Origin of the sequence: Microbacterium sp. NPDC089189, assembly GCF_040685095.1 — a bacterium.
In the GTDB taxonomy this organism is placed as follows: domain Bacteria; phylum Actinomycetota; class Actinomycetes; order Actinomycetales; family Microbacteriaceae; genus Microbacterium.
On record NZ_JBFBHG010000012.1, the window covers coordinates 1 to 103,934 of the forward strand.

The 103,934-nt window shown below is 71.7% G+C and carries 88 protein-coding genes and 2 tRNA genes; 50 read left to right on the forward strand and 40 right to left on the reverse strand.

Features of this window, described 5'->3' with window-relative positions; genetic code table 11:
* Positions 1-122: 122 nt before the first annotated feature.
* Entirely contained in the window at positions 123-923 is an 801-nt protein-coding gene (locus tag AB0N73_RS08440; protein ID WP_363562513.1) for a CPBP family intramembrane glutamic endopeptidase, read from the reverse strand.
* 135 nt (positions 924-1,058) lie between these two features.
* On the opposite strand from AB0N73_RS08440, the gene AB0N73_RS08445 reads away from it, so the two are divergent.
* The 7 genes from AB0N73_RS08445 to typA all read left to right on the forward strand — a co-directional run bounded on the left by AB0N73_RS08445 (position 1,059) and on the right by typA (position 10,948).
* A complete protein-coding gene (locus tag AB0N73_RS08445) occupies positions 1,059-2,933 on the forward strand; it encodes an ABC transporter substrate-binding protein (protein ID WP_363562341.1) in 1,875 nt (624 codons plus the stop codon).
* 158 nt (positions 2,934-3,091) lie between these two features.
* Positions 3,092-4,708: an ABC transporter substrate-binding protein gene (locus tag AB0N73_RS08450; protein WP_363562343.1), complete on the forward strand. Its 1,617-nt coding sequence runs from the start codon at positions 3,092-3,094 to the stop codon at positions 4,706-4,708.
* Positions 4,709-4,871: 163 nt separating this feature from the next.
* Positions 4,872-5,801, forward strand: a complete 930-nt coding sequence (locus AB0N73_RS08455; RefSeq protein WP_363562345.1) for an ABC transporter permease — start codon at positions 4,872-4,874, stop codon at positions 5,799-5,801.
* Entirely contained in the window at positions 5,791-6,738 is a 948-nt protein-coding gene (locus AB0N73_RS08460; RefSeq protein ID WP_363562347.1) for an ABC transporter permease, read from the forward strand. Before AB0N73_RS08455 ends, AB0N73_RS08460 begins: the two co-directional genes overlap by 11 nt.
* Positions 6,735-8,405, forward strand: coding sequence for an ABC transporter ATP-binding protein (locus tag AB0N73_RS08465; protein WP_363562349.1), 1,671 nt, complete (start codon positions 6,735-6,737; stop codon positions 8,403-8,405). Before AB0N73_RS08460 ends, AB0N73_RS08465 begins: the two co-directional genes overlap by 4 nt.
* Before the next feature lie 86 nt (positions 8,406-8,491).
* On the forward strand, positions 8,492-8,938 hold the full coding sequence (locus AB0N73_RS08470; protein WP_363562351.1) for a PH domain-containing protein: 447 nt from the start codon (positions 8,492-8,494) through the stop codon (positions 8,936-8,938).
* 99 nt (positions 8,939-9,037) lie between these two features.
* Complete coding sequence (gene typA, locus AB0N73_RS08475; protein ID WP_363562353.1) at positions 9,038-10,948, forward strand: translational GTPase TypA; 1,911 nt, start codon at positions 9,038-9,040, stop codon at positions 10,946-10,948.
* A 103-nt stretch (positions 10,949-11,051) separates the two neighbouring features.
* On the opposite strand, the gene AB0N73_RS08480 is transcribed toward typA, so the two are convergent.
* Positions 11,052-11,597: an XRE family transcriptional regulator gene (locus AB0N73_RS08480; protein ID WP_363562355.1), complete on the reverse strand. Its 546-nt coding sequence runs from the start codon at positions 11,595-11,597 to the stop codon at positions 11,052-11,054.
* 65 nt (positions 11,598-11,662) lie between these two features.
* On the opposite strand from AB0N73_RS08480, the gene AB0N73_RS08485 reads away from it, so the two are divergent.
* The 7 genes from AB0N73_RS08485 to AB0N73_RS08515 all read left to right on the forward strand — a co-directional run bounded on the left by AB0N73_RS08485 (position 11,663) and on the right by AB0N73_RS08515 (position 17,764).
* The gene (locus AB0N73_RS08485; RefSeq protein ID WP_363562357.1) at positions 11,663-12,391 is read left to right on the forward strand and encodes an AzlC family ABC transporter permease; all 729 of its coding nucleotides are present in this window, start codon (positions 11,663-11,665) and stop codon (positions 12,389-12,391) included.
* Entirely contained in the window at positions 12,388-12,702 is a 315-nt protein-coding gene (locus tag AB0N73_RS08490; RefSeq protein ID WP_363562359.1) for an AzlD domain-containing protein, read from the forward strand. The genes AB0N73_RS08485 and AB0N73_RS08490 overlap by 4 nt, the downstream gene beginning before the upstream one ends.
* A 48-nt stretch (positions 12,703-12,750) precedes the next feature.
* Entirely contained in the window at positions 12,751-13,134 is a 384-nt protein-coding gene (locus AB0N73_RS08495) for a histidinol dehydrogenase (RefSeq protein WP_363562361.1), read from the forward strand.
* A gap of 9 nt (positions 13,135-13,143) precedes the next feature.
* A complete protein-coding gene (gene fdxA / locus AB0N73_RS08500) occupies positions 13,144-13,464 on the forward strand; it encodes a ferredoxin (protein ID WP_363562363.1) in 321 nt (106 codons plus the stop codon).
* A 7-nt stretch (positions 13,465-13,471) separates the two neighbouring features.
* Positions 13,472-14,584: a succinyldiaminopimelate transaminase gene (gene dapC / locus AB0N73_RS08505; RefSeq protein ID WP_363562365.1), complete on the forward strand. Its 1,113-nt coding sequence runs from the start codon at positions 13,472-13,474 to the stop codon at positions 14,582-14,584.
* Positions 14,585-14,745: 161 nt separating this feature from the next.
* Complete coding sequence (locus tag AB0N73_RS08510; protein ID WP_363562367.1) at positions 14,746-16,044, forward strand: citrate synthase; 1,299 nt, start codon at positions 14,746-14,748, stop codon at positions 16,042-16,044.
* Positions 16,045-16,159: 115 nt separating this feature from the next.
* Positions 16,160-17,764 (forward strand): L-lactate permease, encoded by a 1,605-nt coding sequence (locus AB0N73_RS08515; protein WP_363562369.1) that lies wholly within the window; start codon positions 16,160-16,162, stop codon positions 17,762-17,764.
* A gap of 9 nt (positions 17,765-17,773) precedes the next feature.
* On the opposite strand, the gene ppk2 is transcribed toward AB0N73_RS08515, so the two are convergent.
* Together ppk2 and dapD are read right to left on the reverse strand one after the other, a co-directional pair.
* Positions 17,774-18,577: a polyphosphate kinase 2 gene (gene ppk2 / locus AB0N73_RS08520; RefSeq protein ID WP_363562371.1), complete on the reverse strand. Its 804-nt coding sequence runs from the start codon at positions 18,575-18,577 to the stop codon at positions 17,774-17,776.
* Positions 18,574-19,530 (reverse strand): 2,3,4,5-tetrahydropyridine-2,6-dicarboxylate N-succinyltransferase, encoded by a 957-nt coding sequence (gene dapD / locus AB0N73_RS08525; RefSeq protein ID WP_363562373.1) that lies wholly within the window; start codon positions 19,528-19,530, stop codon positions 18,574-18,576. The genes ppk2 and dapD overlap by 4 nt, the downstream gene beginning before the upstream one ends.
* Before the next feature lie 63 nt (positions 19,531-19,593).
* Between dapD and dapE the strand changes: the two genes are divergently transcribed.
* From dapE to AB0N73_RS08540, 3 genes are all read left to right on the forward strand, one after another.
* Positions 19,594-20,667 (forward strand): succinyl-diaminopimelate desuccinylase, encoded by a 1,074-nt coding sequence (gene dapE, locus AB0N73_RS08530; RefSeq protein WP_363562375.1) that lies wholly within the window; start codon positions 19,594-19,596, stop codon positions 20,665-20,667.
* A complete protein-coding gene (locus tag AB0N73_RS08535) occupies positions 20,652-21,869 on the forward strand; it encodes a hypothetical protein (protein ID WP_363562377.1) in 1,218 nt (405 codons plus the stop codon). Before dapE ends, AB0N73_RS08535 begins: the two co-directional genes overlap by 16 nt.
* Before the next feature lie 72 nt (positions 21,870-21,941).
* Positions 21,942-22,112 (forward strand): DUF3117 domain-containing protein, encoded by a 171-nt coding sequence (locus tag AB0N73_RS08540; protein ID WP_363562379.1) that lies wholly within the window; start codon positions 21,942-21,944, stop codon positions 22,110-22,112.
* 56 nt (positions 22,113-22,168) lie between these two features.
* On the opposite strand, the gene AB0N73_RS08545 is transcribed toward AB0N73_RS08540, so the two are convergent.
* On the reverse strand, positions 22,169-22,810 hold the full coding sequence (locus tag AB0N73_RS08545) for a class I SAM-dependent methyltransferase (RefSeq protein WP_363562381.1): 642 nt from the start codon (positions 22,808-22,810) through the stop codon (positions 22,169-22,171).
* Positions 22,811-22,879: 69 nt separating this feature from the next.
* Here AB0N73_RS08545 and AB0N73_RS08550 point away from each other — a divergent pair, with 69 nt between their 5' ends.
* Positions 22,880-23,278, forward strand: coding sequence for a Sec-independent protein translocase TatB (locus AB0N73_RS08550; RefSeq protein WP_363562383.1), 399 nt, complete (start codon positions 22,880-22,882; stop codon positions 23,276-23,278).
* Positions 23,279-23,308: 30 nt separating this feature from the next.
* On the opposite strand, the gene AB0N73_RS08555 is transcribed toward AB0N73_RS08550, so the two are convergent.
* From AB0N73_RS08555 to AB0N73_RS08565, 3 genes are read right to left on the reverse strand one after another with little or no spacing between them, the layout of a single operon-like run.
* Positions 23,309-24,454 (reverse strand): P-loop NTPase, encoded by a 1,146-nt coding sequence (locus AB0N73_RS08555; protein ID WP_363562385.1) that lies wholly within the window; start codon positions 24,452-24,454, stop codon positions 23,309-23,311.
* Positions 24,444-25,049, reverse strand: coding sequence for a DUF1003 domain-containing protein (locus AB0N73_RS08560; protein WP_363562387.1), 606 nt, complete (start codon positions 25,047-25,049; stop codon positions 24,444-24,446). The genes AB0N73_RS08555 and AB0N73_RS08560 overlap by 11 nt, the downstream gene beginning before the upstream one ends.
* Positions 25,049-26,308, reverse strand: coding sequence for a CBS domain-containing protein (locus AB0N73_RS08565; RefSeq protein ID WP_363562389.1), 1,260 nt, complete (start codon positions 26,306-26,308; stop codon positions 25,049-25,051). The genes AB0N73_RS08560 and AB0N73_RS08565 overlap by 1 nt, the downstream gene beginning before the upstream one ends.
* A gap of 71 nt (positions 26,309-26,379) precedes the next feature.
* On the opposite strand from AB0N73_RS08565, the gene AB0N73_RS08570 reads away from it, so the two are divergent.
* Entirely contained in the window at positions 26,380-27,063 is a 684-nt protein-coding gene (locus tag AB0N73_RS08570; protein ID WP_363562391.1) for a general stress protein, read from the forward strand.
* Positions 27,064-27,076: 13 nt separating this feature from the next.
* Here the strand turns inward: AB0N73_RS08570 and AB0N73_RS08575 are convergent, their stop codons facing one another.
* Together AB0N73_RS08575 and AB0N73_RS08580 are read right to left on the reverse strand one after the other, a co-directional pair.
* The gene (locus AB0N73_RS08575; RefSeq protein WP_363562393.1) at positions 27,077-28,486 is read right to left on the reverse strand and encodes an aminopeptidase P family protein; all 1,410 of its coding nucleotides are present in this window, start codon (positions 28,484-28,486) and stop codon (positions 27,077-27,079) included.
* A gap of 34 nt (positions 28,487-28,520) precedes the next feature.
* Positions 28,521-29,540, reverse strand: a complete 1,020-nt coding sequence (locus AB0N73_RS08580) for an endonuclease/exonuclease/phosphatase family protein (RefSeq protein ID WP_363562395.1) — start codon at positions 29,538-29,540, stop codon at positions 28,521-28,523.
* Positions 29,541-29,622: 82 nt separating this feature from the next.
* Here AB0N73_RS08580 and AB0N73_RS08585 point away from each other — a divergent pair, with 82 nt between their 5' ends.
* The gene (locus tag AB0N73_RS08585; RefSeq protein ID WP_363562397.1) at positions 29,623-30,492 is read left to right on the forward strand and encodes a PHP domain-containing protein; all 870 of its coding nucleotides are present in this window, start codon (positions 29,623-29,625) and stop codon (positions 30,490-30,492) included.
* 24 nt (positions 30,493-30,516) lie between these two features.
* On the opposite strand, the gene AB0N73_RS08590 is transcribed toward AB0N73_RS08585, so the two are convergent.
* Both AB0N73_RS08590 and AB0N73_RS08595 read right to left on the reverse strand, forming a co-directional pair.
* Positions 30,517-30,945, reverse strand: a complete 429-nt coding sequence (locus AB0N73_RS08590; protein WP_363562399.1) for an SHOCT domain-containing protein — start codon at positions 30,943-30,945, stop codon at positions 30,517-30,519.
* A gap of 86 nt (positions 30,946-31,031) precedes the next feature.
* A complete protein-coding gene (locus AB0N73_RS08595) occupies positions 31,032-32,474 on the reverse strand; it encodes a DEAD/DEAH box helicase (protein ID WP_363562401.1) in 1,443 nt (480 codons plus the stop codon).
* 130 nt (positions 32,475-32,604) lie between these two features.
* On the opposite strand from AB0N73_RS08595, the gene AB0N73_RS08600 reads away from it, so the two are divergent.
* Complete coding sequence (locus tag AB0N73_RS08600) at positions 32,605-33,321, forward strand: ferritin-like fold-containing protein (protein ID WP_363562403.1); 717 nt, start codon at positions 32,605-32,607, stop codon at positions 33,319-33,321.
* Between the two features lie 15 nt (positions 33,322-33,336).
* Here the strand turns inward: AB0N73_RS08600 and AB0N73_RS08605 are convergent, their stop codons facing one another.
* Both AB0N73_RS08605 and AB0N73_RS08610 read right to left on the reverse strand, forming a co-directional pair.
* Entirely contained in the window at positions 33,337-33,627 is a 291-nt protein-coding gene (locus AB0N73_RS08605; RefSeq protein ID WP_363562405.1) for a hypothetical protein, read from the reverse strand.
* Between the two features lie 4 nt (positions 33,628-33,631).
* Positions 33,632-33,856, reverse strand: coding sequence for a DUF3107 domain-containing protein (locus AB0N73_RS08610; RefSeq protein ID WP_363562407.1), 225 nt, complete (start codon positions 33,854-33,856; stop codon positions 33,632-33,634).
* Positions 33,857-34,012: 156 nt separating this feature from the next.
* On the opposite strand from AB0N73_RS08610, the gene AB0N73_RS08615 reads away from it, so the two are divergent.
* Together AB0N73_RS08615 and AB0N73_RS08620 are read left to right on the forward strand one after the other, a co-directional pair.
* Positions 34,013-37,147, forward strand: coding sequence for an ATP-dependent DNA helicase (locus tag AB0N73_RS08615; protein WP_363562409.1), 3,135 nt, complete (start codon positions 34,013-34,015; stop codon positions 37,145-37,147).
* Entirely contained in the window at positions 37,144-40,431 is a 3,288-nt protein-coding gene (locus tag AB0N73_RS08620) for an ATP-dependent DNA helicase (RefSeq protein WP_363562411.1), read from the forward strand. Before AB0N73_RS08615 ends, AB0N73_RS08620 begins: the two co-directional genes overlap by 4 nt.
* 15 nt (positions 40,432-40,446) lie before the next feature.
* On the opposite strand, the gene AB0N73_RS08625 is transcribed toward AB0N73_RS08620, so the two are convergent.
* A complete protein-coding gene (locus tag AB0N73_RS08625) occupies positions 40,447-41,697 on the reverse strand; it encodes an aminoglycoside phosphotransferase (RefSeq protein WP_363562413.1) in 1,251 nt (416 codons plus the stop codon).
* A 63-nt stretch (positions 41,698-41,760) separates the two neighbouring features.
* On the opposite strand from AB0N73_RS08625, the gene nudC reads away from it, so the two are divergent.
* Together nudC and AB0N73_RS08635 are read left to right on the forward strand one after the other, a co-directional pair.
* A complete protein-coding gene (nudC, locus tag AB0N73_RS08630; RefSeq protein ID WP_363562415.1) occupies positions 41,761-42,672 on the forward strand; it encodes an NAD(+) diphosphatase in 912 nt (303 codons plus the stop codon).
* Positions 42,669-44,429 (forward strand): ATP-dependent helicase, encoded by a 1,761-nt coding sequence (locus tag AB0N73_RS08635; RefSeq protein ID WP_363562417.1) that lies wholly within the window; start codon positions 42,669-42,671, stop codon positions 44,427-44,429. Before nudC ends, AB0N73_RS08635 begins: the two co-directional genes overlap by 4 nt.
* A gap of 718 nt (positions 44,430-45,147) precedes the next feature.
* Here the strand turns inward: AB0N73_RS08635 and AB0N73_RS08640 are convergent.
* Positions 45,148-46,503, reverse strand: coding sequence for a zinc-dependent metalloprotease (locus tag AB0N73_RS08640; protein ID WP_363562419.1), 1,356 nt, complete (start codon positions 46,501-46,503; stop codon positions 45,148-45,150).
* Positions 46,504-46,626: 123 nt separating this feature from the next.
* Between AB0N73_RS08640 and AB0N73_RS08645 the strand changes: the two genes are divergently transcribed.
* A complete protein-coding gene (locus tag AB0N73_RS08645) occupies positions 46,627-47,751 on the forward strand; it encodes a S16 family serine protease (protein WP_363562421.1) in 1,125 nt (374 codons plus the stop codon).
* Positions 47,752-47,757: 6 nt separating this feature from the next.
* Here AB0N73_RS08645 and AB0N73_RS08650 read toward each other — a convergent pair whose 3' ends face one another.
* Positions 47,758-50,757, reverse strand: a complete 3,000-nt coding sequence (locus AB0N73_RS08650; protein WP_363562423.1) for an Ig-like domain-containing protein — start codon at positions 50,755-50,757, stop codon at positions 47,758-47,760.
* A 158-nt stretch (positions 50,758-50,915) separates the two neighbouring features.
* On the opposite strand from AB0N73_RS08650, the gene AB0N73_RS08655 reads away from it, so the two are divergent.
* Positions 50,916-53,807 carry a UPF0182 family protein gene (locus tag AB0N73_RS08655; RefSeq protein ID WP_363562425.1) on the forward strand — a complete coding sequence of 964 codons (2,892 nt, stop codon included), beginning with the start codon at positions 50,916-50,918 and terminating at the stop codon, positions 53,805-53,807.
* Between the two features lie 87 nt (positions 53,808-53,894).
* Here the strand turns inward: AB0N73_RS08655 and AB0N73_RS08660 are convergent, their stop codons facing one another.
* From AB0N73_RS08660 to idi, 7 genes are read right to left on the reverse strand one after another with little or no spacing between them, the layout of a single operon-like run.
* Positions 53,895-54,779 carry a prenyltransferase gene (locus tag AB0N73_RS08660; protein ID WP_363562427.1) on the reverse strand — a complete coding sequence of 295 codons (885 nt, stop codon included), beginning with the start codon at positions 54,777-54,779 and terminating at the stop codon, positions 53,895-53,897.
* The gene (locus AB0N73_RS08665; protein ID WP_363562429.1) at positions 54,776-55,081 is read right to left on the reverse strand and encodes a lycopene cyclase domain-containing protein; all 306 of its coding nucleotides are present in this window, start codon (positions 55,079-55,081) and stop codon (positions 54,776-54,778) included. Before AB0N73_RS08665 ends, AB0N73_RS08660 begins: the two co-directional genes overlap by 4 nt.
* Positions 55,078-55,413 (reverse strand): lycopene cyclase domain-containing protein, encoded by a 336-nt coding sequence (locus AB0N73_RS08670; protein ID WP_363562431.1) that lies wholly within the window; start codon positions 55,411-55,413, stop codon positions 55,078-55,080. The genes AB0N73_RS08665 and AB0N73_RS08670 overlap by 4 nt, the downstream gene beginning before the upstream one ends.
* A complete protein-coding gene (crtI, locus tag AB0N73_RS08675) occupies positions 55,413-56,972 on the reverse strand; it encodes a phytoene desaturase family protein (protein ID WP_363562433.1) in 1,560 nt (519 codons plus the stop codon). The genes AB0N73_RS08670 and crtI overlap by 1 nt, the downstream gene beginning before the upstream one ends.
* Positions 56,969-57,844, reverse strand: a complete 876-nt coding sequence (locus AB0N73_RS08680) for a squalene/phytoene synthase family protein (RefSeq protein WP_363562435.1) — start codon at positions 57,842-57,844, stop codon at positions 56,969-56,971. Before AB0N73_RS08680 ends, crtI begins: the two co-directional genes overlap by 4 nt.
* Positions 57,841-58,899, reverse strand: coding sequence for a polyprenyl synthetase family protein (locus AB0N73_RS08685; protein ID WP_363562437.1), 1,059 nt, complete (start codon positions 58,897-58,899; stop codon positions 57,841-57,843). Before AB0N73_RS08685 ends, AB0N73_RS08680 begins: the two co-directional genes overlap by 4 nt.
* The gene (gene idi / locus AB0N73_RS08690; RefSeq protein ID WP_363562439.1) at positions 58,896-59,453 is read right to left on the reverse strand and encodes an isopentenyl-diphosphate Delta-isomerase; all 558 of its coding nucleotides are present in this window, start codon (positions 59,451-59,453) and stop codon (positions 58,896-58,898) included. Before idi ends, AB0N73_RS08685 begins: the two co-directional genes overlap by 4 nt.
* A gap of 70 nt (positions 59,454-59,523) precedes the next feature.
* On the opposite strand from idi, the gene AB0N73_RS08695 reads away from it, so the two are divergent.
* On the forward strand, positions 59,524-60,003 hold the full coding sequence (locus tag AB0N73_RS08695) for a MarR family transcriptional regulator (protein ID WP_363562441.1): 480 nt from the start codon (positions 59,524-59,526) through the stop codon (positions 60,001-60,003).
* An 86-nt stretch (positions 60,004-60,089) separates the two neighbouring features.
* On the opposite strand, the gene AB0N73_RS08700 is transcribed toward AB0N73_RS08695, so the two are convergent.
* Positions 60,090-60,163 (reverse strand) — tRNA-Met (locus AB0N73_RS08700).
* An 88-nt stretch (positions 60,164-60,251) separates the two neighbouring features.
* Between AB0N73_RS08700 and AB0N73_RS08705 the strand changes: the two genes are divergently transcribed.
* Positions 60,252-61,073 (forward strand): carbon-nitrogen hydrolase family protein, encoded by an 822-nt coding sequence (locus AB0N73_RS08705; protein WP_363562443.1) that lies wholly within the window; start codon positions 60,252-60,254, stop codon positions 61,071-61,073.
* Here the strand turns inward: AB0N73_RS08705 and AB0N73_RS08710 are convergent.
* Positions 61,065-62,264, reverse strand: coding sequence for an aminotransferase class I/II-fold pyridoxal phosphate-dependent enzyme (locus tag AB0N73_RS08710; protein WP_363562445.1), 1,200 nt, complete (start codon positions 62,262-62,264; stop codon positions 61,065-61,067). The two genes, AB0N73_RS08705 and AB0N73_RS08710, sit on opposite strands and share 9 nt — an antisense overlap.
* Before the next feature lie 98 nt (positions 62,265-62,362).
* On the opposite strand from AB0N73_RS08710, the gene AB0N73_RS08715 reads away from it, so the two are divergent.
* The 3 genes from AB0N73_RS08715 to AB0N73_RS08725 all read left to right on the forward strand — a co-directional run bounded on the left by AB0N73_RS08715 (position 62,363) and on the right by AB0N73_RS08725 (position 66,668).
* Positions 62,363-63,904, forward strand: coding sequence for a trypsin-like peptidase domain-containing protein (locus AB0N73_RS08715; protein WP_363562447.1), 1,542 nt, complete (start codon positions 62,363-62,365; stop codon positions 63,902-63,904).
* A 62-nt stretch (positions 63,905-63,966) separates the two neighbouring features.
* Positions 63,967-65,232 (forward strand): CDP-glycerol glycerophosphotransferase family protein, encoded by a 1,266-nt coding sequence (locus AB0N73_RS08720; RefSeq protein ID WP_363562449.1) that lies wholly within the window; start codon positions 63,967-63,969, stop codon positions 65,230-65,232.
* Complete coding sequence (locus tag AB0N73_RS08725; RefSeq protein ID WP_363562451.1) at positions 65,229-66,668, forward strand: CDP-glycerol glycerophosphotransferase family protein; 1,440 nt, start codon at positions 65,229-65,231, stop codon at positions 66,666-66,668. The genes AB0N73_RS08720 and AB0N73_RS08725 overlap by 4 nt, the downstream gene beginning before the upstream one ends.
* Before the next feature lie 20 nt (positions 66,669-66,688).
* Here the strand turns inward: AB0N73_RS08725 and AB0N73_RS08730 are convergent, their stop codons facing one another.
* On the reverse strand, positions 66,689-67,783 hold the full coding sequence (locus AB0N73_RS08730) for a glycosyltransferase family 2 protein (RefSeq protein WP_363562453.1): 1,095 nt from the start codon (positions 67,781-67,783) through the stop codon (positions 66,689-66,691).
* Between the two features lie 41 nt (positions 67,784-67,824).
* On the opposite strand from AB0N73_RS08730, the gene AB0N73_RS08735 reads away from it, so the two are divergent.
* Positions 67,825-69,099 carry a CDP-glycerol glycerophosphotransferase family protein gene (locus tag AB0N73_RS08735; RefSeq protein WP_363562455.1) on the forward strand — a complete coding sequence of 425 codons (1,275 nt, stop codon included), beginning with the start codon at positions 67,825-67,827 and terminating at the stop codon, positions 69,097-69,099.
* Positions 69,100-69,112: 13 nt separating this feature from the next.
* Here AB0N73_RS08735 and AB0N73_RS08740 read toward each other — a convergent pair whose 3' ends face one another.
* From AB0N73_RS08740 to AB0N73_RS08750, 3 genes are all read right to left on the reverse strand, one after another.
* Entirely contained in the window at positions 69,113-70,111 is a 999-nt protein-coding gene (locus AB0N73_RS08740; RefSeq protein WP_363562457.1) for a hypothetical protein, read from the reverse strand.
* A gap of 43 nt (positions 70,112-70,154) precedes the next feature.
* Entirely contained in the window at positions 70,155-70,847 is a 693-nt protein-coding gene (locus AB0N73_RS08745) for an NTP transferase domain-containing protein (RefSeq protein ID WP_363562459.1), read from the reverse strand.
* A 69-nt stretch (positions 70,848-70,916) separates the two neighbouring features.
* Positions 70,917-71,924 (reverse strand): hypothetical protein, encoded by a 1,008-nt coding sequence (locus AB0N73_RS08750; protein ID WP_363562461.1) that lies wholly within the window; start codon positions 71,922-71,924, stop codon positions 70,917-70,919.
* Here AB0N73_RS08750 and AB0N73_RS08755 point away from each other — a divergent pair.
* Genes AB0N73_RS08755 through AB0N73_RS08765 form a run of 3 tightly spaced genes read left to right on the forward strand, consistent with a single transcriptional unit; the run spans position 71,884 to position 75,004 of the window.
* On the forward strand, positions 71,884-73,131 hold the full coding sequence (locus tag AB0N73_RS08755) for an ATP-binding cassette domain-containing protein (RefSeq protein WP_363562463.1): 1,248 nt from the start codon (positions 71,884-71,886) through the stop codon (positions 73,129-73,131). The genes AB0N73_RS08750 and AB0N73_RS08755 overlap by 41 nt on opposite strands.
* Positions 73,107-74,678, forward strand: a complete 1,572-nt coding sequence (locus AB0N73_RS08760; protein WP_363562465.1) for a hypothetical protein — start codon at positions 73,107-73,109, stop codon at positions 74,676-74,678. The genes AB0N73_RS08755 and AB0N73_RS08760 overlap by 25 nt, the downstream gene beginning before the upstream one ends.
* Positions 74,679-74,737: 59 nt before the next feature.
* Positions 74,738-75,004, forward strand: a complete 267-nt coding sequence (locus tag AB0N73_RS08765; protein WP_363562467.1) for a DUF3039 domain-containing protein — start codon at positions 74,738-74,740, stop codon at positions 75,002-75,004.
* 30 nt (positions 75,005-75,034) lie between these two features.
* On the opposite strand, the gene AB0N73_RS08770 is transcribed toward AB0N73_RS08765, so the two are convergent.
* A complete protein-coding gene (locus AB0N73_RS08770; RefSeq protein WP_363562469.1) occupies positions 75,035-76,351 on the reverse strand; it encodes a nicotinate phosphoribosyltransferase in 1,317 nt (438 codons plus the stop codon).
* Between the two features lie 41 nt (positions 76,352-76,392).
* Between AB0N73_RS08770 and murI the strand changes: the two genes are divergently transcribed.
* The 4 genes from murI to AB0N73_RS08790 all read left to right on the forward strand — a co-directional run bounded on the left by murI (position 76,393) and on the right by AB0N73_RS08790 (position 79,655).
* Positions 76,393-77,217: a glutamate racemase gene (gene murI, locus AB0N73_RS08775; protein ID WP_363562515.1), complete on the forward strand. Its 825-nt coding sequence runs from the start codon at positions 76,393-76,395 to the stop codon at positions 77,215-77,217.
* 100 nt (positions 77,218-77,317) lie between these two features.
* Positions 77,318-78,061 (forward strand): ribonuclease PH, encoded by a 744-nt coding sequence (gene rph, locus AB0N73_RS08780; protein WP_363562471.1) that lies wholly within the window; start codon positions 77,318-77,320, stop codon positions 78,059-78,061.
* The gene (gene rdgB, locus AB0N73_RS08785) at positions 78,058-78,657 is read left to right on the forward strand and encodes an RdgB/HAM1 family non-canonical purine NTP pyrophosphatase (RefSeq protein WP_363562473.1); all 600 of its coding nucleotides are present in this window, start codon (positions 78,058-78,060) and stop codon (positions 78,655-78,657) included. Before rph ends, rdgB begins: the two co-directional genes overlap by 4 nt.
* Positions 78,658-78,743: 86 nt before the next feature.
* Entirely contained in the window at positions 78,744-79,655 is a 912-nt protein-coding gene (locus AB0N73_RS08790) for a cation diffusion facilitator family transporter (protein ID WP_363562475.1), read from the forward strand.
* Between the two features lie 3 nt (positions 79,656-79,658).
* On the opposite strand, the gene AB0N73_RS08795 is transcribed toward AB0N73_RS08790, so the two are convergent.
* A complete protein-coding gene (locus AB0N73_RS08795) occupies positions 79,659-82,067 on the reverse strand; it encodes an ATP-dependent DNA ligase (RefSeq protein WP_363562477.1) in 2,409 nt (802 codons plus the stop codon).
* Between the two features lie 231 nt (positions 82,068-82,298).
* Between AB0N73_RS08795 and AB0N73_RS08800 the strand changes: the two genes are divergently transcribed.
* The 3 genes from AB0N73_RS08800 (at position 82,299) to AB0N73_RS08810 (ending at position 85,895) form a co-directional block, all read left to right on the forward strand.
* Positions 82,299-83,660, forward strand: coding sequence for an NtaA/DmoA family FMN-dependent monooxygenase (locus AB0N73_RS08800; RefSeq protein WP_363562479.1), 1,362 nt, complete (start codon positions 82,299-82,301; stop codon positions 83,658-83,660).
* A 32-nt stretch (positions 83,661-83,692) separates the two neighbouring features.
* Positions 83,693-84,961 (forward strand): hypothetical protein, encoded by a 1,269-nt coding sequence (locus AB0N73_RS08805; RefSeq protein WP_363562481.1) that lies wholly within the window; start codon positions 83,693-83,695, stop codon positions 84,959-84,961.
* Between the two features lie 91 nt (positions 84,962-85,052).
* Positions 85,053-85,895, forward strand: a complete 843-nt coding sequence (locus tag AB0N73_RS08810) for a Ku protein (RefSeq protein WP_363562483.1) — start codon at positions 85,053-85,055, stop codon at positions 85,893-85,895.
* Between the two features lie 114 nt (positions 85,896-86,009).
* On the opposite strand, the gene AB0N73_RS08815 is transcribed toward AB0N73_RS08810, so the two are convergent.
* From AB0N73_RS08815 to AB0N73_RS08825, 3 genes are all read right to left on the reverse strand, one after another.
* The gene (locus AB0N73_RS08815; protein WP_363562485.1) at positions 86,010-86,720 is read right to left on the reverse strand and encodes a VTT domain-containing protein; all 711 of its coding nucleotides are present in this window, start codon (positions 86,718-86,720) and stop codon (positions 86,010-86,012) included.
* 63 nt (positions 86,721-86,783) lie between these two features.
* A tRNA-Leu gene (locus AB0N73_RS08820) sits at positions 86,784-86,865 on the reverse strand.
* Positions 86,866-87,010: 145 nt separating this feature from the next.
* Positions 87,011-87,991, reverse strand: coding sequence for a LacI family DNA-binding transcriptional regulator (locus AB0N73_RS08825; protein WP_363562487.1), 981 nt, complete (start codon positions 87,989-87,991; stop codon positions 87,011-87,013).
* Between the two features lie 77 nt (positions 87,992-88,068).
* Here AB0N73_RS08825 and AB0N73_RS08830 point away from each other — a divergent pair, with 77 nt between their 5' ends.
* From AB0N73_RS08830 to AB0N73_RS08845, 4 genes are read left to right on the forward strand one after another with little or no spacing between them, the layout of a single operon-like run.
* Positions 88,069-88,962, forward strand: a complete 894-nt coding sequence (locus AB0N73_RS08830) for a PfkB family carbohydrate kinase (protein WP_363562489.1) — start codon at positions 88,069-88,071, stop codon at positions 88,960-88,962.
* Between the two features lie 57 nt (positions 88,963-89,019).
* The gene (locus tag AB0N73_RS08835) at positions 89,020-90,540 is read left to right on the forward strand and encodes a cytosine permease (RefSeq protein WP_363562491.1); all 1,521 of its coding nucleotides are present in this window, start codon (positions 89,020-89,022) and stop codon (positions 90,538-90,540) included.
* Positions 90,537-93,146 carry a hypothetical protein gene (locus tag AB0N73_RS08840; protein WP_363562493.1) on the forward strand — a complete coding sequence of 870 codons (2,610 nt, stop codon included), beginning with the start codon at positions 90,537-90,539 and terminating at the stop codon, positions 93,144-93,146. The genes AB0N73_RS08835 and AB0N73_RS08840 overlap by 4 nt, the downstream gene beginning before the upstream one ends.
* Positions 93,140-93,571, forward strand: coding sequence for an RbsD/FucU domain-containing protein (locus AB0N73_RS08845; RefSeq protein ID WP_363562495.1), 432 nt, complete (start codon positions 93,140-93,142; stop codon positions 93,569-93,571). The genes AB0N73_RS08840 and AB0N73_RS08845 overlap by 7 nt, the downstream gene beginning before the upstream one ends.
* Here the strand turns inward: AB0N73_RS08845 and AB0N73_RS08850 are convergent.
* Entirely contained in the window at positions 93,561-94,385 is an 825-nt protein-coding gene (locus AB0N73_RS08850) for a hypothetical protein (RefSeq protein WP_363562497.1), read from the reverse strand. The genes AB0N73_RS08845 and AB0N73_RS08850 overlap by 11 nt on opposite strands.
* A gap of 72 nt (positions 94,386-94,457) precedes the next feature.
* Positions 94,458-95,483, reverse strand: a complete 1,026-nt coding sequence (locus AB0N73_RS08855; RefSeq protein WP_363562499.1) for an ornithine cyclodeaminase — start codon at positions 95,481-95,483, stop codon at positions 94,458-94,460.
* 197 nt (positions 95,484-95,680) lie between these two features.
* Here AB0N73_RS08855 and AB0N73_RS08860 point away from each other — a divergent pair, with 197 nt between their 5' ends.
* Positions 95,681-96,055, forward strand: coding sequence for a cupin domain-containing protein (locus AB0N73_RS08860; protein ID WP_363562501.1), 375 nt, complete (start codon positions 95,681-95,683; stop codon positions 96,053-96,055).
* A 22-nt stretch (positions 96,056-96,077) separates the two neighbouring features.
* On the opposite strand, the gene AB0N73_RS08865 is transcribed toward AB0N73_RS08860, so the two are convergent.
* Both AB0N73_RS08865 and solA read right to left on the reverse strand, forming a co-directional pair.
* Complete coding sequence (locus AB0N73_RS08865; protein ID WP_363562503.1) at positions 96,078-96,932, reverse strand: alpha/beta fold hydrolase; 855 nt, start codon at positions 96,930-96,932, stop codon at positions 96,078-96,080.
* Positions 96,933-96,951: 19 nt separating this feature from the next.
* Positions 96,952-98,115 (reverse strand): N-methyl-L-tryptophan oxidase, encoded by a 1,164-nt coding sequence (gene solA, locus AB0N73_RS08870; RefSeq protein ID WP_363562505.1) that lies wholly within the window; start codon positions 98,113-98,115, stop codon positions 96,952-96,954.
* A 124-nt stretch (positions 98,116-98,239) separates the two neighbouring features.
* Between solA and AB0N73_RS08875 the strand changes: the two genes are divergently transcribed.
* Entirely contained in the window at positions 98,240-99,652 is a 1,413-nt protein-coding gene (locus AB0N73_RS08875) for a helix-turn-helix domain-containing protein (RefSeq protein WP_363562507.1), read from the forward strand.
* A 12-nt stretch (positions 99,653-99,664) separates the two neighbouring features.
* Here the strand turns inward: AB0N73_RS08875 and AB0N73_RS08880 are convergent, their stop codons facing one another.
* Positions 99,665-100,591 carry a LysR family transcriptional regulator gene (locus AB0N73_RS08880; RefSeq protein ID WP_363562509.1) on the reverse strand — a complete coding sequence of 309 codons (927 nt, stop codon included), beginning with the start codon at positions 100,589-100,591 and terminating at the stop codon, positions 99,665-99,667.
* Between the two features lie 103 nt (positions 100,592-100,694).
* Here AB0N73_RS08880 and AB0N73_RS08885 point away from each other — a divergent pair.
* Positions 100,695-103,934, forward strand: a 3,240-nt coding sequence (locus AB0N73_RS08885) for a proline dehydrogenase family protein (RefSeq protein WP_363562511.1), incomplete at its 3' end; no start/stop codon positions are given.

The window sequence follows — 103,934 nt, forward strand, 5'->3', positions numbered from 1 at the left end:
TAAAAAGGCAAGTAATAGCACTCCTACAACTCTAGCAACTACCTTTTTACCACCTCGGCGCGAAAGTGCTGTCTCGCGGGTCCAGCCTCCAGCACCCACCCGCACCCACCCCCGAAGGAGGGTCAGAAGACGGTGGGGAACCAGGCGACGGCGAGGGGGTAGCCGACGAAGGCGATGACGTCGATCAGGGTGTGGGCGATGACGAGCGGCATGACACGGCCCCACCGGCGGTAGCACCAGCCGAAGACGATGCCCATCGCGATGTTCCCGATGACCGAACCGATGCCCTGGTAGGCGTGGTAGGCGCCGCGCAGGAGCGCCGTGACGAGGATGATGTGCCACCAGCCCCATCCCAGGCGCCGCAGGCGATCGAACAGGTAACCGAGGAAGACGACCTCCTCGGTCAGCCCCGCGCGGAGGGCGGCGAGCACGAGGAGCGGCACCGTGTACCAGGCGGCGTCCAACGGGGACGCGACGACGCCGACGGTGACGCCCAGCATCCGGCCCGTGACGTACAGCGCGAGCCCGGGGATGCCGATGACCGCGATGAGCAGGAGCCCCCGGCCCAGGTCGCCGCCGAAGCGACGTCCGTCGAGCCCGATGCGGCGCAGCGCGTTCGTGCCGGGCTCCCACAGCAGGTAGATGACCAGCGCCACGAGCGCCAGCGAGAAGGCGATGTCGAGGAAGCGGTACAGCGCATCCCAGAGCGCCTGCGCGTCGAGGACCGGGTTCAGCTGCGTCTGCTGATCGCCGATCGCCTGGTTCTGCTCGAGCGACCGCTGCAGCGTCCGCACGAACGACAGCAACGAGTACAGGGCGGACTGCCCGACCGAGACCGCCAGGACGATCCAGATCTCCCACCGCAGGCGCGTGCGACCCGCCCGGTCGACGCGCGGCGGATCGAACGCCCCGAAGGGACGCAGGGGGGCGGAGACCCGGTCTGTCACCTCGCCAGACTGCCATAGCGCACGCCCGGACCGGCGCGTGACGAGCCTCTTCAGGCTCAGCGCATAGGGTGGCGTGGGCCCACCGCGGGCCCTCGCACCTCAGGAGGATGGATGCGGCTGCGCCCCACATTCGCGACCGTCGCGGCGACCCTGGCCCTGGCCGTGGCGCTGGCCGGATGCACACCCGGCGAGGGGGAGCGCACGCTGCCGGGGACCGCGCTGACGGTGGCCCAGTCGGCGGCGGTGACCTCGCTGAACCCGGCCGTCCGCGGGCAGGACACCACCGCGAACGAGGGACTGGCTCAGCTCACCGCGGGCAGCTTCTGGGTGCGCGCCGCCGACGGATCGCGCGACCCCTCCGAGCGCTTCGGCACGGTGCGCGTGAGCGCGCAGGATCCGTTGACGGTCGTCTACACCGTCGCCGACGGGGTCACGTGGTCGGATGGGGCGCCCGTGGACGCCGCCGACCTCCTGCTCACGTGGGCGGCCGAGACGACGCACCGCACCGGGGGACCCGACGACGGGGGAGCGCCCGCCACGCGGTGGGACACCGGAGCGGGCGACGGCCAGGGTCTCGACCTCGTCGGCTCCGTCCCCGAGATCGGCGACGGCGGGCGGAGCCTGACGCTCGTGTACGACACCCCGTTCGCCGACTGGGCGGGCGCCTTCGACGCCCCCGCCGTCGCCGCGCACACGGCCGTCATGCTGGCGTATCCGGGGACGTACGACGATGCCGCCGCCGCGAAGGACGCGTTCATCCAGGCGGTGCGCGACGACGATCTCGTCTGGCTCGCCCCCGTCGCCCGCGCCTTCCGCGAGGACTACACCGTCGACTCCGACATCCCCGCCGAGGCCCGGGTCACCAGCGGCTCCTATGCGATCGAGCGAATCACGGCCGACGGCACCACGGCCGAGCTGCGCGCCGACCCCGAGCGCCGGGGCGGCCCCTCGCCGCGCACCGAACGACTGCGGGTCGTCGCGATCCCCGATCCCGTCGCGCGCATGGATGCGGTCGCCGCGGGCGACGTCGACCTCGCCGCGGCCACCGCCACCGCGCAGACGCTCGACGCCGCCGAGGCGGCGCCGGGCTCGGTCGTCACCCCGGGTACCCCCTTCGACCACCTCGACCTCCAGATCGGCGGCGGGGGAGTGTTCGATCCCGCAGCGTACGGCGGCGACCCGGCCGTCGCGCTCGCGGTGCGCCGTGCATTTCTGGCCACGGTGCCGCGGGAGCAGGTGCGGGACGAGGTCATGGCCCCGGTCCTCGACGACGCCCCGCTGCGCTCCTCGGCGGTCCGCACGCGGGACGCGCGCCCCGCCGCATCCGCGGAGGAGGCCACCCCCGCGCCCACGCCCACCGACGCCGCCACCCCCGCCGACCTCCTCGCCCAGGCCGGCGTCGCCTCCCCGCAGATCCGCGTGCTGTACCCCGCCGGGGACGAACGCCGCGCCGCTGAGTTCGCGCTGCTCGCCGAGGCCGCCGCGGCATCCGGCATCACCCTCGTGGATGCGTCGCGCCCGGGCTGGGCGGAGGTGCGCGCATCCGCGCCCACCGAGTACGACGTGGCGCTCTTCGCGTGGAACCCCGATCCCGGCACGTCCGTCGCGCTCGCCGCGGGGCTGCACACCGCCGCCGAGACCAACGTCTACGGCTGGTCGGACGAGGGCGTCGACGCGCTCGTCGCGCGGCTGGGCGCCCAGCTCGACGCCGACGCGCGTGGCGCGATCCTCGACGACCTGGATGCGGCGGCGCGCGAGCAGGCGTGGACCCTGCCGTTGTTCTCGCTGCCCCAGGTCACGGCCTTCTCGGCGGCGCTCTCGGAACCCGACGGCGTGCACGACGCGGAGCGCGTGACGAGCGGATTCGCCGCGTGGGAGCCCGCGACGCCCGCGACCCGTGCGCCGAGTCCCGCGCCGTCGACCGAGCTCACACCCGGCTCCGGATGGATGCCGGCGCCTTGGACCGGCGGTGCGCGCGCGCATTGAGCAGATTGCTCCGCTCGTTCACCGTCACGTTAAGGGTCTGTAACGTTTCCACAGGTCGTTTTGACCATCGATGGGACCGTGCTTAGGGTTTCGGTATCCGCGACACGATGATCGCTCTACATCGTCGTGCTCGCATCATCCCTTGCACAGGAGGAACAGTGAAGCGCAGCAAGATCGCTCTCGCGAGCGTGGCGCTGGCCGGCGTCGGGGCTCTCGCCCTGGCCGGTTGCGCGAGCGGCGGTGGCTCATCCGAGTCCACCAGCGGCTCGAGTGACGCCATCGTCAGCACGAACGGCTCGGAGCCGGAAAACCCGCTCTTCCCGGCCAACACCAACGAGACCGGCGGCGGCAAGATCGTCGACGCCATCTACGCAGGCTTGGTCTACTACGACGCAGACGGCCAGCCCGTCAACGACGTGGCCGAGGAGATCACGGTCGAGGACCCGCAGAACCTGACGGTCAAGATCAAGGAGGGACTGACCTTCACCAACGGTGAAGAGGTCACCGCCGACAACTTCACCAAGGCGTGGAACTACGGCGCCCTGCTGTCGAACGAGCAGAAGAACTCGTACTTCTTCGAAGACATCGAGGGCTTCAGCTACGACGAGGACTCGGAGCTCACCGGCCTCGAGGTCGTCGACGACTACACCTTCACCATCGCGCTCAACAAGCCGGCTTCCGACTTCGCGCTGCGCCTGGGCTACTCGGCCTACTTCCCGCTCCCGGACGTCGCGTTCGAGGACCCGGAGGCCTTCGGCGAGAACCCGGTCGGCAACGGTCCGTACATGCTCGCCGGTGAGGGCGCGTGGCAGCACGACGTCGAGATCGACCTCGTCAAGAACGAGGACTACGTCGGCGGTCGCGAGGCCCAGAACGGCGGCCTGAAGATCGTCTTCTACGCCTCGCAGGATGGCGCTTACGCCGACCTGCTCGCGGGCAACCTGGACGTGCTCGACGCGATCCCGGCCGCCTCGCTGGCGTCGTACGAGTCGGACCTGGGCGAGCGTTCGGTCAACCAGCCGGCCGCGATCTTCCAGTCCTTCACGATCCCCGAGTCGCTGGAGCACTTCTCCGGCGAAGAGGGCGTCCTGCGTCGTCAGGCGATCTCGATGGCGATCAACCGTCCCGAGATCACCGAGACGATCTTCCAGGGCACCCGCACTCCCGCGAGCGACTTCACCTCCCCGGTCATCGCCGGCTGGTCGGACTCGCTCGAGGGCGCTGAGGTCCTCGACTTCGACGCCGAGAAGGCTGCGGAGCTGTGGGCCGAGGCCGACGCCATCTCCCCGTGGAGCGGCACCTTCCAGATCGCGTACAACTCGGACGGCGGCCACCAGGAGTGGGTCGACGCCGTGTCGAACTCGATCAAGAACACGCTCGGCATCGATGCGGCCGGCGCCCCGTACGTCGACTTCGCGTCGCTGCGCACCGAGGTGACCAACCGCACCATCACGACCGCGTTCCGCACCGGATGGCAGGCCGACTACCCGGGTCTGTACAACTTCCTCGGACCGCTGTACGCGACCAACGCCAGCTCGAACGACGGCGACTACTCGAACCCCGAGTTCGATGAGCTGCTGACCTCGGGCATCTCCAGCACCGACCCGGAGACGCAGAACGCGGACTTCCAGGCCGCGCAGGAGATCCTGCTGCAGGACCTCCCCTCCATCCCGCTCTGGTACTCGAACGTCAACGGCGGATACGCCGACACGGTCGAGAACGTCCAGTTCGGCTGGAACTCGGTTCCGCTGTACTACGCGATCACGAAGGGCTAAAGCCTTCACGATCGCAACCGCGAGGCGGTGACGATCCCGTCACCGCCTCGCGGCGTGTCCAGGCACCCCCGCGCGTCATCCGCGCGGGACGGTGCTTTAGTGGATGCGGCGCGGCACACCGAACGTGCGCCGACGACCGTGTCCTGAACCGGAGGGAGAGAGGATGCTCGCTTACATCCTCAGACGCATCCTGCAGGTGATACCCGTATTCCTCGGGTCCACGCTGCTGATCTATTTCCTGGTCTTCGCGATGCCGGGGAACCCGATCCTCGCCCTGTTCGGTGACAAGACCCCGAACCAGGCGGTCATCGACGCACTCGAGGCTCAGTTCCACTTGAACGAGCCGTTCATCGTGCAGTACTTCTACTACATCGCGGGAATCTTCCAGGGCGACCTGGGTACGACTTTCTCGGGCCAATCGGTCAACGACGTCCTGGCCCGCACCCTGCCCGTCACCGGGCGCCTCGCCGTCATGGCGATCGCGATCGAGTTCGTGCTCGCCATCTTCATCGGCACGCTCTCGGCGCTGCGCAAGGGCAAGCTCTTCGACAACGTGTCGCTCGTGATCTCGCTGGTGTTCGTCGCCATCCCGATCTTCGTGCTCGCGTTCCTCGCGCAGTACTTCCTCGCGATCCAGCTCGGGTGGTTCAAACCCACGGTGGGGTCTCAGAACGACTGGGGCGACCTCTGGCTGCCGGCGCTCGTGCTGGGTGTGAGCCTGTACGCCACGAGCATGCGGCTCATGCGCGGCTCGGTCATCGACACGCTCAACCAGGACTGGGTGCGCACCGCCTACAGCAAGGGGCTGTCCCGACGGCGCGTCATCCCCGTGCACGTGCTCCGCAACTCCCTCATCCCGGTGATCACCAACTCGGCGACGAACTTCGGTGTGCTGCTGGTCGGCGCCACCGTCACCGAGGCGATCTTCAACGTGCCCGGTGTCGGTAACACCCTCTTCCAGGCGACGCTGCGCCACGAGGGCCCGACGATCGTCTCGTTCGTGACGGTCTTCGTGATCATCTACGTGTTGGTCAACCTCGTCATCGACCTGCTCTACGGTCTGCTCGACCCGAGGATCCGCTATGTCAAGTAAGTCTGATCTGCCCACCCACTACGTCGCCCCGATCAAGGACAGCGCGGTCACGGTCGACGCCGTCCGCGTCGACGACAAGCCGTCGAGCCTGTGGCGCGACGCCTGGCGCGACCTGCGCAAGCGGCCGACGTTCTGGATCTCGGTCGCCATCGTGGCCGTCGTCCTCCTGATGGCCGTGTGGCCGACGCTGTTCACGCAGACGCCGCCCAACAACAACTGCCAGCTCGCGAACAGCAACGGCGGACCGGCCGCGGGCCACCCGCTCGGGTTCACCTTCCAGGGCTGCGACATCTACGCCCGTATCGTCTGGGGTTCCCGGACGTCGCTGTCGGTGGGCCTCATCTCGACGATCATCGGTTCGTCGATCGGTCTCATCATGGGTGCGATCGCCGGCTTCTACGGCGGCTGGCTCGACTCGCTGCTGTCCCGCGTGGGCGACATGTTCTTCGCCATCCCGTACATCCTGGCGGCCGTGGTCGTCATGAGCGTCTTCTCTGACTTCCGCAACGTCTTCACCCTGTCGCTCGCGATCGGTGGGTTCGCGTGGGCCTCGACCGCCCGCGTCGTGCGCGCCGAGGTTCTGCGCGTGCGGCAGGCGGACTTCGTGACCGCATCCCGTGCCCTGGGGCAGAACCGCTTCCAGATCCTGGTCTCGCACGTCGTGCCGAACGCGATCGCCCCGCTGCTGGTCATCTCGACGCTCAGCCTCGCGGCGGCGATCGTGGCCGAGGCGACCCTGGCGTTCCTGGGTGTCGGTCTCGGATCCAGCGTCATGTCGTGGGGCGCCGACATCAGCGGGGCGCAGCAGTCGCTGCGCAACGCCCCGATGGCGCTCATCTACCCGTCGATCGCGCTGACCGTCACGGTCCTCGCGTTCATCATGCTGGGCGAGCTCATCCGCGACGCCCTCGATCCGAGAGCGAGGGCGCGCCGATGAGCGAGACCACCGCCACACCGCTGCTCAGCATCCGGAATCTGCGTGTCGCCTTCGACACGCAGTCCGGCAGCCGAGAGGTGCTGCACGGCATCAACCTCGATGTGTTCCCGGGCGAGACGGTCGCGATCGTGGGCGAGTCGGGATCGGGCAAGTCGACCACCGCGTCCGCGGTCGTCAACCTCCTGCCGGGTACCGGACATGTCACGCAGGGCAGCATCACCCTCGACGGGCGCGAGCTCACCTCGCTGACGCCGGGCCAGATGGAGAAGGTCCGCGGCCGCGACATCGGCTACGTCCCCCAGGACCCGATGTCGAACCTGAACCCGGTGTGGAGCATCGGTTTCCAGGTCAAGGAGGCCGTGCGCGCCAACGGCATCGCGTCGGGGCGCAAGGACGTCACCGAGCGGGCGATCGAGGTGCTCAAGCAGGCGGGGCTCGCGGATGCCGAGAAGCGTCTGCACCAGTACCCGCACCAGTTCTCGGGCGGCATGCGCCAGCGCGCGCTGATCGGCATCGGTCTCGCGGCCGACCCGAAGCTCCTGATCGCGGACGAGCCCACCTCGGCGCTCGATGTGACGGTGCAGCGCGTGATCCTCGATCACATGGCCACGCTCACGCGCGAGAAGGGCACCTCGGTGCTGCTGATCACGCACGACCTGGGTCTGGCCGCCGAGCGCGCCGAGAAGATCATCGTCATGCAGAACGGCGAGATCGTCGAGTCCGGTCCGAGCCGCGAGATCCTGCAGAACCCGCTGCACCCCTACACGCAGCGCCTCGTCGCCGCGGCGCCGTCGCTGGCGTCGCAGCGCATCCAGGCGGTCGCAGAACGCTCGGGCATTGAGACGACCGAGGACCTCAGCGATCTGGCACCCACCGTGCGGGTCAAGGACCTCACGAAGGACTACAAGATCCGCCAGGGCGGGTTCCGCAGCGAGCCGTTCCGTGCGGTCGACGCGGTCTCGTTCGAGATCCCGCGCGGCAAGACGCTGGCGCTCGTGGGCGAGTCGGGCTCGGGCAAGTCGACGGTGGCCAAGATGGTGCTCAAGCTCGAGGAGCCGACCTCCGGCTCGATCGAGGTCGACGGCATCGACATCGCCAACATCTCGACGCGCGACACGTTCGCCCTGCGCCGGCGGATGCAGCCGGTGTTCCAGGACCCCTACGGGTCGCTCGATCCGCTGCGCAACATCGGCAACACGATCGCCGAGCCGCTCGACATTCACGATGTCGGCGACCGGGCATCGCGTCGTCAGCGCGTGCGCGAGCTGCTCGACCAGGTGTCGCTGCCGCAGGAGCTCGCCACCCGGTACCCGAACGAGCTGTCCGGCGGACAGCGCCAGCGCGTGGCGATCGCCCGCGCGCTCGCGCTGAAGCCCGACATCATCGTGCTGGATGAGGCCGTGTCGGCGCTCGACGTGCTCGTGCAGGACCAGATCCTGCAGCTGCTCGCCGAGCTGCAGTCGGAGCTCGACCTGACCTATCTCTTCATCACGCACGACCTCGCGGTCGTCCGCGTCGCGGCCGACATGGTCGCGGTCATGGAGAAGGGCCGGATCGTCGAGCAGGGCACGGTCGACGAGATCTTCGCCAACCCGGCCGAGGAGTACACCCGCCGCCTCCTCGAGGCGATCCCGGGTGCGTCCATCCCGCTGGGAGGCGCGAGCTGAACCGCAGGGTCTATCGCGCGACGTCGGCGATCGTCGGGATTTCGATCTCGGCGATCGCCGCCGCCGTTCTCCTCATCGACGCGTGGGTGCGCGCGGATCTCGCGACCATGCTGCTGCTGGCCCCGTGGATCGGGCTGGCGCTGTGGGCCGTGTACGTGGGGCTCTTCGCGTCGGTCGTGATCACCGACGCCACCGGGATCACGGTGCAGAATTTCCTGCGCCGCACCCGCATCCCGTGGGGGAGGGTCGCCGATATCGATCTGCGCTACCAGCTCGTGATCTCCACGACCGAGCCGCGCCGCGTCACCTGCTACGGCGGGCCCGCGTCCGGACGGCGCTCGGCGCGGGAGCGCGACAGCGCCCGCACACCCGCCGCGCTCCGCGACGCCGACCGCATCCGCGAGGACTGGGAAGCGGCGACGCAGACCCCCGCCGACTCCGGCGCGACCGTGCAGCGAGGCTGGGATCTTCCGGCGATCGCCGCGGCGCTGGTGCTCGTCGCGGGCGCCGGCGTCGCCCTCGCCGTGGTCTGATCCGAAGCGCCGTCGGCACTCAGAGAGCTCTCTCGGTCACCTGCGGTAGACTGGAGACGCCGGAATCCCGGCCGCTCCCCGAATCGCAAGGACTCCCGCATGGCGCGCGCCCTCCGTTCAGATCTGCGCAACGTCGCGATCGTCGCCCACGTCGACCACGGAAAGACCACGCTCGTCGACGCGATGCTCCGCCAGACGGGCTCGTTCGGCTCTCACGAGCACATGGAAGAACGCGCCATGGACTCGAATGATCTCGAGCGCGAAAAGGGCATCACGATCCTCGCGAAGAACACGACGATCACCTACAACGGCGAACACACCGACGAGCCGATCACCATCAACGTGATCGACACCCCCGGTCACGCCGACTTCGGTGGCGAGGTCGAGCGCGGCCTGTCGATGGTCGACGGCGTCGTCCTGCTCGTCGACGCGTCCGAGGGTCCGCTGCCGCAGACCCGCTTCGTGCTGCGCAAGGCCCTCGAGGCCAAGCTCCCCGTCATCCTGCTCGTCAACAAGACCGACCGTCCCGATGCGCGCATCGCCGAGGTCGAGGAGGAGGCGCACGACCTGCTGCTGGGTCTCGCCTCCGACCTGCAGGACGACGTCCCCGACCTCGATGTCGACGCCCTCCTCGACGTTCCCGTCGTGTACGCGTCCGGCCGTGCCGGCGCCGCGTCGCGCACCCGCCCCGAGAACGGCGCGCTGCCCGACAACGACGACCTCGAGCCGCTCTTCGAGGCGATCCTCGAGCACGTCCCCGCGCCGTCGTACGACGACGACGCGCCGCTGCAGGCGTGGGTCACCAACCTCGACTCGTCGCCGTTCCTCGGCCGCCTGGCGCTGCTGCGCGTGTTCAACGGCACGCTGAAGAAGGGGCAGACGGTCGCCTGGGTGCGCGCCGACGGCACCACCAGCAACGCCCGCATCACCGAGCTCCTGAAGACCCGCGCGCTCGAGCGCTACCCCGCCGAGTCCGCCGGCCCCGGCGACATCGTCGCCATCGCCGGCTTCGAGGACATCACGATCGGCGAGACGATCGCCGATCCCGAGGACGTGCGCCCGCTGCCGCAGATCCACGTCGACGACCCGGCGATCTCGATGACCATCGGCACCAACACCTCGCCCCTCATGGGCAAGGTCAAGGGGCACAAGCTCACGGCCCGCATGGTCAAGGACCGCCTCGACCGCGAGCTCATCGGTAACGTCTCGATCAAGGTCGTCGACATCGGACGCCCCGACGCGTGGGAGGTGCAGGGCCGCGGCGAGCTGGCGCTGGCCATCCTCGTCGAGAACATGCGTCGCGAGGGCTTCGAGCTCACCGTCGGCAAGCCCCAGGTGGTCACCAAGCAGGTCGACGGCAAGGTGCACGAGCCGTTCGAGCACCTCACGATCGACGCGCCCGAAGAGTACCTCGGCGCGATCACGCAGCTGCTCGCCGCCCGCAAGGGTCGCATGGACAACATGACCAACCACGGCACCGGCTGGGTGCGCATGGAGTTCATCGTCCCCTCGCGCGGTCTCATCGGGTTCCGTACCGAGTTCCTGACGACCACCCGCGGCACCGGCATCGCCAACGCGATCTCGCACGGCTACGAGCCGTGGGCCGGCCAGATCACGACGCGCCAGAACGGCTCGATCGTGGCCGACCGCTCGGGCGTGGTCACCCCCTTCGCGATCATCGGTCTGCAGGAGCGCATGTCGTTCTTCGTGCAGCCCACGCAGGAGGTCTACGAGGGCATGGTCGTGGGCGAGAACTCGCGCGCCGACGACATGGACGTGAACATCACGCGCGAGAAGAAGCTCACCAACATGCGCGCGGCGAGCTCCGACTCCTTCGAGTCGATGACCCCGCCCCGCGTGCTGACCCTCGAGGAGAGCCTCGAGTTCGCCCGTGACGACGAATGCGTCGAGGTCACCCCCGAGGTCGTCCGCATCCGCAAGGTCGAGCTCGACGCGACCGTCCGCGGACGCACGGCCAGCCGCCTGAAGCGCCAGGACGCCAACGCCTGACGCGCCCCGCAAGAGGACATCCGGCCGAGCCGAGGACACCCCGTGAGGGAGTGTCCTCGGCTCGGCCGTTTCTCCTCGTCCGCGTCGTGCGCCGGTGTGCGCGTCAGCGCAGTTCCGACACGAGCACGGCGCTCGTCCCGGGCGCGGTGGCGTCGAACACATGGGGTTCGTCGCCCGGGTAGGACAGATAGTCGCCGGGGGAGAGCTCGATCGGCGACTCCGCGGGGCCGACGAGCGCTCGCCCGCTGATCAGCACGACGTGCTCGGTGGTTCCGTACGGATGCGGTGACGACCGGCGCGCCTGACCGGGTTCGGCGCGGATGAGGTAGATGTCCCGCCGCGCGTTCGGCGGGCTCGCCGAGAGCAGCGCCGCCGCATACGGCGCGGCCACCGCCTGGATGCCGGGGGCATCGGTGGCGCGGATGAGGGTCGGATCGGTCCGCGGGGCCTCGACCAGCTGAGCGAAGGGGATGCCGAGGGCATCGCCGAGCGCCCACAGGGTCTCGACGCTGGGGTTCCCCGACGCGTTCTCCAGTTGCGACACCGTCGCCTTCGAGAGCCCCGCTCGTCGCGCGAGCTCCGAGACGCTGAGTCCCGCGCTCTCGCGCTCCCGGCGCAGGCTTCGGGCGATCTGAGAACCGACGGTCATGCGTTCATTATGCCGAACGAACGTTTGGTTTGACAGCGCATCCGCATCGGGTCAGAGTGTCTTCCGTGCCCCCGTCGTATCGCGAGATCCCCCCGGAGTCCCGACGAGCCCTGCGTCAGGGCCTGGCGGTCGCGCTGGCGACGAGCGCGTACGGGATCTCCTTCGGCGCACTCGGCGTCGCCTCGGGCCTCGACATCTGGCAGACCTGCGTCCTCAGCCTCCTGATGTTCACCGGCGGATCGCAGTTCGCCTTCGTCGGGGTGATCGCTGCGGGCGGGCTCGCGGCCGCTCCGGCGGCGATCGCGTCCTCGGCGCTCCTCGGCGTGCGAAACGTCGCCTACGGGATGCGGATGTCGGCGATCATCGGCGGCGGATTCTGGCGGAAGGCCCTCGCTGCGCCCTTCACGATCGACGAATCGGCGGCCGTCGCCCTCGCGCAGACCCAGCCGCACGCGCGGAGGTGGGGCTTCTGGGTGACGGGCGTCGGGATCTATGCGGGCTGGAACCTCTCCACGCTCCTCGGGGCCCTCCTCGGCGACGTCCTCGGCGACCCGCGCGCGTACGGCCTGGATGCGGCGGCCGCCGCGGCGTTCCTCGCCCTGCTCTGGCCGCGTCTGCGCGGTCGCCAGGCCGTCGCGGTGGGGATCGCCGCCGCGATCGTCGCGACGGCGCTCACCCCGGCCCTCATGCCCGGGATCCCCGTCCTGCTCGCCGCCGTGGTCGCCATCGTCGTGGGCTGGTTCAACTGGCTCGTCCCCCCGGTGCGGCATGCTGGCGCGGAGGGGGAGCGGTGACCCTCTGGAACGCGGTCCTGCTCGCCGCCGTCATCTGCGTCGCGCTGAAAGCGGTGGGATACCTCATCCCGACGCGATTCATCGAGGCGCCCCGCCCCGCGCGGATCGCGGATCTGCTGACGGTCGCGCTCCTCGGCGCACTGGTCGCCGTGCAGGCCCTCGGTGCTGGTCAAGCCGTCGTGATCGACGCGCGGCTGCCCGCGCTGGTCATCGCGGGGGTGCTGTTGGCGCTGCGGGCGCCGTTCCTCGTGGTCGTCGTCGCCGCGGCGGCGGTGGCTGCGCTCCTGCGCATGCTCGGCTGGGCTGCCTGAGCGCCGACGGCGTGCGTCGTCCGGGGGCGGGCCGCGTAGAATCCGCTGATGGCCCTTCCCGTCTCCCGCATCGCGTCCTGGGCGATCGCGCTCGTCGTCGGCGCCGTCTACGGCGTCGGCGGATCATTCGCGCACGCGTCGTTCCTCGGTCCGATCCCCGTCGGCCTCGTCCTCGGCGTGGCGGGGGCGGGCGCGCTGCTGCTCGCCCTGCGTCTGCTCACCGGTGATCGTTGGGCCGCCCTCGCGGGGGGACTGGGCATGATGGCGGTCACCTACCTGTTCTCGTTGCCCGGAGCGGGCGGCTCCATTCTCTTCACCGTGCAGCACGAGATGCTGGCGCTCGTCTGGATGGCGGCGCCACCGATCATGACGGCGCTCGTCGTCGCCTGGCCGCACCTCGCTCGGGGCCGGACGGCATCCGAGGCGAACTAGACTGACACCGTGACGTATGTGATCGCCCTACCGTGCGTCGATGTCAAGGATCGTGCCTGCATCGACGAGTGCCCCGTCGACTGCATCTACGAGGGGGATCGTTCGCTGTACATCCACCCGGACGAATGCGTCGACTGCGGTGCGTGCGAGCCGGTGTGCCCCGTGGAAGCCATCTACTACGAGGACGACCTGCCCGACGAGTGGCAGGACTACTACAAGGCCAACGTCGAGTTCTTCGACGAGGTCGGCTCGCCGGGCGGTGCGGCCAAGGTCGGTGTGATCCACAAGGACCACCCGGTCATCGCGCAGTTGCCGCCGCAGGGCGAGTGAGCGCGGCGTGAGCGTCGCCGACCTCGCGGATTACCCGTGGGATGCCGTCGCCCCGTACGCCGAGACGGCGCGTGCGCATCCCGACGGGATCGTCGATCTCTCGATCGGCTCGCCGGTCGATGCGACACCGGATGTGGTGATGCGCGCGCTGGCCGCCGCCACCGACGCGCACGCCTACCCGCAGACGATCGGCACGCCGCCGCTGCGCGAAGCGATCGTCGACTGGTACGCCCGTCGGCGCGGCGTTCCCGGCCTCATGCCCGCGAACGTGCTGCCCACGGTCGGTTCGAAGGAGCTCGTCGCTCTCCTGCCTCTCCTTCTGGCGCTGGGCCCGGGCGACGTCGTCGTGCACCCGCGCGCCGCGTACCCCACGTACGAGGTCGGTGCGCGGCTGGTGGGCGCCCGGCCGGTCGCCGCGGACGATCCGGACGAGTGGCCCGAGGGCACGCGGCTCGTGTGGATCAACTCGCCCGGCAACCCCGACGGCTTCGTCTGGGATCACGAGGCACTCCGCCGCGCCGTCGAGCGGGCCCGCGAGATCGGCGCCCTGCTCGTCTCCGACGAGTGCTATGCCGAGCTGGGATGGGACGGGCCCTGGGCCGCGGCCACGATCCCGTCCGTGCTCGACCCCGCCGTCGCGGGCGGCACGCTCGACGGTCTCCTGTCGGTCTACTCCCTCAGCAAGCAGTCCAACCTGGCCGGTTATCGCGCGGCGTTCCTCGCCGGCGACCCCGCCGTGGTGGCCCGGTTGCTGACGGCCCGCAAGCATCTGGGTCTCATGCTCCCCTCGCCGGTGCAGGCGGCCATGGTCGCGGCGCTCGGCGACGACGCCCACGTGGCCGCCCAGAAGGAGCGCTACCGCGCCCGCCGCGACGTGCTGCGCCCCGCCCTCGAGGGCTACGGATTCCGCGTGGATCGCAGCGAGGCGGGCCTGTACCTGTGGGCGACGCGCGGCGAAGACGCGTGGGAGAGCATGGCCGATCTCGCCTCCCTCGGCATCCTCGCCGGCCCCGGCCACTTCTACGGGACGCACTTCCCGCAGCACATCCGCCTGTCGCTGACGGCGACCGACGAACGGATCGCGGCCGCCGCCGAGCGGCTGCGCGCGGCCACCTCGTAGGGTTCCTCCTACGGATCGCGACATCCTTTGGCGCGAATCACCGTAGGCTCCCTGCCCGGCTAGGCTGTAATCCGCACGGGCGCACCTCCGCAGGACGGCGCCCACAGGCCGCAGACCCGCAGCCGACACATCCCGACGACCAAACATCGCAAGGAGGCGCCGTGACCGAGGCCGGTTCGCAGCAGACGACATCCCTTCTCACCGTCGGGGATCGCACCGCCGAACTTCCCGTCCTCGCGGGCACGGACGGCGCATCCAGCATCGACATCTCGACGCTGACGCGTCAGAGCGGGCACACGACCCTCGACTACGGCTTCGTCAACACCGCCGCCACCAAGTCGGCCATCACGTACATCGACGGCGACCAGGGCATCCTGCGCTATCGCGGCTACCCGATCGAGCAGATCGCGAAGAACTCGACCTACCTCGAGGTCGCCTGGCTGCTCATCTACGGCGAGCTCCCCTCGGCGAGCGAGCTGGAGGAGTTCGACACCCGCATCCGCCGCCACACGCTGCTGCACGAAGACCTGAAGCGCTTCTTCTCGGCTCTGCCGCACACGGCGCACCCGATGTCGGTGCTCTCGGCCGCCACGGCCGCCCTGTCGACGTACTACGAGCACCAGTCCGACCCGCACAACCCGGAGTTCGTCGAGCTCAACACGATCCGGATGCTGGCCAAGCTCCCCGTCATCGCCGCCTACGCGCACAAGAAGAGCGTCGGGCAGGCGTTCCTCTACCCCGACAACTCGCTGAGCTTCGTCGACAACTTCCTCAAGCTCAACTTCGGCGTGCTGAGCGAGAACTACGAGATGAACCCGGTCATGAGCCGGGCACTCGAGCGCCTCCTCATCCTGCACGAAGATCACGAGCAGAACGCGTCGACCTCCACGGTGCGCCTGGTCGGCTCGACCGGCGCCAACATGTTCTCGTCGGTGTCGGCGGGCATCAATGCGCTGTCCGGCCCGCTGCACGGCGGGGCGAACGAGGCCGTACTCGACATGCTCGGGCGCATCCGCGACTCCGGCGAGAGCGTGCAGCGCTTCGTCGAGCGGGTCAAGAACAAGGAGGACGGGGTGAAGCTCATGGGCTTCGGGCACCGCGTCTACAAGAACTACGACCCGCGGGCGAAGCTCGTGAAGGAGTCCGCCGACGAGGTCCTCGCCGAGCTCGGCGTCAGCGACCCGCTGCTGGATCTCGCCAAGGAGCTCGAAGAGATCGCGCTGAGCGACGACTACTTCAAGGAGCGTCGTCTCTACCCGAACGTCGACTTCTACACCGGCGTCATCTACAAGGCGATGGGCTTCCCGACCCGCATGTTCACGGTGCTCTTCGCGATCGGGCGTCTGCCCGGCTGGCTCGCGCACTGGCGCGAGATGAACGCCGACCCGCAGACCAAGATCGGCCGTCCGCAGCAGCTCTACGTGGGCGCCCCCGAGCGCAACTACCCCGGCATCGGCTGACACCTGCCCTGCCGCTCACGCCACGCCCACGCCCGACGTGCGCGGGGCGTTGGTGTCGATGCCCTCTTCTGCCCTACGGTGAAGCCGTACGGCCATCACGGTGAAGGGGCACCCCATGTGGACGCAGACGACGGATCCGCTCGGCAACATCGCGCTCTCCGCGATCGTGGCGGCGATCCCCATCGCGGTCTTCCTGCTGTGCCTGGTGGTGCTGAAACTCAAGGGCGTCTACGCCGCGCTGATCGCCGTGGCGGTCGAGATCGTGATCGCCCTGACGGTGTTCGGGATGCCGGCCTCCGCCGTCGCCGGAGCGGGCCTCCTGGGGCTTCTGACCTCCATCTGGCCGATCGCCTTCATCATCGTGATGGCGGTGCTGCTCTACAAGCTGACGGTGGCCAGCGGCCGGTTCGACGTGATCCGAGCCTCGATCGGCGGGATCTCGGCCGATCAGCGACTCCAGGTCCTGCTGATCAGCTTCGCCTTCGGCGCCTTCCTCGAGGGGGCGGCGGGCTTCGGCGTCCCGATCGCGATCTGCGCGGCGCTGCTCGTGCAGCTCGGCTTCCGGCCGGTGAAGGCCGCGATGATCTCCCTCGTCGCCAACGCCGCCGCCGGCGCGTACGGTGCGATCGGCATCCCCGTCATCGTCGCGGCGCAGATCACCGGGATCGACGTCATCGATCTGTCGCGCTACATGGTGCTGCTCCTGCAGCCGCTGACCCTGCTCATCCCGTTCCTGCTCGTCGTGATCCTGGACGGCTGGCGGGGATTGCGCGAGACCTGGCCGGCGACACTTGTGGTCACCATCGTCTTCAGCGGCATCCAGGCCGGTGTGCTGTGGTTCCTCGGCCCTGAGCTCGCCGACATCGGCGCGGGGCTCGGCGCGATGATCGCCCTGTTCGTGCTGGGCCGGGTGTGGCAGCCCCGGCGCATCTTCCGTGAGGACGGCGCCGCGGCGCCCGCGCCCACGCGTCCGTCGCTGCGCGAGGTCGTGGTGGCGTGGAGCCCGTTCTACATCCTCACCGCGTTCGTGTTCGTGTGGAGCATCCCCGCGTTCAAGGCGCTGTTCGCCGCAGACGGAGCGTTGTCGCGCACGGTGCTGCCGGTTCCGATCCCCGGGCTGGACGGCGCCGTGGAGTCCGCCGCGGGCACGGTCGTCTCGGCGGTGTGGTCGTTCACGCCGCTCAACGCCACCGGCACCGCGATCCTCCTCGCCGTCCTGGTCTCCTTCTTCACGATGCCCACTCTCGACGGACGTGCGTTCTGGCGCGAAGCCCGCGCCACGCTCCGCGAGCTCTGGCAGGCTCTGCTGCTGATCGCGCTCATCCTCGTTCTCGCGAACATCGCCAACTACTCCGGCGGATCGGCGTCGATGGGCGAGGCGCTGGCGGCCGTCGGGCCGTTCTTCCCGCTGCTGGCCCCCGTCATCGGCTGGATCGGGGTGTTCCTGACGGGATCGGTGGTCAACAACAACACCCTGTTCGCGCCGCTGCAGGTGGCGACGGCGGGCCATATCGGGGTCGACCCGGCACTGCTCGTGGCCGCGAACACGGCCGGCGGCACGACGGCGAAGGTCATCTCCCCGCAGTCCATCGCCATCGCGGCGGGGGCCGTGGGCCTGTCGGGGCGCGAGGGCGAGATCCTGCGCGCATCCATCTTCTACAGCCTGGGCATGCTCGCCTTCATCTGCGTGTGGAGCGCCGTCCTCGCACTCCTCGGCTGACGCCGGGCGTCAGTCCTTCGCGCGCAGCGTCGCCGCGTGATCCGGGACGAGCGTGTCCGGGTTGCGCGGCGGCCTGTCGTAGCCTTGCGCCGCGGGGCGCTCGGGGATGACGATCTCCTCGCGGGGCACCGGCTCCCAGGGGATGCGGCCGAGCAGGTGCGCGATCATGTTGATCCGCCCGCGACGCTTGTCCTCGTTGTCGACGTCGAACCAGGGCGCCTCGGAGATGTCGGTGTGCACGAACATGGCGTCCTTGGCGCGGGAGTAGTCCTCCCACTTGGTGATCGACAGGACGTCGTTCGGACTGAGCTTCCACCGGCGCATGGGGTCGGCGGCACGGGAGCGGAACCGTTTCTCCTGCTCGACGTCGCTGACGCTGAACCAGTACTTGAGCAGGATGATGCCGTCCTCGACCAGCATCCGCTCGAACTGCGGAGCCTGGCGGAGGAACCGGTGGTACTCGGTCTCGGTGCAGTAGCCCATGACGCGCTCGACGCCGGCGCGGTTGTACCAGGAACGGTCCATCAGGACGATCTCGCCGGCGGCGGGCAGGTGCGGGATGTACCGCTGGAAGTACCACTGGGACTTCTCGCGGTCGGTGGGGGTGGGAAGCGCCACGATCCGCGTCACGCGGGGGTTGAGGTATTGCGAGACCCGCTTGATGGTCGATCCCTTGCCGGCCGCATCGCGTCCTTCGAAGATCACCACGATCCGCGCGCCGCTGGCCTGCACCCAGGCCTGCATGTCGACGAGCTGGGCCTGGAGGCGCGCGAGTTCGCGCTCGTACAGCTTCTTCGGCAGTCGTTTGCTCATGCGTGCAGCGCCTCGTTCAAGGTCACGCCGACGCCCGAGCGGCGCACGGCTTCGATTGCTCCGGTGAGCGAGTTTCGGCGGAACAGGATGCCGTCGCGCCCCGAGAGGGCGGCGCCCTTGACGACGGGCCGGGCGCCGGTCGCATCCGGCTCCTCATCCGCGAGGACGATCTTGGACCCCGCGGTGACGTAGAGCCCCGCCTCGACGATGCAGTCGTCGCCCAGCGAGATGCCGATGCCGGCGTTCGCCCCGAGCAGCGTCCGCGCCCCGATCGCGACCCGGTGGGCGCCACCGCCCGAGAGCGTGCCCATGATGGAGGACCCGCCGCCGATGTCGCTGCCGTCACCCACGACCACGCCCTGCGAGATGCGCCCCTCGACCATCGAGGAGCCCAGGGTGCCCGCGTTGAAGTTGACGAAGCCCTCGTGCATCACGGTCGTGCCGGGGGAGAGGTGCGCGCCCAGACGCACGCGCGAGGCATCCGCGATGCGCACACCCCGCGGCGTCACGTAGTCGAGCAGGCGCGGGAACTTGTCGAGGCTCTGCACCTGGATGCCGGCCGCGAGCAGGTGCGCGCGCCGGGCGGCCGCCACGTCGGGGTGCACGGGGCCCGCGTTCGTCCAGGCGACGTTGGGCAGGTGGCCGAAGATGCCGTCGAGGGAGAGCTCGTTCGGGCGCACCAGCAGGTGCGACAGGGCGTGCAGGCGCAGATACGCGTCCGCGGTCGAGGCGGGCGGAGCATCCAGATCGATCTCGACGACGACGACCTCGCGCGTCACGCGGCGGGCGGCGTCGGCGCCCTCGAGCTCCCGCAGGTCCGCCGCGAGCGCGGCGTCCTCGGCCGACTCGGTGGGCGCGCCGAACTGCGGATGCGGGAACCAGGCGTCGAGCACCGTTCCGTCCTCGCTCGTCGTCGAAAGTCCCGTACCCCACACTGTCCGCTGCTCACTCACCGCCCCAGGCTATCGGGCATCCCGTCCTGAGCCGCCGATGCGCGTCTCGGTAGAGTTGATGCCATGCCTTCGCTCGATCTCTCCGCCGGTGCTGTCCAGCTCACCCGTGCCATCTGCGACATCCCGAGCGTCTCGGGCGATGAGACGACCCTCGCGGATGCGATCGAGGAGGCCGTCTCGGCGTTCGCCCATCTCGAGGTGATCCGACACGGCAACACGATCGTCGCGCGCACCGATCTCGGACGCGCGCAGCGCGTGGCGATCGCGGGACACATCGACACCGTGCCGATCAACGACAACGTGCCGACGAAGGACGTCGAGATCGACGGTGCTCCGTACCTCTGGGGTCGCGGGACCGTCGACATGAAGGGCGGCACCGCCGTGCAGCTCACGCTCGCCGCGGAGCTGACGGAGCCTTCGATCGACATCACGTGGATGTGGTACGACAACGAAGAGGTCGAAGCCTCGAAGAACGGCCTCGCCATCCTCGCCGCGGCGCGGCCCGATCTGTTCCAGGCCGACTTCGCGATCCTCGGCGAGCCGTCGAACGGCGAGGTCGAGGGAGGGTGCAACGGCACCATGCGCGCGCTCGTACGCACCACGGGCGTCCGCGCCCACGCCGCGCGGGCGTGGATCGGCGAGAACGCGATCCACGCGGCGGCCCCGATCCTCACCCGGCTCGCCGAGTACCGCGCGAAGGAGGTCCCGGTCGACGGGCTGCTGTATCGCGAGAGCATGAGCGCGGTCCGCATTGCCGGCGGCGTCGCGGGCAACGTGATCCCCGATGCGTGCGAGGTCGAGGTGAACTACCGGTTCGCGCCGAGCAAGACGGCGGCCGACGCCGAGGAGCACATCCGCAACCTGTTCGACGGGTTCGACGTCGAGATCACCGACTCCGCCGAGGGCGCCCGTCCCGGACTCGACGCCCCGATCGCTCGGGACTTCGTGCTCGCCGTCGGGGCCGAGCCGCGCCCGAAGTACGGCTGGACCGACGTCGCCCGCTTCTCGGCGCTCGGCATCCCGGCGGTCAACTACGGTCCCGGAGACCCGCACCTCGCCCACCACGACGAGGAGCGCGTGCCGCTGGCGCAGATCGAGGACGTCGAGCGCGGCCTGCGGACGTGGCTGACGCGCTGACGACCGCTCGCGGCACCTGGGCCCGCTGGCCGGCCGCGGTCCGCGTCGGGGTCCTCTATGTCGCCGCGCGCCTGGTCACGGCGGGCTTCTTCGCCGCTGCGGCTGCCGCATCCGGCCCGGCGTCGCGCTTCGGCGCCGACGCGGGGGTGGGAGATCTCCTGCTCGGGTGGGACGCGCAGTGGTACTGGTTCATCGCGGTCAACGGATACCCGACCACCCTTCCGCTCACCGATACGGGGCTCGTGGCCGAGAACGCGTGGGCGTTCATGCCGCTGTATCCGTACCTCGCGGCGGCGCTCGGCACCGTCCTCGGCGGGTGGCCCGTCGCGGCGGTGGTCATCTCGCTGGTCTCGGGGTACGCGGCGGCGTTCGTCCTCTACCGGTTGCTGCGGCTGCGTCTGGACCGCTCGGCGTCGACGTGGGCGGTGGTGTTCTTCGTCGCGGGTCCGCTCGCCGGGCTCTTCCACGTCGCCTACGCGGAGACCCTGTTCCTGGTCTGGCTCTTCCTCGCGCTCTCCGCGCTCGTCCGGCGCCGGTTCGCCTGGCTCTACCTGCTCATCCCGCTCATGGGGTTCACCCGTCCCGGCGTCCTGGCGTTCTCGCTGCTGCTCGCGCTCTACGGCATCTGGCGGTGGGTGCAGCGTCGCCGCGACCCGCTGCCCGCCGTCCAGGTCGTGCACATCGTGGCGACGGGCCTCCTCGCGGCGATCGTGGGGTTCTCCTGGCAGGTGATCGCCGCCGTGGTCACCGCGGACCCGGGGGCCTATCTCGCCACCGAGCTGGCGTGGCGGCGCAACTGGATCCAGGAGGCGGAGCCGCACTTCTTCCCGTTCGACGGCTTCCTCGCCGCGACGGCGTTCTGGTCGTCGATGTGGGGTTGGCCGGTGTGGCTCGGCTACGTCCTCCTCGCGGCGCTCGTGGCCGCCGCCGCGTGGGCGCTCCTCTTCTCCCGGTCCGTCCGCCGGCTCGGGATGGAGATGCGCCTCTGGTCGGCCAGCTACCTGCTGTACCTCCTGGCCGTGTTCTTCCCGCAGTCGAGCCTCTTCCGGCTGCTCGTGCCCCTGTCGGTGCTGTGGGGAGCGCTCGCGGTTCCCCGCCACCCGGCGTGGCGGATCGGGGTCCTGCTGCTCGGATTGGCCGGCCAATGGTGGTGGATCTACAACATGTACGGACTCGCGAACACGATCTGGCAGATCCCCTGACCAGCGCGGACCCGATCAGCGCCGCCGCCACGATAAACTAGATTTTCACGACATCGACGAGAAGGAGCCACGATGGCAGCCATGAAGCCGAGAACCGGAGACGGTCCGATGGAGGCTGTGAAGGAGGGGCGCCTGATCATCGTGCGCGTCCCGCTCGAGGGCGGCGGACGCCTCGTAGTGTCGGTCAACGACGCCGAAGCAAAAGAACTTCACGATGTGCTCGGCGGCGTTGTCGGCGCCTGACCCTTTAATCGCACCATCGAATGCGGCCGGTCCCCTCGGGGCCGGCCGCTTCGTCGTCAGGGGCGCGACTCGTCGGTCGTCGTGAGCTGCAGGAGCCCCTCGGCGACGATCGACAGGGCGCCGATGACGGCTGCCGACGACAGGGTCTCCTGGATGAGCGAGCGGTAGGCGGTGGTCACGCCGTCGCGGCGCACCGGGTCGGCCACCGCGCCGCCGGCGAGCACCCGGGGGACGAGCACGAGCCCGCCCGGACGCACGAGGCGCAGCCCGTGCTCGACGTACTCGATCACGCCCTCGGGATCGGCATCCACGAACACGATGTCGTACGAGGCCTCGTTCATGCGGGGGAGGACGTCGGAGGCGCGCCCGGTGATGAACCGCGTGCGTGCGGGCGCGACGCGGGCGTCCGAGAAGGCGCGGCGCGCCGTGGCGAGGTTCTCGGGCTCCTTGTCGATCGTCGTGAGGATGGCGCGCGGCGCACCGTGCAGCAGCCAGAGTCCCGAGACGCCGGCACCCGTGCCGATCTCCACGATGCTGGTCGCGCGCGCGGCGGCGGCGAGCAGGGCGACCTGCGAACCGACGGCGGCGCTGATCGGCTCGGCACCCATTTCGAGGGCGTGCGTGCGCGCACGCGCGATCACCTCGGGTTCCGTGGTCGCCTCGCGGGCGAACCGGTCGCTTGCATCGTGTCCAGCCATAGCTCCTCCAGGGCAAGCCTACGGTCGGCGCAGGCGAGCGACCGCCAGGCGCGGCGGTAATCTGAAGGCATGTTCTTCGGACTGACCATCGAGAAGGTGTTGGTGATCGCCGTGATCGCCGCCCTGCTCATCGGTCCCGAGCGGTTGCCGCGATACGCGGAGGCTCTTGCGCGCCTCACCAAGCGCGCGCGCGAGTTCCTGCAGGGCGCCAAGACCCGCATGCAGGACGAGATGGGGCCCGAGTTCGACGACGTCGACTGGCGCAAGCTCGACCCCCGCCAGTACGACCCGCGGCGCATCATCCGCGAGGCGCTGCTCGACGACCCGCCCACGGCCACGGTCAAGGCGGCGAGCATCGCGTCGAGCGTGACGGCGGCGGCGGGAGCAGCCGCGACCAAGGAGCGCGCGGCCGCGACGTTCGACCCGACGAGCGGCGAGCTGCCCCCGTTCGACTCCGAGGCGACCTGACCGCTCCGCTCGTGCCTCAGCGGGCGTCCGTCAGCGCACGCCGAAGGGCAGCGGCCGACCCGCGAGGTCCCGCCCGACGCGCAGCACCCGCTCCGCGAGTTCCTCGATCGCCCGCGCCGCGGGATCCTCGGGATCGGAGACGACCAGCGGCACGCCGGCGTCACCGGCGCCTCGGAGCCCCGCGCTCAACGGCACCGAGGCGAGCACGTCGATCGCCTCGTCGTCGGTCGTGAGAGCGGCGGCGACCTGCGCGCCACCGCCGGATCCGAAGAGCTCCAGCACCGACCCGTCGGGGAGGGTGAGGGGGGCCATGTTCTCGACGACGCCCAGCACCGGCTGCCCGCTCTGGCGCGCGAGCAGTCCGCTGCGCACCGCCACGTCGGCCGCGGCGCGCTGCGGCGTCGTCACGACGACGACCTCGGCATGCGGCAGCAGCTGGCCCACCGAGATCGCCACGTCGCCCGTGCCCGGCGGCATGTCGACGACGAGGACGTCGAGGTCGCCGAAGTACACATCGGTGAGGAACTGCTGCACCGTGCGGTGCAGCATGGGTCCGCGCCACGCGACGGCGCTGCCCTCGTCGCCTTCGCGCAGGAACATGCCGATCGACACGGTCTTCACCCCGAACGCGACGGGCGGGACGATGAGATCGTCGATCCGCGTGGGGCGCACCGTCCGCCCGGCGTCGTCGACGAGTCCGAGCAGTCCCGGAATGGAGAAGCCGTGGATGTCGGCGTCGATCACGCCGACCGCTCGCCCGCGACGCGCGAGGGCCACGGCGAGGTTGGCGGTGATGCTGGACTTGCCCACGCCGCCCTTGCCGCTCGTGACCGCGATGACGCGGGTCAGCGAGCCGGGGACGAACGGGTTGCCGCGCTGTCGTCCGGCGCGGAGCCGGGTGATGAGCGCCTGTCGTTCCTCGGGGGACATCACCGAGAGCGCGATCTCCACCGGGCCGTCGCTGACGCGGGCGACGGCGGCGCGCACCTCGCGCTCGATGCGGTCGGCCGCCGGGCAGCCCACGATCGTCAGGGCGACCTCGACGCGGATGCCGTTAGGTGTGACGGAGACGTCGCGGATCATCTCGAGCTCGTCGAGTGAGCGCCGCAGCTCGGGATCGAGCACGGCACCGGCCGCCCGCCGAGCGCGATCGATCGGATCGTGCTCAGCGCTCACGGGCTTCCCGCTCCGCCTTCTCGCGACGCTCGGTACGACGACGCTTCTCCTCGCGGTCGGCGGCGAGCTGCTCCGGCTCCTCGCCCGCGTCACGCGCCTGCAGATCGGCCCAGAGTGCGCGCAGCTCGTCGCGCAGCACCTCGCGCGTCACGGCCTCGCTCGACACGTCGGTGAGCGCCATCCGGAGCGCCACGATCTCGCGGGCGAGGTACTCGGTGTCGGCGAGGTTGCGCTCGGAGCGCTGGCGGTCCTGTTCGATCTGCACCCGGTCGCGGTCGTCCTGGCGGTTCTGCGCGAGCAGGATCAGCGGGGCGGCGTAGGAGGCCTGCAGCGAGAGCACGAGCGTGAGGGCGGTGAAGCCGTTGTCCGACGCGTCGAACCGCAGATTCGCGGGCAGCAGCGTGTTCCACGCCAACCAGGCCGCGCAGAACAGGCTGAGCCCGATGAGGAACCACGGCGTGCCCATGGCGCGCGCGATCCACTCGGTGGCGCGGCCGAATCGGTCGCGCGAGGGCTGCTGCGGCGACCGGGGCAGCATCCCGGAGCGTCCCCGCGGGGCGTCGAGTGCGGTGCGGGGGCGATTCTGACGAGCCATCATCGACCTCCGATCGGCGCCGCGTCCGAGTGGCCGGTGCGCCAGTCGTCCGGGAGCAGGTAGTCGAGGACGTCGTCGACGCTGACCGCGCCCACCAGGCGCTGCGCCGAATCGACGATCGGCAGCGACACCAGGTTGTAGCTCGCGAGCAGGCGCGCGACCTCGGCGGCCGTCGCGGTAGCGGGCACGGGCTCCAGCGAGTCGTCCAGGAGCGCCCCGAGGCGCTCGTGCGGCGGGTAGCGCAGCATCCGCTGGAAGTGCACCGTCCCGAGCAGCCGCCCCGTGGGCGTCTCGTACGGCGGCAGGGTGACGAAGACGGCCGCCGCGAGCGCGGGGTGCGTCTCGTGGCGCCGGATGAGGGCGAGGGCCTCGGCGATCGTGGCGTCGGCGGAGAGCACGATGGGCTCGGGGGTCATCAGACCGCCCGCCGTGTCGGGACCGTACTGGAGGAGGGCGCGGACGTCGTCGGCCTCGTCCGGCTCCATCAGCTCGAGCAGCTCTTCGCGCTGCTCGGCCGACAGCTGCGCGAGCACGTCGGCGGCATCGTCGGGCTCCATGGCGTCGAGGATGTCGGCGGCGCGCTCGTCGCCGAGCGCCTCGAGGATGTGCACCTGCTCGTCCTCGGGCATCTCCTCGAGCGCGTCGGCGAGCCGGTCGTCGGGGAGCTCCTCGGCGACCTCGAGCAGTCGTTCCTCGGGGAGATCGAGCAGGGTGTTCGCGAGGTCGGCGGCCTTGAGCTCGGAGTAGCTGGCGACCAGCTGCTCGGCCGACTGCGCTTCGCCGGCGTTCTGGCCCTCGTAGACCGCGTGCCACGCGGCGAAGGTCGTCGGACCCTTCGCGAACGGCGAGGCGCTGGTCTTGGGCTTGCGCAGGAACAGCTGGCCGATGTCCCACTCGCCCAGGCGGTTGCGTTCGATCGCGACGTCCTCGATCACGGCATTGCCCGATCCGTCGCGGAACGAGACCTTCCGTCCTACGAGCTCGGCGAGCACGCGCACCTCGCCGCCGCGCTGCTGGAAGCGGCGCACGTTGATGAGTCCGGTCGTGATCACCTGCCCGGTTTCGACCGAGGTGACGCGGCCGATCGAGACGAAGACGTGGCGGCGGCCCGGGATCTCCACCACCAGACCGATGACGCGCGGAGCGTCGTCGGTGCGGTAGATGACGACCACGTCGCGCACCTTGCCGAGGCGGTCACCGGCCGGATCGAAGACGGCGCAGCCGGCAAGGCGCGCGACGAAGACCCGTTGTGTGCTCACCGTCCCAGCGTAGTCCGGGCATGGCTCCGATCGTCCGGGAGGGTGCCAGGTCGGCGTGGGAGGATAGGGGGATGAGCATGAAGAGCATGCCGTTCTCGTCCGGGTCGGCCGAAACCGGCGAGACGATCGCGTCGTTCACGAACTACGAAGCGGCGCAGAAGGCGGTGTCGACGCTGATCGCGGCCGACATCCCTGCCCGCGAGATCGCGATCGTCGGGTCGGGGCTGACCTCGATCGAGCGGGTGACGGGGCGCCTCGGCTACGGTGCTGCGGCACGCTCGGGCGCGATCAACGGGCTTATGCTCGGTGTGCTCTTCGCGTTCATCTTCGTGCTCGGGAGCCCCGGCGCCGCCATCCAGGCCTTCGTCGGCGTGCTGCTGGTCGGTATCGCGATCGGCATGCTGCTCAACCTGCTGATGTTCACGATCGTGCGGCGTCGGCGCGACTTCGCCTCGGTCATGCAGGTCGTCGCCGACCACTACGACATCCGTGTCACGGGGGAGAACCTGCACCGCGCACGCACGGCGCTCGGCACGGTTCCCGCCGCCCGGCCCGCCGCAGCGCCCGCGGCCGCGGCGCGTCGCACCGAGCCGCCCCGCTACGGCGAGCGGATCGACACGACGCGGCCCGCCGCGGAGACGCCGCAGCCCGCGCCCGCAGCACCGCAGCCCGCGCCCGCTGTCGACGGCGCCCCGGTGGATGCGCCGCCGTCGCCGGAGCGCGGCGAGTCCTCGGGCGAGAACCCGCCGCGCTGAACCCGGGGCGTGCTCAGGCGCTGACGCGCGCCATCCACGCCTCGATCTCGTCGGCGGTGCGAGGGATGCCGCCCGACAGGTTGACCGGGCCGTCCTCGGTGAGCAGCACGTCGTCCTCGATCCGCACGCCGATGCCGCGCAGCTCCGCCGGCACCGTCAGGTCGTCGTCCTGGAAGTAGAGGCCGGGCTCGATCGTGAAGACCATGCCGGGCTCCAGGATCCCCTCGTAGTACATCTCGCGACGGGCCTGGGCGCAGTCGTGCACGTCGATGCCCAGGTGGTGGCTCGTGCCGTGCACCATGTAGCGGCGGTGCTGGCCGCCGTGGTCGGCGTCGAGCGCCTCCTGCGCCGTCACGGGGATCAGACCCCACTCGGCGACGCGGGCGGCGATGACGTTCATGGCCGCCTCGTGCAGCTCACGGAAACGGATGCCGGGACGCGCGACGGCGAACGCGGCGTCGGCGGCCTCGCGGACGGTCTCGTAGACGCGTCGCTGCACATCGGTGAAGCGGCCGTCGACGGGGAGGGTGCGGGTGATGTCGGCCGTGTAGAGGCTGTCGACCTCGGCGCCTGCGTCCACCAGGATGAGATCGCCCGGACGCACCTCGCCGTCGTTGCGGGTCCAGTGCAGGTAGCAGGCGTGTCCGCCCGCGGCCGCGATCGTGTCGTAGCCCTCGCCGTTTCCGTCGGCGCGGGCGCGCAGGTGGAAGACGCCCTCGACGATCCGCTCGCCGCGCGGGTGGTCGACGGCGCGGGGGAGTTCGCGGATGATGTCGTCGAAGCCCGCGGCGGTCACATCCACCGCCTGCTGCAGCTGCGCGATCTCGTAGGCGTCCTTGACCAGGCGGAGTTCCGACACGGCGCGCGTCAGCTCGTCGTCATCGTCCACCGTCCGATCCGCCTCGGTCGCGCGGAACGCATCGATGTGAGCGGTGGGAACGGCGAGATCGACGGCGACCGCGTCGAGAGAGGGGCGCGGGCCGATCCAGAACTCGCCGACCGTGGCGTCCGCGTAGAACTCGGAGGTGGTGCGGTCGGCGCGCTCGCGGAAGTACAGGGTGACGTCGTGGCCCTCGCCGTCGCGCGGCTCGAAGACGAGCACGGCGCCCGGCTCGGCGTCCGCCCCCCAGCCGGTGAGGTGGGCGAAGGCGGAGTGGGCGCGGAACGGGTAGTCCGTGTCGTTGCTGCGCTGCTTGAGCTCACCCGCCGGCACCACCAGACGTGAGCCGGGGAAGATCGCCGACAGGGCGTCGCGGCGGGCGGCGGCGAAGGCGGCCTGCGCGCGCGGGGCGGCGTCCGGCTCCGGGCGATCGGCCCAGCCGGTCGAGATGGTGTCGAGGAACCCGGCGGGGAAGGGCGCCTTCCGGTTGGAAGGAGCGGCAGGGCCGGTCGTCGTCGTGGGGGTCTCCGTGGAATCCGACATGACTCCAGTCTCCCACCCGGCGCGCCGATGCGCCTCAGCCCGTGCGCTCCAGCTGCACGACGAGGGGACGGTGGTCGCCGCCGGCGTCGTCGAGCGCCCGCAGGACGACGGAGCCCGTCGCGGTCCACTCCGGCGAGGCGAGCACGTGGTCGATCGGGGCGCCCGCGAGGGCGGGGATGTCGGTGGGCCAGGTGCCGACCGATCCGTTGCCGGTCGTCGCGGCGGCGTCGCGGCAGATGCCGAGGTCGCCGCCGTCTGTGCCGAGGCGCCGCATGTGGTCGAGGGTCGCGTTGAAGTCGCCGGCCATGATCACGTTGCCGGCGCTGCACTGGTCGGCCAGCCACTGCAGGTCGTGGCGCCAGTCGCCCATCGCGGACTGCCGGGGGGCGACCGCGTGCGCGGCGACGACGATCGGGCCCTCGCCCGAGGTCGGCATCGCGACGGCGCTCGGCACGGTCGAGGTGTTGCTCGACCCGTCCTGCGAGGAGGCGATGACCGAGTAGGTGCCGAGCTCGGGGGAGATGAGGATCGTGGTCGAATCGGCCGCCCAGCCGTCCGTGCCGTACTCGGTGTGGTGCGCCCACATCGGCTGCCCCAGGTCCCTCATCGCGACCGCGACCTCGGCGCCGGTCTCGATGGTCGTCTCGGGCAGCGTCACGATGTCGGCGCCGAGGGCGACGGCGGTCTGCGCGATCGTGGCGGCAGAGGTGGCGTCCCCAGCGGTGTTCCACGTCATGACCCGCACGCTGCTCTCGGTCTTCTCCGGCAGGGCGTCGGCGCCCGTGCCGCGCTGCACCACGATCGCGCCGTTCGCGACGACGGCGGCGAGCGAGAGCACGGCGAGGCCCAGGAAGAAGCGGCGCACGGGGCGCGCCGCGGCCATCAGCAGGGCGACGACCATGAGCACGGCGAACCCGGCGAGCACCAGAAGGCGGAACGAGATGATCTGCGCCAGCGGGAACGCCTGCTCCAGGCGGAAGAAGTCGGGCCAGGTGAGGATCGCCGCTCCGATCGCGCAGAGCACGGTCAGCAGTATTCCCCACAGGCGTCGCACCCCCTGAGCCTAGGCAGAGCACCTGGGCATCGCCCGCACGGGAGGCGGGAGGATGCACGGCGCCGCGCGGTACGCTCGAAGGATGACGACGGTGGGACGGTTCCGAGGGCCGTCCGACCTGCACCTGCATTCCGCCCGCTCCGACGGCACCGAGTCGCCCGCCGACGTCATGCGCGCCGCGCACGCGGCGGGGATCGGCACGGCCTCTCTGACCGACCACGACACGAGCGTGGGATGGGGTGAGGCGGCGGCGGCGTCATCGGCGCTCGGGATGACGTTCCTCCCCGGCATGGAGATGAGCGCGCGCCATGCGTGGCGGAGCGTGCACATCCTTGCCTACCTCTTCGACCCCGCCGACGCCGCTCTCGCCGCCGAGCTCGACCGCATCCGCGACGACCGGCTGGGGCGCGCCGAACGGATCGTCGGGCATCTGGCCCGTGACTACGACCTCAGCTGGGCGGATGTCGTCGCCCAGACCGGCGACGGCGCCACGGTGGGAAGGCCGCACATCGCCGACGCCCTCGTCGCACGGGGCATCGTCGCCGACCGTGCCGCCGCCTTCGACGGCGTGCTGCACCCGCGCGAGGGCTACTACGAGCCGCACTACGCGCCCGACCCGTTCACCGCGGTCGATCTGATCGTGGCGGCCGGGGGAGTCCCGGTCATCGCGCACCCGGCGACCGCGGGGCGCGAGCGGATGATGCCGGTCCCGGTGCTCGAAGAGCTGATCGCCCGCGGGCTCGCGGGTTTCGAGATCGGCCACCGCGAGAACACCGAGGCGGGGAAGGCGCAGCTGCGCCGGCTCGCGGAGCGCCACGACCTGATCGTGACCGGATCGAGCGACTACCACGGCGCCGGAAAACCCAACCGTCCGGGTGAGAACACGACGAGCGACGCGATGGTGGCCCGCATCATCGCGCGCGGACACGGCAGCGCCCCCGTCTTCGCCTGAACGAAGCGGGGGCGCCGACGGTGCTCAGGCGAGTGCTTTGGCCTTCAGCGCCTCGTACTCGGACGCGCTGATGGTGCCGGCGTCGAGCAGCTGCTTGGCCTTCGCGATCTCATCGGCCGGGCTGAGGCCGGCGACGGTCTTGATGTAGTCGTCCTGCGCCTGCCGCGCGCGCGATGCCTCGCGCTGCCCGCGCTCGGCCATGCCGCGGCCGCGGGCGATCAGGTAGATCAGCGCCGTCAGGAACGGCAGGATCAGCAGTCCCACGATCCACGCGGCCTTCGCCCAGCCGTTCAGCGAGTGGTCGCGGAACAGGTCGCCGATGATCGAGAACAGGACGAACAGGTAGGTGATGAACACGAACGCCCAGAGGAACCACCACACCAGGTCCCCGAAGGACGCCCAGAACCCCTGATACTCGTACGCCGTCGACACGGCGGTTCCCACAACGGACATGCGGACTCTCTTTCCCCCAGAATCACCGGTGCCGAACGCACCGATGCCCTCACGCTAGTGCGTGAGGGCATCGGGATGCGATCGGATCAGGCTGCGGGCGCGCCGCCGTCGGGACGCGGGCCGCGGCGACGACGGCGACGGCGCGGTGCCGGCTTGCCGTCGTGGTGCTCGGCGCCTCCGCCGTCGTGCGTGCCGCCACCCTCGGGGCGGGGCTCGTCCGTCGTCGTGGTGGCCGCCACGGGGGCGCCCGACTCGCCGTCGGTGCGTCGACGACGCCGGCGCGCCGGGCGGTCGGAACCGGCGGCGGCATCGGCGGGCACGGTCACCGCAGCGGTGACGGGGGCCTTCCGCAGACGGCCCTTCGTGCCGGTGGGGATGCCCAGATCCTCGAAGAGGTGCGGGCTCGACGAGTAGGTCTCGGTGGGCTCGGGCTGGCCGAACTCGAGCGCGCGGTTGATGAGCGCCCACTTGTGCAGGTCGTCCCAGTCCACGAACGTCACCGCGATGCCGGTCTTGCCGGCACGGCCGGTGCGGCCGGCGCGGTGCAGGTAGGTCTTCTCGTCGTCGGGGATCGTGTGATTGATCACGTGGGTGACGTCGTCGACGTCGATACCGCGTGCGGCCACATCCGTCGCGATCAGGACGTCCTTCTTGCCCGCCTTGAACGCCGCCATCGAGCGCTCGCGCGCCTCCTGGCTCATGTCGCCGTGGACGGCGCCGGCGTTGAAGCCGCGGTCGTTCAGCTCGTCGACGAGCTTCTGCGCGGCGCGCTTGGTGCGGGTGAACACGACGGTCTTGCCGCGGCCCTCGGCCTGCAGGATGCGGGCGATGACCTCGTCCTTGTCCAGGCTGTGGGCGCGGTAGACGAGGTGGCGGATGTTGGCCTGGGTGAGGCCCTCATCGGGGTCGTTCGCACGGATGTGGATAGGGCTCGACATGAAGCGGCGGGCGAGCGCCACGATCGGGCCGGGCATCGTCGCCGAGAAGAGCTGCGTGTGCCGCACGGGCGCGACCTTGGTGAAGATCTTCTCGATGTCGGCGAGGAAGCCGAGGTCGAGCATCTTGTCGGCCTCGTCCAGCACGACCTCGGTCGCGTGGGAGAGGTCGAGCAGCCGCTGGTTCGAGAGGTCGATGAGGCGACCCGGGGTGCCGACGACGATCTGCGCGCCGGCCTTCAGCTGCTCGATCTGGCCTTCGTACGCCTTGCCGCCGTAGATGGCGACGACGCTCGTGGCGCGCCCCGAGGTCAGCAGGTCGATGTCCTCGTACACCTGCACCGCGAGTTCGCGGGTCGGGACGACGATGAGGGCCTTGACGCCCGGTGCGGGGTCGGCGCCCAGCCGCTGCACGACCGGGATGCCGAACCCGAAGGTCTTGCCCGTTCCGGTCTTGGCCTGCCCGATGATGTCCTGCCCCGGAAGGGACAGCGGAATGGTCTGCTCTTGGATGGGGAAGGCGTCGACGATGCCGCGTGCGGCAAGGGTGTCGACGATGTCCTGATCCACGCCGAGCTCGGCGAAGGTCGTCACGATATGTACCTGTCTGGTCGTGGGCGGATCTCCGCCGTCGGATGTCCACGCCCTTTTCGGCCCCAGGCGCGGTGGCCGCGGTCCCATGCCGCTGCGGGTCCCACGATACCCGAGCCGTAGGCTGTACCGCGTGTGGGAATGGTTGCGAGCTCGACGGCGCCCTGCGGGGCGCCCCCTGCGGCTGCGCACGCGCGGCGAGGCGGACGGCATCACGCGGGTCGACTTCGCCGAGCTCGCCCCGGACGTCGACACCTTCCTGGGGCAGGCGGCCTACCTCCAGCTCGGCTACTTCGAGACGCTGAGCGAGCTGATCGCGTCGACGCCCGCGCTCGCCCGCAAGGAGGCGCTCTCGCGTGCGGCGGGCGCTGCGCTGCGCAAGCACGAGGAGCTGGTGGCGATCATCCGCGGCCGCGGCGAGGATCCCACCGCGCTGATGCTGCCTTTCCGCGAGCCCCTCGACGCGTTCCGCTCGGCGACCCACGGGGTGCGGCCGCCCGAGACGATGCTCTCGGTGCACCTGACGGCGGGGCTCCTGGACGACTTCTACCTGGCGCTGTCCGCCAGCTACGGCGACACCGGGCGACGTGTCGCGCGCGCCCTCGCCGCGGACGACGACCGGCAGGCGATCGTCGAGATCATCGGCGAGACGATCGAGGGTGACGCCGAGTGGTCGTCGCTGCTCGCGATGTGGGGCCGGCGGCTCGTGGGCGACACCCTGCTCATCGCCCGGTCGGCGCTGGCCCGCACCGAGGACGAGACCGCCATCGAGGCGACCGTCGAGCCGGTGTTCACCGAGCTGATGGCCGCGCACGCCCGCCGCATGGAGGCGATGGGGCTCGCGTCCTGAGCGACGGCGACGCGCTCAGATCAGGTGCTGACGCTTCTGCTCGCGGATGTCGTGCGCCCGGCGCACGCGGGTGAGGAGCGCCACCAAGGGGAACGTCACGATCGGCGGCGCGGCGACGGCCGCGAGCCAGAGCCACGGATCCGCCGTCGTGAGGCCCGCCCACGTGAGCGCGAGCCACGCGAGGCCGCCGACGAGCGTTCCGATGATCGGCGCCAGGGCGACGCCGCGCAGATCACGACCGGGCAGGGCCGCGTGCGCGGCGGCGCCGATCGCGCCGCCGTAGATGAACGCCAGCAGGATGTCCATCGGGTCAGGCGACGAAGCCGACCCGACGCGTCTCCTCGGTGCCGAGCTCGACGTACGCGAGCGACGCGGACGGGACGACGTAGGAGTTGCCCTTGATGTCGGCGAACGACACGAAGGGGGCGCCCTCACCGAGGGCGTCGGCCAGCGACTTCTTCACCTCGTCGGCGGACTGAGCGGTCTCGAAATTGAGCTCGCGGCCGGTGTTCGCGATGCCGATGCGGATCTCCACGGATGTCGCCTCTCTCGTCGTTCTGGGGACTTTCCGACTCTACGGCACGGCTTCCGGCCCCGGCCGCGAACAGAGGGGCGCCGGCGCACGCTGTGGGCGAACGTCCTCGGCGGGGTGCGCCGTGCGGTGTCGGCGGGCCGCGTTAGCGTTGCAGTGATGACGACGATCACCGCCCCCGAGCCGACGCTCGCCCGGTCGACGGGCGATGCCGCCCAGCGCGCCGTCATCGAGCGCGACCCGACCGCATCCGCGCTCGTCGTCGGCGCGCCGGGCACGGGGAAGACGGCGACCCTGATCGCTCGTGCGGCGCACCTCGTGGCCGCCGGGGTCGACGCGGACGGGGTGCTCGTGCTCACCCCCACGCGACAGGGCGCGACGGCGTTGCGCGACCGCCTGTCGCTCGCGATCGGCGGTGCGCGTTCGGGGCCGCCGGCGCGGTCGATCGCGTCGCTGGCCTTCGAGATCGTGCGCGCGCACGAGGTCGGACGGGGGCTGCCCGCGCCACGGCTGCTGACGGGCGCCGACGACGATCAGATCGTCCACGAGCTCCTGCGCGGCGACGAGGCCGACGAGGCCGAGGGGCTGCCGTCGCGGTGGCCGGAGGGCTTCGGCGCCGCGGTGCGCTCGTCGCGGGCGTTCCGGAGCGAGTTGCGCGCGTTCCTCGCCGAGTGCACGACGTGGGGCGTGACCCCTGCCCGCCTCGCCGTGCTCGCGGTCGAGGCCGGGGTGCCGGTCTGGGACGCTCTGGCGGGATTCCTGCGCGAGTACGAGGACGTGCGCTCCGCGATGCGGACGGCCCACCGCGACGCCGCGGGGCTCGTGGCCGAAGCGGTGGCCCTGCTGGCACGGCTCGATCCCGCCGACGCGGCGCTCGGCGCGGTGCGACGCCTCGACGCGGTGCTCGTCGACGACGCGCAGGAGTTCACGCCGGGAGGAGTGGCGCTGCTCGAGGCCCTCCGTGCCCACGGTGTCGCCGTGACGGCCTTCGGGGACCCCGATATCGCCTCGGGCGCGTTCCGTGGTGCGCGACCCGAGCATTTCGCGCGTCTGGCACGCGTGCTCGGAGAGACGCTGCTGCTCGACACCGTGCACCGGGGCACCGCGTTGCACGCCGACACGGTGCGTGCGGTCACGACGAGGATCGGAGCCGCGGGGGTCGTGGTGCACCGGCGGCCGCCCGAGGGGGTTCCGGCCGACGATTCGCTGCGCGTGCTGACCGCCCGCTCTCCGCTGGAGGAGCACGATGCGATCGCGCGGGTCCTGCGGGAGCGTCACCTCATGGCCGGCGTCGCGTGGAGCCGCTGCGCGGTCATCGCCCACGACTCGCGCCAGGTCGCGGCGCTCGAGACCGAGCTCGCCGCCCGTGAGGTCCCGGCCCGGGCCCCGGGGCTCGTCGAACCGCTCGGGCGCCGCGGCAGCGTGCGCAACCTCATCGCCGTCGTCTGCGCCGCCGCCGACGGCGACGACGCCGATGTGAGCGAGACGCTCCTGGCCGCCGGGTGGGACCCGATCGAGGTTCGGCGGTTGCGCAGCGCCCTGCATCAGTCCGAGATCGTCGCCGGTGGCACGCGCGTCCCCCGCGAGCTGCTCGCGGAGGCGCTGCGGCATCCGGCCGAGCTCGCGATCCTCGGCACCCGTGAGGCGACCCGCGCCGCGCGGGTGGCCGAGACGCTCGCCCTGCTGCGTCGAGGCCTGCGCGAGGGCGCGAGCGCGCACGAGCTGCTGTGGACCGCGTGGTCGCGGAGCGGATTCGAGGCCGCGTGGGCGCAGACCGCCCGCGGCAACGGACCGCTCGCCGAACAGGCGGGACGCGATCTCGACGCGATCGTGGCCCTCTTCCAGGCGGCGAAGCGCTTCGGGGAGCGCGCGGAGGACGGCGGCGTCGCCGACCCCATGGTGTTCGTGCGCGGTGTGCTCGACAGTGATGTGGCTGAAGACCTCTTCAGCGCACCGGGCCGCGCGCAGCGCGTGCAGGTGCTCACGCCCGCCGCGGCGCTGGGGCTCGAGTTCGACACGGTCGTCATCGCCGGGGTGCAGGACGGGGTCTGGCCCAACACGCGTCTGCGCGGCACGTTGCTGCAGGGGTGGCGACTGTCCGAGGCGTTGCGCGCCGACGGCTTCGCGGCGTCGAGCCGGGATCGCCGGCGCGAGGTGCTGCACGACGAGCTGCGGCTGTTCGCACGGGCGCTGTCGCGCGCCGCCGAACACCTCGTGGTCACGGCCGTGGACGACGATGCGCATGCCCCCAGCCCGTTCCTCGAACTGCTGCCGCCGGCGGTGCCCGCTCCCACGCGGCACCCGCTGTCGCTGCGCGGCCTGGTCGCGCTCCATCGCCGCACCCTCACCGCGGCATCCGGATCGGTGTCCGCGCGGGCCGACGCCGCCCGCGCGGCGGGACAGCTCGTCCTCCTGGGCGAGGCGAACGTCGCGGGGGCCGCGCCGGAGGACTGGTACGGCATCGGCGACCCGACGACGACCGGCGGCCTGCACGACCCGCGGACCGAGAGCATCCGCGTGTCGCCGTCGCGGCTCGAGGCCATGGAGGCGTGCGAGCTGGACTGGGTCATCGGCGATCTCGGCGGCGACCCCGGCACGGTCACGGCCGGGCTCGGCACCCTGCTGCACCACGCCATGGAGGTGTCCGACGCGGAGGCCGACGCCGAGACGCTGTGGCGTGCGGTGGAGGAGCGATGGGGCGAGCTCGAGTTCGACGCCCCGTGGCGCGAACGCACCGAACGCGCCAAGGCGCGGGAGCTGGTCGGACGCCTCGCCCGGTACCTGCGCGACGTCGCGTCGCGCGGTGAGCGGCTGCTGGGCGCGGAGTCCCGGTTCGCGGTCGAACTGGCGCACCCGCACGATGCCGAGGCGCTTCCGCTCATCCTGTCGGGCACGATCGACCGCGTCGAGACCGACGGCGCCGAGGGTGTCGTCATCGTCGATCTGAAGACGGGGCGGTCCGTGCCGCACACCGACGCCAAAGTGATCGATCACGCCCAGCTCGCCGCCTATCAGCTGGCGGTGGCCGAAGGGTCGGTGCCGGACGCCGGCACGCGGCGGGCCACCGGGGCGAAGCTGCTGGTGCTGCAGCCTCCCACGCGGGCGGACTACGCGACGCCCACGCAGCCGCCGCTGGACGAGGCGGCGCGCGCGGCGTTCCTGGCGCGGCTGGGGCGCGCAGCGACCGTCATGGGGTCGGACACGTTCACCGCGGCCTACGAGACCCACTGCCGCGACGACTTCGGGCACGGGCTCTGCCGCATCCACACCGTCCCGCCGGTGAGTGTCTCGTGAGCGCACGCATTCCCGCCGCGGTGATCGCGGCGGCGCTCGGGCAGTTCCCGCCGACCGATGAGCAGACCGCCGTGATCGAGTCGGATCTCGCCCCGGCGCTCGTCGTCGCCGGTGCCGGCAGCGGCAAGACCGAGACGATGGCGGGGCGCGTCGTGTGGCTCGTGGCGAACGGACTCGTCCGGCGCGACCAGGTGCTGGGGCTCACCTTCACCCGCAAGGCCGCCGGCGAGCTCGCCGAGCGGATCCAGCGACGCCTCGCGCGCCTCGCCGACTTCGAACGCCGGGGCCTGCTGGGCGTGCTCACCTCGCTGCACGCCCGCGGGGAGCTCGACGTGTTCGGCGAGCTCGAACGGTCGGATGCGGGCGAGTCCGCGCGCCTGGCCGCGCTCGACGCCCTCGCCGAGCGCTGGGGGGAGACGGTCGCGCCGACAGACCCGACGGACGACCTGCTGGATCGCCCCACCGTCTCGACCTACAACAGCTTCGCCGACACGATCGTGCGCGAGCACGCGGTGCGCATCGGGCGCGACGCGGACGCCGTCGTGCTCTCGGAATCCGCCGCCTGGCTGCTGATGCGCCGCACCGTGCTGGCGTCCGACGACGCGGCGCTGGACACCGTCGAGGAGTCCCTGCGCACGCTCGTCGATCGCGCGCTGCGCATCGCGCGCGACAGCGTCGACAACCTCGTCGACCTCGACGAGCTCGAGCGGTTCCCGCAGCGCTTCGACCGCGTACGGCAGATCCCGTCCGACTCGGCCCGCACCACGGTCTACGCCGAGGTGCGCTCCGACGCCGAGAACGTCGACCGGCTCGCGCTGCTCGCGCGGCTCGCCCGCGAGTACGGCGACCGGAAGCGCCGTACCGGTGTGATCGACTTCGCCGACCAGGTGGCCGGGGCGTACGAGATCACCCTCGCCGATGCGCAGGTCATCGCCGACCTCCGCGAGCAGTTCCCCGTGGTGCTGCTGGACGAGTATCAGGACACCTCCGTGGTGCAGAGCCTGCTCCTCGCGCGCCTGTTCGCCGGGTCCGCGGTGATGGCGGTCGGCGACCCGCACCAGGCGATCTACGGATGGCGCGGCGCGAGCGCGGGCAACCTCGCCGGGTTCGCCGCGGCCTTCGCGCCCGACGGCGCGTGCGCGTCGTTCCGCCTCTTGACGAGCTGGCGCAACGCTCCGGCCGTCCTCACCGCGGCCACGGCCGTGCTCGCCCCGCTGGCGGCCACCAGCGCCGTGCCGGTCGGGCGGTTGGAGGCGCGTCCCGGGGCGTCCGGCGGTGCCGTCGAGATCGTCGTCGAGACCGACCTCGACGCCGAGGCCGACGCGGTCGCCGACTGGTTCGTCCGCGTCCGCGACGAGCGGGCGCGCGCGGGCCGGTCGACGACGGGCGCGCTGCTCTTCCGGGCGAAGAAGCACATGACCCGGTTCGCCGAGGCACTGGCGCGACGACAGGTGCCGCACCGGGTGCTCGGCCTCGGCGGGCTGCTCACGACACCCGAGATCGTCGACGTCGTGAGCGCCCTGCGCGTCGTGAGCGATCCGAGCGCCGGATCGGCGCTCATCCGGCTCCTCGCCGGGCCGCGCTGGTCGATCGGTCTCGCCGACCTGTCGGCGCTCCACGATCTCGCCCGTCGCCTCGTGCGCGCCGATGCCGGCGGCCGACCCGCCGACGACGAGGTCCTGGCGCGGCTGCGCGCCTCCGCGGCCTCGGATTCCGGGTCGCTCATCGACGCCCTCGACTTCTTCGTACGACAGCGCCCCGAGCACGCCTGGCTCGCCGCGTTCAGCCCCATGGGTCGGCAGCGGCTGCGCGATGCGGCGGGCGTGTTCGCCGGGCTCCGCCACGCGGCGGGAACCCTGCCCATCCCCGATCTGGTGCGGGCGATCGAGGTCGAGCTGCGTCTGGACATCGAACTGGCCGCGAACGAGTCGCGCGGCCCCGCCCGCACCGGGTCCGCGCAGATCCGCGCGTTCGTCGACGAGGTGCACGCGTTCCTCTCGGCCGACGAGCACGGGTCCATCACGAGCCTGCTCGCCTGGCTCGATCACGCGGAACGCAGTGACGATCTGGCGCCGCGCACCGAACCGGCCGAAGAGGATGTGGTGCACCTGCTCACGATCCACGGGTCGAAAGGCCTGGAGTGGGACGCCGTCGCCGTCGTCCGGCTCGTCGAGGGCGAGCTGCCCACCAGCGCGAAGGACACCCGCGGGTGGCTCTCCGCCGGCGTGCTGCCGTACGCGTTCCGCGGAGACGCCGCGTGGCTGCCGGTGTACGCCTGGCAGGGCGCGGCGACCCAGCAGGAGCTCCGCGCGGCCCGCGAGGACTTCGTCGAGGCGCACCGCCGCCGCGCGCTCGAAGAGGACCGCCGCCTGGCCTACGTCGCCGTCACCCGCGCGCGCGACCACCTGCTGGTGAGCGGTTCACCGTGGGCCGGCACGACGCGCCCCCGCGACATCAGCCGGTTCGCCCGCGAGATCGCCGCCGAGGTGGGCCTTCCCGATCCCGTGGTCGACGCGGGCGAGAACCCCCTGGCCGGTCGCGAGCGCACGCTCCAGTGGCCGATCGATCCTCTCGGGGATCGGCGCCCGGCGGTGGAGGCGGCTGCTGCTCTCGTGCGGGATGCGGCGGCGAAGCCGCACGCCGCGCCCGACCACGAGCTGGCGCTCCTGCTCGCCGAACGCGAGGAACGGCTCCGGCCGGCCCCGGGCGCGGCCCCGGTGCGCATCCCGGCATCGGCGTACAAGGACTTCGTCGCCGACTACGACGCCGCCGTGGCCGCGGGAGAGCGCCCCCTGCCCGAGCGCCCCTATCGCGAGACATCGCTGGGCACCCGGTTCCACGCGTGGGTCGAGCAACGCACCGGCCTCACCGCCGCGACCTCGCTCGACGACGCGCTGTGGGTCGATCCGGACGACGTGCACGACGGCGACCAGGATGCGGCCCTGCGACGGCTGATCGATACGTTCGAGCGATCGGAGTGGGGGCCGCTCCAGCCGATCGAGGTCGAGACCGAGATCGACTTCCGTCACGTGGGCCTCGACGGGCGGGCGCATGTCGTGATCTGCAAGCTCGACGCGGTCTACCGGCGCGCCGACCGCGGCGACCGCATCGAGATCGTCGACTGGAAGACGGGCCGCGCCCCGCGCACGGCCGAGGAGGAGCGCTCGCGCATGGTGCAGCTGGAGCTGTACCGCGAGGCATACCACGTGCGTCACGGCATCCCGAAGGATGAGATCGACGTGGCGCTGTACTACGTGGCCGACGACCGCATCATCCGCGGCTGACGCCGCGACGCGCGCTCAGCCCTCGGTCCACCGTCGCAGCGCTTCGCGGGACGCACGCGCGGTCTCCGCACGGGACTCCTCGTCGTCCTCGGCGGTCGGGCTGGTGTCGTCGTGCGCCGGGCTCGGCGCAGCGGTCCACTCCGACAGGTCCACGGGCAACGTGGGGACCCCGCCCTCGTCGGGATCGGGGCGCTCGGGCGCCACGTCGGCGAGGTAGGCGCCCAGCGCCACCGGGTCGTAGGCATCCGTCTGCATCGACGTGTCGATCGCCGAGTCGCTCGGGGCCGGCACCTGCTCGAGGAGCGCGATCGCGTCGTCGACGTCGCCCTGCCCGTGCCGCACGAGTTCCGTTCCGTCCGTCGCTTCGGCGAGCGAGGCGAGAAGCTTCTCGGCGTCGGAGACGACGACCTCGTCATCCGTGTCGACGCCGTGGACGAGCCACTTCGCGAACTCCAGCTCGGCGAACAGCCGTGCGCGCGAGAGAAGTGCGGCGTCCGAGGCGCGATGCGAGGCCGCCGCGTACGCGTCGTGCACCGCGTCGGCCGCCGCGGGCGCGCTGCCCAGCCACCGGAGGTCGACGGCCGGGTCGCCGATCGACAGTCCGTGCCAGCCGAGCAGCCCGACAACGGCGGGTGTCTCGGCGACATCGTCGAAGATGAGCGAGGTGACCTCGAACCCGTCGAGCACGACGGTGGCCTCGAAGCGCCACGCGGCGTCGTCGTCGACGAGGGTGCGCCAGCGGTCGCGGAGGGCCCGCGGCAGTCGGCCGGAGGCGTCGGCGCGGTCGATGATGCGCGCGGTGTCGGTGCGCACCTGGTCGGCGGAGCGCACCGGGAATCCCTCGGCGCGGATCACGGTGACCGGAAGATCGTGGACCGCGGCGAGGGCGCGGCCGATCAGTCCGGCGAAGCCCGCTCCGGGCGGGATGTCGGAGGCGTCGACGCGATAGCCGTCGATGTAGTCGGCCACGACGGCGTGGCCGGTGCCGAGAGAGGTCTGACCCAGGATGCGGGGCGCCGCGAACGGCAGCAGGCTCCGCACACCGGCGCTCAGCGACTCGAGCACGCGGGCCTCGGTGCGCACGGCGCGCCCGGCCTCGTCGTCCTCGGCGACGCGCACCACGAGTCGTCGACCGTCGGCCAGCTCGACGAGGGCGGATTCGACGCCGCCTCGCTCCTCGCTGCCCAACCGGCTCGCGCCCACGATGGTGGCTCCCGGCAGGGCCGCTGTCACCGACGCGGCTAGAGTGAGAGGAGAGCGTGGCATTCCCTCAGGGTAGGTCGACGGCCCCCGACAGCGCCGGTCGCCACGCCCGTCGAGGAGGTATCGGTGACCGCATCCACCGCCGGCGAACCCCACTCCGAGCGCGACCGGTTCGATCGGGCCGCCGACGAGCGTTCGCGTCCGGATCTGCTGACGCAGCTGCGCGCCGACCCGGACTCGCGCGTGCTCGTCGTCCGGGGCGACGGCCTGTTGCTCGATGCCGACGCCGACTCCGTGACGCTGCGTTTCGTGGGTCCCGCGGAGGTGGCCTCGGCCGAGTGGGCCTTCCTCGGCCGGTCGTCGTCGGGGGAGGCGCTCCTGCTCGCCGCGCTCGACGGCTCCGCCGACGACCCTCACTCGTCCGAGCGCCGCCCGCTGCGGGAGGTCGGCGGTGAGCTGAGCGCCGAGCAGACCGACCTCGCCGTGACCGCGGTCGCGCTGGGACGCTGGCTGCGCGATCACCCCCACTGCTCGTTCTGCGGCGCACGCACCGACCTGCGCGAGTCGGGCTGGTCGCGGCGATGCCCCGCGTGCGGACGCCTGCACTTCCCCCGCACCGACCCCGCTGTCATCGTCGCGGTGAGCTCGCCGAGCCGTCCCGCCGAACTGCTCCTCGGCTCCAACGCCGCGTGGCCCGCCGGCCGGTACTCGTGCTTCGCCGGCTTCGTCGAGGCGGGGGAGTCGCTCGAGGACGCGGTGCGGCGCGAGGTGCACGAGGAAGCGGGCGTCGAGGTGACCGAGCTGCGGTACCGCGGCTCGCAGGGGTGGCCCTACCCGCGGTCGTTGATGCTGGGATTCCAGGCGGTCGCCGCCCGCCCCCAGACCGCGATCGCCGACGGCGAGGAGATCGTCGAGGTGCGCTGGTTCTCGCGCGACGAGATCGGCGCAGCCCTCGCCGGCGCCGGCGACGTGACGCTGCCGGGGCCCGCATCGATCGCGCGACGCCTCATCCAGGAGTGGTTCGAGGCGCAGTCGTGAGCGAAGGGATCCTCGCGGACCTCGATGACCAGCAGCGGGAGGCCGTCCGTGCCGTCCGCGGGCCGGTGAGCGTGCTCGCCGGTGCCGGAACCGGGAAGACCCGGGTGATCACGCGGCGGATCGCCTTCGGCGTCGACAGCGGCGCGTATTCGCCGGGGCGCGTCATGGCGGTCACCTTCACGGCGAAGGCGGCGGGCGAGATGCGCGGCCGCCTCCGGGCACTGGGTGTCCCCGGCGTGTCGGCGCGCACGTTCCACTCCGCGGCTCTCGCGCAGCTGAACTTCTTCTGGCCGGGGGTCGCCGGCTCACCCGCTCCCCGCATCGTCGACAACAAGGTGCGCGTGCTCGCGCAGGCGGCCGAGCAGGTCAAGCTCCGGCTCGACACGGCGACCCTGCGCGACATCGCCTCGGGGATCGAGTGGCGCAAGGTCACGATGCGGACGGTCGACGACTTCGCCCGCGACCGCCCCGGCGGGGTGGGCGGCGTCGATGCCGGTGCCGTACGCGAGGTGCACCTGGCGTACGAGAAGCTCAAGGACGAACGCCACCAGCTCGATTTCGAGGACGTCCTGCTCGCGTGCGCGGGCATGATCGAGGCCGAGCCGCGGGTCGCCCAAGCGGTGCGCGAGCAGTATCGGCACTTCACCGTGGACGAGTTCCAGGACGTCTCGCCGCTGCAGAACCGCCTGCTCGATCTCTGGCTCGGTGATCGCTCCGACCTCTGCGTCGTCGGCGATGCCAGCCAGACCATCTACTCCTTCGCGGGCGCCAAGGCGGAGTACCTGATCGAGTTCGGCCGCGCGCATCCGGATGCCCGTCACTTCCGGCTGGAGCGCAACTACCGCAGCGACCAGCCGATCCTGCGGGTGGCGAACGCGCTGATGCGCGGCCGCCCCGGCGCGCTGCAGCTGGCGACCGACCGGGGGGCCGACGCCCCGGTGCCCACCGTCACCCGGTTCGACGACGACGCGCACGAGGCGGTCGCCGTGGCGGGACGCATCCGGGCGCAGCTCGACGCCGGCATCGACCCCCGCACGATCGCCGTCCTGTACCGGGCGCACGCGCAATCGCGCGAGCTGCTGACGGCGTTCGCCGATGCGGGGATCGCGACGACGGTGCTCGGCGGCAAGCGCTTCTTCGACATGCCCGAGGTGCGCCAGGCGGTCATGTCGCTGCGGGCGGCATCCGTCGCGCCGCTCGAGAGCGGGTTCCGCGACAGCGTGCGCGACGTGCTGCGCTCGCTCGGACTCACCGCCGAGCCGCCCGCGGCGGGCGGGGCGCTGCGCGATGCGTGGGAGGCCCGGTCGGCGCTCATGGCACTGGCGGACGAGGCCCCCGAGGGCATCACTCTGCGCGAGTTCACCGACGACCTCATGGCCCGAGCCCGCGATCAGCACGAACCGGCGCTCGCGACGGTGACCCTGTCGACGCTGCACGCCGCGAAGGGCCTGGAGTGGGATCACGTGCACCTGATCGGTGTCTCGGAGGGGCTGCTGCCGATCTCGTACGCGCAGGGCTTCGAGCAGATCGACGAGGAACGTCGGCTGGCGTACGTGGGCATTACGCGGGCCGCGCGTACGCTGTCTCTCTCGTGGGCGTCGAGCTCGGGACGATCGACCAGGCAGGGATCGCGTTTCCTTCAGGAGATCGGCACGCGCACGCTGGATGAGGTCTCCGCGCGTCCCACCGCCGGCGGGCCGAATCAGCGACGAACGTCACCGCGTGGGAGTGCAGGCGCGACCCGATCTGCCCGCTGAGCGCCCTCCCGGCGAACGTCACGGCCTCAGCGAGCAGTGTGCCGGATGTCGGGGCGCCCGGCCTCGACATGAGCTGCGAGGCGACGGAGGGCCAGAGCGGGTCGGCGTCGCGGCGCGCGGCGGCGTCGCACGCCAGGCAGGCACCGGCGCCGGGCGTGACGAACGGGCCCACCGTGATGCGATCGCCCGCGAGCACGAGAGGGAGATGCGGCACGTCGTCGCGCATCAGGCGCACGTAGCGCGCCGGGTCCGGCACGAACGACTCCAGCAGGATGACGGTGGTCGCCTCGTCGGGATCCCGCACGAGGTCGATGTGGTCGGAGAGCAAGCGGCTCGCGTGCACGGCGATCGCGCCGTCGATCGGGTCCGCCACCCGTAGCGCGGCGCGGGGGCGCTCGGGCGCCGACACGAGCACCGGGTCGAGCGCGTGCAGAAACGCCTCGACCGCCGCTCGGTCGGCGTCGTACGACGACGCGATCGCCACCGCATCCTCGCCGCTGATACCCGAGGCGAGGCTGCGCAGCAGGATCTCCTGCCAGGGCGTCGGGTCGACCAGGCGCAGCCCGCGGGGAACGCCGAACTGCAACGTGCGCGTGTCACGCCACACCGGCGGACGGGAGGGATCGAGGTGCAGCATGCGTCGAGTGTGCCCGCCGCCGCCCTCGACGCCGCCTTGTCCACAGGGGGACCCCCGCGCTGACGTGCGGGGGAGGAGAGGTCACACCGGAGTGGGCCCCTGCGGTCCCTCGTCGCCGGTCTCCTCGGCTAGCAGCTGCTCGAGCGCCTCGTCGAAGGCGTCGCGGGCGGGCTCTTCTCCCCGCGCGCGTGCCGCGAGCCGCTCGATGAGCGCACTCGGGTCGTCGATGTCCTCGGATCCCGGCAGCAGGTCGGGGTAGTCCCACAGCGCGTCGCGCGCCGCGACGCCGACGGCGTCGGTGACCGCACGCCACATGGCAGCGGCCTCCCGCATCCGTCGGGGGCGCAGCTCCAGCCCGACGAGCGACCCGAGCGCCTTCTCGGCGGGACCGCCGACCGCGCGTCGGCGACGCACGACCTCGGCCACGCGCACCGCGCTGGGCAGGCGAGCCGTGGCGTCGGCGGTGACCACGTCTACCCAGCCCTCGATGAGGGCGAGGAGGTTCTCGAGCCGGGTGAGGGCCGCGGTCTGCTGCTCGCTGCGCTCGGGGAGCAGCGCGCCGCTCTCGAGCAGGCGCTGGAGCTCCTCCGGCTGCGACGGATCGAAGCTCTCGGCGAGCTCCTCGAGGCGACCGGTGTCGACGTGGATGCCGCGGGCGAACTCGGTGACCTGAGCGATGACGTCCAGGCGCAGCCAGCGCGCGTGCCGGAACAGGCGGGCGTGGGCGAGCTCGCGGGTCGCGACGTACAGCGCGAGCTGGTCTTCGGGGATCTCGAGCCCCTGGCCGAAGTCGGCGAAGTTCTGCGGCAGGATGCCGGCGACACCGGCGGGCATGACGGGAAGGCCCACGTCGCCGCCGCTCACGACCTCCATCGAGAGCCGGCCCACGACCTGGCCGAGCTGAGTGGCGAAGAGGGAGCCTCCGACCGATCGCATCATGCGCCCGGCGCCCTGCAGCATGCCCTGCATCTCCTCGGGTGCCTGCTCCGCGAGCGTCGCGGTGAGCGCGTCGGCGATGCTCGTCGCGACGGGCTCGGCGAGCTCGCGCCAGACCGGCATGGTCGCCTCGACCCAGGCGCCGCGCGTGATCACGCGCGGCTGCTCGCTGAGGTCGGAGATCGTGGTGGCCTCGCCCAGCCACAGCGTCGCGAGCGAGAACGCCTGGTCGAGGTCGGCGCGGTCGCCCGAGCCGACGCCCAGATCGCTCTGATTGGCGATGTGCAGGGCCTGCCGCTCGGCGACATCCCACGAGATCGAGCCGTCGGAGGAGGTGAAGGCGCTCTGCATCTGCTGCATCATCTGCGCCATCATGGCCGGGTCGATGCCCATGCCCTGCAACTGCTGGAGCTGCGCGGGATCCATTCCGTCCGCGCCGAACAACTGCCGGAGGAGCTCCTGGAACTGCTCCTCGGGGCTACGGTCGTCCTCGTCTGCCACGTCAGGCGCCTTTCAGCCGGGGGATAACGTCCCGTTCTACGCTAGTCGCAGGGATACACCGCTCAGCCGGGCGAACACGAAGTCGCCGTACGCCGGCCGCGAACGGCCGATGAAAGAGGCACTGTGAGTTTGTTCGAGGACCCGGCGTTCGCGCCCGCCCCGCCGCGGCGCCGTCTGCCGCGTGCCACCGTCGCGGGAATCTGGGCGCTGGTGGTGGCGCTCGTGGCGCTGCTGGGCATGTCGTTCCTGCCGAGCCCGTACGTGATCGAGCGGCCGGGGCCGGTGTACAACACGCTCGGTGACATCACCGATCCGGACGGCGAGAGCCTGCCGCTCATCTCGGTCGACGGTGCCGACACCTATCCGACCGGCGGATCGCTGGATCTGCTGACGGTGCAGGTGGTCGGCTCGCCCGAGCACCGCCTCTCGTGGGTCGATGTCGCGCTGGCGTGGTTCGATCCCACCAAAGCGGTCGTGCCGCTCGAGCAGATCTTCGCCGTGGGGCAGACGAGCGAGCAGCGGGCGCAGCAGAACACCGCGCTGATGGTGGACTCGCAGGCCGACGCGAGCGCGGCGGCCCTGACCCATCTCGGCTACGACGTCTCGCCGCAGCTGATCGTCGCGGGCGTCGCCGAGGGCAGCGCCGCGACGGGCGTCCTGGAGCAGGACGACGTCATCCTCGCCGCCAACGGCACCCCGGTCACGCGCGTCGAGGATCTGCGCGTCATCATCAACGAGGGCGAGGGGCAGCCCGTGTCCTTCCTCATCGATCGCGACGGCGTGGAGCAGACCGTGACCGCCACCCCGCAGCTCGGCACCGGCGAGGCGGCCGGCCTCTGGCAGGTGGGCATCTCGCTCTCTGTCGCGTACGACTTCCCGTTCGACGTCGAGGTGCAGCTCAACAACGTCGGCGGTCCGTCCGCCGGCATGATGTTCGCGCTCGGGATGATCGACGTGCTGACCCCGGGCGAGCTCAACGGCGGCCAGCAGGTGGCGGGCACGGGAACCATCACCGCGGACGGCACGGTGGGCCCGATCGGCGGCATCCGGCAGAAGCTCTGGGGAGCCCAGGATGCCGGGGCCGACTACTTCCTGGCGCCCGAGCGCAACTGCGACGAGGTCGTCGGTCACGTGCCCGACGGGCTGCAGGTCATCTCGGTGGCGACGCTCGACGACGCCGTCTCGGCGCTCGACACGATCGCGGACGGGGGCGACGTCGCATCGCTCCCGACCTGCGTCGCGAGCTGAGCGCGCTCAGCGGCGTCGCACGCGCACGCGCTGCAGGCACGCACCGGCCGCCACCGCGGCGAATCCGGCGACCGCGAGGACACCCCACGCCGACGCGTCCGGGGCGCCCGTCGCCGCGAGCGCGTCTGCGAGCACGGGCGCAGCGGACGCGGCGAGGTCGGTGCTGAGCGGCCGGAACTCCACCCGGAGCGCGCGTCCTTCGGGCGCGACGATGGATGCCGTGCCGTCGATGACCTTCGCGACCCCCAGCAGGCGGTCGCCGTCGAAGACGGCGGCGACACCCGACGGCCTCGCGCCCGCGCTTAAGCCGATGCCGTCCTGCGCCACCGATGCCTCGACGCGCAGCGCCCCGTCGGCGATGCGCGCGGTCACACTCGTGGCTCGCGCGCGCACCTCGAAGGCGATCGCCTCGGACCGTGACGTGTCCACTCCCGCTTCTCCCGTGAAGACCGCGGAGAGCGTGTGGCTCCCCGGCGCCAGCGCCGACAGCGGCACCTCCCACGTGGCGCCGTCCGCGCTCGACGAGGCCGCGTCGTCGTCGTCGAGGACGAGCAGAGGGGTGTCGCCGTCCCAGAGCGTCATCTCTCCGGTGACCGCGCCGGTGCCGCCGGTCCGGCGCACGTCGAGCAGGATCTCGCCGTCGGCGTCCGCTGACGCCTCCGTGCCCGCGACGATCAGGCGCGCCGTGGTGGTCACGGGGGAGTAGTCGGCGGCGGAGGCCGCGTCGTCCGCGACGAATCGCGACGACGCGTCGCTGACGAACACCGCGCGTGCCGTGTTGGTGAGCCCGTCCAGCGTCGCATCGGACAGCACGGCCGCTCCCGCCGCGAGCGGAACGGTGGCGAGGTACCGCTCGTCGTCGAAGAACGAGATGGATCCCGTCGGGGACGGACCCGACGCGGACCTCGCGGTGGCGCGGAGGGTCACCGGGGCTCCGGGGGCCGCCGTGTCGATGCCGACGACGTCGACCGACACCTCCACCGCTCGCGGCGCGACGAGCAGCGTGTGGGAGGCGACGCCGCCCGCGTGCGAGCGTTCCCCCGTGTCATCGGCGGGATCGGAGTAGACGGCCGTGACCTGTGCCGTACCGGGCGCCGGCGCGGGGAGGGCGAGTCGGAACCGGCCCTGCGCGTCGCCCTGCGCCTGCCCGAGGGGGACGCCGTCCAGCAGGAACTCCACGATGCCCTCCGCCGTGGGGACGCCGGCGTGCCGCACGTCGACGGCCAGCTCGACCGGTGCGTCCGGGGCGACCTCGTCCGTCGGTGACGCCCAGACGATGTCGGCGGCAGCGGTCTCGTCGTCGCTCGCAGGAGCCGCCGCCGTGCGCGCCGCGCTCGTCGCCGCGGCATCGGGCTCCGCCGCGGAATCGGCCGGAGCCGTCAGCAGGCTCGACGTCGTGCACCAGTTCCAGGTGTCCTGCACGCGGGTGCCCGGTCCCGGCGTGTGCCGATAGGGCGCGGATGCGGCGGCACGGTGCCAGTCGTCGCCGCCGAAGGAGGCGACGATCTCCTGCCCGGGAACCCCGTCCAGGGCGACGAGGGCGCAGGAGCTCCGGGCATCCGTGTACGTCTGCACGCTCCCGCGTGCGGTGAACGACGTCTCACCCGGCGCGCGCGTCGAGATGGTGAGCGGGGGGTTCTGGACGGCGATGCTGGGCGGGGTGTCCGGGAAGAACTGCACGAGCAGCCAGGTCGTCCCGCCGGCATCCTGTCGCGTCACGGTTCCGATCGAGAAGTACGGGTACGACGGGCGCAGCACCACCTGGTAGGTGCCGGTCGTGCCGCGGTACGCGGCCGGGGTGTCCGGGGTGAACTCCAGGCGGACGTCCGCGCGTTCGTCGCGCGCGAGCGCACGGCCGAGATCGAGGGAGAACCGTCCCTGCCCGTCACGCGGCCTGGCCTGATCGATCAGACGATCGCCGAGCCAGGCCGAGACGACGCCGTCCATCATGCCGTCCTCGAGGACCCGCCCCTGGTTCTGCCACGTCTGCCGGACCTTGCCGGTCAGGGATCCGGAGCGTTCCACTGCCGCGCCGACCGCGCCGTCGACGTCGATGCGCGTCGTGCGCTGCTGCGTCCACCGGAACGTCACGGCCGCCGGGCCGGTGTGCGCGCTGATGGCGGGTACCCCGCACGCCGCGCCGCAGGCGCTCGGGGCGAGATAGCTCGTGCCCGCGTCGCCCCCGGTCGCCGCGATGACGGTGTGCGGGCGGATCGCCGAGGCCAGGATGTCCAGGATGCGCCCCGGCCCGCTCTCGCTCCGGGCGGGCTCGCCATCGCGTTGGGCGGATCCGCCCCACCCGGCGCTCAGCCCGCCGCCGCCGCCTCCGCCGCCGTTGAGGGCGAAGCCGTAGCCCTGCGCGTTCTCGCCGCCCCGGGCGCCGCTGCCCGGCTCGCAGGCCGCGCGCACGGACCACGGGCTCCCTGCATCCCACTGGCGGCTGGGGTGACCGGCGACGACGCGTCCCACGGCCGATCCGTCGCGGGAGGTGAGCCACGACGCGTCGACCGCGTAACCGCCCGACGCTCCGCCGCCGCCTCCGGCGATCGCCACGACCTGCGACGCGGCATCGCCGCACGAGATCGCATCGCGGTGGCGCAGGATCATCGTGGCGTCTCCGCCCGCCCTGCCCGATCCGGCGGTGTTGGCGCCGGTGCCGCCGGCGGCCGCGGAGAGTGCGGGATAGAAGCCGTCGGCCCGCGGACCGAATCGCACGTCGAGCACGGTGCCGGGCTCGAAGGCGGTCGTCGTGAAGCGATACGAGGCGCCGGCACCGCCGCCCGCCCCGACGCCGGGGGCGCCCGAGACGGTGATCTCCAACGGGCCGGATGAGGCAGGAACCGTGAACGAGTCGGTCAGGCTCTGCGGGGTCAGGGTGACCTCGAACGCGTCCGGCGTCGAGACGGCGGCGGCGGGCTCGGCGGCGACGATGGTGCCGGCGGAGACGACTCCCGCGGCGAGGAGGGCGGTCACGGTCACTGCCGCGACGCGTCGGATGGCGGACATGCTTCCTCCCCTGACCGGCGCTGTGCCGGTGCATGCGGTCGCCCGATGGTAGCGGTGCGGGCCCGCGCGACGCCGCCGCGCTGAGCGATTCTGCTCGCTGGCAATCTCCGCAGCATCCGCTCGGCGTTCCCCCAGAAGGACGCTCGTAGGATGGAGGGGTGACTTCGACCTCTGCGCCGACGCCCGTCCCCGTAAACCGCTCCCGGCGGGTGATCGCGATCTCCCTCGGGGTGGTCGCCGCGTTGGCCGTGGCGTTCTTCCTCTTCGCCAACCTCTACGCGGACTGGGCCTGGTACGACCAGCTCGGCATCAGCTCCGTCCTCGTGACGCAGTGGGTGGCGCGCGTGGCCATGTTCGCCGTGGGCTTCCTCGGCATGGCGATCCCGATCTGGATCGCCATCCAGCTGGCCTACCGCCTCCGCCCCGTCTACGTGCGGCTGAGCTCCCAGCTCGATCGCTACCAGGAGGTCGTCGAGCCGCTCCGGCGTCTCGCGATGTGGGGGATCCCGATCTTCTTCGGCTTCTTCGCCGGGTTCGCGGCGTCCGCGCAGTGGGAGACCACGGCGCTGTGGCTCAACGGCGTGCAGACCGACACGGTCGACCCGCAGTTCGGTCTCGACACCGGCTTCTATCTCTTCGCGCTGCCGTTCTACTCGGGCCTGCTGGGCTTCGCGTCGGCCGTGGTGCTGGTGAGCCTGCTCGTCACCGCGCTGGTCTCGTACCTCTACGGATCGGTGCGCATCGGACAGCGTGAGCTCCGCATCTCCAAGCCCGCCCGCATCCAGCTCGCCGTCATCGCCGGCCTCTATCTGCTGCTGCAGGCCGGCAGCCTCTTCCTCGACCGGTTCCGCACGTTGACCGAGCCGGGCGACCGGATCACGGGCGCGAGCTACACGGCCGTCAACGCGACGATCCCCGGGCTCGCGATCCTCTCTATCGTCGCCATCATCGTCGCCATCCTCTTCTTCGTCACGGCCGTCATCGGCCGCTGGCGCTACCCGCTGATCGCGACCGCGCTGCTCGTCGTGACGTCCCTCGTCGTGGGCGTCGCCTACCCGTGGATCGTCAACACCGTCCAGGTGCGCCCCAACCAGCGCGCCCTCGAGATGCCGTACTTCGAGCGCAACCTCGAGGCGACGAAGACGGCGTTCGGCATCGACGGGCTCGAGACGACCGACTACGACGCCGTCACCGACGCCGAGCCCGGCCAGCTGCGCTCGGACGCCGAGACGACCGCGTCGATCCGCATCATGGACCCGGCCATCATCCAGCCGACCGTGCGTCAGCTGCAGCAGTACCGCCAGTACTACTTCTTCGACGACCCGCTCGACGTCGACCGCTATCAGATCGACGGCCAGTCGCAGGACACCATCGTCTCGGTGCGCGAGGTCAACACCAACGGGCTCGGCGACGCGGCCTCGTGGCAGAACTCCACCCTCGTCTACACCCACGGCTACGGCCTGGTGGTCGCCAAGGGCAACGAGCGCACGACCGACGGAGACCCGGTCTTCATCGAGAGCGGCATCCCGTCGACCGGCTTCCTCACGGAGCAGGACTACGAGCCGCGCGTGTACTTCGGCGAGAACTCGCCCGCGTACTCGATCGTCGGCGCCCCGGCCGACACCGCCCCGATCGAACTCGACTACCCGTCGGGCAGCGACGGCGGCAACGACACCCGTACGACGTTTGACGGCGACGGCGGACCGTCGATCGGCAACGTGTTCAACCGGCTCATCTACGCCCTCAAGTTCCAGTCGGAGCAGATCGTGTTCTCGGACGCGATCAACGAGGAGTCGCAGATCCTCTACGACCGCGACCCCGCGACCCGCGTGCAGAAGGCGGCGCCGTACCTGACGCTGGACTCCGACCCGTACCCGAGCGTCGTGGACGGCCGGATCGTCTGGATCGTCGACGGCTACACGACGAGCGACCAGTACCCGTACTCGACGGCGACGAGCATGTCGCAGGCCATCGAGGACGCCAACAACCCGACGCCGCGCGTCGCGCTCGACAACGTCAACTACATCCGCAACTCGGTCAAGGCCACGGTCGACGCCTACGACGGCTCGGTCACGTTGTACGCGTGGGATGAAGAGGACCCGCTGCTGCAGGCATGGCAGAAGGTCTACCCGTCGACGCTCACCTCGATGACCGAGATGTCGGCCGATCTCATGAGCCACGTGCGCTACCCGACCGACCTGTTCAAGGTGCAGCGCGCGATGCTCGGCGAGTACCACGTCGACACGGCGCTGTCGCTCTACGAGCGGGACAACGCGTGGTCGACCCCGGCCGACCCGCAGAACCCCGACGTCAACCAGCCGCCGTACTACCTGACCATGCAGATGCCCGGTCAGCCGGCGCCGAAGTACTCGATGTTCACGAGCTTCATCCCGCAGTCCACGGGCGCCGATTCGCGCAACGTGCTGATGGGCTACCTGTCGGTGGACTCGGATGCGGGCGGCCAGGACGGCGTCAAGAGCGAGGACTACGGCAAGCTGCGACTGCTCGAGATCACAGCCGACACGACGGTGCCCGGCCCCGGTCAGGTGCAGAACACGTTCAACTCGGATCCGGGTGTGTCCTCGCAGATCAACATCCTGCAGCAGGGCCAGTCCGAGGTGCTCAACGGAAACCTGCTGACGTTGCCCGTCGGCGGTGGCCTGCTGTACGTGCAGCCGGTGTTCGTGCAGGCCTCCAGCGGCACCCAGTTGCCGCAGCTGCAGCGCGTCCTGGTCGCCTTCGGTACCGAGATCGCATTCGAGAACACGCTGAACGAGGCGCTGAACGCGCTGTTCGGCGGCGACTCGGGTGCGAACGCCGGTGACGAGGAGGTCGCACCGACCGACCCCGAGACGCCGACCCCGGAAGACGGCGGCACCACCACGCCGACGATCCCCGCGGCCGACTACCAGGCGGCCCTGCAGGACGCGCAGCAGGCCATGCTGGACCGCAACACGGCGATGCAGGCCGGTGACTGGACGGCCTACGGCGAGGCCGACGGTCGACTGACCGCCGCCATCGAGCGCCTGCTGGAGCTTGAGGGGCAGTGATCCCGCCCGCGTGACAGAAGAACGCCTCCCGCATCGCGCGGGAGGCGTTCTTCGTTGCCGGGGGACGATCCCGTCAGCGCGACGGCGTCACGCGGTCAGCAGCGCCCACCAGATCATCAGCAGGGTCGCACCGAAGCCGGCGATCTGGTTGATCCAGAGGAAGCGGCGCCATCCGGTCGTCGCGCGTTCGCACGTCTCGTCGGTGATGCTGCGATACGGCCACAGGGCGAGCAGGTACGGCACGACCAGCAGGGCGCCCAGCGGCCCTGGCCACGTCGTCAGGAGCATGACGAGACCGGCGACGAGGTACGCCGTGAGAGCGAAGCGCACGGTCCACCGTGCGCCGCGCACTGTGGCGATCGAGGCGATCCCCGCCTCGCGGTCCGCGGTGACGTCCTGCACCGCACCGAAGGCGTGCGAGGCGACGCCCCAGATCGCGAAGGCCACGATGATCGCGACCAGCGCGGGCGTCCACTCGGCGCCGGCGAGCACGAGGCCGTACACGGCGGGGGAGAAGAAGTGGATGCTGCTCGTCATCGAATCGGCGAACGGCACCTCTTTGAGCCGCAGGGGCGGCGCCGAGTAGAACACCACGAAGAACAGGCTGATCGCCAGCACGAGCCACGACAACGGTGAGCCGACGACCACGAGGTAGACCACGAAGGGCAGGCACGTGAGCGCCGCCGCCCACAGCGTGATGGTGTGCAGGCGCCGGTCGAGCACCGCCCCGTGCGCGCCGCCCTTGCGGGGGTTGCGCAGGTCCGACTCGTAGTCGAAGACGTCGTTGATCCCGTACATCGCCAGGTTGTAGGGCACGAGGAAGAACAGGGTGCCGAGGATCAGGGTCAGATCGATCTGGCGCGTGGTCAGCAGCACCGCCGCGGCGAAGGGGAACGCGGTGTTGATCCAGCTGACGGGGCGCGACGACAGCAGCAGCGTGCGCAGCACGCCGGCGGGGCGGGGGTCGGTCACGAGTCTCCTCGACGGGGAAGGAGCGCGAGCACGGCGGGGACGCCGAAGGCCGCGCAGATCGGGTAGGAGAAGTCCTCGATCGGCGCGAGGCCGATGCGGATGCCGCTGAGGTGCGTCTCGGGGTAAGTGAACAGGTCCGCGGCGATCATCAGGTTGTCGAACACGGCGGTCAGCACCACCAGCACGATGGCGGCGACGAGCGACGCGCGCATCCGGCGTCCGAATCCCGGCCGCCGCGCGCTCCACAGCGTCACCGCGGCGGTGATCAGGACGAACGGCACGACGATGAGGGCGTAGGTCACGTCTGATCCTTCCGCGCCCGCGCCCGCGGCCGGATCCGCATCGCGGCCGCGTGGACGACGAGCGCCAGATAGCAGAGGAAGGCGAGGAACACGGGTTCCTCCAGCGGCAGGTGCGGGGCGAGGTCGATCCCGAGCAGCAGCGGGCTGTCGCCCTTGACGAAGACGCCGGTCGCGATGCCCACCGCATCCCACGCCAGGAAGAAGAGCGTGCCGATGCCGACCGCGGCCGCGCTGCGCCCGGGCCGCGCCCACAGCGCCAACCGGAATCGCGCGTCGAGAGCGGCGATGCCGGCGGCGCTCAGCAGGATGGCGGCGAGGTACACGCCCGGCATCAGGCCGGATCCGTCGCGGGTTCCGCCAGGGGCCCTGCGGTGCGGTCGCCGCGCAGTCGTTTGATCACGAGCTCGGCCGAGATGAGGCACATCGGCAGACCGATGCCCGGCAGGACCGAGGCGCCTGCGTAGTAGAGACCGGCGACCTTGCCCGATGCGTTGCGCGGGCGGAACAGGGCCGACTGGCGCAGCGGGTGGGCGAGACCGAGCGCGTTGCCACGCCAGGCGTGCAGGTCGGCCTCGAAATCGCCGGGCGCGATCGTTCGGCGCACGACGATGCGCTCACGGAGGTCGGGGATGTCGCACCACGCGGCGATCTGGTCGATGGCGGCATCGGCGGCGCGCTCGATGACGTCGTCGCCGGTGCCGTCGGCGCCCCCGCGCCCGAGTGCGGGATCTGCGGGGATGGGTACGAGCACGAAGAGGTTCTCGTGACCGTCCGGGGCCACCGTGTCGTCGGTCGCGCTGGGACGGCAGACGTAGAGCGAGGCGGGGTCGGGGATGTGCGCGTCGGCACCGAAGATCGCGGCGAAGTTCTTCTTCCAGTCCTCGGTGAACAGCAGGGTGTGGTGGGCGAGCGCGGGCAGCTCACCGCGCACCCCGAGGAGGACGAGCAGCGCGCCGTAGCTCGGTGTCTTCTTCTGCCACCACTTCTCGGGGTACGTGCGCTCTGCGGGCGCCAGCATCCGCGTCTCGGTGTGGTGCAGGTCGGCGGTCGAGACGACGATGTCGGCGTCGAAACGCCGGCCGTCGGTCGTGACGGCGCCGCGGGCGGTACCGTCCTCGGTCAGGATGCGGGCCACCTCGGCACCCGTCTCGACGACCACACCGCGCCCACGCGCCAGGCGCGCGAAGGCCTCGATCATGGCCGAGAACCCGCCGCGCGGGTAGCGCACCTGGTCGTCGAGGTCGAGGTGGCTCATGAGGTGGTACAGGCTGGGCAGCTCGTAGGGCGAGCCGCCCAGGAACACGCCCGCGTACCCGAGGATCTGACGCAGCCGCGTGTCGGTGAAGCGCTTGTCGATGCGCGTCTGGAGCGGCACGGTCAGCAGCGACGCGAGGGTGCCGAGGCGCCGCACGACCGCCGGGTCGGCGAGGTTGCCGTAGGACTCGTAGGTGTCGTAGAGGAAGCGGGAGACGGCGAGGTCGTACGCCTCGCCCGCCGAGTCGAGGTAGGCGTCGAGTGCGGCGCCCGCCCCCGGCTCGATCGACTCGAACAGCGCCCGCACCTCGTCGCGACCCGACACCACGTCGAGCGGAGCGCCGTCCAGCGAGGACTCCGCGTAGACGCGGTAGGCGGGCTCGAGCGGCACGAGGTCCAGCTCCTGCGCGGACGTGGTGCCGAGCAGGCGGAAGAAGTGGTCGAACACCTCGGGCATGAGGTACCAGCTCGGCCCGGTGTCGAACCGGAAGCCGTCGCGCTCCCAGCTGCCGGCACGGCCGCCCAGCTCGTCGCGCCCCTCGAGGAGGGTCACGGCGTAGCCCTCGTCGCTCAGGAGCGACGCGGTGGCCAGACCCGCGATCCCGCCGCCGATGACGACCGCCCGCTGCGCGCTCATCGTCGGCTCCCGCGGGGCTCGGCGCCCCACCAGGCGCGGGCCGCGAGGGCGGCCTTCTGTCGTGCGGGAACGCTGACGCGCTCGGTGCCGCGGTCGTGGCGGAGCTTCTCGGACAGGGCGGCGAAGAGGTCGTGGGCGGCGGTGACCGCGCGCCGGCAGTCCGAGGGGAGCTCCGGGATCATCCCGGCGGCGAGGGCCAGGTCGTCGTCGATGCGGTCGAGCACGTCGTCGCGGGTGCGCCGCGTGCCGTCGACCCCCAGGTAGTCGCGCCCCAGCGCCCCGGCGTCGTGGTCGAGGTCGCGGAGGAAGTTGACGTCCTGGAAGGCCCGACCCAGCGCCCGCGCGCCCGCGACGAGCTCGGCGGGGGGAGGAGTGGGGCGCCGCCGCCCCGCGTTCTCGAAGACGGCGAGGCACATGAGCCCGACGACCTCGGCCGAGCCGTAGACGTAGGCGTCGTGCGAGCTGTCGTCGTGCGCGGTGGCGGTGAGGTCGGTGCGCATCGACGCGAAGAAGGGGCCGGTGAGCGACTCGTCGATCCCGCACTCGCGGGCGGTCAGCGCGAAGGCGTGCACGACGAGGTTGGCGCTGAAGCCGCGGGCGACGGCATCCCGCGTCTCCTGCTCGAGCGCGTCGAGCACGGCGCCGCGTGCGGCCGCGTCGAGTCCCGCCTCCTCGGCGGGACCGTCGACGATCTCGTCCGCGACCCGCACGAGGGCGTAGACGTTGCGGACATGCGGGCGGGGCCGGGGGCCGAGCAGGCGCGTCGCGAGCGAGAACGAGGTCGAGTAGGCGCGGATGACGGATGCCGCGGCACCCACGGCCGTCCTGTCGTACAACCGGAGGCCGGTCGCGGTGTCGTCACGTGGACTCACGGGATGCGTTCTCCGATTCGGACGGCGAGCTGATCGATGAGACGGTGGGCGGGTTCGGGCAGATCCGACGCCGCGGTGCGCGCCGCATCCAGTGTGCCAGCGATCAGGGTCGCGAGCCGTTCACGCGCGCCGCTCGCATCGAGCACCCGCTGCGCCTGGAGGACGGCGACGGGTCCGGTGTGGGCGACCGCCAGGGCTTCGCTCACCGCATCCCAGGTGGGGCTCTGCCGCGCGAGCGAGATCAGGGGCGTGCGCTTGGCGGCACGGAGATCCACGCCCACGTCGCGCCCGGTCTGCACGGTGGTGCCGAAGGCGCCGATCAGGTCGTCGACCAGCTGGAACGCGAGGCCCAGGCGGCCGCCGCTGACGCTCAGCGCGGTGAGGACGGCGTCGTCCGCCCCTGCGAGCATGGCGCCGGCCCGCAGGGGGGCGTCGAACGAGTACACGGCCGTCTTGTCGTGCGCCGTCGTCAGCACGTCGTCGGCGCCGAGGTCGCCCGCTCCCAGCGCGTTCTCGACGTCGGCCAGCTCGCCCGCCGCCGACACCGTCACCGCGTCGTCGAACAGTCCCATGAGGGACGCCCGGACGGTGCTCGGCACGTCGGCGAGGGCGATGAGCCGTGTCGCTTCGTAGAGGAGCAGGTCGCCGCCGAGGATCGCGGCGGCGGTGCCGAGATCGGATCGGCCGGTCGCATCCGCTCCGAGCGCGGCCCCGCGCACCTCGAACTCGCCCGCGATGTTGGGGGCGCCGCGGCGCTCGAGATCGTGGTCGATGACGTCGTCGTGCACGACGAACGCCGCGTGCAGGAGCTCGAACGCGGCCGCCACCTGGTACACGGCCGGCAGTCCCTCGTCGCGTCCGTCGAAGGCCTGGTACGCCGCCACCACGTTCGCGGGGCGGAACCGCTTGCCCCCGCTCGCCGCGCGGGTCACGGCGGCCGCCAGCACGTCGAAGCCCTCGCCGAGCCCGCGTGCGCGGTCGCGGATGCGAGCCAGGGCGCCGTCGACGGCGTCGTCGATCCCGGCGCGGACGGCGGGGGAGAGGGCGTCGATCATCGAGCGGCCACCGGGGTGCTGCGTCGTGCCGACGTGAAGAGGTCGAGCTGTTGCGCCTGCAGCACCAGCCACGGGCTGAACGCCCACGGTGCGGCGTCGAGCGCCGCCACGAGCTCGCTCGGCTCCACCCAGCGGGTCTCGACGACCTCGTTCGGGTTCGGCGTGAGCGGGGACGCGGCGCGGGCCGTGTACACCGGGCAGATCTCGTGCTCGACGATGCCGCTGGCATCGGTCGCGCGGTAGCGGAAGAGCGGGAGGGCGAGCTCGATGTCGGCCAGCTGCAGGCCCAGCTCGGACTCCGCATGGCGCTTGACGGCGTGCAGGAGCGGCTCGGCGGGGCGCGGGTGACCGCAGAACGAGTTGGTCCACACGCCCGGCCAGGTGCGCTTCTCGAGGGCGCGACGGGTCACGAGCACGCGCCCCTCGTCGTCGCGGACGTGGCACGAGAACGCCAGGTGCAGGGCCGTGTCGGTGCCGTGCACGCTGCTCTTGGGGGCCGTTCCGATCTCGTTGCCCTCATCGTCGACCAGAACGACATCATCGGTCGTGTTCATGAGCCCTCCCGTTTGCTAGTTTATCTAGCGAGTTCGATAAACGATACAGACGAGGCTCGAGGGTGTCCACATGGCTGAACCGCGTGATAGCGCTGCGATGAGCGCGCGTGATCGCGCCGTCTGGGAGGTCCTGGCCGGGATCCGAGCGTTCAGCGACGCCATGGACCGCATGTACAGCGGCATGAAGGGCGACATGGACATGAATGCCACCGACCTCGCCGCCATCCGCATGCTCATCATCCGCGAGCAGCGGGAGCAGTCCGTGAGCCCGCACGACATCGCGCGGCATCTGCGGATCTCGACCGCCTCGACGACGAAGCTCATCGACCGGTTGTCCGGGAGCGGGCACGTCGTGCGGCTGCCGCACCCGCACGACGGACGGGCGCGGGTGATCGGTCTGACCGACAAGTCGCGGCACGAGTTCATGCTCCATTTCCGCGACAGCATCGTCGCGATGCGGACCGTGGCCGAGGAGTACTCGTCCGAAGAACTCGTCGTGATCTCGGATTTCCTTGACCGCATCTCTGTCGCCATCGACACCGAGGAGTAGCGCAGGACGGCCTCGGGGTCGTCGCGACGGCGCACATGGGCACCACGCGAAGAAGGCGCCCCCGGAGGGACGCCTTCTTCTTTTTGTTGCGGGGACAGGATTTGAACCTGCGACCTCTGGGTTATGAGCCCAGCGAGCTACCGAACTGCTCCACCCCGCGGCACAAGAAGTAAACCTAGCACGGATTCTGAGAGCAGGCGAATCGGGACGCGCTTGCCGTCCTCGATCGCAGTCGGGAGGATGGGGGAGTGCCCGCATCCCTCGCTCTCGCCGTCGCGCAGTTCGCGCCGACATCCGATCGCGAGGCGAACCTCCGCGAGGTCGAGCGCCTGGCGGGCGACGCGGCAGCGCGCGGCGCCCGACTGATCGTGCTGCCGGAGTACAGCAGCTTCTTCACCGACCCCTTCGACGCGTCGCTCCGCGAGGCCGCCGAGGATCTCGACGGTCCGTTCGTGCGGACGCTCGAGACGATCGCGGGGCGGATCGACGCGACGCTCGTGGCGGGCATGGTGGAACGCGCGGCCGACGGCCGGCGAGTGCACAACACGGTCGTCGCGGTGGGGGCCGGGGGCCTGGTCGCCCACTACCGCAAGCAGCACCTCTACGACGCGTTCGGTCAGCGCGAGTCGGACTGGGTCGCCCCGGGCGCGCTCGACGCCCCGCAGCTCGTGACGGTGGACGGCTTCGCCTGCGGCATCATGACCTGTTACGACCTGCGGTTCCCCGAAGCCGCGCGGCGGTTGGTGGATGCGGGTGCCGACGTCGTCCTCGTGCCGGCCGAGTGGGTGCGCGGCCCGCTCAAGGAGCAGCAGTGGGACACCCTGCTGCAGGCGCGGGCGATCGAGAACACCGTGTACGTGGCGGCGGCGGACCACCCGCCGCCCTTGGGCGTGGGGCGCTCCGCGATCATCGATCCGCAGGGGGTGACCGTCGCCGGCATCGGGGTCGGGCAGGGGATCGCCCTGGCGCGGATCGAACGCGACGAGATCGACCGGGTGCGCGCGCTCAACCCGGCGTTGCGGCTCCGGCGCTATCGCGTGATCGCCGACGACACCGCGCCCTCAGCGTGACGCCGCGAGCCGGCGCGTCGCGTCCTCGATGACGTCGACCCGCTTGCAGGCCGCGAACCGCACCAGCGGCGCGTAGCGCGCGCGATGCGCCGTCGTGACGAACGCCGCGAGCGGGATGGCGACGACACCGGCACGTGCGGGGAGCTCGAGGCAGAACGCCCGCGCGTCCTCGACGCCCAGCTCCGAGGCGTCCGCGACGGTGAAGTACGAGCCCGCCGCGCGGAAGGTCGGCAGCCCCGCGGCGGCGAGCCCGCTGCGCAGCAGATCGCGTTTGCGCTCGAGGACGGCGGCGATCCCGCGGAAGAAGGCGTCGGGCAGGCGCAGCCCCACCGCGATCGCGGGCTGGAAGGGGGAGCCGTTGACGTAGGTGAGGAACTGCTTCACGGTCAGGATCATGTCGATCAGCGCCGGCGGCGCGATGACCCAGCCGATCTTCCACCCCGTGGTCGAGAACGTCTTCCCGCCGGACGAGATCGTGATGGTGCGCTCCCGCGCCTCCGGAACCGTCGCGATCGGCACGTGCGTCCGGCCGTCGAACACGAGGTGCTCGTAGACCTCGTCGGTCACGATCAGCGCGTCGTGCCGGTGCGCCAGCCGCACGACCTCCCGGCGCACCTCGTCGTCGAAGACGACGCCGGTGGGGTTGTGCGGGTCGTTGACCAGGATGACGCGCGTGCGGTCGCCGACGGCGCGGCGCAGCTCGTCCAGGTCGGGCTGGAACGTGGGCCAGAGCAGCGGCACGGTCACCAGGACGCCGCCGGCCAGAGCGACCCCCGCGGCGTACGCGTCGTAGAACGGCTCGAAGACGACGACCTCGTCTCCGGGCTCGAGGACGGCCAGGAGCGTCGCCGCCAGCGCCTCCGTCGCGCCCGCGGTGACGAGCACCTCGCGGTCGGGGTCGACGGCCAGCCCGTAGAACCGGGCCTGATGCTCGGCGATCGCGGCGCGGAGGTCGGCGGTGCCGCGGCCGGGCGGGTACTGGTTGACTCCCGACGCGATCGCCGCGCGAGCCGCCTCGAGCACCTCGGCGGGCCCATCCTCATCCGGGAACCCCTGTCCCAGGTTGATTGCGCCCGTTTCGGCCGCAAGGGCGCTCATCTCGGCGAAGATGGTGGGAGAGGACGAGCCGTCGGCGGCCAGGAGCCCCGTGCTCGACGCCACACGCTGCCAGCCACCGCTCGGGTTTCGCATTCGACACAGGTTAGTCGCATAGGCGCGTCCCATGGCCGCCATAGCCAACGCACAGACATGGACGTCAGGGTGATGAATGCCTGTCAGAAGGAGCAACCATGAGTGACACCGAGGGCGTCCGCCCCGAACCCGCCGACGACGCTTCGCAGCCCACGACGCCCGCCGCGACGCCCGCCGCAGCGACGCCTGCGCCCGCCGCCGGCCCCGCCCCGTCGGCCCCCGCGGCACCGGTGCCGCCGGCATCCGGCGCACCCGTCGGCCCCGCGCGGCCCGCCGGCGCGCCCTACCCGGCGCCCGCGATGCCGCCGCGCCCGCCGTACCCGGCCGCGCACGCCGGCGCCCGTCCGCCGTACGCCGCAGCCCCCGGGGCCGCCTTCGGTGCTCCCGGGCAGACCGCGCCCACCCTCCCGCTGGGCGAGGCGCCGAAGCCCGCCGCTCCCGCGGCCAAGAAGTCCGGCGGCGTCGGCAAGGCCGTCGGCCTCCTCGTCGCGGCAGCCCTCGTGGGCGGTGCGGCCGGCATCGGCGGCACCTACGCCGGGCTCAACCTCTGGGGCGGCTCCGAGACGACCGCGGCCAGCAGCCCCACCGTCGTCACGGTCAACGACACCGACGACGTCAACCAGGTCTCGGCGGTCGCCGCCAAGGCGCTGCCGAGCGTCGTGACGATCTCGGCGCGATCCTCGAGCGGCGGCGGCACCGGGTCGGGCGTCGTCCTCTCGGAGGACGGCTATGTCCTCACGAACACGCACGTGGTCACCCTCGACGGCGCGACCGCCGACGCGACCGTCAGCGTCACGACCTCGGACGGTCGTGTGTACCGCGCGAGCATCGTCGGCACCGACCCGACCTACGACCTCGCCGTCATCAAGCTCGAGGACGCGAGCGGGCTGACCCCGATCGAGTTCGCGGATTCGAGCGACCTCAACGTGGGCGAGGACACCATGGCGCTCGGCGCGCCGCTCGGCCTCGACAACACCGTGACCACGGGCATCGTGAGCGCGCTGAACCGGTCGATCGAGATCGCCTCCTCCGCCGCCCCCGAGGACTCCTCCAGCCAGGACGACGAGGGCCAGCAGGGCGGTCCGTTCCAGTTCGACTTCGGACAGGGCCAGTCGGGCTCCTCGACGGCGAGCTCGACCATCAAGATCGCCGTCATCCAGACCGACGCGGCGATCAACCCCGGAAACTCCGGCGGCGCGCTGGTCGACAAGAACGGCGACCTGATTGGCATCAACGTCGCGATCGCCTCCTCGGGCGGCACGAGCTCGGGTCAGTCCGGCAACATCGGCGTCGGCTTCGCGATCCCCTCGAACATCGCGCAGCGCATCGCCGACGAGATCATCGCGAACGGGTCCGCCACCCACGGCCTGCTGGGGGCCACGGTGCAGGATGCCGCGAGCCTCGAGAACGCCACGATCGAGGGCGCAGCGATCGCCGACGTGACCGACGGCAGCGCCGCGGCCGCGGCGGGGATCCAGTCGGGTGACATCGTCACCGCGTTCGACGGCGTGCCGATCTCGGACGCCATCGACCTGACGGCCCAGGTGCGGGCCGCCGCGGGCGGTGCGGAGGTCGAGGTCACGTACGTCCGCGACGGGCAGACGCGCACGACCGACGTGACGCTCGGCACGCTGCAGTAACACGGATCCGCCGCCCGCACGGGCGCCGAATCCCGGACGCCACCTCGCGATAGGCTCGCGAGGTGGCGTCCTTCTCGTTCGGCGACGGGAACGCGAGGAAGCTCCTCGCGCTCCCGCTGTATGCCGCGGGGCGACTTCTCACCCTCGTCGTGCCGCGGGCGCGCGATCAGTGGGTGTTCGGGAGCGCCGCGGGAGTGACGGAGGGCGCCTTGGCGCTCTGGCGCGAGACGCAGCCGCGCGAGCAGCGCACCGTCTGGCTGACCGACGGCGTCGCGCAGGAGCGCGCGGCCGCCGCGCTCGGGATCCGCACGGTGCCCAAGCACTCCTGGCGGGGGCTCTGGCGCACGGCGCGGGCCGGTGTCGTCGTCGTGACGCACGGATTCGGCGACGTCAACCGATACGGCGTCTCGGGTGCCTACATCGTGCAGCTGTGGCATGGGATCCCGCTCAAGCGGATCGGCATCGACTCGCCCGAGACGGTGCGCAGCGCCATCCTGCCCGATCAGGAAGCGATGCGCCGTCTGATCGGTGTGATGTACCGCTCCGCGACGCGCCGCATCCGCCTGCTCCCGGCCGCCTCCCATCTGGTGCGTGCGCGTCTCGAGTCGGCGTTCTCGCTGCCGGACGAGAGCGTCCCGGTGTTGGGGGAGCCGCGTGTCGACGTGCTGTCGCAGGGGTCGCCCGAGGAGCGCCGCGATCGTGCCCGCACGGCGATCGCCGAGGCGACGGGGCCGATCGGGGACGGTCGTCTGCTGCTCTACGCGCCCACCTGGCGCGACGGCGACGCCGATCCGGCGATCCCCGCACCGGAGGACTGGGCGCTCCTGGGTGCGCTCCTCGACCGGCACGACGCGATCCTGCTCGTGCGCTCGCATCCGCTGGGTGCGGGGGAGTACACCCCGCCCGTGCCCGACCCGCGGGTGAGGTTGCTCGGCAGCGACCTCGTCGCCGATGTCACGCCGCTCCTCTCCGGACTCGACGTCCTCATCACCGACTACTCCTCGCTCGCGTACGACTCCTCGCTCGTGCCGCTTCCGGTCGTGTACCTGGCGCCGGATGAGGCCGCGTACGCCGCCCGGCGGGGCTTCTACGGCACCTATGCGGATGTCGCCGGTGACGACCCGGCCACGACCTGGGCCGAGGCAGCGGCGCAGCTGGACCGCATCCTCGGCGACGACGAGAGCCGTTGTGCGCGCATCGAACAGGCGCGGCGACTGGATGCGCGGGTACACGCGTTCCGCGACGGCCGCAACGCGCACCGCGTGTACCGGGCCATCGTGGACGCCACCCGACACCCTCGAGCGACCTCTCGGAAGGACACCGTATGACCACGGCGAGCTGGGGCGACGGCGCCGATGCCGTCCTCATCCTGCGCGGCGACGGCCCCCGGCCCGCCCGCGTCGAACTGGTGGGCGCGCGGGCGCGGACCGCTGCCCGGCTCACCGGGCGCGGAAAGACCTGGTCCGCGACGATCCCGCTCACCGCGTCCCGCTGGGGCGGGGCCGTGCTGCCGCTGCCGTCCGGGCGCTACGACGTGCGGGTATCGCCGGCCGACGGCGCGACGCCGCCCGCGGCGCCCGAGGCCCCGGAGGCGCCGCACCGGAACGGCATGCACGCGGAGCTCGACGGGTGGACCCTGACGATCGCCCCGCTGCGGGGGTCGGATGAGGAACGCGCGGCCGCGGAGCGCGCCTACGTCTCGGGGCGGGCACCGCTGGAGGACGCCGTGTTCTTCGAGAGCTTCTACGGCCGCAACGCCAGCTGCAACCCGCTCGCGATCGACCGGGAGCTCGTGCGTCGCCGTCCGGGTATGACCCGCTACTGGAGCGTGGTCGATCTCTCGGTCGCGATCCCCGAGGGCGCGGTCGCCGTGGTCGAGGGAAGCCCCGAGTGGTGGCGCGCCCGTGCGGTGTCGCGGCTCCTCGTCGTGAACGACTGGCTGCGCCGTCGCTACGTGCGCCGCCCCGGTCAGCATGTGCTGCAGACCTGGCACGGCACCCCGCTGAAGCGGCTCGCGCTGCACCGCCCCGGGTTCGACCCGCGGCGCATGCTCGCCGTCGTCCGGGAGTCGCGGCGGTGGGACGTCCTGCTCGCGCAGAACCCGTACGCCGCCGGGGTGCTGCGCAAGGCCTACGCGTTCTTCCGCCGCCCGATCTGGGTCGAGGGCTACCCGCGCAACGACGTGCTGCGCACCGGAGACGCCGCGGATGTGCGCGGCCGCCTCGGCATCGCCGCCGACGAGAGCGTGATCCTCTACGCGCCCACCTGGCGCGACGATCGCGAGCAGATGGTCGACTTCCTCGACGCGCAGCGCCTCGCCGACGACACCGGGGCCGTGGTGCTCGTGCGCGGACACTCCCGCACGCTCATCCCGGGTCGGGATGCCGAGGGCGCGCGCGTGATCGACGTGACCGGCTTCCCCGACACCGCGCAGCTGCTGCTCGCGGCCGACGCGCTCGTCACCGACTACTCCTCGGTCGTGTTCGATTTCACCGTGACCGGCAAGCCCGTGTACTTCCTGGTGCCCGACCTCGAGCACTACCGGGGGCACCTGCGCGGCTTCTACTTCGATCTGACCGCACGCGCTCCGGGGCCCATCGTCCGCACGCAGGAGATGCTGACCTCGGCGCTGCTCGCCGACACCTCGGCGGAGTACGCCCAGCGCTACGCGGACTGGCAGCGCGTGTTCAACGGCCGGGACGACGGCGAGGCGGCCGAGCGCGTCGTCGCACGGATCCTCGACCAGGGTCTTCTCGGCGACTGATCCGGCGCGGGCGCCGCGGCTTACGGCAGCGGGGTGTTCCGCGTGCCGAGCCGCGAGGTGTCGACGGTGTCGCGCGCGCCGGTCACGATGCCCTGGATGAAACCCGCGCCCCACGACAGGTGCATCGAGGGCAGGACGCCCATCGTCCAGAGCTTGTCGCGCCATCCGCGCCCGCCGCCGGATCCCGCGGCGACCGCCACGACGAGCAGCGCGTAGGCGACGAGCGGCAGGTAGACGACCGACGCGATGAGCCCGCCCACCCCGGTGAGCACGCCCGTGAGCTGGAGCGCGCCCACGATGACGGCCGCCACGGTCACGGCGACGAGGATCGGCGGGGCGAAGAAGCGCAGCGAGTTGCGGCGGCCGTAGCGGCGTACGAGCTCGCCGCGCCACGCGCCGGTCGCCCGGAACTGACGCACCAGACGCGTCCAGCTCTCGCGCGGCCAGTAGGTCACCGACAGCTCCGGGTCGAACCACACCCGGTATCCGGCGCGGCGGATGCGGAGGTTCAGCTCCCAGTCCTCGCCGCGGCGGAGCGACTCGTCGAACCCGCCGACCTCCTCGAGGACCGAGCGGCGCATCACGCCGAGATAGGCGGATTCCGCCGCGCTCTCACGGGTGCCGCCGTGGTAGGCGCCGCCGCCGAGGCCGAACGGCGAGTTGTACGCCCGGGCGACCGCCCGCTGGAAGGGGGCGCGGCCGTCGGCGCGCATGACGCCGCCCACGTTCGCGGCGCGGACGCGGGCGAGCGTCGCAAGGGCGCGCTGGGTGTAGCCGGGGGTGAGCTCGGAGTGCGCGTCGACACGGACGATCGTGGGCAGAGTGCTCGCGGCGATCGCGAGATTGAGTCCGGTCGGGATGTCGGCCTCGGGATTGTCGACGAGCACGATGCGCGGATCCTCGTCGGCCAGACGCCGCGCGATCGCCGTCGTGTCGTCGGAGGACGGCCCGAGAGCGAGCACCAGCTCCATCGGGCCCGGCACGTCCTGTGTGAGGACGGTGCGCACCGCGCGCTCCAGGTAACCCGCCTCGTTCAGCACCGGCATGACGAACGACACGCCCGCATCCGGCTTCGGCAGGGGCGCGTCCCTGGCTCCTCCGGGGTCGACATGCATCCGACGATCATCCCACGGGCGGCCTCGCTTACGCTGGAAGGATGGGTATCGCATCTGACCTCCGCACCGCTCGAGGCCTCCTGCGGAAAGCTCTCGACAACCGTCGCGCCGGGCAGGAGGTCCGCGCCCGGGCCGCCCGGCAGACGCCGCATCCGTCCCATCGCTTCCGCGTCGCGGTGTACTTCGCCGACGGCGCCGTCAACATGTACCAGATGCGGCAGTGGTACAAGCCGCTGCAGGAGCTGGCGGGCACCTGGCCCGTGGTCGTGCTCAGCCGCGCCGCGACCGGGGCGAGGGCGCTGCAGCGCGAGAGCGGGCTGCCGGTGGCGTTCGTGCCGACCGTGCGCGACCTGGAGCGCTACATCGCCGACCAGGACATCCGCGTCGTCCTGTACGTGAACCAGAACACCCGCAACTTCCAGATGTTCCGCTACGGCCGCCGGTGGCACGTGTTCATCAACCACGGCGAGTCCGACAAGATGTACATGACCACGAACCAGTTCAAGGCGTACGACTACGCCTTCGTCGCCGGGGATGCGGCGCGCGAGCGTCTCGGACGGGTGCTGTGGGACTACGACCTCGAGCGGCGCACGATCGAGATCGGGCGTCCGCAGGCCGACCACTACTCCGGGACGCTGCCGTACCCGGAGGACGAGCGCACCGTCGTGCTCTACGCCCCCACCTGGGAGGGCGACCGGCCCTCGGCCCACTACGGATCGATCGCGACGCACGGCGAGGCGCTGACGGCGGCGCTGCTGGCGTCGCCCGCGCACCGCCTGATCTACCGCCCGCACCCCCGCAGCGGTGTGGTCGACAAGGCCTACGGCGACGCCCACCGGCGGATCGTTGCCGCCATCGAGGCGGCCAACGCCGCCGACCCGACCGCGCACCACGTCTTCGACGACGGCCCAGAACTCGGCTGGCAGCTCGCCGCGGCGGACGCCGCCGTCGTCGACATCTCGGCCATGGTCTACGACCGTCTCGCCGCCGATCGACCGCTGTTCGTGACGCGGCCGGCCGACGAGCGGGCCATCGTCGACACGAACGGCTATCTGTCGGCGTGCGACTGGCTGGATGCGGCGGAGTCCGACCGGATCATCGAGCGCACCACGGCGCTGCTCGACGATCCCGAGTCCGTCTCCCGCCTCGAGCACTGGGTGCGGCACTACTTCGGCGACACGACGCCGGGCGCCCCGACCGCGCGTTTCCACGCGGCGATCGCCCGCCTCATGGACGAGTGGGATGTGTGGCACGCGCGCACGGGCGGCGAGGCCGACGAGATCGACGGCGAAGCCGAGCTCGACGCGCAGGAGTGACGCGTTCGGCGGACTAGGCCTCGGGAGCGGGCGTCCTCGTGTCGTCGGGGTCCTGCGAGGCATCGTCGTTCGCGTCAGCCTCCAGCGAGCGGCGCCCGGGGGTGAGCGCCGATCCGGCGCGTCGCGTGGCCGAGCCGATGCCGCGGGCCGCGCGCCGCGCACCACGGGCCGCTCCGCCGGCCGCTCCCGCCACGGCGCCGCCCACCCGCGCGACACCGGAACCCGCCCGGGCCTCCAGGCGCACCGCTCCGGGGCGCGGCTCCAGCGCGGCGGGCAGCATGACCGGCGGCATCCCGAAGGCCTGACGCGAGGTGGTCACGACCCGGCGTCCGAGCACGTGGTTGCCGGCGCCCCCGACCGCGGCGCCGACGCCGAACGGCAGCGCCTTGCCCAACCAGGACGCGCCGCCGCGGACGGCGAAGCGATGCAGGAACGAGGTCTTCAGGCGATCGACCAGGGGGCCGACGGCGGCGCGGGGGAGCGTCTTGGTGACGAGCTCGCCCCAGTAGGCGGTGCGTGTGGGGCCGCGGCCGGAGGCCTGCCCGGCGAGCTGGGTGACCAGCGCCACGCCCTCCTTGCCCAGCAGGAGGGTGAGCACCAGCGCTCGCGCGCGGTCGGGGTCGTCGACCGCGATGCCGTGCACCTCCGCGACGGACTGGGCGAAGAGCGCGCTGGCTTCGAGGAACCCGAGCGTCTCGACGCCGCTGAGAGCGAGCGTCACGCCCGTGCCGATCCCGGGGACGACGGCCGTCGCACCCACCGCCGCGCCTCCCGTGGTGACGGCGGCGAGGTAGCGCCGCTCGAGGATGCGCACGATGTCGAGCGTCGAGGCGTCGGGATGACGCAGACGGACGCTGCGCAGATGCGCCAGCACGGCGGGCCGCTGGATCGACAGCACGCGGTCGAGGGCGCGCACCGTCAACGGATGCTCGGCCGACCCCTGCGGGGGGAGCCCGCCCTGCCAGGGGGCGTCGGCGGGAAGCGAATGGATGCGATGCGCTTTGTCAGCCACGCGGTGAGCCTAGAGTCCCGTGCTGAGCGCGGGCTGAGGCGACTCAGACGTAGAGGTTCGCCCGCTCGAGGTCTTCGGCGAAGTCCACCTCGACGGCGTACAGGTCGGAGATGTCGAGCGGCTCCAGCAGCAGGCCGTCGTGCTGGATGGCGAGCTCGAGGCCGCGCTCGAAATAGTCCTGATCGTCGACGCGGGTCAGGTGGTGCATGAACGCCCGCTTGTCCTGCTTCGAGATGTAGTTGATGCCGACGGCCTCGCCGATGCCGCCGCGGACCGTCTTGGACAGCTCCTTGATGAAGCCCTCGGGCGTCGTCGTGTACTTGACTTCTTCGTCGCTCACCTTCGAGGTGTTGACGGTGACGAACGACTGGTCGCGCTCGATCAGCTCGACGGCGCGGCCGAGCACACGCGGGTCGAACACGACGTCGCCGTTCATCCAGAGCACGCCCGCGCGTCCGGTCGCCGCCAGGGCGCGCAGGAGGCTCTTCGACGTGTTCGTCTGGTCGTAGCGCTCGTTGTAGACGTAGTCCGCCGCGGGGAACGCGTCGACGATGGTCTCGGCGCGGTAGCCGACCACGGTGGTGATCTTGGCGTCGTCGCCGAAGGCCGCCGCGATGTTGTCGTGCTGCTGACGCATGATGCTGCGTCCGTCGCTCAGCTCGGTCAGCGGCTTGGGCAGGCTGCGGCCCAAGCGCGACCCCATGCCGGCGGCGAGGATCACTGTCTGAAGTCTCATTGATTGCTCCTGGAGTGGGAAGTTCACGGTCGGTTCACCGACGCGACACTCCTTCGTGCCGCCCCCATGCTAGCCAGAGCACCTGGGAACGTGCAGGGCAGGGCCGTCCCGTTGTGGATTCGTGACAAAAGGTGTACCCCGTCGTCGCGTCGCACGGCGACGTTCGGAGACGTCGACGGGGGGATCGGTCGGAGCGGGTTGATACGTTGGTGGGGTGACAGATCCCACCCCCGGCTCCGACGTGCCCGCGCCCGATGACGCCGCCGCCCCGGGGGAAGAAACGTCCCCGCCCGCGGCACCCCGGCGACCGGCGCGCGCACCCCGGACGACCGGCGCCGCGGCGAAGAAGCCTGCGGCTGCGGCGGGCGCTCCGGCGTCCCCCTCCGACGAATCCGACGCGCCCACGACGCCGGCACGCACGGCGAAGCCGAGCACCCCGCGCGCCGCGAGCGCGGCCCGGACGCCGGCCTCGTCCGCGCGCACCACCAAGAGCGCGGCATCGACCGCGCGCACCACCAAGACGCCCGCGGCGGCGCGCACCACGAAGGCGACGGCATCGAAAGCGACCGCATCCAAGACGACCGCGTCGAAGGCGGGCGCCGCGAAGCCGACCGCGGCGAAGGTCACCGGGGCGAAAGCCGGCGTCACGAAACCGACCGTCACGACATCCACCGCCCCGGCGACCGAGTCCGCGTCCGAGGCGCCGACCGACACAGCGGCGACGCCCGCGCGCAGCGCCTCCGGCTCGGCGGCGCGGAAGCCGAGCGCCGCGCGCACGACGAAGACCGCGGCAGCCGCCAAGCCGCGCACGACGAAGGCATCCGCGGCGGATGCGGCATCCGAGGCGGATGCTCCCCGCACGCCCGCGCGCGCCACGTCCACGTCGACCGCGAAGACACCGGCACGGACGAAGGCGGCGACGGCCCCGCGCACGCCGGCGGCATCCCCGAAGCCCGGACGCACCCCGGCGCGCCCGACCGCCACACCCGCCGAGCCGGTTGCTCCCGCGGCACCGGCGGACGTCGTGATCCCGCCGATGCCCCCGCTGCCCGTCGCCACCACGACCACGGCCCTCACCCCCGCGGCATCGACCGTCGAGACGCCCGCCGAGGCCCCGGCCCCCGCCGCGGACCTCGCGCCCGGCGCGGACGCACCCACGGCGACCGCGCTCGAGAGCGACGCTCCCGCGGCTGAGACGCCCGTGGACGACGCCCCCGCGCTCGAGGCCGCGGTGGACGACGCCCCCGTGGCGGTCCCGGCGGAGGTCGATGCGCCCGCCGCATCGCCCGCATCCGACGACGTCGCGGATGACGTCCCGGCACCGGAGGGCGACGCGAGCGTTGAGACCCCCGCGGAGCCCGAAGCGGCTTCGGACGAGGCGCCGGGAAGCGTGCCCGACGCGGTCACCGACGACGCTGCCGTCGGTGTGCTCGTCGACGACGCACCGGCGGTGGTCGAGGAGCGGGACGCCGCCGACGTCGTAGAGGCCGCGGCGGCCGTCGCCGCGGCGGACGGCACCTCGACCGAGCCCGCACTCGTCGTGACGGGGCTGCGCAAGTCGTTCGGCAGCACGCTGGCCGTCGCCGGCATCGACCTGACGGTGCCGGCGGGCGCGTTCTACGGACTCGTCGGGCCGAACGGGGCCGGAAAGACCACGACGCTGTCGATGATCGCGGGACTCCTGCGGCCCGACGCCGGCACGATCCGGATCTCCGGCGTCGACGCCCGTCAGCGCTCACGCGCCGCGAAGCGCCTCATCGGCGTGCTGCCCGACCGGCTGCGCACCTTCGACCGCCTCACGGGACGTCAGCTGCTCTCCTACGCGGGGCTGCTGCGCGGGCTCAACGGCTCGACGGTCGACACCCGCGTCTCCGACCTCGGGCGTGCGTTCGATCTCACGCAGGCGCTCGGCCGTCCCGTCTCCGATTACTCCGCGGGAATGACCAAGAAGGTCATGCTCGCGGCGGCGATGATCCACTCGCCGCGCCTGCTGGTGCTCGACGAGCCTTTCGAAGCCGTCGACCCGGTCTCGAGCGGGGTCATCATCGACATCCTCCGCACGTACGTCTCGCACGGCGGCAGCGTCCTCCTGTCGAGCCACGGCATGGACCTCGTCGAACGCGTCTGCGACCGCGTCGCGGTCATCGTGGCGGGTCAGGTGCTGGCCGATGGCAGCGTCGAATCCGTGCGCGGCGAGCAGACGCTCGAGGCCCGTTTCCTGGAGCTCACCGGAGCCTCCAACGAGGTGGAGGGCCTGGAGTGGTTGCACACGTTCTCCGGCTGAGGGCCGCGCTCCTGCTCGGAGCCCTCCGCGGTGACCCGTCGACACGAGTTCGTGCGATCCTCGCCGCTCTCGTCGGCATCGCCGGCGTCGTGCTCGTCTGCGTGGGGGTGTCGGTGCTCGCCACCGTCTCGGCCGACGCGGCGTTCGTCGTCACGGTGCTCGGCGGCAGCGCCGTCGCCGTCGGGTTCGCCCTCGCGCCCCCCATCTCCGGCAGCTCCGACCAACTCGATCCCCGTCGTTTCACCACCTTCGGGCTGTCGGCTCGTCCGCTCGCCGGGGCGATCCTCGTCGCGAGCGTGCTCAGCGCGCCGATCCTGGCCCTGGGCGCGGTGGCCGTCGCCGTGGGCGTCATGTGGGCCGACCGCGGAGCGGGTTTCGCCGCCGTCGCCGGTCCCGTCCTCGGTGTCCTCACGGCGCTGCTCCTGACCCGCGTCGCGGGCGGCATCGGATCGCTCTGGTCCCTGCCGCGTCGCTCGCGCGAGCTGACCGGCCTGTTCATCCTGGCGCTGCTCGTCGTCTTCGTGCCGGTCGGCGTGTTCTTCGCCTCCCTCGACTGGGGCGACGCGGTGCCGCCGCAGCTCGAGGCGGCCTCCCGCATCCTCGCCGTCACTCCCGTCGGCGCCGCGTGGGCCATCCCCGCTCTCGCGCTCTCGGGCGACACCGCGACGCTCGCGATCGCGGTCGTCGTGGCGATCCTGACCGTCGGGCTCCTCGTGCTCATCTGGTACGCCGTGGTCGGGCGCACGCTGTCGACCATCGAACGCCCCGCAGCGGGGCGCGAGCGCGGCGGGATGGGGTGGTTCTCGGTGACCCCCGCGACCCCCGGCGGCGCGATCGCCGCGCGGAGCCTCACGTACTGGCTGCGCGACCGCCGCTACGGCGTCAACGTCCTCGTCGTGCCGGTCGCCGCCCTCCTGACCACGATCCCGCTGCTCGTGGCGGGCGTGCCGCCGGAGTACGTCGCGCTGGTCCCGGTGCCGATCATCGCGCTGTTCTTCGGCTGGCTGCCGCACAACGACCTCGCCTACGACTCCACCGCCGTCTGGATGCACATCGCCTCCGGGGTGCGGGGGATCTCGGATCGCATCGGCCGCCTCGTCCCCATCCTTCTCATCGGCATCCCCACGTTCGCCATCGCCGTGCCGCTGGTCATCGCGGTCAACGGCCGCTGGGCCCACCTGCCCGCACTCGTCGGCGTGACGGCCGCGCTGTTCCTGTCGGGTCTCGGACTGTCCTCGATCGCGTCGGCGGCCGCCCCGTACGCGGTGTCGCGACCGGGCGACAGCCCCTTCCAGCAGCCGCAGCGCACCGGCTCGGCGGGGATCCTCTCACAGGCCTTCGTGATGCTGGGCGCCTTGATTGTGAGCCTGCCCACGCTCTGGTGGGCCTGGCTCTCGGTCTCCTCCGACGCCGGATACGCACCGATCGCCCTCGTCGGCGGCGTGGCCACCGGACTCGTGGTGCTCGGAATCGGCCTCGCCGTCGGTGCCGCGGTGTTCGAGCGTCGTTCGGGCGCGATCATGGAGTTCGCCGAGCTGGCGTACTGAGGTCTGCGGGTACGAGGTCACCGGGCCACGCGGCTCGACCGCCGCTAGACTTGCTGACCATGAGCACGCCTCTCGACAGCCCCGACCAGGGTGGTACGGCCACCCTCGACCGCGAGCTCGAGGAGCTCCTGCGGGAAGAGACCATCGAGCCCGGTGACCACGAGCGCTTCTCCCACTACGTGAAGAAGGAGAAGATCCTCGAGTCGGCGATCACCGGCAAGCCGGTGCGGGCGCTGTGCGGCAAGAAGTGGACCCCGGGCCGCGATCCGGAGAAGTTCCCCGTCTGCCCGTCGTGCAAAGACATCTACGAGTCGCTGCAGAAGTGACCCCGGGGCCCGCGCCGACGGCGCGCGGCCTCAGATGTAACGGGTCGGGATCGCCGGGTCCGACCGGCTGAATCCCAGCGCCGTCACCGGCAGCTCGGCGCGCGCGACCGCGTGGTGCGCGCGTGCGGCACGGACGCCGTCGGCCCCCTCGTGGCCGGGCAGGATCTCGCCGTCGACGACGAGGGGCACATGCAGGGCGCGGGCGTCGGGGTGCGCCGTCGGGGTGTCGAGCGCGGCGAACCCGTCGGCGACCGCCACGAGCTCCGCCTCGGCGACGCCGTCCCGCAGCAGCCGGAACGCGGCCTTCCTGCCCCCGGTCGACGCCTTCTCGGCAGAGGCCTTGGCGACCGCGACCCATCCGCCGTCATCGCCCTGGCGCGCGACGAGCTTGAACACCATGCCGGCGGTGGGGGAGCCGGAGCCCGTGACGACGGACGTCCCCACGCCGTAGGCGTCGACGGGCGACGCCGCGAGCGCCGCGATGGCGTACTCGTCGAGGTCGCTCGTCACGGTGATGCGGGTCTCGGTCGCGCCGAGCGCGTCGAGCTGCGCACGGACGTCCGCCGCGACGACCGGCAGATCGCCGGAGTCGATGCGCACCCCGCCGAGACCCGTGCCGGCCACGCGGATGGCGGTCTCGACGCCCGTGCGGATGTCGTACGTGTCGACGAGCAGGGTCGTGCGGAGCCCCTGCGCGGCGATCTGCGCGCGGAAGGCGTCCTCCTCGCTGTCGTGCAGCAGGGTCCACGCGTGCGCCGCCGTGCCCATCGTCGGCACCCCCCACGTGCGTCCGGCCTCGAGGTTGCTCGTCGCGCCGAAGCCGGCGATGTACGCGGCGCGGGCGGCGGCGACGGCGGAGCGCTCTCCGGCGCGGCGCGAGCCCATCTCGGCGAGCGGACGCTCACCCGCGGCGATCGACATGCGGGCGGCGGCGGTCGCGACGGCGGAGTCGTGGTTGATGACGCTCAGCGCCAGCGTCTCGAGGATGACGGCCTCCGCGAATGTGCCCTCGACCGTGAGCACGGGGGAGCCGGGGAAGTACAGCTCGCCCTCGCGATATCCGGTGATGGTGCCCGTGAAGCGGAAGTCGGCGAGGAAGGCGAGCGTGTCGGCATCCACCACGTTCTGGTCGCTCAGGTACCGCAGCTCGTCGTCGCCGAAGCGGAAATCGCGCAGCAGCGTCAGCAGCCGCCCCGTGCCCGCCACGACGCCGAAGCGACGGCCCCCGGCCAGCCGGCGGGCGAACAGCTCGAACACGCTCCGTCGTGCGGCCGTGCCGTCGCGCAGTGCCGCCTCCAGCATCGTCAGTTCGTAACGGTCGGTGAGCAGGGCCGTGGACGCGGGCATGGCGGTCACTCTACCGAGCGCGGGTAGGGTGGGTGATCGTGGTGAACGACGCTCCGATCGGAATCTTCGACTCCGGAGTGGGCGGATTGACCGTCGCACGGGCCGTCTCGCAGCTCCTGCCGCGCGAATCGCTCCTCTACATCGGCGACACGGCCCGTTCGCCCTACGGACCGAAGGCCATCGCCGACGTCCGCCGCTACTCGCTCGAGATCCTCGATACCCTCGTCGAACAGGGCGTGAAGATGCTCGTGATCGCGTGCAACACGGCGTCGGCGGCGGTGCTGCGCGATGCACGCGAACGCTACGACGTGCCCGTCGTCGAGGTGATCGGCCCCGCGGTGCGCACCGCCATCGCGACGACCCGCAACGGCCGCATCGGCGTCATCGGCACGTCGGGAACGGTGGGATCGGGCGTCTACCAGGACATGCTCGAGGTGAACCCGAACCTGACGGTCTTCGCCGCCGCGGCGCCTCGTTTCGTCGAGTTCGTCGAGGCGGGGGTCACCGACACGCCCGAGGTGCTGCGCGTGGCCGAGGAGTACCTCGCGCCGCTGCGTCACGCGGGCGTCGACACGCTCGTGCTCGGCTGCACGCACTACCCGTTCCTCGAGGGCGCGATCAGCTACGTCATGGGCGAGGGCGTGAGCCTCGTCTCGAGCGACACCGAGACCGCCAAGGACGTCTACCGACAGCTCGTCTCGCGCGATCTGCTCGCCGGCCCGGACGCGCGGCCCCAGCACGTGTACGAGGCCACGGGATCGTCGGCCGACGACTTCATCCGCCTGGCGCACCGGCTCATGGGGCGCGAGGTGCGCTCCGTGCAGCTCGTGCAGACCGGCACGATCGACCTCCCGCTCCACCCCTGACCCCCATGTCCCACTTTTCCCGCTCCATGTCCCACTTTTCCTCGCCTGAGCACGCCTCAGGCGAGGAAAAGTGGGACATGATCCGCTACCGAGGAGACCGATGACTGACATCACCCGCGCCGACGGGCGCACCGTTTCGCAGCTGCGCCCCATCACCATCGAGCGCGGCTGGTCGAGTCAGGCCGAGGGCTCGGCGCTGATCTCGTTCGGCAACACCAAGGTGCTGTGCACCGCCTCGTTTACGAACGGCGTGCCGCGCTGGCTGACCGGCAAGGGCAAGGGCTGGGTCACCGCCGAGTACGCGATGCTGCCGCGCGCGACCAACGAGCGCAACGACCGCGAGAGCGTCAAGGGCAAGGTGGGCGGGCGCACGCACGAGATCTCGCGCCTCATCGGCCGCGCGCTGCGAGCCGTCGTCGACACCAAGGCGCTGGGCGAGAACACCATCGTCATCGACTGCGACGTGCTGCAGGCCGACGGCGGAACCCGCACGGCGGCGATCACCGGCGCGTACGTGGCGCTGGCCGAGGCCATCGAGTGGGGCCGCAGGAAGAAGTTCATCGCGCAGAAGTCGCAGGTGCTCATCGACTCGGTCTCGGCCGTGTCGGTCGGCATCATCGACGGCGTGCCGATGCTCGATCTGCCGTACGTCGAGGACGTGCGCGCCGAGACCGACATGAACGTCGTCGTCACCGGCCGCGGCCTGTTCGTCGAGGTGCAGGGCACCGCCGAGGGGGCTCCGTTCGACAAGCGCGAGCTCGACGCGCTGCTCGAGCTCGCGGTCGCCGGCTGCGCCGAGCTGAGCCTCGAGCAGACGGCGGCGCTCGAGGCCGCCGACGCATGAGCCGTCGGATCGTCCTCGCCACGCACAATCCGCACAAGGTCGAGGAGTTCCACGAGATCGTGCGCGCCACCCGCCCCGACCTCACGGTCGTCGGGTACGACGGGCCCGAGCCGGTCGAGGACGGGGTGACGTTCGCCGCGAACGCGCTCATCAAGGCGCGCGCCGCGGCCGCCCACACCGGTCTGCCCGCCCTCGCCGACGACTCCGGCATCTGCGTCGACGTGCTGGGCGGGTCACCCGGCGTCTTCTCGGCGTACTGGGCGGGACACCGCAAGGACGCCCGCGCGAATCTCGATCTGCTGCTCGATCAGCTCTCGGATGTCGCCGACCCGCATCGCACGGCGCAGTTCGTCTCGACGATCGCGCTCGTGCTGCCGGGCGGCGCCGAGCACGTCGTCGAGGGCGTGTGGCCGGGTCGCCTCGCGGCGGCCGCCGACGGCCCCGGCGGCTTCGGCTACGACCCGATCTTCGTGCCGGATGACCAGCCGCGGGGCGCGGAGCGGACGGTGGGTCAGTGGAGCGCGGCGGAGAAGAACGCCGCGTCGCATCGTGCCCGCGCGTTCGAGGCGCTGGGGCCCCTGCTCGCCGCGCTCTGAGTCGGCACCGGGGTATCGAGAATCGGTCTCGTTCCCGATTGCGTGAAAAGCACCGGAGCGGGATGAGGGCGCCCTAGCCTGGGCATATGCACGATCACGCTCCGTCCGGACTCCGCGGTGCCGGCAACCGCCGGCTGCTCGCGGTGTCGCTGGCGATCACGTCGACCGTGTTCCTCGTGCAGGTCGTCGGCGCGATCCTCTCGGGCTCGCTGGCCCTGCTCGCCGACGCCGTGCACATGCTCACGGACGCCGCCGCCCTCGTCATCGCCCTCATCGCCAGTGCCATCGCCGCGCGTCCCGCAACCGACCGCAGCACCTTCGGCTATCAGCGCGCCGAGGTGTTCGGCGCGCTGGCCAACGGCGTCATCCTGCTCGCACTGTCGGTGTGGGTGGCGGTCGAAGCCGTCCTGCGACTCGTGAACCCGGAGGAGCCCGAGGTCGCGGGCGGCCTCATGCTCGGCGTCGCCGCGATCGGCCTGATCGCCAACGCCGTCGCGATGTGGCTGCTCAGCGCCGCGCAGCGCACGAGCATCAACGTGCGCGGTGCCTACCTCGAGGTACTCGGCGACCTGCTGGGCTCGGTGGCGGTCATCGTCGCGGCCATCATCATCCTCACCACCGGCTGGCTGCCCGCCGACGCCATCGCGTCGCTGCTGATCGCCGCCATGATTATCCCTCGCGCCCTCGGGCTGCTGCGCGAGGTCGCGTCGGTGCTGAGCGAGGCGACGCCCAAGGGCATGCAGGTCGCCGAGATCCGTGCGCACATCCTGCGCACCCCCGGCGTGGTCGCGGTGCACGACCTGCACGTCTGGCAGCTGACCCGCGGTGCCCCGGTGTTCTCCGCGCACGTGGTGGTGGATGACGAGGCGTACGCGTCGGGTCGCGCGCCCGAGATCCTGAGCGGGCTGCAGGGCTGTCTCGCCGCCCACTTCGACGTGGAGCACTCGACGTTCCAGCTCGAGTCGGCGGGCCACATCGAGCACGACGCCCACGCCTGAGCGTCAGGCCTCCGAGCGGACGTCGGCAGGGGTCATGTCGGGCCGAAGACCGCGCCAGCGGGCGTGTCGCAGGCGGCCGTCGGGGGTGATCTCGGCGTATCTCACCTCGCCGACCGTCTGCGGCGCGACCCAGAGCGCGTCCGATGCATCCGCGCGCGGCACGTCGACGAACGGGGACGCGTCGACGCGCAACGGCGTCAGCGTCTCGTCGAGGCGGCGGAGCTCCCGGTCGGTGAAGCCGCTGCCGACGCGACCGACGTAACGCAGGCCGTCCGGGCCGGGGATGCCCATGAGCAGCGAGCCGATCCCGCCGCGGCCGCGCTGGCCCGGGCGGATCGCACCGATCACGACGTCCTGCGTGTGCACGCGCTTGACCTTGAGCCATGCGCCGCTCCGCTCGCCCGGACGGTATCCGCTCGAGGGGTCCTTCACCACGACCCCCTCGAGAGCGAACGCCTGGCTCGCCGCGAGCGCGTCGTCCACATCCGAGAACACCGGCGGCAGGACGAACGGGGATGCCGCATCGGCGAGGATGCGCTCGAGTCGCGCACGCCGCTCCGCGAGCGGCGTGGCGACGAGCGAGCCCCCGCGGTCCGCGATCAGGTCGAACACGTGCAGTCGCACCGGCACACGCTCCTGCTGCGCGCGGATCTCGGCCGGCCGGGTGAGGTGCATGCGCGCCTGCAGCAGCGCGAAGCTCGGCCGGCCCGCCTCGTCCATCGCCACGATCTCGCCGTCGAGGATGCAGGGATCCGGGCCGAAGGGCGGGGCGTGGGTGAGCTCGGGGTAGCGGTCGGTGATGTCGGTGCCGCTGCGGGCGCGCAGCCGCAGGCGCTCGCCGTCCCAGAACACGAGGGCCCGGATGCCGTCCCACTTCATCTCGGCCCACTCGCGCTCCCATCGGCGGGCGCTGGTGCGTGCCGCATCCGGGGACGCATTCTCGGCCAGCATGGGGCGCAGGCGCCCGGGAGCGAGATCGTCCGGCCAGGGGTCGGTGGACGCCGGTGCGGGCGTGTGCGTCGTGCCGGGGCCCGCCGGCGTCTTGGTGCGGTGCAGCAGCCAGCTCGACGTCGGCCCCTCGCCGTCGGTGCGGATGAGGGCCAGCCGAACGCCGGGAAGCGGCCCGCCCTCCCGCCCGTGGAGGGTGACGATGACCTCGTCGGCGCGCCACTTCTCCAGCGCGTACGTGCCGGCATCCCAGATGGCGACCGTCCCCGCGCCGTACTCCCCGGCGGGGATCGTGCCCTCGAAGGTCCCGTAGTCCATCGGGTGGTCCTCGGTCATCACGGCGAGGTGGTTCTTGGCGGGTGTGGCCGGCACGCCTTTGGGCACCGCCCAGCTGACGAAGACGCCGTCGTGCTCGAGCCGCAGGTCGTAGTGCAGGCGCCGCGCGTGGTGCTCCTGGATGACGAAACGCGGCGGACCGGTCGTCGCCGCGGCGGCATCGGGGGAGTCGGGCACGGGCTCCGGGGTCTTCGCGGCGGAGCGCTTGGCGATGTAGGCGGCCAGGGGTGCCTGCTCGGCGAGACGCTGCGCGCCTCGGAACCCCAGCGCGGCGAGGGGATCGCCGACGGTCTCGGCCCGCCGTAGGACCTCGGCGAGATCGAGCTGGGCGAGGTGCGGATCGTCGAGCTCGTCCCAGGTGCGGGGCGCGGCGACCGTGGGATGCGACCGCCCGCGCAGCGAGTAGGGCGCCACGGTGGTCTTCTTGCCGTTGTTCTGCGACCAGTCCACGAACACCTTGCCGGGGCGGAGCGCGCGCGACATCGCACTCACCACGAGATCCGGGTGGTCGGCCTCGAGCGAGCGCGCGAGCTCCTTGGCGAGCGCCGCCGCCGCGTCGCTCGACTGCCCGGGCGGAAGCGCCGCGTAGAGATGGATCCCCTTGCTGCCGCTCGTCACCGGGAACGGCGGCAGGCCCATGTCGTCGAGGATCCGCCTCGCCCACCGCGCCACTTCGGCGCACTGGGCGAGGTCGACGCCGTCGCCCGGGTCGAGGTCGAGCACGAGGCGGTCGGGCCCGGCGGGCGTGCCGTCGGGCGAGAACCGCCACTGCGGGGTGTGGAGTTCGAGGCTCGCCGTCTGGGCGAGCCAGACGAGCGTCGGCACGTCCTCCACCAGCGCGTACTGCTTCGTGCCGGTGGAATGCTCGATCGGCGCGCGGCGCACCCATTCAGGTGCTCCGCGTTCCACATCCTTCGCGAAGAACGGCTCGGCATCCACGCCGTCCGGCCAGCGCTTGCGGGTCACGGGGCGCCCGGCGAGGTGCGGCAGGATCAGCGGCGCGATGCGCGCGTAGTAGTCGACGACCTCGGCCTTCGTCGTGCCGGTGTCGGGGTAGAGCACCTTGTCGAGGTGGCTCAGGCGCAGCCGACGGCCCTCCACCGTCACGGTCTGCTCGGACGTCGCCATGTCGACATCATGCCGGGCACGGGTGGCCCCGCGCAGACCCTTGTCTGCCCGGGCGGCGGAGGTTACGTCGCGATACGGGCCGGAAAGGTCTCGACTTGTCGACAAGATAGTCTGCCGCGAGGCTCACCACCCTGTGATTCCGTGCCTCCCGAGTACCTCCCGCCTGCAAAGGATGACAACCGTGCCGACACCGGTCTTCTCTCGTCGCCTCGCCACCGCGGGCGGGAACGCGTGAGCGGCCCGCGTCCGCTGATCTACAGCGCGTTCAACGAGTTCGTCGTCTCGCATCACGACCACGGTCTGTGGAATCAGCCCGGCAGCCGACAGCTCGAGATCGGCAGCGTCGACTACTGGGTGGATGTGGCGCGCACCCTCGAGCGGGCGAACTTCGACCTGCTGTTCTTCGCGGACGTCCTCGCGCCCTACGACCTCTATCGCGGTTCGCGGGATGCGGCGATCGCCTCTGCGATGCAGATCCCCGTCAACGATCCCGCCCAGCTGATCCCGGTGCTCGCCTACGCCACCGAGAATCTGGGCTTCGCGCTGACGCAGAACCTGCTCCAGGAGCACCCGTACGCGTTCGCGCGCAAGATGTCGACGATGGATCAGCTCAGCGGCGGACGCATCGCCTGGAACATCGTCACGAGCTTCCTCCCCGGCGCGGGGCGCAACCTGGGGTTCGGCGGGCTCCCCACCCACGAGGAGCGCTACGGCCGTGCCGACGACTTCGTCGACGTGGTCTACAAGCTGTGGGAGGACAGCTGGGAGGACGGCGCGGTCGTCGCCGATCGCGGTCGACAGCGCTACGCCGATCCGGCCAAGGTGCACACGATCGACCACGTCGGCCCGTACTACGACGTGGTGGGGCCTCACCTCACCGCCCCGTCCCCGCAGCGCACGCCCGTGCTGTTCCAGGCGGCGGCGTCCTCGGTGGGCATCGACTTCGCCGGACGCAACGCGGAGATCCTCTTCACCTCGTTCGAGCGGCAGTCGGCCGCGGCCAGCATCGAGCAGCTGCGCGGTGCGGCGGAGGCATCCGGACGCTCGCGCGACGACGTGAAGATCTTCGCCGCCTTCTCCTTCGTCCTCGGCAGCACCGAGGCCGAGGCGCAGCGGCTCGCGCGCGAGGCCGCCGACGCCCAGTCGCTCGAGTCGATCCTCGTGAAGTACAGCGGATTCTGGGGCATGGACCTCGACCTGTTCCCGCTCGACGCCCGCATCGCCGACCTCCTGGAGGCGGGGCGCGGCACCCCGGCGGCGGCATACGCCCTGCGCACGGCGCCGGATGCGTCGTGGTCGTTCGAGCGCTTCATCCGCTGGTTCGCCAACCAGCACACTGTCGGCACGCCGGAGCAGATCGCCGACGAGATCGAACGGTGGCGGGATGTGGGGATCGACGGCCTCAACATCCCGTACATCATCTCGCCGGGAACATACGACGACCTCGCCGATCACCTGACACCGCTCCTGCAGCGGCGCGGCCTGATGGCATCCGGCTATCGCGAGGGCACCCTGCGCGAGAAGCTCTTCGGGCGAGGGCCCTACCTCCCCGACACCCACCCCGCCCGACGCACCCGCCGCTGGGCGCGTTGAGCGCGCCCGCACGCCCGACACCAGGAGACACGATGACGACCAACGCATGGCGCCCGCTGCCGCTCAGCACGCTCGAGCCGGCGGAGGACGGGGTGAGCGACGACGAGCTCTTCGCTCGCTTCCAGCCGCACTTCGACCGGATCGCCGAGGGCGCCGTCGACCGGGAACGCGCGCGTCGGAACGCGATCGACGAGGTGGACGCGCTGCGTGCCGCCGGTTTCGGCGCGGTCCGCGTGCCGAAGGCGTGGGGCGGCGGCGGGGCGACGCTCCGCCAGCTCTTCCGGTTGCTCGTCGCGCTCGGCCGCGCCGACTCGAATCTTCCGCAGGCGCTGCGCCAGCACTTCTTCCACGTCGAGTTGCTGATCCTGAGCGGCGAGGCCGACGGCGAGCTCGTGTCGCGGGTGGTCGCGGGGGAGCTCTTCGGCAACGCCACCACCGAGGCGGGGGATGCCGTCATCGGGCGCATCGGCACCCGGGTGGTGCCCGCGCCCGACGGTGACGGGTACCTCCTGTCGGGACGCAAGTTCTACAGCACCGGCAATCTGTACGCGCAGTGGATCCCGGTCGCGGCGGTGGATGAAGAGGACCGACCCCTGACCGTCATCGTGCCGCGCGACCGCGAGGGTGTCGTCGTGCACGACGACTGGCGCGGATTCGGGCAGAAGCTCACCGCGAGCGGGACCACCGAGTTCCTCGACGTGCGGGTGTCGGCGGACGAGGTCGTGCCGATCGCCGAGCCCGGGTCGATCCTCGGCGCCGGCTTCCATCAGCTCGTGCTGCTCGCGGTGCTCGCCGGGATCGCCGGGGCCGCCGCCCGCGACTCGGTGGAACTCGTGCGGGCGCGCAAGCGCGTCCATTCGACCGGTCCGGGCGTGCTGCCGGTCCACGATCCGATCGTGCAGCAGTCGGTCGGCCGCACCGTGGCCGCCGAAGTGCAGACCGCGCTGCTGGTCGACGGCGCCGCGGCCGCGGTCGAGGAGGCGTGGCGGGTCTGGGCCGGCGGCGACGACATCGCGCGGGCGACGGAGCTGTTCGTGCGCGCCGAGCTGGTCGTGGCGGCTGCGCAGGCGGTGATCGTGCCGACCGTCATCGAGACGACCGGGCGCCTGTTCGACACGCTGGGCGCCACGGCGACCGACGAGACGCGGGCGCTCGATCGCCACTGGCGCAACGCCCGCACGGTGTCCTCGCACAATCCCCACCTGTACAAGGAGCGACTGCTCGGCGACTACGCGCTCAACGGCACCCTGCCGCAGGGCTTCCAGGCGGGTTCGGATGTCGGGCGGTTGCCCGGGGCGTGAGCGCCGCTGCCGCCCGTGCCCCGCGCATCCATGCGCGGCGCACGGGCGCAAGCCCTAGCCGCCGCGGGCCGATTCGTTGTGTACTGGCCGCATGAGGTCGATCTGGAAGGGCGCCGTGGCGTTCGGACTCGTCAACGTGCCCGTCAAGGTGTACTCCGCGACGGAGGATCACGACGTCTCGCTGCACCAGGTGCACAACAAGGACGGCGGCCGCATCCGGTATCAACGCACGTGCGAGATCGACGGCGAGGTCGTGCCCTACGCCGACATCGACCGGGCCTACGACGACGGCGACCGGACGGTCGTGCTCACCAAAGAGGATCTCGACGCGCTGCCCGCCGAGAAGTCGCGCGAGATCTCGGTCGTCGAGTTCGTGCCGAGCGAGCAGGTCGATCCGATCACGTTCGACAAGGCCTACTACCTCGAGCCTGATTCCTCCTCGCCGAAGGCGTACGTGCTGCTCCGACGCACGCTGGAGCAGACCGACCGCACCGCCATCGTGCAGTTCTCGCTGCGGCAGAAGACCCGGCTCGCAGCGCTCCGCGTGCGCGGCGACGTGCTGGTGCTGCAGACCCTGCTGTGGGCCGACGAGGTGCGGGAGGCCGCGTTCCCGGCGCTCGAGGAGAGCGTGAAGATCTCGGCGAAGGAGATGGAGCTCTCGGCGGCGCTCGTCGACAGCTTCTCGTCGGAGTTCGAGCCCGAGCAGTTCCGAGACGACTACCAGGAGCAGCTGCGCACGCTCATCGAGGCGAAGCTCGAGAACGGCGAGAGCGTCGACACGGCGGCGACCTTCGGCGAGCAGGGCGAGGCGGACGACGGGGGAGAGGTCATCGACCTCATGGCGGCGTTGCGGGCGAGCGTCGAGCGCAGCCGGGCGGCCAAGGACGACGAGAAGCCGGCGCCGAAGCGCAAGAAGAGCACCAAGGCGTCCTGACCTCCGCCGTGCGCGGGGCGGGCACATCCGCTTCTCGGAGAATCCGACGTTTCTCGGAGGATCCGCCCGCGTTCCTCCGAGAAGTGAAGGTTTCTCCGAGAACCGCGGGGTGGTTCAGTCCTCGAGTGGCTCCACGACGGGGGTGTTGACGGCCTCGCGCTGCTCCTTCTTGACCTTCGCGCGCTCGCGCAGGTAGTGCCAGATCGTGACGGCGGCGGTGATCGCCACGACGCCGATGAGGATGACGTCGATGTACTCGGTGACGATGTGGGCGACCCACGGGATGAAGCCGATGAGGTAGCCGATCATGGTGAGGCCGAAACCCCAGATGACCGCACCGATGAAGTTGTAGAGCGTGTATTTGCGCCAGGGCATATGTCCGACGCCCGCGGCGACCGGAGCGAACGTGCGGACGATCGGCACGAAGCGGGCGAGGATGACCGTCACACCGCCGAAGCGCTCGAAGAACGCATTGGTGCGCTCGACGTTCTTCGTGCTGAACAGGCCGGACTGCTTGCGCTCGAAGATCGCGGGTCCTGCTTTATGCCCGATGAAGTATCCGACCTCGCCGCCGATGAACGCCGCGAGTCCGATGAGGAGGGCGACGATCCACACGTTGACGCCGAACACGCCGTTCGGGGCGATGTCGGAGGGGTGCGAGAGGAGCCCCGCGATGATCAGCAGGGTGTCTCCGGGAAGCAGGAAGCCGACCAGCAGCCCGGTCTCGGCGAACACGATGAAGCAGACCAGCGCCAGGGCCCAGGGGCCGGCGTTGACGATCAGCTGCTCGGGATCGAGCCAGGGGATGAGGGCGATGGAGTGCACGGAGATCCCGTCGTCGGATGTGGTCGGGCAATCAGGGCGCGGACACACGCATCCCCGTCCCCGTGCGGAAGGTGGGACTTGAACCCACACGCTCGAAAGCACAGGAACCTAAATCCTGCGTGTCTGCCAATTTCACCACTCCCGCGGGTGCGATCAGTCTACCCAGCAGCCTGCGCGGAACCCGGGAACGGACGCGACCGCGACACGTGCTTCTGCGCGAGCGAGTCGCGCGTCACGACGGCGTGGTCGACGAGCGGATCGTAGGCCCGCCGGGTGCGCAGCGCGATGCGTCAGTGCGGCTTCGTCGATCCGCGCACGACGAGGCGCGGCGCGACGAGGACGGACTCCGATGCGGTGCCGTCGGCGATCGCCAGCGATGCCTGGACGATCTCGGTGGTCGCGGAGGCGAGCGAGGTCAGCCCGGGGGCCGCGACGTCGGCGAGCGAGGTGCCGTCGAAGCTCGCGATCGCGACGTCGTCGGGCACCCGGGTGCCGGCGTGCTGCAGCGCGGTCAGGACGCCCAGGGCCACCACATCCGCGGTGCAGATGACGGCGTCGGCGTCGGGATGCCGGGCCAGGAGTTCGCGCGCGGCCTCGATGCCGCTCGACACCGAGAACGACGGCATCTGCAGCGTCGCGTCGTCGGGGCCCGCGAGGGCGGTGAACGCCCGCATGCGTTCGTGGCTCGCGGAGGATCGCGTCTGCGCGTCGACGAGCACGATCCGGCGTCGCCCGATCGCGCGCAGGTGCGCCACGAGCAGGTCCATACCCGCGGCGTTGTCGAGGTGGACGAAGGGCAGGTCGACGCCGGCCGCGACGCGGTCGACCTGCACGACGCGGTGGCCGGCGGCGACGGCACGGACGGCGGCGGCGCTGTCGTCGTGATCGACCGGCACGATGAGGACGGCGTCGACGAGGACTCGGTCCATGTCGGCGAGCTGGCGGCTCTCGCTCGCGACCGACTCGTTGGTGTCGATCGTGACCAGGCGGCGCCCGTCGGCGTCGAGGTGCCGGGAGTACGCGGCCACCAGCTCGGCGAAGTAGGCGTTGTCGATGGCCGGAACGAGCAACCCGATCGATCCGGTGGACTGCAGCCGCAGCGCGCGGGCGGCGGCGTTCACCCGGTAGCCGAGCGAGAGCTGGGCATCGCGGACGCGGGCGACGAGGGCGGGATCGACGTTGCGGTCGACGCCGGAGAGTACTCGGCTGGCGGTGGCGGGCGAGACCCCGGCGGCGGCGGCGACGTCCTTGAGGTTCGCGCGTCGATCCACTGGTCCCCCTCGCCCTGTCATCGCCTCCGATCCTAGTGACGCTTGACGGGCGGCCTTGCGCGTGGTTTCCTGTGGAAATGCATTTCCCAGACAACGGGGTCGACGTCCTCGTCATCGGATCGGTCAACATCGACACGGCGTTCCGCATCGATCGGCTGCCGCGGCCCGGTGAGACGATCGCCGCCGCCGACATCTCGGAGCGGGGTGGCGGCAAGGGCGCCAACCAGGTCTTCGCGGCCGCCGCGCACGGCGGGCGAGCGGCGCTCCTCGCCGCCGTCGGACACGACGCCGACATCGCCCTGCAGGACCTCCGCGCCGTGGGTGTGGATCTCTCGGGCCTCGTGACCGTCGAGGAGCCGACCGGGCGCGCCGTCCTGCTGCTGGCCGGCGACGAGAACGCCATCGTCGTCGGGGAGGGGGCGAACGGGCACCTCACGCCGGCCCACGTCGACGCCTGGGCCGCCGATCACGCCGCGCCCGCCGTCGTCGTGCTGCAGCACGAGGTGCGCCAGAGCGTCGTGCTGGCGGCCATCGAGCGCTTCTCGGGCTCCTCGCGCGTGTTCCTCAACCCCTCGCCATGGCGCGACGGACAGCTCGACGCCGTCTTCGCGGCCGACGTGCTCGTGCTCAACGAGATCGAGCTCGCCGCCGCTGCGGGAGGGGACGCTCGTGAGGGTGACGCCTCCGACATCGCGTCGCTGTTGGCCGGGCTTCCCGGCGGCGACGTCGTCGTCACGATGGGCGCGGACGGGGCGCTCGTCCGCGAAGCCGGCGAGATCACCCGCATCCCCGCGCACCGCGTCGACGCCGTCGACACCGTCGGGGCGGGGGACGCCTTCCTCGGCACGCTCGCCATGGCGGTCGCCCGCGGCGCGCGCCTCGTCGACGCTGCCCGGGATGCGGCCGCCGCCGCGGCGGTCGTCGTCACCCTCGCGGGTGCCCGCGACACCACCGCGCTCCCGGCATCGTGACTCCCGGCATCCCCGCTGCCGCGCCGTCGTCCTGACTCCGATCGAAAGGTACACCCCATGAGCAACGAGGCTCAGGCGCCCACCGGCGCCCGCCCCACCGTCGAGACCAACGGTGTCAATCCCGTGCCGGATGCGGAGCGTCGCGGCACCCCGCGCGGTCTGTTCGCCGTCTGGTTCGCGTGGAACATCTCGATCCTGGGCATCAGCTACGGCATCTTCGTCTTCTCGCTGGGACTCAACGTCTGGCAGACGATCCTCGCGGGCACGATCGGCTACGCCGTCTCGTGCGCCCTCGTGGGGATCCTCGCCGTGGGCGGCCCCCGCACAGGACTCCCCACCCTCGTGCAGACGCGGTTCGCCTTCGGCATCCGCGGCAACGTCGTGCCCGCCTTCTTCGCCTACCTGTCGAACATGGGCTGGAAGGTGACGATCATCACGCTCGCATCCACCACGGGCGCGAACCTGTTCGCCGTGCTCTGGCCCGCGGTGTTCGCCGACGCGGACGGCGGCGCCAACACCGTCACCGTGGTTGTCTGGTTCGTGCTGGTGCTCGCGGTGACGATGGCCGTCGCGGTCGTCGGGCACGAGTTCATCATGAAGATCGAGGTCTGGATCTCGTGGGTGACGAGCATCTTCACCGTCGTCTTCCTCGCGTTCGTGCTGCCCGAGGTCAACTGGGGCGCGCTGGGCGACACCCCGGCGGGTCCGTTCCTGACCTTCATCGGCGGCATCATCATGGCGATGACGATGGTCGGCATCGGCTTCCTCAACTACGGCGGCGACTTCGCCCGCTATCTGCCGCGCAACACCCCCGCGCGCGGCGTCATCGGCTGGACGACGCTCGGTCTCGCGCTGCCCGTGGTGGTGCTGCTCATCGTCGGTGCGCTGCTGGTGGGCAGCAACCCGGCACTCGGCGACGCGGCGGCGAGCGACCCGATCGGTGCGCTGACGGCGCTGCTGCCGCTGTGGTTCTTCATCCCGTTCTCGATCGTCATCGTCATCTCGCTCGTCTCGGCCGCGATCACGGGCATCTACAGTTCGGGCCTCGCGCTCATGGCCGTCGGCTTCCCGCTGAAGCGCTCGTGGACCACCGCCATCAACGCGCTCATCATCGCGGCGGGAGCGTTCTACCTGCTCTTCATCTCGACGTCGTTCCTCGCCACGTTCCAGTCGTTCCTCTCGCTCATCGCGGTGATGATGGGAACCCTCGGCGGCATCCAGCTGACGGACTTCATCCGGCAGCGGCGGATGGGGTGGAACCCGGCCATGGCGCAGCCCAAGGGCTATGGCGGCCGCAACGGCCGATGGACGGCCCTCGTGAGCCTCGCCGTGGGAACGATCGTGGGACTCGGCACGGTCACGAGCGCCGATCCCAACTTCGCACCCGTCACCGGATTCCTGCTCACGCCCGAGGCGCGCGACGGCGTGCTGGGCGCGAGCAACATCGGCGTGGTGCTCGCGATGGTGCTGGGCGCGGCGACGTACGCCCTGCTCACCTACGTGCTCAAGCTCGACCCCAGGCCCGACACGTCGCTGCTGGTCGAGGGGGCGTTCGAGAAGGCGGGCACCGAGCGGTGAGCGACGCGGTGACGGGGCGCGGAACGCGAGAGGCGTTCCGTACCCCGGACGCCTGGCACAGCCCGGCGACGTACTGGTTCTGGCATCACCTGCCCTCCGACGACCAGATCCGCACGCAGGTGCGCGAGATGTTCGACGCGGGGTTCCGGAGCTTCCAGATCCAGGCGCGGCTGTCGTTCCCGCAGGGCGCCTACCTCGACGACGACTATCTGCGCGCCTGCCGTCGGGCCGTCGACGAGGCCGCGCGGCTCGGGATGATCGTCGGCATCTACGACGACTACAACTGGCAGAGCGGTCACGCCGCCGGTCGTGCCGTCGCCGGCCACGACGACCTGCGCGAACGCCACCTGTTCTGGGTGCGCGTGCCGGTGGATGCGGGTCGGGGCACGGGGACGGTTTCGGGCATCCGCTCCGCCACCGAGAACCTCGGCCCGGCGGCCATGGCCTGGCACTACGAGGACGCCGAGGTGCGCTGGGCCGACTGGCGCATCGAGCATGTGCTCGTGGGGGAGGGCCGCGACACCGTCGACGTGCCCGGCGGCGCACGGGTCGACGGCGATGCGCACGGGTGCACGGTCGCCGTCTCGAACGCCGGGCCCGCGGCATCCGCCCTCGTCCTCGTCTCGGCGCGCTGCGCCACATCGCGCCTCGTGAACCCTCTCGACCGCGTCGCGGTGGAGCGCTTCGTCGAGGCCGGGTACGAGCCGTTCCGGCGGGCGTTCGGCGACCACTTCGGGCAGACCGTGCGGTACGTCTTCTTCGATCAGCCGCACGCCGTGTACTACGACTGGGCGGAGCGGGCCGGCGATCCGCGCAGCGCCCTCCCCATCCACACCGCGATGACCGAGGTGCTGCGTTCGCGCTTCGGCGACGAGCTGCCCGCGGTGTGGGCCGCGGTGCTGGGGGAGACGGCGGATGCGGGGGCGCTCGCACGCCGCGCCCGCTTCTGGGAGACCTTCTCCACGTACGCGATCGGCACGTTCCTCGGCACGCTCGCGGACTGGAGCCACCGGCACGGGCTGCTGCAGACCGGGCACGAGGTGCTGGGGCACGTCGGCTCGTGGACACCGGGCGCGTCGTTCGACACCTGGGATCTGCGCGCGAACTTCGGTCTCGACCACTTCTCGGTCGACCGCTACCGCGACCTCACCGCGGTCGACGCGCAGGATGCGGTGGCGCAGTTGAGCCCGCGACTGGGGGACGGGGTCGCGCGGGCCTCGGGGCGTCACGGCACGATGGTCGAGCAGTACTTCATGACCCCGCCCGAGGGCGGCACCCCCTGGTCGGGGCACTGGGGGCTGACACTCGACGAGCTGCGGGGCGCGGCGATCCGGCATCACTTCGCGGGCATGCGGCAGATGGTCTTCCACGGCTTCTACCAGACCCACGGTCACGACCGCGATCACGAGTCGCTCGCGAACCCCCGCTTCGACTTCCCTCCCGGCGTCAACGTCGAGCCGTGGTTCGCGGGCTTCCACGCCGACTACGCGGCCGAGGCGGCGCGGCTGAGCGAGTTCCTCGACGGCGTCGGCGACGACCCCGAGGTCCTGCTGCTGTGGCCGCTGCGCACGTTCTGGACCGACGGTCAGACCGGCCCGCACGCGGATCAGGTCGGCGCGTGGGCGCGTGCGCTCACCGAGGCCGACGTCCCGTTCCGGATGATCGACGAGCGTCAGCTCCGGACCATCGCGGATGAGGCGCCGACGGCGCGTGCGCTCGTGCTGCCGTCCGTGCGCACGCTCGCCGATCTCGCCGCGGTGCAGGCGGTGCACGCGCTCGCCGCCCGCGGCGTCCGCGTGGTCGCCTCGGGGCGGCAGCCGAGCCTGCTGCAGGACGGGGGCGTGCTCGGCGTCGCGTGGGATGCGGTGGGTTCCGAGTATCTCGTCGACGTGCCCTCGGCGGGCGAGGTGCGGGCGGCACTCGGGCTCGACGAGGACCGCTCGGCCGTCGCCACGGCGGCCGGTGCGCGCGTGCGGTCGGGGCTCGACGCCGACGGCGCCCGCCGCGCGGCGGTGTTCAACGACGGCGAGGGTCTGCTGGATGTGGTGCTGGCCGACGGCGCGACCGAGTGGGACGCCACCGAGGGGTCGACCCGCCCGTTCCCCGCGGGACGCGCGCGGCTGGAGCCGGGGGAGCTGCGCCTGTTCGTGCTGAGCGAGGCCGCGCGCTTCGGGGTCGAGGTCGCAGCGCCTCCGGCATCCGCAGCGATGGCGCTCACGACGGGATGGACCCTGCGGCTGCCGGAGGGGGACGAGCGCCCCATCGACGTGACCGCCGGGTGGCAGCTCGCGCATCCGAGGTTCTCGGGCACGGCGGTGTACCGCGTGACGTTCGAGGCGTCCGGCGCGGACGACCTCGTGCTGCGGCTGCCGAGGGTCGCCGGATCGGCGCGGGCATCGGTCAACAACCGGGCGCTCGCACCGCGCGGGTGGCGGCCGTTCCGGTTCCGGATCGCCCGCGGTCTGCTGACACCGGGCGCGAACACGCTCGAGGTCTCGGTGAGCGGGTCCGCCGCCAACGCCTTCTACGCGGGAACGGGTCTGCGCGCGCACCCCGAGCCGAACGGGCTGCTCGCCGCCCCGACCCTGGAGGTGGACGCATGCTGAAGGGCATCGACCCGATCGTCTCGCCCGAGCTGCTGTCGGTGATCGCGCGGATGGGCCACGGTGACGTGCTCGCGGTCGTCGATCGCAACTTCCCCGCCCACGCGCACGGGCGCGAGGTGGTGGCGGCGCACGGGGTGGGTACGACGCGGCTGGCCGAGGCGCTGTTCGCGCTGCTGCCCGTCGACACGTTCATCGCACGGCCGATCGCGCGGATGCAGGTGGTCGACGACCCCGACGCCTACCCCGAGGTGCAGCGCGAGTTCACAGCGCTCGCCGAAGCGGCCGAGGAACGGGCGATCGAGGTCGAACCGGTCGAGCGCTTCGCCTTCTACGCCCGCACCCGCGCCGCGTTCGCCGTGGTGCAGACGAGCGAAGCCCGGGCCTACGGGTGCTTCCTCGTGACGAAGGGCGTGGTCACGGGCTGACGGGCCTGTGGGCGTCCCACATCCGCTCGACCGCGTCGCGCGGGACCGTGCGCGGTTCGGTCAGCGGATCGATCGCGATGCTGTGCTCGGCCACGGTGAGCGATCGGGTGCGGTACGCCGTGTCGGCCGCGATCTCGAGCCGCCGCATCGCCGAGCGCTGCTCGCGTGGCGTCGTCGACCACCCGAACCACGGGGCGTCGTCGGGCACGCCGCGCGGGTGTCCGATCGCGCCGATGACCTGGGTGAATCCCGGCGTCACGCGATCCGAGTGGAACTGCAGCACACGGCGCGTGCCGGGGAGCGCCATGTCGGTGATGCCCAGAGAAGCCCCGTTGGCGAGCACGACATGGAAGCCGATCGGACGGACCGGGTAGTGATCGGGGCTGTGCCGGCGCAGGTGACGCGCGATGCCGAGCGCGACGCGGCGATGCAGGACGGGGTCCATGCCGGTCGAGGCGGCGGTGCGGTACGCGTGCACGAGATCGTTCTCGCGCCCGACATGCGGATCGCCGTCGATGATCGTCTCGGTCGGCGCGGGCCGGCGGATCAGCGTGTCGCGCACGGTCGCCTCCTGTCGGCGGCGGCGCCCGTCGATCACCGCGGCCACCCCCGCGGGCGCGAGGACGAAGAGGGCGGCTGCCGGGAGGAACCCGTAGGTGAACCACGCGGCGAGCACGGGCATGCCGGATGCGCCGGCGCCCGCCTGCACGATCGCGATTACGGCGGTGGGAAGGAGGAGGAGGACCGCGCCGGCGATCGCGACAGCGGGCCACGACCGCCGAGGGGGTGCGGCGTCGTCGAGCGGCGAGGCCATCTGATCACGGTATCGGGCCCGCCGCGCGGGCACCGTCATCGGAGGGGGTCGTCACGGCGGGGTGCGCCGGTCTCAGGCCACCGGCACCGGCGCCCCGACCATCCCGAAGAGGTCCTTCGGGTCCTCGGGCTCGGCGATGAGGTCGATCGACTCGCTGTACCGCGTGGTCGCCGTCGCATCCCGGGTGTAGCGGAGGGCGGTGAAATCCTCGATCGCGAAGCCCACCGAGTCGAACACGGTGATCTCCTCGGCGGAGATGCGCCCCGAGGCGCCTCCGGTGAGCACGGACCAGAGCTCGGTGACGGGCCAGTCGGGCGGCAGCTGCTGCAGTTCGCCCTCGATGCGGGTCTGGGCGGTGTGCTCGACGAAGAGCCTGTTGTCGCGGACGAGGGCGAGCTCGAGCTCGGTCTTCCCGGGGCAGTCGCCTCCGATGGCGTTGATGTGCGTCCCCGGGCGCACGTCGTCGGCGCGCAGCACGACGGCGTTCGCCTTGTCGGCGGTGCACGTGGTGATGACGTCGGCCTCGGCGGAGGCGGCCGCGGCCGAGGTCTCGACGGTGACCGTGAACCCGAGCGGACGCAGGTTGCGCGCCGTCGCCTCGGCCGCGGCACGATCGGTGTCGTAGAGGCGCAGATCGGTGATGCCGCGCTGCGAGCGGATGGCGAGCGCCTGGAACTCGGCCTGCGACCCGGCGCCGATCATCGCGTGGACCCGGCTGTCGGATCGCGCCAGCCACCGCGCAGCCAGCCCCGACACCGCGGCGGTGCGCAGCGCCGTGAGCAGCGTCATCTCCGAGAGGAAGAGCGGGTACCCGGTCATGACGTCGGCGAGCACACCGAACGCGGTGACGGTCTGGAACCCGCGCGAGGGGTTGGCCGGGTGCCCGTTCACGTACTTGAACGCGTACAGCTCGCCGTCGCTGGTGGGCATGAGCTCGATGACGCCGATCGGGGAGTGGCTGGCGATGCGCGGCTCCCGCTCGAACCGCTCCCAGCGCCGGAAGTCGGCCTCCATCGCATCCACCATGCCCGCGATGATCGCCTCGGGGCCGGTCTCACGAACCCATGCGGCCATGTGGGTGACGCTGAGGAAGCGCATGACGGATGTCCTTTCGACGGGGGATGCCGCGGGGGCATCGCGGGTAGCGACATTCTTCAGGCGGTGCGCGTCGCTCCCGTGTCGGGCGCCGGATCCTGCAATCCGGTCGGGGGGTCTTTGCCGGTTCTCGGCGCCGCGTCTGCGACGCGCGTGCCACCTCCTTAACCTGGCGCCAGGTCGGAGGCGAGGAGACAGGCATGCGGATCCACCGGCACGGCGACGCCGCGCTCGACTGGCGGATGTACCACGGCGCCGGGCGGGTGCAGGTCGAGCGGTACTTCGGCCAGACGACGCGCCTGCAGGCGAACGTGATGCTCTATCACCTCGAGCCGGGAGCCGAGGAGGGCATGCATCACCACCTCGCCGACGACCCGACGAGCTGCTCCGTCGACAGCGCCGACGAGATGTACGTCGTCACCCGGGGAGAGGTCGTCGTCATCGGCCCCGATGAGCGGATCGTCCTGCGCGCCGGCGATGCCGCCTACGCGCCGCACGGTGTCCCGCACGGCGTCGCGAACGAGTCGGACGAGGCCGCGGAGCTCGTGCTGATCTTCGGCCCTCCGCGCGCCTGATCGCTGCGGGCCGCCCGGCGGGTCAGCGCGCGGCGACCTGCGCGCCGCGCCGTGCGGTGCGGACGATGCCGTCGGCGAGCACGGGCCAGAGGCCCGGCGGGATGAGATGCCCCATCCCGGGATGAAGCTGCAGTTCGGCCTCCGGAAGGGCCGCGGCCATGTCGAGGGCCGCGGCCGCGCCGCAGACGTCGTCGTCGCGGCCGTGGAAGACGAGGGCGGGGGCCGTCACGGTCCGCAGCTGCTCGAGCCGTTCCGGCGCGCGCAGGAGCGCCGCCCACTGGCGGGCGAATCCCTCGGGGGCGTCACCGCGGTCGAAGGCCTCCCCGGCGGCCCACCGCATCCATTCGACGTCGACCGGGTAGCGCTCGCTGCCGGCGATGGCCGCGTAGGCCCCGGCACGCTCGACCTGCTCCGCGCGGGGCACGCGTACGGGGGTGCGCTGCAGCTCGGGCCGGTCGTCGTGCCGCACGTACCGCGGGTCCTGCCCGGGGATCGTCGACAGCAGGCCGAGGCTGAGGACGCGCTCCGGATGCCGGATGGCCGCCATCTGCGCCATCATCCCGCCCATCGAGTGGCCCACGAGATGCGCGGCGGGCACGGCGAGGTGGTCGAGGACACGCACGACGTCGTCCGCGAGATCCTCCAGGCCGTAGCCGCCGTCGACGTCGTCGGGACCGCCGAAGCGGGGCGAGAGGCCGGTGTCGCGATTGTCGAACCGCACGACGCGGAAGCCCTGGTCGCGGATGAGCGCGATGAACTCCTCGGTCCACGACAGCAACTGCGCGCCGCCGCCGGAGATGAGCACGACCAGCGGTGCGCTCTCGTCGCCGAACGCCTCGAAGTAGAGGGGGACGTCGGTGGTGTCGGTGTACGGCACGGGTGGCCTGCCTTCGGGGTCAGTGGGCGAGAACGGGACGGTGGTCGATGCCGCCGGCGGGGTTCGCCGCGGACGCGACGCCGAACGTCGAGATGTCGTCGGCCGTCCGGCCGTCGAGGGCGAGCTCCGCGAGGATGCGGCCGATCGTCGGGGTGAACTTGAAGGCGTGTCCGGCGCCGAGGGCGACGATGATGTCGGGATGCTGCGGCACCGGGCCGATGACGAAGTTCCGGTCGGGCGTGATCGCGTACTGGCACGTGACGGTGCGCAGCGCCTCACCGCTGGCGGGGATCGTCGTCGACATGAACGAGGTCAGCTCCGCCAGCAGCTCTGGAGAGGGCACGAAGGTGCGCTCCTCGGGCGACATGAGGTTGTCGGAACGGTCGCGCGCGGCCTTGATCGTCGGCTCTCCGTAGGTCGGGAAGCCGTAGAAGCACTGCTCGTCCTCCCAGATCCACACGGGGAACCGGTCGCGGTCGAAGGCGTCGGAGTCTCCCGGAGCGAAGTAGGTCACCTGCTCCTGCATCGTGATGAGCGGGATCTCCGCCCCGAGGGGGCCGAGGAGTTCGTTCGTCCACGCATCCGCGGCGAGCACGACCTTGTCGGCGTGCACGTCGCCGTGCGCGGTGCGGACGACCACGCCCGTGTCGTCGGGGGTCAAACCCAGCACGGGCGTGCGGTCGCGGATGACCGCGCCGTTGACACGGGCGTGCATCTGGAGGGCCGCGACCGAGCGCGAGGCGTGCACGATGCCCGAATCGGGCGTGTAGATCGTCTCGACGTGAGGCGGCAGTGAGAACTGGGGCCACCTCTGGTGCACCTGGTCGGGGGAGAGCAGCTCATGCGGGACTCCCGCCTCACCGAGACTGCTGACGAAGTCGGACGCGGCGAACGGCCCGTCGGTGGGGATGAACACGAGGCCGCCCGTCACCGTGGTCAGCCGCTCACCGGAGACGGCTTCGAAGTCGGCCCAGTCGCGGTACGACGTCTGGGCGAGGCGCACGTACTGCGGAGATCCGTACGACGTGCGGATGATGCGCGAGGTGTCGTGCGATGCGCCACGCACGTGGCCGAGTTCGAACTGCTCGAACGCGACGGTGCGCGCCCCTCTTCGCGACAGGTGGTACGCGGCGGCGCTGCCCAGCGCGCCCATGCCGACGACGGCGACATCGAAATGCTCCATGTGGTCCGTTCCCTCTCCGACCGGTGAGGCCATTATTTGAACGCGATCGCACGGCGCTGTTACAGTGCTGATCTTCTGCAAACCCGAAGGTCGAGGTTTGCTGATTCCGGGGCAGAGAGGTGCCATGACAGCGCGCGTCGAGACGGGGCTGAACGTCGTCCAGGTCGTGGCAGGGCGGACGGACCCGACCGATCCGATGCTCACCGGGGCGATCGCCCGTGCCGTCGGCATGCCGCTCAGCAGCGCGTCCCGGCTGTGCGCGGAACTCGTCGATCTGGGCCTCCTCGCGCGCGGAGAGACGTACGGGTCGTACCGGATCGGACCCGCGGCATTGCGGCTGTCGGGCGATGCATCGGCACCGTATGCGGCGGCGGCGCGCTCGGCCCTGACCCGGCTCGCGCACGGCACGGGCGAGACGGCGCTCATCGCGGCGAGCGGGCGAGGAGGGGTCCGCATCATCGATGCCGTGCCGTCTCCGTGGACGATGCACTCGCCCGCCGTCGTGGGCGAGCTCGTGGACGATCAGCGCAGCGCGAGCGTGCAGGCTCTCGCCCGCGTCGGTGTCGGCATGGGGGGTCAGATCACCGAGTCGCGCGTGGGCAAGTGCGTCGAGCTCGCGGTGCCCGTGCTGGAGCCGGGAGGCGAGGCCGTCGCGGTGCTGGCCGTGCGCCTTCCGGTCAATCGGGCGAAGGAGGGTGTTCCGGTCGCGCGCCGCGCACTGGCGGCCGAACGGCGGGTGCTCGAGCGGGCGCTGGGTGTGCCGGCCCCGCGGCGCGCACCGTCCGCGGCACGCGCCGCGTCATCGGCGCTGGGCGCGACGCTCATCCTGCTGGAGGCGCTCGGTCCGGGCGATGCCAGCGTGGCAGAGCTCTGCGCGACGACGGGGATCCGCCGCGACCGGGCGTTGCGGCTCGTCGAATCATGCCGCCGGGCGGGATTCCTCCGCAGCGACGGCGACCGCATCCATCTCTCCTGGATGCTGCAGGGCTGGCTCCGTGCGGCCGTCCGACCGACGCTCGTCGCGGAAGGCGCACCGGTGGTCGCGGCCGCCGCCGACGCGACCGGGGTGTGCGCGTTCATCACGGTGCTGCGCGGCATGCGCTCGGTGACGCTGGTCGAAGAGATCCGGAGCCTGGGCGCGGGGCTCGACATGACCCCGTGGATCGGGCGACCGTGCCCGATCGCCGGTGCGGACGGCGGGCCGACGCTGGTGATGGACTTCGACACGGACGACATCCCGTCGTTCCTCCCGCGGCGTGCCGATGCGCGGGAGCTCGCCGAGTTCGGACAGCGCGTCGACACGCTGGTGCGGGAGGGCGTCGTGGCGAAGGAATCCATTGAGGAGGCGGGGCAGACCGCGGTCACCGCCCCTATCCGCGATGCGAGCGGCGCGGTCGCGGCCGCGATCTGCCTGGTGGGGGCGACCGACGAGATGCGCCCGCGCATCCCGGAGCTCCGGGGCGTGGCGCTGCGGCTCTCGGCTGATCTCTCGCGACTCGTCGGATTCCGCGCCGTTCCGGTCGAGAGCGCGGACTGACCTCCGACCGGCTCATCCGCGGTGCCGCGCGCCCGGGCGCGCGTCGGTGTCGCGGCAGGCGATCTCGTCGAACGCCTGCTGCAGAGCGTTCTGCGCCGCCCGCAGTCCCGGCCGACGCGACGACCCGTGGCGCACCGCGGTGAAGACGTCGCGGCGCGGTCCGCCGGGCAGATCGAGCAGGCGGACAGGCGGATCGGCGCCGGCGAACACGAGGTCGGGGATCATGCCGGCGGCGCGGCCGGAGGCCACCAGACGCACGTGCGCCGTGAGATCGGTGAGTTCGAACGGGACGTCGGGCTCGAAGCCGGCCGCCCGGCACTGCTGCGTCGCCCAGTCGCGCGCCGCGGTGCCGACGGGCTCCATGACCCACGGCCGGTCGCGGAGGGCGGCGAGCTCGGTCTCGTGTTCGTCGGGGCCGAGGGCCAGCCGGATGCTGTCGAGGCCCAGCAGCGTGCGCTCGAGTCCGGCGCGGTGCTCGCGTGTGTGCCCCGGGTACTGCTCGGCCACGACGAGGTCGAAACCGCGGGCGGCAAGCTCGAACAGACCCTCTTCGGGCGGCAGCTCGGTGACCTCGAGGCGCAGGCCGGGTGCGCTGTCGGCGAGGAGCTCGAGCACGCGGGGGATGAGGCCGTGGACGGCGGACTGCATCGCGGCGATGCGCACCGGTGAGAGCGAGGGCCGCATCCGCTCCAGGTCGCTGCGCACCTCCTCATCGGCGGCCAGCATGCGTGCGGCGTGCGCGGCCAGGGCCTCGCCTTGTGCTGTCAGACGCACCCGACGGCCATCGGGCTCCAGCAGCGCGACGCCGGCGTCGCGCTCGAGCTGCGCCAACTGCTGGGAGATCGTCGACGGGCTGTAGGCGAGCGCTTCGGCGACGGCCGCGAGGGTGCCGCGCACCGAGAGCTCGTGCAGCAGCCGCAGACGTCGAAGATCGAACATGGCCCGCCATTCATTGAGAAACTTGAATGGTAATCATCGTAAACGGTCGCTTTTCTCGATGGGACTCGACGCCGCAGACTGAGCCGTCTACGGAAGGACACCCATGACCCCGCGCACCGACTCCGCCGTCGCTCCCGCCGACGTGCGGCTCGCCGACCTCGCCGACGATGCGATCGCGCTCGTGCGTCGGTGGCTCGAGCAGAGCCGCGCCGAGCCGGTCGATGCGTCGGCTGAGCGCCTCGCCGGCGTGCTCCGCGACCCGAAGGGGCTCGATTTCACCGTCGGCTTCGTGGACGGAGTGGTCCGCCCGGAGGACACCCGGGTCGCTGCGCGCAATCTCGCGGGCCTCACCCCGTTGATCCCGTCGTTCCTGCCCTGGCCGCTGAAGGCCGCGATCCGCCTCGGTGCGTTCGCCGCGCCCCTGGCGCCGGCGATCGTCGTTCCGGCGGCGCGCACGGCGCTCCGTGCGATGGTCCGCCACCTCATCGTCGACGCCACCGATCGGAAGCTCGGCCCCGCGATCGGGCGGATCCGGGGCGACGACGGCGTCCGCCTCAACGTCAACCTGCTGGGCGAGGCGATCCTCGGCCGGAAGGAGGCGGCTCGGCGGCTGGCCGGCACCCGCAAGCTCCTCTCGCGCCCCGACGTCGACTACGTCTCGATCAAGGTCTCCTCGACCGTCGCCCCGCACACCCCGTGGGCCTTCGAGGACGCGGTGACGGATGCCGCGGATGCACTGCGTCCGCTGTACCGCGTCGCCCGGACCGGGCGGAAGTTCCTCAACCTCGACATGGAGGAGTACAAGGACCTCGACCTCACGATCGCGGTGTTCATGCGCATCCTCGACGAGCCCGAGTTCCGCGACCTCGAAGCCGGCATCGTGCTGCAGGCGTACCTGCCCGACGCGCTCGGCGCGATGGTGCGCCTGCAGGAGTGGGCGGCGGTGCGCGTCGCGGCCGGCGGAGCGCCGATCAAGGTGCGCGTCGTCAAGGGCGCGAACCTGCCGATGGAGCGCGTGGATGCCGACGTCCACGACTGGCCGCTGGCGACCTGGGAGTCGAAGCAGGCCTCGGATGCCTCCTACAAGGCGGTGCTCGACTACGCGCTCCGCCCGGAGCGCACCGCCCACGTGCGGATCGGGGTCGCCGGGCACAACCTGTTCGACGTCGCCCTCGCCTGGCTGCTCGCCGAGCGGCGCGGCGTGGTGGGCGGCATCGACATCGAGATGCTGCTGGGCATGGCGACGGCGCAGGCCGCGGTCGTCCGTCGCACCGTCGGATCGATCCTGCTGTACACCCCGGTGGTGCACCCGCAGGAGTTCGATGTCGCGATCGCCTACCTCATCCGACGTCTCGAGGAGGGCGCGTCGGCCGAGAACTTCATGTCCGCCGTGTTCGACCTCGACGGCGATGCGCAGCTCTTCGCCCGTGAGCGCGACCGCTTCCTCGCCTCGATCGCGGCGATGCCGACCGGCGTGCCCGCCCCGCACCGCGTGCAGGACCGGACGGCCACGGTCCACCCCGCGCCCGTGGACGGGTTCGAGAACGCTCCCGACTCCGATCCGGCGATCGCGGTCAATCGCCGCTGGGCCGACGGCATCCTCGCCCGGATGGAGCGGTCCGCGCTCGGTCTCGAGACGGCGGAGGCCCACGTGCTGGCGGATGCCGCCGCCGTCGACGCCGCGGTCGAGGCTGCGGTGGCGGCGGGCGCGGCCTGGCGGGCGCGGGGCGCCGACGAGCGCGCGGTCATCCTGCATCGCGCCGGCGAGATCCTCGAGCGTCGCCGCGCCGACCTCATCGAGGTGATGGGATCCGAGTGCGGCAAGGTCGTCGAGCAGAGCGACCCCGAGGTGTCGGAGGCCATCGACTTCGCGCACTACTACGCCGAGCAGGGGCGACGCCTCGACCGCGTCGACGGCGCCACGTTCACGCCCGTCGCTCTGACGGTCGTCACCCCGCCCTGGAACTTCCCCGTGGCGATCCCGGCAGGGTCGACCCTCGCGGCGCTCGCCGCCGGCAGCCCCGTCGTGCTCAAGCCCGCGCTGCAGGCGCGGCGTGCGGGAGCCGTCATGGCCGAGGCGCTCTGGGAGGCCGGCGTCCCGCGCGACGTGCTCACCTATGTGCAGCTCGACGAGGGCGCGCTCGGCGAGCGGCTCGTCGCCCACCCCGCGGTGGAGCGCGTGGTGCTCACGGGCTCCTACGAGACGGCCGAGCTGTTCCGCTCGTTCCGGCCCGAGCTGCCCCTCCTCGCCGAGACGAGCGGCAAGAACGCCGTGATCGTCACGGCCAGCGCCGACCTCGATCTCGCCGCGAAGGACGTCGCGATGTCGGCCTTCGGTCACGCCGGCCAGAAGTGCTCGGCGGCGTCGCTCGTCGTCCTGGTCGGATCGGCTGCGACCTCTGATCGGTTCCGCGGTCAGCTCGTCGATGCCGTCACCTCTCTCGAGGTCGGGCTGCCGTGGCACGCGGCGAGCCGCGTCGGACCCCTCATCGAGCCGGCGGAGGGCAAGCTGCTGCGGGCCCTCACGGCGCTCGAGCCCGGACAGAGATGGCTCGTCGAGCCGGCGAAGCTCGACACCGCCGGAGCGCTGTGGCGTCCCGGCATCCGCGACGGGGTGCTGCCCGGCTCGGAGTTCCACCTCACCGAGTACTTCGGCCCCGTCCTCGGGATCATGACCGCCGCCACGCTGGACGAGGCGATCGACATCGTCAACGCGATCGACTACGGACTCACCTCGGGCCTGCACTCGCTCGACGACGACGAGATCCAGACGTGGATGCGGCGGATCGAGGCGGGGAACGTCTACGTCAACCGCGGGACCACCGGCGCGATCGTGCAGCGCCAGCCCTTCGGGGGCTGGAAGAAGTCGGCGGTGGGCGCGGGGACGAAGGCCGGTGGCCCGAACTACCTCACCGGCTTCGGGACGTGGTCGGATGCCGCGCCGCGCGCCGTTCGTGCGCGTCCTGACGCCTTCGTCTCCGCCGCTCTGGCCGCCGTGCCGGCCGACGACCGGCCGTGGCTCGCCGCCGCCCTCGCGAGCGACGCGGCGGCGTGGGCCGACGAGTTCGGGGTCGCCCGTGACGCCTCGGGGCTCGCGTCGGAGCAGAACGTCTTCCGCTACGCGCCGGTGCCGGTGACCGTGCGATTCGAGGATGCGGCGGAGGTCGCGCTGGTGCGCTCGGTCGCCGCCGGGCTGCGGGTCGGCGCCGCCGTCGCCGTCAGCTCCCCAGTGGCGCTGAGTCCCGGAGTGCGGGCGTGGCTCGAGGGCTCGGGCGTCGCGACGCACGTCGACGACGAAGGTCACCTTGATCAATCAATCAGGAGAGCTATTATTCTCATTTTA

What these genes read in the sequence shown, in the direction of transcription:
- AB0N73_RS08855 (WP_363562499.1), bottom strand. Translation starts at nt 95,483, where the DNA reads ATGCGCTTCCTCAGCGTCACCCACATGGCCGCATGGGTTCGTGAGACC.
- AB0N73_RS08650 (WP_363562423.1), bottom strand. Translation starts at nt 50,757, where the DNA reads ATGTCCGCCATCCGACGCGTCGCGGCAGTGACCGTGACCGCCCTCCTC.
- AB0N73_RS08685 (WP_363562437.1), bottom strand. Translation starts at nt 58,899, where the DNA reads ATGATCGACGCCCTCTCCCCCGCCGTCCGCGCCGGGATCGACGACGCC.
- AB0N73_RS08795 (WP_363562477.1), bottom strand. Translation starts at nt 82,067, where the DNA reads ATGGCGACGTCCGAGCAGACCGTGACGGTGGAGGGCCGTCGGCTGCGC.
- AB0N73_RS08755 (WP_363562463.1), top strand. Translation starts at nt 71,884, where the DNA reads ATGCCCCCGCTGCCCGTCGCCACCACGACCACGGCCCTCACCCCCGCG.
- AB0N73_RS08730 (WP_363562453.1), bottom strand. Translation starts at nt 67,783, where the DNA reads ATGCATGTCGACCCCGGAGGAGCCAGGGACGCGCCCCTGCCGAAGCCG.
- rdgB (WP_363562473.1), top strand. Translation starts at nt 78,058, where the DNA reads ATGAGCCGTCGGATCGTCCTCGCCACGCACAATCCGCACAAGGTCGAG.
- AB0N73_RS08835 (WP_363562491.1), top strand. Translation starts at nt 89,020, where the DNA reads ATGAGCAACGAGGCTCAGGCGCCCACCGGCGCCCGCCCCACCGTCGAG.
- AB0N73_RS08765 (WP_363562467.1), top strand. Translation starts at nt 74,738, where the DNA reads ATGAGCACGCCTCTCGACAGCCCCGACCAGGGTGGTACGGCCACCCTC.
- AB0N73_RS08830 (WP_363562489.1), top strand. Translation starts at nt 88,069, where the DNA reads ATGCATTTCCCAGACAACGGGGTCGACGTCCTCGTCATCGGATCGGTC.
- AB0N73_RS08550 (WP_363562383.1), top strand. Translation starts at nt 22,880, where the DNA reads ATGTTCTTCGGACTGACCATCGAGAAGGTGTTGGTGATCGCCGTGATC.
- AB0N73_RS08670 (WP_363562431.1), bottom strand. Translation starts at nt 55,413, where the DNA reads ATGCCGGGCGTGTACCTCGCCGCCATCCTGCTGAGCGCCGCCGGCATC.
- AB0N73_RS08695 (WP_363562441.1), top strand. Translation starts at nt 59,524, where the DNA reads ATGGCTGAACCGCGTGATAGCGCTGCGATGAGCGCGCGTGATCGCGCC.
- dapE (WP_363562375.1), top strand. Translation starts at nt 19,594, where the DNA reads ATGCCTTCGCTCGATCTCTCCGCCGGTGCTGTCCAGCTCACCCGTGCC.
- AB0N73_RS08735 (WP_363562455.1), top strand. Translation starts at nt 67,825, where the DNA reads ATGGGTATCGCATCTGACCTCCGCACCGCTCGAGGCCTCCTGCGGAAA.
- rph (WP_363562471.1), top strand. Translation starts at nt 77,318, where the DNA reads ATGACTGACATCACCCGCGCCGACGGGCGCACCGTTTCGCAGCTGCGC.
- AB0N73_RS08460 (WP_363562347.1), top strand. Translation starts at nt 5,791, where the DNA reads ATGTCAAGTAAGTCTGATCTGCCCACCCACTACGTCGCCCCGATCAAG.
- AB0N73_RS08545 (WP_363562381.1), bottom strand. Translation starts at nt 22,810, where the DNA reads ATGGCTGGACACGATGCAAGCGACCGGTTCGCCCGCGAGGCGACCACG.
- AB0N73_RS08710 (WP_363562445.1), bottom strand. Translation starts at nt 62,264, where the DNA reads ATGCGAAACCCGAGCGGTGGCTGGCAGCGTGTGGCGTCGAGCACGGGG.
- AB0N73_RS08605 (WP_363562405.1), bottom strand. Translation starts at nt 33,627, where the DNA reads ATGGACATCCTGCTGGCGTTCATCTACGGCGGCGCGATCGGCGCCGCC.
- AB0N73_RS08575 (WP_363562393.1), bottom strand. Translation starts at nt 28,486, where the DNA reads ATGTCGGATTCCACGGAGACCCCCACGACGACGACCGGCCCTGCCGCT.
- AB0N73_RS08805 (WP_363562481.1), top strand. Translation starts at nt 83,693, where the DNA reads ATGACGACCAACGCATGGCGCCCGCTGCCGCTCAGCACGCTCGAGCCG.
- idi (WP_363562439.1), bottom strand. Translation starts at nt 59,453, where the DNA reads ATGAACACGACCGATGATGTCGTTCTGGTCGACGATGAGGGCAACGAG.
- AB0N73_RS08810 (WP_363562483.1), top strand. Translation starts at nt 85,053, where the DNA reads ATGAGGTCGATCTGGAAGGGCGCCGTGGCGTTCGGACTCGTCAACGTG.
- AB0N73_RS08880 (WP_363562509.1), bottom strand. Translation starts at nt 100,591, where the DNA reads ATGTTCGATCTTCGACGTCTGCGGCTGCTGCACGAGCTCTCGGTGCGC.
- AB0N73_RS08570 (WP_363562391.1), top strand. Translation starts at nt 26,380, where the DNA reads ATGAGCATGAAGAGCATGCCGTTCTCGTCCGGGTCGGCCGAAACCGGC.
- AB0N73_RS08540 (WP_363562379.1), top strand. Translation starts at nt 21,942, where the DNA reads ATGGCAGCCATGAAGCCGAGAACCGGAGACGGTCCGATGGAGGCTGTG.
- AB0N73_RS08495 (WP_363562361.1), top strand. Translation starts at nt 12,751, where the DNA reads ATGGCCCTTCCCGTCTCCCGCATCGCGTCCTGGGCGATCGCGCTCGTC.
- AB0N73_RS08875 (WP_363562507.1), top strand. Translation starts at nt 98,240, where the DNA reads ATGACAGCGCGCGTCGAGACGGGGCTGAACGTCGTCCAGGTCGTGGCA.
- AB0N73_RS08715 (WP_363562447.1), top strand. Translation starts at nt 62,363, where the DNA reads ATGAGTGACACCGAGGGCGTCCGCCCCGAACCCGCCGACGACGCTTCG.
- AB0N73_RS08585 (WP_363562397.1), top strand. Translation starts at nt 29,623, where the DNA reads ATGACGACGGTGGGACGGTTCCGAGGGCCGTCCGACCTGCACCTGCAT.
- AB0N73_RS08725 (WP_363562451.1), top strand. Translation starts at nt 65,229, where the DNA reads ATGACCACGGCGAGCTGGGGCGACGGCGCCGATGCCGTCCTCATCCTG.
- AB0N73_RS08590 (WP_363562399.1), bottom strand. Translation starts at nt 30,945, where the DNA reads ATGTCCGTTGTGGGAACCGCCGTGTCGACGGCGTACGAGTATCAGGGG.
- AB0N73_RS08790 (WP_363562475.1), top strand. Translation starts at nt 78,744, where the DNA reads ATGCACGATCACGCTCCGTCCGGACTCCGCGGTGCCGGCAACCGCCGG.
- ppk2 (WP_363562371.1), bottom strand. Translation starts at nt 18,577, where the DNA reads ATGAGCAAACGACTGCCGAAGAAGCTGTACGAGCGCGAACTCGCGCGC.
- AB0N73_RS08560 (WP_363562387.1), bottom strand. Translation starts at nt 25,049, where the DNA reads ATGGCTCGTCAGAATCGCCCCCGCACCGCACTCGACGCCCCGCGGGGA.
- AB0N73_RS08850 (WP_363562497.1), bottom strand. Translation starts at nt 94,385, where the DNA reads ATGGCCTCGCCGCTCGACGACGCCGCACCCCCTCGGCGGTCGTGGCCC.
- AB0N73_RS08445 (WP_363562341.1), top strand. Translation starts at nt 1,059, where the DNA reads ATGCGGCTGCGCCCCACATTCGCGACCGTCGCGGCGACCCTGGCCCTG.
- crtI (WP_363562433.1), bottom strand. Translation starts at nt 56,972, where the DNA reads ATGAGCGCGCAGCGGGCGGTCGTCATCGGCGGCGGGATCGCGGGTCTG.
- AB0N73_RS08770 (WP_363562469.1), bottom strand. Translation starts at nt 76,351, where the DNA reads ATGCCCGCGTCCACGGCCCTGCTCACCGACCGTTACGAACTGACGATG.
- solA (WP_363562505.1), bottom strand. Translation starts at nt 98,115, where the DNA reads ATGGAGCATTTCGATGTCGCCGTCGTCGGCATGGGCGCGCTGGGCAGC.
- typA (WP_363562353.1), top strand. Translation starts at nt 9,038, where the DNA reads ATGGCGCGCGCCCTCCGTTCAGATCTGCGCAACGTCGCGATCGTCGCC.
- AB0N73_RS08625 (WP_363562413.1), bottom strand. Translation starts at nt 41,697, where the DNA reads ATGCCACGCTCTCCTCTCACTCTAGCCGCGTCGGTGACAGCGGCCCTG.
- AB0N73_RS08615 (WP_363562409.1), top strand. Translation starts at nt 34,013, where the DNA reads ATGACGACGATCACCGCCCCCGAGCCGACGCTCGCCCGGTCGACGGGC.
- AB0N73_RS08745 (WP_363562459.1), bottom strand. Translation starts at nt 70,847, where the DNA reads ATGAGACTTCAGACAGTGATCCTCGCCGCCGGCATGGGGTCGCGCTTG.
- AB0N73_RS08860 (WP_363562501.1), top strand. Translation starts at nt 95,681, where the DNA reads ATGCGGATCCACCGGCACGGCGACGCCGCGCTCGACTGGCGGATGTAC.
- AB0N73_RS08480 (WP_363562355.1), bottom strand. Translation starts at nt 11,597, where the DNA reads ATGACCGTCGGTTCTCAGATCGCCCGAAGCCTGCGCCGGGAGCGCGAG.
- AB0N73_RS08845 (WP_363562495.1), top strand. Translation starts at nt 93,140, where the DNA reads ATGCTGAAGGGCATCGACCCGATCGTCTCGCCCGAGCTGCTGTCGGTG.
- AB0N73_RS08515 (WP_363562369.1), top strand. Translation starts at nt 16,160, where the DNA reads ATGTGGACGCAGACGACGGATCCGCTCGGCAACATCGCGCTCTCCGCG.
- AB0N73_RS08455 (WP_363562345.1), top strand. Translation starts at nt 4,872, where the DNA reads ATGCTCGCTTACATCCTCAGACGCATCCTGCAGGTGATACCCGTATTC.
- AB0N73_RS08465 (WP_363562349.1), top strand. Translation starts at nt 6,735, where the DNA reads ATGAGCGAGACCACCGCCACACCGCTGCTCAGCATCCGGAATCTGCGT.